Source organism: Xanthobacter sp. NM-25 (assembly GCF_022138605.1).
Taxonomy (GTDB): domain Bacteria; phylum Pseudomonadota; class Alphaproteobacteria; order Rhizobiales; family Xanthobacteraceae; genus Xanthobacter.
The window spans coordinates 170538-283068 of sequence record NZ_JACBFS010000002.1 but is presented as its reverse complement, the minus strand read 5'-3'; the positions used below and the strand labels follow the sequence as shown (position 1 = coordinate 283068).

Sequence of the window (112531 nt, the reverse complement as noted above, 5' to 3'; positions counted from 1 at the left end):
ATCTGGCGGCCGACCGCTTCACCGTGGCGGGGCTCGGCGATGCTTTCGCCACCAATCTGGGCCTCGACTACCGCAAGGTGGTGACCCTCGGGCTGGTGATCGTCTCGCTGGTCACGGCGGCCTGCGTGGTCACCGCCGGCACGGTGCCGTTCCTCGGGCTCATCGTCGCCAATGTGGTGGCGCTGGTGCTGGGGGATCATCTGCGCCGCACCCTGCCGTGGATCGCCGTTTCCGGCGCCGGCTTCCTGCTCGCCTGTGACATCATCGGCCGGCTGGTGCGTTTCCCCTATGAGATTCCGGTGGGCACTGTGGCCGGGGTGCTGGGCAGCGCGGTCTTCCTCTATCTGCTGCTCGGGCGGCGCCCCCAACATGGCTGAAGCCGTCCTCCTCCCGGTCCGCGCCCTGTCCCGTCCCGCACGCATGCTACTGCTGCTCGCGGCCCTCGCCATCCTTGCCATGGTCGCCTTCATGACCGTGGGGGTGAAGGGCAATTGGGGGTTCGTGCTGCCGTTCCGCGGCACCAAGCTGGCGGGCCTGGTGCTGGTGGGGCTGGCGGTTGCGGTCTCCACGGTGGTGTTTCAGACGCTCACGCAGAACCGTATCCTGACCCCGGCGGTGATGGGCTTCGACGCCCTTTACGTGACGCTGAAGACCGCCCTCGTCTTCGTGCTCGGCGCCCAGGGCGCGGTGATGCTCGATCCGCGCCTGATGTTCGCGCTGGTGGCGGGGCTCATGGTGGTGGCCGCCATGGCCCTGTTCCGCGTGCTGTTCTCCGCCGAGCGCAGCGACCTGCACCTGCTGCTGCTGGCGGGCATCGTGTTCGGCGTGCTGTGCCGCTCGCTGGCGGGGCTGCTCCAGCGCATCCTCGATCCCAATGCCTTCGCCGTGCTGCAGGGCATGCTGTTCGCCCAGTTCAATGCGGTGGACACCAGCCTGCTGCCGGTGGCCGGCGCGGTGATTCTGGCCGCCTGCGCGCTGGCGCTGCGGCTGGCCTCCACCCTCGACGTGCTGGCGCTGGGCCGTGAGGCGGCCATCAATCTCGGCGTCGACTACCGTCGCATGGTGGCGGTGCTGGTGGCGCTGGTGGCGGTGCTGGTGTCTGTGTCCACCGCCCTGGTGGGGCCGGTGCTGTTCTTTGGGCTGCTGGTTTCCAACCTCGCCTATCACGTGGTCGGCACCGATCGTCACCGCTACACCTTGCCCGCTGCCGGGCTGATCGCCGTCATCTGCCTCGCCGGCGGGCAGATGGTTCTCGAGCGGCTGCTCGGCCTCGCCGCCACCTTGAGCGTGGTCATCGAGTTCGTGGGCGGCCTTCTGTTCATCATCCTGCTCATGCGGAGGGAGCGCGCGTGATCGAGATCCGCAATCTCTCGAAATCCTATGGCGCGACCCGCGTGCTCGATTCTGTTTCGCTGCAGTTGCCGCCGGGCGGGCTCACCGCCCTCATCGGCCCCAACGGGGCGGGCAAGTCGACGCTGCTGTCCATCGCCGCGCGGCTGCTGCCGGCGAGCGGCGGCAGCGTGCGCCTCGACGGTGTGGATGTGACCCGCATCAAGGGGGATGTGCTGGCGCGCCGGCTGGCCATTCTGCGGCAGGCGAATGCCATCACGCCGCGCCTCTCGGTGGAGGAACTGGTGGGGTTCGGGCGCTTTCCCTATTCGCGGGGGCGGCTGACCCGGGAGGATGGGGAGAAGATCGCCGCCGCCATCGGCTATGTGGATCTTGGCGCGCTCAAGGCGCGCCCGCTGGATGCCCTGTCCGGCGGCCAGCGCCAGCGTGCCTTCATTGCCATGGTGCTCGCTCAGGATACGGACTACCTGCTGCTGGACGAGCCGCTCAACAATCTCGACATGAAGCATGCCGCCGCCACCATGCGCCTGCTGCGGCGCGCGGCGGACGAGCTGGGCAAGACCGTGGTGGTGGTGCTGCACGACATCAATTTCGCCTCATGCCATGCCGATCGCGTGGTGGCCATGAAGGCCGGGCGGCTGGCCTTCGAAGGCGCGCCGTCCGAGCTGATGCGGCCGGAGGTGCTCCATGCCATCTACGACATGGAGATCCAGGTGGTGGAGGCGGCCGGCGACAAGGTCGGCCTGTATTACCGCTGAGCGCGGTCGCAGGAGATCAGAAGACGATCCGCCCGTTGATGAAGTAGTTGCGGCCAGCCTGTGTATAGAGCCATTCGGTCTCATACTGGGTGTCGAAGATATTTTGGACGCCCGCCGAGATGGTGGTGTTGGCGTTGAAATTATATTCCAGGCTGAAATTGGCCAGGGTGAAGCCCGCCGTCTTCACGTAATTGAGCGCGCCGAAGGATGGGTTGGTCCAGCGGGAGGAGGACATCTGCAGGCTGGGAATGAGGGTGATGTTCTCCCAGGCCTTCCATTTGGCATAAAGGAAGGCGTACTGGCTCGGCGTGCCCAGCGGCTGGATGCCGACGACGGGCGAGCTGATGTCCACATTGATGAAGGTGTAATTGCCGCCGATCAGCAGGGTGTCGGAGGCCTTCCACTCGGCCTTCAGCTCGAAGCCGACATTGTCGCTGTCGCCCACGTTCTGGTTCTGGGTGATCCAGGTGTCGTTGTCGACGCTCCACTGGTCGGTATCCACGCTCTGGATGAGATCTTCCACCCGGCTGTAGAACACCGAGGCGCCGAGGGCGAGGGAGCCATAGAAGGTGTCGTGCCAGCCGATCTCGTAATTGGTGGCCCGTTCCGGCGCCAGATAGGGATTGGAGATGGCCGAGCCGAAGCGCGAGCTGAAGCGCTCGAACAGGGTGGGGAAGCGGGTGCGGCTGGAGACGCTGGCGTTCAGCTGCCCCTTGTCGCTGTAGCGGTAGATGAGGGCGAACTGCCAGTCGATGGCGTCGTCGCTGGTCAGGGGCTGATTGTAGAGCACATCCACGCCGCTGCCGTCGATGTCGCCATAGTCCTGGGCCAGCAGCAGGTCGCGGTAATTGTAGCTGACGCCGGCCACGAAATCGAAATTCTGGGTGATGTGATAGGTGTTTTCCGCGCCCACCGACATGACCGCTTCGGACTGCTTGTAGGTGGGGTCCCACTGTGCGGTGCCGATGCCCGGAGTGTTCACATTGCTCGCCGCATGGCTGTCTCGGCGATAGGTGAGAACGCCCTTGAGGGTGTCCTTCTCATTGATCTGATGCACCAGCTCCAGATCGGTGCCGAAGCTCTCGTCATTATAGATGCTGTCGAAGCCGCGCGCCGACTGGGTCAGGAAAGCGTTATCGTCATAGGCGGAGAGGGTGTTGTCGAACCAGGTGTAATAAAAGCGTGTGTTGAAATAGGTGTTGGTGCCGATGGCGGTCTTGGAGAGAAAATAGACCGTCTGATAATTCCACTCCGGCCAGGTCCAGTTGCGGCCCTGGCGGGCATCGGCATGCCCCTCCCAGCCATTGGGCGTGCGCACATTGTGGTAGATGTCGTAGGGGTTGCCCTTCTCGCCCTGCTGGACCGTATAGTTCAGGGTGTATTCGTCGGTATCGTTAGGGGTGAAGCCGGCCTTCAGATTCACCCGCCAGTCCCGGGAATCGGAAAAGTCGCGCCGGCCGCCGTCTTCCGCCGCAGGATTGAGCGGGGAAAAATCGAGCGGTAGGAAGAAGCCGTCGGAATCCGCGAAGGTGCCGGTGGCCTGGAGATAGTATTTCTCCTGCTTGGTGCCGAGCGACGCGGTGGTGTTGAAGTCCGTATACGCGCCCGTATTGCCCAGGCCCACGCCGGCCCGGAACTCACCTTCCAGCGCCTTGGTGGGCTTGCGGGTGACGAGGTTGATGGCGCCGCCCATGCCGCCCGGGCCATTGAGGACCGAGACATAGCCCTTCTCCACCTGCACTTCCGACAGGTCGGGGGTGAGGAACCGGCCGATGTCGAGGCGGTTGTCATAGGGCAGGTAGACGCGCACGCCGTCGATGGAGAGCGGCAGTTGCCACATGTTGAAGCCGCGCACGGAGACGCTGGGCTCATTGCGCGCACCGCCGCTGGAGACGGTGACGCCGGGCACCAGCGTCAAGGCATCGTCCAGTCGATTACGGTTGAAGGTGTACATTTCCTGGTTGGTGACCGTGGTCTCAGAGATGGCTGCGCCGGTACTCTGCCAATATTCGCTGCTGGTGGGGGAGACGACATTGATCTGGCCGAGCTCGAACACCATGGAGTTAGTGTCCGCCGCCTGCTGCGCATGCGCAGCGGTCCAGGAGGCGGACAAAGCAAGCGCCGACGCCGACGCGCAAAGAGCAATCCTTCGCATCCCAAATCCCATAGCTGAAAGACTGCGGTCGAGAGGGGCGAGCCGCATGTTCACGATGTGGCGGTGAGGACCGGTGCGCCAGTCGCGCGGTACGAACTTCCGGTCTACGCTATGTTTCGTGATATATAGCGAAGCGCTTGCATCGGGCAATAACCTTGGGGTAACAATTGTGTCTGAATTTTATATCTACATGTAAAACAATGATAAAATTTTGTCATTTTCGCGGTGGAGGGTCATTTGGCGATTTTCGCTCGGGTCCAGCGGGTGGGCGTGGCGGTGGCGGTCGTGGGTCTGCTGTGCTGTCTCGAGTCGGTCCGGACCGTCGCGGCGTTGGAGCTCATGGATGGCGCCGGTCGCCGGGTGGAGGTGCCTGCGCCGGTGATGCGGGTTTTCCCCGCCGGCCCGCCGGCCGGTCTGGTGCTCTATTCCCTCGTGCCCGAGCGGCTGCTCGGCTGGACCCGCACGCCCGCACCGGAGGCACTGGCCTATCTCGGGCCGCATGCGGATAAGCCGTCGCTGGGCTGGCTCGGGGGGCGCGGGAGCGATGCCAATCTGGAGACACTGCTGCGCCTCAGGCCCGATCTGGTCGTCGATGTCGGCATGACATCGGGCACCTATGTGTCCTTGGCCGAACGGGTGCAGGGCGCGACCGGCGTGCCGGTGCTGCTGCTCGACGGGCATCTGGCGGCTCTGCCCGCCTCCTATCGCACCCTGGGGCGGGCGCTGGACGTGCCGGCGCTGGCGGAGGCGCGGGCGGCGTGGATCGAGAACCGCCTGCGCGCGGTGACGGACGGGCTGGCGCGGGTGCCGGAGGCGGCGCGGCCGAAGGTCTATCTGGCGCGCGGCACCACCGGGCTCGAAAGCGCCCGGGCCGGGGCTATCAATGTGGAGGCGGTGGAGGCCGCCGGCGGCCGCAATGTGGTGGGGGAGGCGCTGGGCGGTGGCAGCCTCGTCACCGTTTCCATGGAGCAGCTGCTGCGCTTCGATCCCGATGTGATCGTGGTGCTCGACCCGGCTTTGTTCGCCCGCATGGGCGATGATCCCCTGTGGGGTGCGTTGCGCGCGGTACGGGAGGGCAAGGTGGTGCTGACCCCGCAGCTGCCATTCCCCTGGGTGGATTATCCCCCCTCGGTGAACCGGGTCATGGGCGTGATCTGGCTGGCGCAGCTGTTGTTCCCTGCGCAGATGCGGTTCGATATCCCTGCCGAGGCGCGCGATTTCTATCGCCTGTTCTACCACCACACGCTCAGCGGCGCCGAGCTGGATGCGCTTTTGGCGAAGGCCGCCTTTCGATGAGCCTGTCGACGCGCTCCGGGCGCTCGGTCTGGCTCTGGGTGGGCTGCGCGGCGGGGCTGGCGCTGCTGGCGGCGGGCGCGTTCGCGGTGGGGGCCTACCCCATCGGCGGCGCGGGGCTTTGGGCCTGGGCGTGCTGGCGGCTCGACCTCGGCCCCGCGCCGGCGCCGGTAGTGGTGGCGGTCATCGAGAACATCCGCGGGCCGCGCATTCTGGCCGCCACCGGCGTCGGCGCCGCCCTCGCCACCGCCGGGGCCGCCTACCAGAGCCTGTTCCGCAATCCGCTGGTGTCGCCGGACATTCTCGGCGTCTCCTCGGGCGCGGCGCTGGGGGCGGTGATCGGCATTTTCCTGGCGCTGCCCGTGGCCGGCGTGGAGGCGACCTCGTTCGCTGGCGGGCTCTTGGCGGTGGCCACCGTCTACGGCGTCGCCTATCTGGTGCGCGGGCACGAGCCGCTGCTGGTGCTGGTGCTGGCGGGCATTGTCATCGGCACGCTGTTTTCCGCCGGCATCTCCATTTTGAAGGTGCTGGCCGATCCCTATAACCAGTTGCCCGCCATCACCTTCTGGCTGCTGGGCTCGCTCGCCGGAGTGCAGGCGAAGGAGCTGGCGCTGCTGGCGCCGGCGCTCGTCATCGGCCTCTTGCCGCTGTTGCTGCTGCGCTGGCGCATCGACATCATGACCCTGGGCGAGGAGGAGGCGCGGGCGCTCGGCGTCGATGCCCGCCGGGTGCGGCTGATGGTGATCGGCGCCGCCACCCTGCTCACCGCCACCGCCGTTTCCATCGCCGGCATCATCGGCTGGGTGGGGCTGGTGGTGCCCCATCTGGCGCGTCTGGTGGTGGGCCCGGCGTTTGCCCGGGTGGCGCCGGCGGCGGCGCTCGGGGGCGGCGCCTTCCTGCTGCTGGTGGATACGGTGGCGCGCGGCGCCAGCGATGTGGAGATTCCCCTCGGCGTGCTCACCGCGCTGGTGGGCACACCGGTGTTCCTGTGGCTGCTGGCCACCTCGCGCCGGGGATGGGGGTGAGCATGGCTCTGCTCCGCGCACGCGATCTCGCCTACGGTTATGACGGCCGGTCGGTGGGGCATGGGGTGAACCTGGCACTCGATGCCGGTGAGGTGCTGTGCCTGCTCGGTCCCAATGGCGGGGGCAAGACCACGCTTTTGAAGACTCTGGTGGGGCTGCGCCGGCCGCTGGCGGGCGCCGTGTGGGTGGAGGACGCCCGGCTCGAGCAGTGGGATGCGGCGCGCCGCGCCCGCGTGCTCGGCTTCGTGCCGCAGAGCGCGCCGGCCGCCTTCGCCTTTCCGGTGCGCGACATGGTGCTCATGGGGCGGGTGGCCCGCCACGGCCTGTTCGCGCGGCCGGACGCGGCCGATCTGGCGGCGGCGGATGCGGCGCTCGCCCGCGTCGGCATCAGCGCACTGGCGGAACGACCCTTCACCGCCATCAGCGGCGGCGAGCGGCAGCTGGTGCTCATCGCCCGGGCGTTGGCCCAGGAGCCGCGCATCCTGGTGCTGGACGAGCCCACCGCCAGCCTCGATTTTGCCAATCAGGACCGGGTGTTGAGCCTCCTGGCCGAGCTCGCGGGGGAGGGGCTGGCGGTGCTGTTCTCCACCCATCATCCCGATCAGGTGTTCGCCATCGGCAGCCATGTGGCGATGCTGCGCGACGGCGTGCTCATGGCCGCCGGGCCGGTGGGCCGCGTGCTGGACGCGGCGACCCTTGGTCACCTCTACGACCGCTCCGTGGTGGTGGGCGAGGTGGAGGGCCGCACCGTCTGCTTCACCCGCGCCGATCGCCCTTGACCGCCGCGGCGCGGGTGGGCGACATCGGCCCCATGCCCGTTGTGCCGGGCCGGTGACACAGACGGATGGGGCGCATGGATCAGGTGGAGTGCATTGTCGTCGGCGCCGGCGTGGTGGGGCTGGCGGTGGCCCGGGCGCTGGCGCGCGCGGGGCGGGAGGTGATTGTGCTGGAGGCGGAGACCGCCATCGGCACCGGCACCAGCGCCCGCAATTCGGAAGTGATCCACGCCGGCATCTATTATGCCCCGGGCAGCCTCAAGGCGCAGCTGTGCGTGGCCGGGCGGGCCGCGCTCTATGATTTCTGCGCCAGCCATGGGGTGCCCCATGCGCGGCTCGGCAAGCTCATCGTCGCCAATGGGCCGGATGAGGTGGCCTATCTCGAAAAGCTGCAGGCCACCGGCCACGCCAACGGGGTGGACGACCTGCGCCTGCTCGACGCGGCCGAGGTCCACGCGCTGGAGCCGGCGTTGACGGCCCATGCGGCGCTGCTCTCCCCCTCCACCGGCATCGTCGATTCCCACGGCCTCATGCTGGCGCTGCAAGGCGATCTGGAAGCCCCCGGCGGCATGGTGGCGCTGGCCGCCCCGTTTGAGCGCGCGGAGGTGACGGGCACGGGCTTCGCGGTGCGCGCCGGCGGTGACAACCCGCTGACACTGGGCTGCCGCCTCCTGGTGAACAGCGCCGGCCTCGACGCCACGGCGGTGGCCGCGCGCATCTCGGGGCTTGATGCGCGCCATGTGCCGACGCCGAGGTTCGCCAAGGGCAATTACTTCACCTGCGCCCGCAAGGTGCCGTTCCGCCACCTCATCTATCCGGTGCCGGAGCCGGGCGGGCTCGGCACCCACCTCACGCTGGACCTCGGCGGCCAGGCTCGGTTCGGGCCCGATGTGGAATGGGTGGAGAGCCGCGATTACGAGGTGGACCCGGCCCGCAAGGGGCCGTTCCTCGCCTCCATCCAGCGCTATTGGCCGCAGCTGCGGGCCGAGGATCTGAGCCCGGGCTATTCCGGCATCCGCCCCAAGCTCGATTGGCCGGAGGGCGCGACGCCGGATTTCGTGCTGCAGGGCGCCGAGACGCACGGGGTTGCCGGTCTCATCAACCTGTTCGGCATCGAATCCCCTGGCCTCACCAGCTGCCTCGCCATTGGCGATCGGGTGGCGGAGCTGGCGAGCTGAAAGGCCCCGGTCGAAGGCCGGGGCCAATAGGCTCAGTCCGCGCTTTCCAGGGTCGACGCCGACATGGGGTTGGGGCGCGGCCGCAGGATCTTGCGCAGGGTGTTGGTGTCGGTGTGGTTGAACACCGGCTCCTGGCCGCGGACGGCGAGGTCGACGCGGGTCACATAGGTCCACGAACCATCGTCGTTGAAGGTGATGTCGATCCGATAGTAATCGGTGCGGAAGGCCTCTTCCAGGAAGGTGGTGGAGCTGATGCCGAAGCGGGTGTCGCCGCGCCGCGCTTCCACGGTGATCGTCTTGTCGCCGGGCTTGGCGGTGCCGCCCGCCAGCACCACCTGGCCGCGGGGGATGGCGATGGTCTGCATGATGAGGCCGGTGGCCGGCTCCCACAGCCAATAGCCCACCTGATCGTGGAACGTGCCACTCTCGCCCGGGGCGGTGATGTGGATGTGGTAGCGCAGGCCATAGAGCAGCTGCGGCCCGTTGGTCTGTGGGTCGATGGGCTCCATCTTCGCCACTTCGCTGAACGCGCGCCGCTCCGGCCCGTCGGCCTTCGGGTTCACGTCCATGCCGGTGTCGGACTGCCATACGCCGGCCAGGCGCTGCAGCGGGCCGAGGTTGGCCAGGGTGTCGGGCGAGAAATCCGGTTCGGTGAAAACGTCGTCAAGTATCTGCGACATCGAACAACATCCCAAAAGAGCTGAGGCATCCTCACCAGAGCCGGGGCACGCGCCTGTGGCTCTGCCGAGTGAAGGCGTGTGCGGATGGGCATCCGCTCAAGCCTCAGCTTGTTTAGGCTGTGCAGCCCCGCGCCGACAACCCGTCCGATGCCGGTGGGGCGGCCGCGGCCATCAGGAAAAAGTCGATACAAGCAAGAGTTGCCGAATGGCGGGCGGGCATGGTGCGCCGGCACCGGTCTGTCTTCTGGCGCTGCCCGTCCTGGGTGCGGGTCAGCGCAGGGCGGGCGGCCAGTCGAGGCCGGTGCGCTGGTCGGGGGCCTGCGGGACGATGGCCGCCTCCACCACGGCGGGGGCGAGGCCCAGGGCCGTCAGGACCTCCCGCGTCTGGTCGGTCTCATCCAACGGGTGGGCCACGGCCGGCGTGCGCGACAGCACCGGCACCGCCGGCACCGCATGGGGGCCGGAGGTGGGATGGCGGGCGGCGATATGCGGGTCGCGCCATACCTCGTGGGGCTCCAGCACCGGGGCGACACAGGCATCGGTGCCGGTGAACAGCGCCGACCAATGGTCGCGCGGCCGGGCGGCGAAGGTCTCGCCGAGCCGGCGTTCGATCTCCGGCCAGTTGGCGCGGGCCATGTGGTCGGGCACGGGGCCGAGATCGAGGGTGCGCCACAGGGTCTCGAAGAAGCCCCGTTCCAGGGCGCCGACGGCGATGAAGCGGCCATCGGCGCAGGGATAGGTGCGATAGAAGGGCTTGTCGCCAGCCAGTAGCCCGTCGCCGCGGGCGGGCCAGTGGGGCGTCTGCCACAGGGGCCAGTGCATGGCCATCAGGGAGAGGGCGCCATCCACCATGGCGGCATCAATCTTCTGGCCCTGGCCGGAGCGCTGCGCCTCGATGACGGCGGCGAGGATGCCCAGCGCCGCCATCAGGCTGCCGCCGGCGAAATCCGCCACCAGGTTCAGGGGTGGGGTGGGCGGCGCCGCCTTCGGGCCGAGCCCGCCCAGCACGCCGGACAGGGCGAGATAGGTGATGTCGTGCCCCGCCTCCAGCGCCCGCGGCCCCTCCTGGCCGAAGCCGGTGACCGAGCAATAGACCAGCTTCGGATTGAGGGCGGACAGTTCCTCATAACCGGCACCGATGCGCTCGGCGACGCCGGGGCGAAAGCCCTCCACCAGGATGTCAGCGCCCTTCACCAGGGCATGGAGCGCGGCGCGGCCGGCCGGGGCCTTGAGATCGAGGGCGATGAAGCGCTTGCCCCGCGACAATTCGGGGATCGCCACCCCGGCGCGCCCGCCGCCCACCACGATCACCTCGGCCCCGAGATCAGCCAGCAGCATGGTGCAATAGGGGCCCGGCGCCAGCCGCGAGAGATCCACCACGCGCAGCCCTTGAAGGGGACCGGAGCGGGGCACGACGGGCACGGTCGGAGTGGGCGTCGGAGTCTCGGTCATGGCGTGTCCTCGGAAAGACTTATGTTTATTGGGAGTTGAACGTGTCTTCCACCCGCCGCCGCTCTCCCTCTCCCGCGTGCGGGGGAGGGCCGGGGAGGGGGCAGCCGGCCGGTGCGGCGTGCTCCGGCGGTGATCGGGCGTCAGCGTCGCTTTCCCCCTCCCAACCCTCCCCCGCAGGCGGGAGAGGGCTTTGGGGTGGGGTGGCGACGGCAGCGCGCATGACGGGGCGGCGCCGTCGCCGGCCTTGGGTTGGATGTCAGCGCTGGCGTCGCGTGTCGGTCATGGCAGGCCCTCCGGGCGGTCCCTGTGGCTTTCGTTTTGAACGTGTCTTCCATCCGCCGCCGCTCTCCCTCTCCCGCGTGCGGGGGAGGGCTGCGGAGGGGGCAGGCGGCTGGGGCGGAGCGCTCCGGCGGTGGTACGGGCGTCAGCGTCGCTTCCCCCTCCCAACCCTCCCCCGCAAGCGGGAGAGGGCTTTGGGGCGCGGCTGCGAGGGGCGGGCGCATGACAGGCTGCGCCCTCGCTCCTCGCGATCAGAGGGCGCGTGCGATGACGATGCGCTGCACGTCGCTGGTGCCCTCGTAGATCTGGCAGACGCGCACGTCGCGATAGATCCGCTCCACAGGGAAATCGTTCAGATAGCCATAGCCGCCGTGGATCTGGATGGCGGCCGAGCACACCTGTTCCGCCGTTTCCGAGGCGAACAGCTTGGCCATGGAGGCTTCCGTGAGGCAGGGCCGGCCGGCCTCGCGCAGGGCGGCGGCGTGCAGCACCATCTGCCGCGCGGCCTCGATGCGGGTGGCCATGTCGGCGAGGCGGAAGCCGATGGCCTGGTGCTCGAAGATGGGCTTGCCGAAGGTGACCCGCTCCTTGGCATAGGCACAGGCGGCCTCGAACGCGGCGCGGGCCATGCCCACCGATTGGGAGGCGATGCCGATGCGCCCGCCTTCCAGATTGGCGAGGGCGATCTTCAGCCCCTCGCCCTCGGCGCCGAGCCGCAGCTCGGCGGGAATGCGCATGTCGTTGAAGGCGAGGGCGCAGGTGTCGGAGGCATGCTGGCCCAGCTTCTCCTCCACCCGCACCACCTCATAGCCAGGGGTGTCGGTGGGCACGATGAAGGCGGAAATGCCCTTCTTGCCGGCCTCGGGATCGGTCACCGCGAACACGATGATGACCTGGCCGTTCTTGCCGGAGGTGATGAACTGCTTGGCACCGTTCAGCACATAGGAATCGCCGTCGCGGCGGGCGCGGGTGCGGATGGCGGCGGCGTCCGAGCCGGTGTGCGGCTCGGTCAGGGCAAAGCCACCGATCCATTCGCCCGAGGCGAGCTTGGGCAGGAAGCGTTGCTTCTGCTCTTCGGTGCCGAACTTCACGATGGGCCCGCAGCCCACCGAGGAATGCACCGAGACGATGGTGGAGGTGGCGCCTTCCGCCGCCGCGATTTCCTCCAGCGCCAGCGCATAGGAGATCAGATCGGTGTCGGCGCCGCCATACGCCTCCGGCACCAGCATGCCGAGGAAGCCAAGCGCCCCCATCTCGGCGAGCTCCGCCGCGGGAAAGGCATGGGCGCGATCGCGGGCGGCGGCGCCGGGGGCCAGCCGCTCCTGGGCAAAGGCGCGGACCGCGTCGCGGATCTCGGTCTGGGTGTCGTGCAGCAGCATGGCGGTTTCCTCGAAGGGTCTTGTTGGTCTTGCACGCGTTCTGAAGGTGCCGGGATCGGCGTTGAATCGCCGCTCCCCCTCTCCCGCTTGCGGGGGAGGGCCGGGGAGGGGCGGCCGGCCGGAGCAAAGCGCTCCGGCGGAGGTGCGGGCGGCGCCGCTTTCCCCCTCCCACCCCCAAGTGGGAGAGGGCTTGGCGCCCGCTCAGCTCAGGCGTTCGATGGCGACCGCCGTGGCCTCGCCGCCGCCGATGCAGAGGGAGGCGATGCCGCGCTTCAGGCCATACTTCTGCAGCGCCGCCAACAGCGTCACCATCACCCGCGCGCCCGAGGCGCCGATGGGATGGCCGAGGGCGCAGGCGCCGCCGTGCACGTTCACCTTGTCCTCCGGCAGGCCGAGATCCTTGATGGCCACCATGGGCACCACCGCGAACGCCTCGTTCACCTCGAACAGGTCCACGTCCTTCAGGTCCCAGCCGGTCTTGCCGGCGAGCTTCTCGATGGCGCCCACCGGGGCGGTGGTGAACAGGTTCGGCGCCTGGGCGTGGGTGGCGTGGCCGACGATGGCGGCGAGCGGGGTGAGCCCGCGCTTCTCCGCCTCCGAGCGGCGCATCAGCACGAGCGCTGCCGCGCCATCGGAGATGGAGGAGGAATTGGCCGCCGTCACCGTGCCGCCCTCGCGGAACGCGGGCTTCAGGGTGGGGATCTTGTCCAGCTTCGCCTTGGGGGGCTGCTCGTCGCTGGCGATGACCTTCTCCACCTTGCCGGCCTTCACCGTCACCGGGGTGACCTCGGCGGCGAAGGAGCCGTCGGTGATCGCCTTCTGCGCCTTGGTGAGGGAGGCGATGGCGAAGGCGTCCTGGGCCTCGCGGGTGAACTGGTAGGCTTCCGCGCAATCCTCCGCGAAGGTGCCCATCAGCCGGCCCTTGTCATAGGCGTCTTCCAGGCCGTCGAGGAACATGTGGTCCATCACCCGGCCGTGGCCCATGCGATAGCCGGCGCGGGCGCGGTCGAGCAGATAGGGGGCGTTGGTCATGCTCTCCATGCCGCCGGCCACCGCCACGCTGGCCGAGCCGGCGGTGAGCAGGTCGTGGGCGAACATGGCCGCCTTCATGCCGGAGCCGCACATCTTGTTGACGGTGGTGGCCCCCGCCGAGAGGGGCAGCCCGGCGCCGAGGCCGGCCTGGCGCGCCGGGGCCTGGCCCTGGCCCGCCGGCAGCACGCAGCCGAACACCACCTCCTCCACCTGGTCGGGGGCGACGCCGGCGCGCGCCAGAGCGGCGGCGATGGCGGCGGCGCCGAGGGCGGAGGCGGTGACATCCTTGAAGTCGCCCTGGAAGCCGCCCATGGGGGTGCGGGCAGAGCCGACGATGACGATGGGATCAGAAGCCGTCATGGGGTGTTCCTCCCTGTTGCGGGTTCAGCGCGGCGGCATGCGCAGCGCGCCGTCGAGGCGGATGACCTCGCCGTTGAGCATGATGTTCTCGATGATGTGCTTCACCAGCGCCGCATATTCCGGCGGCCGGCCGAGCCGGGGCGGGAACGGCACGCCCTTGCCGAGGGCGTCCTGCACCTCCGGGGGCATGCCGGCCATCATGGGGGTCTCGAAAATGCCGGGGGCGATGGTCACCACCCGCACCCCGAACCGCGCCAGCTCCCGCGCCGCCGGCAGGGTGAGGGCGGCGACCCCGCCCTTGGAGGCGGCATAGGCGCACTGGCCGATCTGCCCGTCGAAGGCGGCGATGGAGGCGGTGTTGATGATCACGCCCCGCTCGCCATCCGGCCCCGGCTCGGCCTTGGTGATGGCATCAGCAGCCAGCCGCAGCATGTTGAAGGTGCCGATGAGGTTGATGGTGACGGCGCGGGCGAAGCTCTCCAGCCGGTGCGGACCCTCGCGGCCCACCACCTTCTCGCCCGGCGCCACGCCGGCGCAATTGACGAGGCCGTGCACGGCGCCGAACACCTCTTTCGCCAGCGTTACCGCGGCGAGGCCATCGGCCTCGCTGGTCACGTCCGCCTTCTGGAAGCGGAAGGCCTCCCCCAGCTCGGCGGCCACCGTGGCACCGGCCTCGGCATTGATGTCGAGCCCCACCACCTTGGCGCCTTCGCCCACCAGCATGCGGGAGACGGCGGCGCCGAGGCCGGAGCCGGCGCCGGTGACGAGAAAGACGCGATCTTGAATCTGCATGGGTCCCCCCGAAATGTCGCGTCGCTTCAGGCGGCGCTGTCCTTGAACTTGGCGGCTTCCTGGTTGCGCAGCATGAAGCGCTGCAGCTTGCCGCTCGGCGTTTTCGGCAATTCTTCCACGAAAGCGATCTCGCGCGGATAGGCATGGGCCGAGAGCCGCCGCTTCACATATTGCTGGAGTTCCTCCGCCAGCGCAGCGGTGGGCTCGGTGCCCGGCTTCAGGATGACGAAGGCCTTCACCAGCTCGGTGCGTTCGGGATCGGGCTTGCCGATCACCGCCGCCTCGATCACCGCCGGATGCTCGATGAGGGCGCTTTCCACATCGAACGGGCCGATGCGGTAGCCGGACGAGGTGATGACGTCATCGGCCCGGCCGACGAAGCTGATGCGGCCGTCTTCCTCCAGCTCCACCGTGTCGCCGGTGCGGTAGTAGCCGCCGGCGATGGCCGGGGTCTCCTGCTTGTAATAGCCGGTGAACCACAGCAGCGGCGAGTTGGCGATATCCACCGCCAGCACGCCGGGCACGTTGGGCGGCAGTTCTTGGCCGGCCTCGTTCAGCACCGCCACCCGGTAGCCCGGCATGGCATGGCCGGCAGAGCCGGGATGCACCGCATGCTTCAGGCGGTGGTGGTTGTTCACCACCATGCCCAGCTCGGTCTGGCCGTAATGGTCATGGATGGGCGCATCGAGATGCTCGGCGAACCAGCGGATGACTTCCGGGTTCAGCGGCTCGCCGGCGCTGGAGACCACGCGCAGCTGACCCTTCACCTTCGCCGCCATTTCCGGCCCGGCGGCGATCAGCAGCCGGTAGGCGGTGGGAGCGCCGGCAAGGTTGGTGATGCCATGTCGCTTGATGACGTCATAGGTGGTCGCGGCGGTGAAGGGGCCATCATAGAAGGTGGTGGCATGGCCCAGCAGCAGCGGCCCGGTGACCGCGTAATAGAGGCCATAGGCCCAGCCGGGATCGGCGATGTTCCAGAACTTGTCGTCAGGCCGCAGATCCACCGCGTCCCGCATGTAGATGGTGAAGGCGAGCAGCGCCTTGAGGGGCACCGGCACGCCCTTGGGCAGGCCGGTGGTGCCCGAGGTGGACATCATGAGGAACAGGTCCGAGCCCTTGCGCAGCACCGGCGCGAAATCCGCGCTCTGGCGGGCCATCTCGGCATGGAAGTCGATGTCGCCAAGGCGCGGGGCGGCATCGCCAGGTCGGGTGACGAGGGCGACCTTCGGAGCCTTCTCCAGATCGTCCAGCTTCGGGCGATTGTGGCTGTCGGTGACCACCAGCTTGGCCTCGGAGGTCTTCAGCCGGTGCTCGATGGCCTTGGGGCCGAAGGCGGTGAACAACGGCTGGTAGACCGCCCCCGCCCGCCAGGTGCCGAGAATGGTGATGAGCAGTTCCGGCGTGCGCGGCAACAGGCCCGCCACCACGTCGCCGGGCCCGATGCCCTGGGCGGTGAGAAGGTTCGCAAAGCGGGCCGAAAGCGCCTTCATCTGGGCGAAGGTGTAGCTCGCTCGCCGGCCATCGGCGCTTTCCCAGTCGAGAATGGTGCCGCCGGAGGCTGCATGGCGATCGCAGCACTCGATGCAGGCGTTGATGCCGGTGTCCAGATCCCCGTCGAGGAGGGCGGCGACATCTTCAAAGCGGAAGTCGCGGACGGCTTCGGCATGGCTGGGGGTGGCGTTGGGAGTGTCGGCCATCATGCTCCTCCGTTGGTCCCGGTTCTGCCCATGGGGCGGGGACCCTTGTGCGTTTCGGCGATCTAGCGACGAAGCCGGGTGGCATACGATGACCAAATTGGACTAAATCTGTGATCGTTTTTGCAATGTTTCGTGAGGCGTGCCGTGGAACGGCGCATGATCTCGCCGGGCTTCGTCGATGATGCGCTGCAATGCCTGCGCCGCCGCGGTATCGACGAAGCTCCGCTGCTGGCCCGCGCCGGCCTGCCCGCGGTGGTGCGCGAGCCGGTGTCGGCGGAGCGTTATGGGGCGCTGTGGCTCGCCATTGCCGCCACCATCGACGACGAATTCTTCGGCGAGGGGGCGCGGCCTATGCGCTCGGGCAGCTTCACCCTTCTGTGCCACGCCATCCTGTCGGCGGCGACGCTGGAACAGGCGCTGAAGCGGGCCCTGCGCTTCCTGCGCCTGGTCATGGACGATCCCTATGGGGAACTGGTGGTGGCTGATGGCCTCGCGCAGATCGTGCTGAAGGATGCGGGCGCGCCCCGCTCCGCCTTCGCTTACCGGACCTTCTGGATCATCGTGCACGGCATCACCTGCTGGCTGGTGGGCCGGCGCATCCCGTTGCGGCGGGTGGATTTCCGCTGCGGTCCGCCGGCCCATGGGGCGGATTACGGTCTGTTCTTCGGCGCGCCGGTGCGGTTCGGTCAGGCGGAGAGCGTGCTCGCCTTCGATGCGGATTTCCTGCGCCTGCCGGCGATCCGCAACGAGCGGGCGCTGCGCGATTTCCTGCGCCGGGCGCCGGCCAACATCCTGGTGCGCTACCGCCATGATGCCGGCCTGGTGGCCAAGGTGCGCGCCCGCCTGCGGGCGAGCCCGCCCGCCGCCTGGCCGAGCTTCGCCACCCTCGCCCGCCAGCTGCGCCTGCCGGAACCCACCCTGCGCCGCCGCCTGAGCGGCGAAGGACAGACCTATCGCGAGATCAAGGACGACCTGCGCCGGGCCATGGCGGTGGAGGAATTGCGGCACGGCGACCGCGACGTGGCGGAGCTGGCGGTGCATCTCGGCTTTTCCGAGCCGAGCGCCTTTCACCGCGCCTTCCGCAAATGGACCGGCAAAAGCCCCGGCGCCTACCGCCGCGATGCGCGGGCCGGGTGAGGCCGGTGGGTTTCGCGGTAGGGTGGGTTGCCGGCACAATCGTGGAACGCCGGCCTGGGACGGCCTCCGCCCCCGCGCCGCGCCGCACTCCCTCTCCCGCTTGCGGGGGAGGGCCGGGGAGGGGGCCGGAACGTCCGGTGTTGGCACGTAGCCGGGCCGGGCCGCGCCGGCGTCGGCCGGTTGGTGCGGATCGGGCCGTCGCGGACGAGGTGGCCGCTCTGGCGTGCTAACTCCGCCGGGCCGTTCCCCACCTGCGGCGTTGACAGATTTGACGCGGCGGCTCGCGCTCACTACCTCTGCCGTTCGTGCCGCACGCGGCGCGGCGTCCTTCGGAGGCCCCATTGTCCATCGTCGCCAGCATCCGCCAGTCCCTGGTGCCCATCCATCGCGAGGGGTACCCCTTCATCGCCATCGCGGTGGTGATCGCCCTCGGGCTGCTGTCGGTTTCGACCTTCTTCGGCATGATCGCCGTGGGGCTCGCCATCTGGACCGCGTTGTTCTTTCGCGATCCGCCGCGGGTGACGCCGGTGCGCGAGGGCCTCGTGATCGCCCCCGCCGATGGCCGCATCTCGCAGATCGGCCTCGCCCGCCCACCGCGGGAGCTGGACCTTTCCGACGAGCCGCTGCTGCGCGTCTCCATCTTCATGAACGTGTTCAACGTGCATGTGAACCGGGCGGCGGTGACTGGCCGCATTCTGCGCGTCGCCTACAAGCCCGGCATCTTCCTCAACGCCGATCTCGACAAGGCCAGCGAGGACAATGAGCGCAACGGCCTGGTGCTGGAAACCCGGGTGGGCACGCAGACCGTGCCGGTGGGCATCGTGCAGATTGCCGGGCTGATCGCCCGACGCATCGTGTGTTTCGTGCGCGAGGGCGAGGAGATCGGCGCCGGCGAGCGGTTCGGCCTCATCCGCTTCGGCTCGCGGGTGGATATCTATCTGCCGCCGGGCACCAAGGTTCAGGTGTCCGAGGGCCAGCTCACCACCGCCGGGGAAACCCTCATCTGCGATCTCGCCGCCCCCGCGCCGCGCGAGACCGCCTATCGGGTGAGCTGATGGCGCCGCTGTTTCCCCCGCTGGATCCCGAGGGGGGCCTGCGGCCCCGTTTCGTGCGCATCGGCAAGGTGCCGCTGCGGGTCATCCTGCCCAATCTCGTGACCCTGCTGGCTTTGTGCTCGGGCCTCACCGCCGTGCGCCTCGCCATTGAGGAGCGCATCGAGCTGGCGCTGGCCGCCATCGTGTTCGCGGCACTGCTGGACGGCATCGATGGCCGCCTCGCCCGGGCGCTGAAGGGCACCTCGCGCTTTGGGGCGGAGCTCGACAGCCTCGCCGATTTCGTGAATTTCGGCTGCGTGCCGGCGCTGATGCTCTATTTCTGGGGGCTGAACGAGGCCGGCTCATTCGGCTGGATTGCGGCGCTGGTCTATGCCATCTGCGCGGCCCTGCGCCTCGCCCGCTTCAACGTGATGCTGGATGACCCCGACAAGCCGGCCTTCGCCGCCGACTTCTTCACCGGCATCCCGGCGCCCGCCGGTGCCATCACCGTGCTGTTGCCGGTGTATCTGGAGCTGATCGGCGTGCCCCATGGCGGCATCAGCGCACCTCTGGCGCTCATCTACTGCCTCATCATCGGCTTTCTCATGATCTCCACGGTGCCGGCGTGGTCGGGCAAGACCATCGGCCGCCGCATCCGCCGCGACATGGTGCTGCCGCTGCTGGTGGTGGTGGCCATCTTCTTTGCCCTTCTGGCCAGCTATCCGTGGATCGTGCTGGCGGTGTGCTCCATCATCTATCTGGGCCTGCTGCCCATCTCCACCATCCGCTACCGTCGCCTGATGGCGGCCCACCGGGCGGAGCTGGCCGCTGCCGAGAGCGCGCCCCCCGCCGGCCAGGGCTGAGGGGTGGGCGGAGGCAGCCGGCGCTACGGACTATCCCGGATTCCGGCGGGTGCCGGACTCACGGTAGTTTGATCGCGTCATGTTGAACGCGACCGACATCCAGCCCGAAGGCGCCGTGGCACCCGCTCCTGTCCGCCGTCGCGCGCCCGCCGCCCGCGCCACCACGCGCACGGAGGAACTGCGGCTGCAGATCGCCGAGGACATCACCAGCGGTCGGTTGGTGCCTGGCACGGCGCTGGAAGAGGTGGAGATCGCCAAGCGCTACGGCGTTTCGCGCACTCCGGTCCGTGAGGCGCTGCGCAATCTGGCGGCCGCCGGGCTGGTGGAAGCGCGGCCCCATCGCAGCGCTTTGGTGGCGCACCCCACCATGGAACGGCTGCGTGGCATGTTCGACGTGATGGCCCAGCTGGAAGCCATGTGCGCCGGCTTGGCCGCCGTGCAGGCGACACCGGTGGAGCGGGCCGCCCTGGTACGGTTGCATGACGACCTTGCCAGCGCGATCCATGCCGGCGACGAGGAGCCGTGCAACGCCTTCGACGAGCGCTTTCACGCCACCGTCAATGCCGGCTGCCACAACGAGTATCTGGCCGAGCTCGCCACCGCGACCCGGGTGCGCCTGCGCCCCTTCCTGCGGGCGAAATACCGCTCCCTGGAGCGGCTCGCCGAATCCTATCGCGAGCACGACCGGGTGCTGACCGCCATCCTGCGCGGCGACCGGGCCGAGGCGGAAGCCGCCATGCGCGCCCATGTGCTGGCGACGCCGGCCATCGCTGCCACCCTCGTTTCGTAGCACGGTTATCCAAGGGGCCACACACCTAACGGGTCCGGTCCCCGTCCACTGCGGACGTCGGGACGCGGGTCGCGGCGGCTCGCCAGCGCCGCGATCTGAATGGTGATGTCCGATCACCGGCATCAAACCTCACTAGATCTAGTGGCATGGTGAGCGTGATGCGCTGCGGCCACAGTCGGCGGTGCGCTGTCTCATGCTGTGGATGACGGTGAAGATCGTCTGGCGCCGGCAAAGGACCGTTGAAGCCGCGAAAATCGCTCCAGGACTGGGGTTTTAAGGTTTTCTTAACGGGCTACAGGCACCATATGTTGTGGCGAAGGATGATTGCGCTACCAGATTAAGGCGAGAACATGTTTGACGTCTGGGGGGACTCGCACTAGCGTCCCTCCCCTGAGCGGCGAGCAATCCAGGCGATCGTGAGATCGGATGGACGGGTCGGCGTCATCCTCCATCGAGCAGTCCAAAGTCCGGGTCCGCGCCGCCGCGTCGGGCACGTCGTTGAGTCACGGCTGCTACATCTAGATGATATAATCTTCGGTCCGGGCTGGGACCGAGCGAAGGAGCACCGGTCATGCGCGTTGAACGTCGCTACACGCAGGAGGGCCGTTCCCCTTACGCGGATATTGAGTTCCGCGCGACCGTGAGCGAGATCAAGAATCCCGATGGTTCCGTGGTGTTCCGCCAGGACGGCATCGAGGTTCCCGCGCAGTTCTCGCAGGTGGCGAGCGACATCCTCGCGCAGAAGTATTTCCGCAAGGCCGGCGTGCCGGCGCGGCTGAAGAAGGTGGAAGAAAATACCGTTCCCGCCTTCCTGTGGCGCTCGGTGGCCGATGACGCCGCCCTCGCCGCTCTGCCGGAGAAGGAGCGCTATATCGGCGAGACCACGGCCCGCCAAGTGTTCGATCGTCTGGCCGGCACCTGGACCTATTGGGGCTGGAAGGGCGGCTATTTCGACACCGAGGCCGACGCCCAGGCGTTCTTCGACGAGCACCGCTACATGCTCGCCATGCAGATGGCCGCGCCCAATTCGCCCCAGTGGTTCAACACCGGCCTGTTCTGGGCTTACGGCATCGACGGGCCGGGTCAGGGCCACTTCTATGTGGATTTCGAGACCGGCGAGCTGAAGTCCTCCACCTCGGCCTATGAGCATCCCCAGCCCCACGCCTGCTTCATCCAGTCGGTGGGCGACGACCTTGTGAACGAGGGCGGCATCATGGACCTGTGGGTCCGCGAGGCGCGCCTGTTCAAGTATGGCTCCGGCACGGGCACCAATTTTTCGTCCCTGCGCGGCGAGGGCGAGCGCCTGTCCGGCGGTGGCCGCTCGTCCGGCCTCATGAGCTTCCTCAAGATCGGCGACCGCGCGGCGGGCGCCATCAAGTCCGGCGGCACCACCCGTCGCGCCGCCAAGATGGTGGTGGTGGACGCCGACCATCCGGATATCGAGAACTATGTGGAATGGAAGGTGCGCGAGGAGCAGAAAGTGTCTGCCCTTGTCACCGGCTCCAAGCTCAACGCCAAGCACCTCAAGGCCATTCTCAAGGCCTGCGTGAACTGCGAGGGCGTGGGCGACAGCTGCTATGATCCGGAGAAGAACCCGGCCCTCAAGCGCGAGATCAAGGCGGCCCGCAAATCGGCCATCGCCGATGCCGCCATCCGCCGGGTGATCCAGTTCGCCCGCCAGGGGTACAAGGACATCGACGTCGCCATCTACGATACCGATTGGGATGGCGAGGCCTATCTGACGGTGGCCGGCCAGAACTCCAACAATTCCGTGCGCGTCACCGACGGCTTCCTGCGCGCGGTGGAGGCCGACGGCGACTGGGATCTGATCCGCCGCACCGACGGCAAGGTGGCCAAGACCATCAAGGCCCGCGACCTGTGGGAGAAGATCGGCTCCGCCGCCTGGCATTGCGCCGATCCCGGCATCCAGTTCCACACCACCATCAACGACTGGCACACCTGCCCGGCGGGCGGCGACATCCGCGCTTCCAACCCGTGCTCGGAATACATGTTCCTGGACGACACGGCCTGCAATCTGGCTTCGCTCAACCTCCTGCAGTTCCGCGATGCGGCCAAGCAGTTCGATGTGGCGAGCTATGAGCATGCGGTGCGGCTGTGGACCATCGTGCTCGAAATCTCGGTGCTGATGGCGCAGTTCCCGTCTCGCCAGATCGCCGCGCTGTCCTATGAGTACCGCACCCTTGGCCTCGGCTACGCCAATATCGGCGGCCTTCTGATGTCGGGCGGCATTCCCTATGACTCGGCCGAGGGCCGGGCCATCTGCGGCGCGCTCACTGCGATCATGACGGGCGTGTGCTATGCGACCTCCGCCGAAATGGCCAAGCAGCTGGGCCCGTTCCCGGCCTATGGCGCCAATGCGGAGGCCATGCTGCGGGTGATCCGCAACCACCGCCGCGCCGCCTATGGCGAGGCGGAAGGCTATGAGGGCCTCGCCGTCAGCCCGGTGCCGCTCGATCGCGCCTCCTGCACGGACCAGCGCCTCGTCGCCCATGCGGCGGCGGCCTGGGATCGCGCCCTGGAGCTGGGCGAGCGCCACGGCTACCGCAATGCGCAGGTCTCGGTGATCGCCCCCACCGGCACCATCGGCCTGGTGATGGACTGCGACACCACCGGCATCGAGCCTGACTTCGCGCTGGTGAAGTTCAAGAAGCTGGCCGGCGGCGGCTACTTCAAGATCATCAACCGTGCGGTGCCGGAAGCGCTGCGGGCGCTCGGCTATGGCGAGGCGGAGATCGCCGAGATCGAGGCCTATGCGGTGGGTCACGGCTCGCTGGCCCAGGCCCCGGCCATCAACCATTCGACCCTGCGCGCCAAGGGCTTCGACGACGCGGCCATCACCAAGGTGGAAGCGGCGGTGAAGACCGCCTTCGACATCAAGTTCGCCTTCAACCGCTGGACCTTCGGCGAGGAGTTCCTGAAGGACGTGCTGAAGGTGCCGGCGGCGCAGCTGGCGGACCCCAAGTTCGACCTGTTGACCTTCCTCGGCTTCTCCAAGGCCGATATGGACGCCGCCAACATCCATGTGTGCGGCGCCATGACCCTGGAGGGTGCCCCGCACCTGAAGGTGGACCATCTGCCGGTGTTCGATTGCGCCTCTCCGTGCGGCCGCCTCGGCAAGCGCTATCTGTCGGTGGAAAGCCACATCCGCATGATGGCGGCGGCGCAGCCGTTCATTTCTGGCGCCATCTCCAAGACCATCAACATGCCCAACGAGGCGAGCGTGGAGGACTGCAAGGCGGCCTACCTGCTCTCCTGGCGCCTCGCGCTGAAGGCCAACGCGCTGTATCGCGACGGCTCCAAGCTCTCCCAGCCCCTCAACGCCCAGCTGGTGGCGGATGACGAGGACGAGGACGACGCGGTGGAGGCGGTGCTGGCGCAGCCGGCGGCGGCGCGCGCCACCGCGGTGGCGGAAAAGATCGTCGAGCGGGTGGTGGAGCGCATCGTCGAGCGCCCGGTCCATGCGCGCGACAAGATGCCTGACCGCCGCAAGGGCTACACCCAGAAGGCGCTGGTGGGCGGCCACAAGGTCTATCTGCGGACCGGCGAATATGACGACGGGCGGCTCGGCGAGATCTTCATCGACATGCACAAGGAGGGCGCTGCCCTCCGGTCGTTGCTGAACAATTTCGCCATCGCCATCTCGCTCGGCCTGCAGTATGGCGTGCCGCTTGACGAATATGTGGATGCCTTCACCTTCACCCGGTTCGAGCCGGCGGGGCCTGTGCAGGGCAACGACACCATCAAATATGCCACCTCGATCCTGGACTATGTGTTCCGCGAGCTGGCGGTGTCCTACCTCGGCCGCAACGACCTCGGCCATGTGGACCCCCACGACACCGGTTTCGACGCCCTGGGCAAGGGTGCGGACGAAGGCAAGGCACCGACCAACCCGGCGGCGCGTATCGTCTCCAAGGGGCTGGTGCGCGGCAAGACCGTGAACCTGCTGGCGGCGGCCCAGGCCATCATCGGCGAGCCGCGGGCGTCTACAGACAATGTCACCGTGCTGCGGGCCCGCAGCGAGGGCGCGACCGCGCTGAAGTCGGAGACCGCCGAGCTCAAGGCGCCGGAGGTTCAGGACGACGAGGACGATGCGCCGGTGGCCGAGATCGGCATCGAGACCACCCTGTCGTGGAGTCCGGCGGCCCGCAAGGCCGAGGCCCGCGCCGAAGCCCGAGCCAAGGGGTATGAAGGCGAGGCCTGCCCCGAGTGCATGAACTTCACCCTGGTGCGCAACGGCACCTGCCTGAAGTGCGACACCTGCGGCGCCACCACCGGCTGCAGCTGAGCGAGGGCGCTTCGAAGAGGACACTCAAGTTCGGAGCTAGGTATTAAATCAGCCCTCGGTCGTTGCACCGAGGGCTGTATGTCGGGGCCAAGCTCTTTTTTCGGGATGGTTGAGTCAGCGTTGTTTCGGCGTACTGAGGTCCGGGGTGAACAGGGCCAGGGTTCCACAGCGGGTCAGGCTGTTGGGGAGCCTGCCTCGAACGAGGAGGGATCGCCGTGTCGTTTTTGTCTGACGATGAGATTGAGAGGCGCGCTCTGGCTTTGCGGGAAGCGCTTCATATTAACCATCAGCTCAATCCCGACCTTATTACTTGTATTTTCAAGGCGAAGGCCGCAGGTTTCCTTAAGGGCTATCTGAAGAGCCCTGAGCTTGCTGAGGACGCTTCGTTCGACCCCGTTACGGGTATCCTCGCGATCCGTGACGACGTTTTTGAGGCTGCAAACCATGGTATGCCTCGGGCGCGCTTCACGGTTGCTCATGAACTTGGACACGTGACGCTTCGCCACGCACGCAAACGCTTTCGCGGGCCTCTCGCGCACCAGAAGCAAGAGATGGTTAGGACCATCCGTGGCGATGAGGTCCAAGCGGACAAATTCGCTGCAGCGTTTCTCACGCCATATCACCTCGCGAATATGTCTGCTGATATAACAAGTCAGGAATTGGCAGAGCGCTTCAATGTGAGTGTGGGGTGTGCTGAGGCTCGTCTTGATCCGCTTCATCGGCTACATCGCATCAAAAATGGAATTAAAAGGCCGTTGCCGGATGCTGTTGTTCAGTTCATGAACTCAACAGCGCCCAGGCGGTAACTACTCAGAGATGCGTTCTCGGAGCTCTCAAGTCGCTATAGATCTGTCTTGTTACTGAATATAAATTTAATGCGATAATTTCTTCGTGTTTCGCCGGATCAGCCGCGCAGGTGGGTGAGGATGTGGTGGGCCAGGGCCTCCGGCTGCTCCACGCAGGGGATGTGGGAGGCATCGGGGATGCGCGCGACGCGGGCGCCGGGAATGAGCGCGGCCAGGGCCTCGGCGGCGGCCGGTGGGGTGGAGGGGTCCTGTTCGCCCACCACCACCAGAGTGGGGGCGCGAATGTTGCGGTCGCCGGCGGCGAGGTCGGCGTCGCGCACGGCCATGGCGCAGCCGAGATAGCCCTCCAGGCTGGTGCGGGCCACCATGTTCACATAGCCGCGCACCACCTGCGGCACCCGCGCCCGGAAGCCATCGGTGAACCACCGGGCCATGACCCCGGGGGCGATGGCGGCCATGCCGTCCCGGCGGATGGCGACGATCCGCTCGTTCCACACCGAGGCCGGCCCGATCACCGCGGCGGTGTCGCACAGCACCAGGCGATCCACCCGCGGCGCGGCCGTCGCCGCCAGATGCTGGGCGATCATCCCGCCGATGGACAGGCCGCACACATGGGCCTTTTCGATGCCCAGGCCATCGAGCAGCGCCAGCGCATCACCGGCCAGTTCGGCGACGGTGTAGCCGGCGCTGTCGCCCGGCAGGGCGGTGGCATCGGAGAGGCCGTGTCCGCGTTTGTCATAGCGCAGCACGCGGAAGTGCCGGGTGAGGGCGGGCATCACCGGATCCCACACGGCAAGGCTGGTGCCCAGCGAGTTGGCGAGCAGCAGCGTCGGCGCGGTGGCGTCGCCGTCCAGGGCATAATGGGTGGTGAAGTCACCGGTGAGGAGAAAGGGCATCCCGAGGGCTCCGAGGGAAAGCAATCAGACGGTGGCGATGGGCGTCACAGGAGAACCCGCCGCCCCCGGCAGGCGCAAGGGGGGTGCCGTGAGCAGGAAGCGGCTGCGTCCGTTCTGGCGCAGGTGGGCGGCCAGATCCTGGAACCACCACAATTCGCCCAGCGGCAGGCCGAGCTTGAACAGGCAGTGGTGATGCAGCGGCATCACCGCGTGTTCCGCATCTACGGCGGGGCGCGCGGGCAGCGCCTCCACCGCGTAATTGTCGGCGGCAATGGCGGCGATGCCACTGTCGGTGATCCATTGGAGCAGCCCGGCATCCCGGCCGTCCAGCACGCAGCAGGCGCGGGCCAGCGCTTCCGGGTCTGGTGCGCCATCCATGCGCATCACCACCTCGGCGAAGCCGGTGCGCAGGCACAGGATGTCGCCGCGCTCCACCACCACGCCATCGGCCGCCAGCACCGCCTGGAGGTCGGCAAGACCCACCAGCCGCCGCGCCTCGCCGAAATGATGGGCGAGATCCACCAGCACCGCGCGGCCCTGAACGCCGTGCTCCGCGCTGGTCTCGATGCCGAGTCGGCCGGCGCCGAAGGTGAGGCCGCGGGCGGCCGCCTCGCGCGGGCTCAGAATGTCGGTGCCGGCGCGGAAGCCGTTGTAATAGACCGGCTCGGGCACGCCATCGCCGTCGGCGTCGAACATGGCGCCCACATGCACCAGCGCATCCCACTGGGTGGAATATTGCAGGGCGATCTCCACCTTGTCGTCGCACACCACGTCGAGCAGCCCGGCCTCGTCGTGGCACAGGCACTGGTTCCAGCGTGGCTTGTCGGCGGGGCCGGTGGGTGAGCGCACGGGCGGCCCCCGCCGCGGGTTGAGGGCCTTGCCGCCGGGCCGGTCGAGGGGCAGGCTGAGGCAGAAGGTGCGCCCTTCGCGTACCTCGGCGATGCCCTGCAGCACCTTTTCCGGGGTGAGGAGATTGAGCCGGCCGAGCTGGTCGTCGGGGCCGAAATCACCCCAGTTGGACCCTGCCGGCCGCTGAGCCCAGCGGGGATTGGACGCCATCATATTTCCACCCTTGCTCGACCCTTCGATGCCTTCACACGGTACCTTTGCCGACGGTGATGCCACCGCACACGGGCAGCGTCTGCCCGGTGATGAAGCCCGCCGTCGCGCCGAGGAAAAAGGAGACCGCTTCCGCCACATCCTCCGGCGTGCCCATGCGGCCCACCGGAACGGCGGCGATGATGGCGCGGGTGCGCGGCGCATCAGGTGGGTTGGCGGCGGTGAACAGGGGGGTAGCGATGGGCCCGGGGGCCACCGCGTTCACGGTGATGCCGTCCGCTCCCAGCTCCAGTGCCCAGGTGCGGGTGGCGCCCAGCAGCCCGGCCTTGCTGGCGGCATAGGCGGTGCGCAGTTCCTTGCCATAGGCGGCCCGGCTCGACACGTTGACGATGCGGCCGAAGCCCGACGCGCGCATGCCCGGCAGCAGCGCCTGCGTGCACTGGATGGCGGTGCCCAGATTGAGCCGCATGACGGCGGTGAAATCGGCGCTGGTGGTGTCGTCGAGGAGCGCCGGGCGCACCATGCCCACGTTGTTGACGAGGCGGGTGATGGGGCCATCCCCCAGCGCTTCCGCCAGGGCGCCGGCGGTGGCGGCCTCGTCCATCATGTCCACGGCGATGAAACGGGCGGCGAGGGCCGCCGGTGGCGGCGCCCGATCGAGCACGATCACCGTGCGCCCGGCGGCGATCTCCCGCGTGGCCACGGCGAGGCCGATGCCGCCGGCGCCGCCAGTAACAAGGGTGCGTTCGATTTGGGTGCGTTCGGCGCTCATGGCGTCACCTGCGGCGGGGCTTCGTTCAAGTGGCAGACGCCATCCACATAGGCCTTGCGCCAGCGGTGGATCACCACCCGCTCGAACAGGCCGGCCTGATGGAATGGGTCGGCGGCGATGAACGCTTCGGCCTCGGCGCGGCGCTCCAGCGCCACCACATAGAGCCCGCCGCCGGCGGCGTTGCCCGCCTCGTCCAGCTTGGCGCCGCAGGCGATCAGCAGATGCTTGTGGGCGTCGAGGAAGGCGAGGTGGGCGTCGCGGGTGGCGGCCCGCAGGTCCAGGGTGTCGGGGCGGTCGAAGGTCTCGATCATGTAGGGCATCAGGTGGTCCTCATGGCGCCTGGATAGCGATGCCGGCGCGCTGGCGTAGGGTGTCGAGATCGAGGCCCGGCGCCAGTTGGCGGAGGCTGAAGCCCGCCTCGGTCACGTCCAGCACCGCATGGTCGGTATAGACGCGGGAGACGCAGCCAAGGCCCGTCAGGGGATAGGAGCAGCGCTGCACCAGCTTGGACACGCCGGTCTTGGTGAGCATCTCCATCATCACGAACACCTGCCGCGCGCCCACCGCCAGATCCATGGCGCCGCCCACGGCGGGGATGGCGTTGGGGTCATTGGTGGCCCAATTGGCGAGGTCGCCGTTTTCCGCCACCTGGAAGGCGCCGAGAATGGCGATGTCGAGATGGCCGCCGCGCATCATGGTGAAGGAGGTGACGTGATCGAAAATGGCGCCGCCGGGCAGCAGCGTCACCGGCTGCTTGCCGGCGTTGATGAGGTCCCAGTCGATGGCGTTGGGCCCGGGCTTCGGCCCCATGCCGATGAGGCCGTTCTCGCTCTGCAGCAGGATTTCCTTGTCCTCGGGCAGGCAGTCGGCCACCAGCTCGGGCATGCCGATGCCGATGTTCACCACCGCTCCTTCTGGGATGTCGGCGGCGATGCGTTGGGCCATTTCGATGCGCGTCCAGGGCTTGAAGTCCGTTGCTGCGCTGCTCATTGGGCGGCTCCCGTGCCGATGGCGACCACGCGGTCCACGAAGGCGCCGGGGGTGACGATGGCTTCCGGATCCAGGCTGCCGAGGGGGACGATGTCTTCCACCTGGGCGATGGTGATCCGCGCGGCGGTGGCCATTACCGGGCCGAAATTGCGCGCGGTCTTGCGATACACGAGGTTGCCCCAGCGATCGCCCTGATGGGCCTTGATGAGGGCGTAGTCGGCGCGGATGGGATATTCGAGCACATACTGGCGCCCGTCGATCTCCCGCGTCTCCTTACCGGCGGCAATGGGGGTGCCGAAGCCGGTGGGGGTGAAGAAGGCGCCGATGCCGGCGCCGCCCGCCCGCAGCCGTTCCACCAGATTGCCCTGGGGCACCAGCTCCAGCTCCACCTTGCCCGAGCGGTAGAGCTCATCGAACACGAACGAGTCGGCCTGGCGGGGGAAGGAGCAGACCATCTTGCGCACCAGCCCGGCGGCGAGCAGAGCGGCGAGGCCCTTGGTGCCGTTGCCGGCGTTGTTGGACACGATGGTGAGGTCGCGCGGCGCCTTGGCGATCAGCGCGTCAATCAGCTCATGGGGCATGCCCGCCCCGCCGAACCCACCCACCAGGATGGTGGCGCCATCGGCAATGTCGGTCACGCAGCTCGCGGTATCGGCTCGGGTCTTGTCGATCATGGCGGCGCCGCTCCTCAAATGGCGGAGGGATGGCGCGCCAAAGCGGTCACGCGGATATCCATGAAGGGGAACAGGGGCAGTGACGAGAGGATCGTGTGCAGCTCGTCCACGCTCTCCACGTCGAAGACGGAGATGTTGGCGTAGCGGCCGGCGACCCGCCACAGATGCACCCACTTGCCCTGCCGCTGCAGGTCCTGCGCATAGGCCTTTTCGCGCGCCTTGATGGCGTCCGCCTCGGCCGCCGGGAGGTCGTGGGGAATGCGCACCTCCATTTCCACGTGGAACAGCATGCTCTGTGCCTCTTCGCTTTCTCAAAACGGGGCCGGCCACGTCCGCCGTGGCCGGCAATGTCGGCTTACTTCTTCACCAGCGCGCAGGTGCTTTCGCTGAGGGGCTGGAAGGCTTCATCGCCGGGGATGACGCGGACGATGTCATAGAAGTCCCAGGGGCCCTTGGAGGCGGCGGGGGTCTTCACCTTGGCCAGGAACATGTCATGGACCATGCGGCCGTCCTCGCGGATCTTGCCGTTCTTGGCGAACATGTCGTTGATGGGCAATTCGCGCATCTTGGCCACCACCTTGGCGCCCTCGTCGGTGCCGGCGGCCTCGGCGGCCCGGAGATAGTGCAGCACCGAGGAATAGACGCCGGCATGCACCATGGTGGGCATCTTGCCGCCCATGCGGGCTGCGAAGCGCTTGGAGAAGGCGCGGGTGTCGTCGTCGTGGTCCCAATAGAAGCCGGTGGTCAGCACCATGCCTTGCGCGGCATCGAGGCCCACCGAATTGATGTCGGTGAGGAACAGCAGCAGGGCGGCCAGGGTCTGCCCGCTCTGGGTGATGCCGAACTCGCGCGCCTGCTTGATGGTGTTGATGGTGTCGGCGCCGGCATTGGCCATGCCGATGATCTGCGCGCCGGACGCCTGCGCCTGCAGCAGGAAGGAGGAGATGTCGGTGGAGCCGAACGGATGGCTCACCGAGCCCTTCACGGTGCCGCCCTTCTCCTTCACGATCTTGGCCACCTGCTTTTCCAGGTCATGGCCGAAGGTATAGTCGGCGGTGATGAAGTACCAGGTCTTGTAGCCCTCGTTGGCCAAAGCATTGCCGGTGCCGGCGGCCAGCGAATAGACGTCGTAGGTCCAGTGCAGGCCGGTGGGGGAGCAGGCCTTGTTGGTGAGCGCCATGGAGGCGGCGCCGGAATTGATGTCGACCTTGCCCTTCTCTTTCGCCACCTCACGCACGGCGAGGGCGGCCACCGAGCCGTTGATATCGAAGATGGCGTCCACATTCTCCGTGTCGTACCAGCGCCGCGCGGTGGCGGAGGCGATATCCGCCTTGTTCTGGTGGTCGGCGGACACGAGCTCCACCGGCTTGCCATGGATGGGCTTGCCGAAATCCTCGATGGCCATCTTGGCGGCCTCGACCGAGCCCTGGCCAGCGAGGTCCGAATAGGCGCCGGACATGTCGGTCAACACGCCGATCTTGACGCCATCACCGGCATATTGCGCGGCGGCGGGGGCGATCAGGGCGGCGCTGGCGAGCAGCGCGGCAGCGAGGGTGGTGGCGAGTTTGGTCTTCACGTTTCCTCCTCCTTGGTCGTTATGTGGTGGGGTCACACCCGCTCGATGACGAGGGCGATGCCCTGGCCGACGCCGATGCACATGGTGGCGAGGCCATAGCGGCCGCCGGTGCGCTGCAGGTGATGCACGGCCGTGCCCACCAGCCGTGCCCCGGACATGCCGAGGGGATGGCCCAGGGCGATGGCGCCGCCGTTGGGATTGACGTGGGCCGCATCATCGGGAAGCCCCAGCTCCGCCAATACCGCGCAGGCCTGCGCCGCGAACGCCTCGTTGAGCTCGATCACATCCATGTCGGAGAGCTTCAGGCCCACCCGTTCCAACACCTTGCGGGTGGCGGGGGCGGGGCCCATGCCCATGATGCGCGGCGGCACGCCGGCGGTGGCCATGCCGAGCACCCGCGCCTTGGGGGTCAGCCCGTGGCGCTCCACTGCCGCTGCCGAGGCGATGAGCAGCGCGGCGGCCCCGTCATTGACGCCCGAGGCGTTGCCGGCGGTCACGGAGCCGTCGGGCCGCACCACGCCCTTGAGGCGGGTCAGGTCCGCCAGGGTGGTGTCGGGCCGGGGGTGTTCATCCTGGGCGAAGGGCTTCGGGTCGCCCTTGCGCTGGGGCACCAGCACCGGAACGATCTCGTCGGCGAAGCGGCCGGCGGCCTGGGCGGCGGCGGTGCGGCGCTGACTTTCCAAAGCGAACGCATCCTGCCGCTGCCGGGAGATCTGGAAGTCGTCGGCGACGTTCTCCGCCGTCTCCGGCATGGAATCCACGCCGTGCATCGCCTTCATGCGCGGGTTCACGAAACGCCAGCCGATGGTGGTGTCCTCCACCTTGGCCGCGCGCGAGAAGGCGCTCTCCGCCTTGCCCATCACGAACGGCGCGCGGGTCATGCTCTCGACCCCGCCGGCGATGAGCAGATCAGCATCGCCGGCGCGAATGGCGCGGGCGGCACTGCCCACCGCATCCATGCCGGATCCGCACAGGCGGTTGATGGTGGCGCCCGGCACCTCGATGGGCAGGCCCGACAGCAGCGCCCCCATGCGGGCGACGTTGCGATTGTCCTCACCCGCCTGGTTGGCGCAGCCGAAGATCACATCGTCGATTTGGCTGGCGAGGGCCGTGGGGTCACCGCTTTGGCGCGCGGTCAGCGCCCGGATCACCAGCCCCGCCAGATCATCCGGCCGCACGCTGGCCAGGGCGCCGCTATAGCGGCCGATGGGCGTGCGGACGGCATCGCAAATGAAAGCGTCACCCATGACGGCTCCAGATTTGTGCGTATAACGAACATTTTCGGCGTCATGGGTAGCGACGCATCCGGCGTCTCGTCAACAGGAATGCATGCTGCGTGTGCGATGCTGCAAAGCAAAAACTGCAGAATGCGTTGTTATTGAAGTTGATGTGCCATTGTGAATCTGGATAGTGCAGTCGACTTGACAAGCGCGTGGCGTTGGATTTTTGTGCGCATCTCGAACTTATGTTTCGTCAATCGCACAAGAGGGCGCCATGGATGACACGCTGCTGGGTCCGGTTGCGATGGTCGGTGCGGGCAGCATGGGGCAGGGATGGGCGATCGTGTTCGCCCGCGCCGGCGCCGAGGTGCGCCTGTTCGATGCGGCGCCGCAGGTGCTGGACGCGGCGCGGCCGGCCATCGCCGCGCGGCTGGACGCCTTGGCCGCCCACGGGCTGCTGAACGAGCCGCCGCAACAGGTGATGGCGCGCATCACCTCGACCTCCGATCTCGAGGCCGCTTTGGCGGGTGTGCAGCATGTGCAGGAGAATGTGCCGGAGCAGCTGGAGCTGAAGCTGGAGCTGTTCCGCCGGCTCGATGCGTTGGCCCCAGCCGATGCGGTGCTCGCGAGCTCCACCTCCTCGCTGCCGGCCTCGGCGTTCGCGGACACGCTCGCGGGGCGGGCGCGCTGCCTCGTCGCCCACCCGGCCAACCCGCCGTTCCTGCTGCCGGTGGTGGAACTGGTGCCGGCGCCGTTCACCGCGCCGGAGGTGGTGGTGCGCACGCGGGCACGCATGGCGCGGGCCGGTCAGGTGCCGGTGGTGCTGCGCAGGGAGGTGGATGGCTTCATCTACAATCGCCTGCAGGGGGCGGTGCTGCGCGAGGCCTATTGGCTGCTCAAGGAAGGCATCGCCGACGTGGCCGGCATCGATGCGGTGATGACCGCCGGGCTCGGCTTGCGTTGGTCGGTGGTGGGGCCGTTCGAGACCGCCGATCTCAATTATCGCGGTGGCATCGCGGAGCATGCCCGCCGCATGGGCGAGCGCTATCGCGAGATGGGGGCGGCGCGCGGCCAGCCGGATGTATGGGACGACGCGCTGGTGGCCCGCGCCACCGCCGAACGCCGGGCGCTCCTGCCCCTCGACCAGTGGGACGAGCGGGTGGCCTGGCGCGATGCGCGGCTGATGGCGGCGCGGGCGGCTGGGCAGGGGGTGCCGGACTCCTATAATGCCGCCGGGGATGATTCCGCGGAGGACGCATGAGGAGCGAGGAGGCCGGCGAGGACAAGGACTATGTCCAATCCCTCGTGCGGGGCCTGGAGGTCATCCGCACCTTCAGCCAGTACAAGCCGCGGATGACCCTGAGCGAGGTGGCCCAGCATGCCGGCCTCACCCGCGCCGCGGCCCGGCGCTTCCTGCTCACGCTGGTGCGGGAGGGCTATGCGGAGACCGACGGCAAGTATTTCTCCTTGCGGCCGAAAGTGCTGGATCTCGGCTTCTCTTATCTCTCCTCTTTGCCCATGTGGGAGGTGGCCCAGCCGATCATGCGCGATGTGGTGAATGCGCTGCATGAATCCTGCTCCCTCTCGGTGCTGGACGGGCAGGACATCGTCTATGTGGCGCGGGTGCCCACCGAACGGGTGATGACCATCGGCCTGTCCATCGGCAGCCGCCTGCCGGCCTTCTGCAGCTCTATGGGCCGGGTGCTGCTGGCGGGCCTGCCGCCGACGGAGCTGGCGGTGTTCTTCGATCGCGTCAAGCTGGAGCGGCGCACCGAGCGCACTGTCGCCACCATGGTCGCCCTCAAGGATGCCATCGACACCACGCGCCGGCAGGGCTGGGCGCTGGTGGACCAGGAATTGGAGATGGGGCTGCGGTCCATCGCCGTGCCGGTGCGCAACCGGCGCTCGGAGGTGCTGGCGGCGCTGAACGTCAGCACCCATGAGGGGCGCAGCTCCCTGGAGGTCATGAAGACGCGCTTCCTGCCGGAGCTGCTCGACGCTGCCCAGCGCATTTCCGCCTCGCTGCCCCAATAGGGGTCAGCCGCCTGCGCACAGGCCGGCGGCGATCTTCTCGGCCATCATGATCACCGGAATATTGGTGTTGGCGGTGGGCAGCCGCGGCATGGCGGAAGCGTCGGCCACATACAGGTTGTCCGTGCCGATCACCCGCCCCGTGGGATCGAGCACCGCATCGGGATCATCCGGCGCGCCCAGGCGGCAGGTGCCGCTGGCGTGCCACACGCCGAAGGCGGCGCCGCGCACGAAGGCGGCGAGCTGGTCATCGTCGGCCATCAGCGTCGCGAGGGTGCCGCCGGCGGACATGAAGCGGCGGATGGCGGCCTGCCGCAGCGCCGCAGGCGCATCCAGCAGGGCGCCGATGAGCTCGGTGGCGAGCGCATTGACCGGCGACACCCGGCTCAACCGTTTCACGAACGGGGAGAAGGCGGCGGGGAACAGATCGCCGGGATCGGGATTGAGCGCCGGCGACAGCAGCAGCGGCACCAGCCGGCGCACCCCCGCCATCATCCGCGCCAGATCATCGGGATGGCTCAACAGGTTGAGGTCGGCCTGCGGATAGTGCGCCGGATCGGGCGAGAGCAGCCGCACCGTGCCGCTGGATTTCGGCCGGTTGCACCACAGGAAATAGAGGCCGAGCCGGCGTCCGAGGCCGTGCCAGCCGGCCCGCGCCGAGGCGGTGGCATACATGTCGGACGCTTCGCCGCCGGTGAGGCCGGAGGAGAAGCGCAGGGCGGCGAAGGCGGCGCGGCGGTAGCTCATGGGCAGCCGCAGGCGGGGCGGCAGATATTGGCAGAAGGTCAGGGTGGGGTGATCACGCAGGTTCTGGCCCACCCCGCGCCGCTCCACCTGCACGGGAATGCCGAGCGCGCTCAGCGCCGGCCCCGGCCCGATGCCGGCGCGCATCAGGATGGCCGGCGTCTGCAGCGCGCCGGCGGTCACCACCACCCGCGCCGCCTCGACCGTCACTGCCGCGCCCTCGCGCACCAGTTCGAGGCACCGCGCCCGTGGGCCCTCCATCGCCATCGTCTGCAGGCGCGTGCGCGGCCAGATGGCGAGGTTGGGGCGGGCGCGGGTGGCGGCATCGAGATAGGCGACGGCGGCGGACACCCGCCGGTCGTTCTCATTGTTGAAGGCGGGCGGGAACACGCCGTCCTCGAACATGCCGTTTTGGTCCTCCCGCCAGGGCAGGCCGCTGCCGGCCAGCGCCTGCGTGGCGGCTTGCGCGAACGGGGGCCATTCGGGCGGCAGGATGCGGCGGATGGGTAGGGGACCGTCGCTTCCATGCAGCGGGCCGTCGCAATCCAGGTCCCGTTCGAGCTTGCGGAAGAAGGGCAGCACCTCGTCCCAGCCCCAGCCGGTGGCGCCCAGCGCGGCCCATTCGTCGTAATCCCGCGGCAGCCCCCGGTTGGCCGATTGCACATTGATGGACGAGCCGCCCCCCATCACCCGGCCCTGCTCATAGGCCCGGCTGGCGCGGCTGCCGTCCGGGCGGCGGGTGGTGAAGGCGGAGAGGCCCGGCCAGATAAAGCGATCCCCATGGAACAGACCCATGGGATAGCTGTCGGCGATGGGCGCCGGCACTGCATCGGGCGGGGTGTCCTCGCCAGCCTCCACCAGCAGCACCCGGTGGCGGATGTCGGCGGAGAGGCGGTGCGCCAGCACACAGCCGGCGGAACCGCCGCCGATGATGACCGTATCGAAACTGGGAAGATTGGAAGACGCCATGGCGCGCCGGCTCCTGCGGCCCCGTGCGGGGCGCTGCGGGTGAGGGAAGGGCAATCAGACGACGCCGGCGTCCTGGTAGATGTGCTTGATCTCCATGAAGTCGATCAGCGCGTCATAGCCGTGCAGGCGGCCGAGGCCGCTGCGGCGATAGCCGCCGGTCTCCGCCTCGGCGAACAGCTTGTTGTGGTCATTGATCCACACCGTGCCGTTGCGCAGCGCCCGCGCCACCCTGAGCGCCCGGGCGCCGTCACGGGTCCAGACGCTGGCGGACAGGCCATATTGGGTGTGGTTGGCCCGGCGCACCGCATCCTTTTCGTCGTGGAAGCGCTCGATCACCACCAGTGGCCCGAAAATCTCCTCCTGCACGAAGAAGGCGCCGGTGTCCGCATGGGCGATGAGGGTGGGGGTGAGGAAGGCGCCCGCATCGAGCCCACCGGCCGGGCGGCCGCCCGCCAGCACCACCTCGTCGGCGAGGTCCATGGCCTGCGCCGTGCGCTGTTCCACCGCCGTGCGGGCGGCATCGTCGATCAGAGGGCCGATCTCGGCGCCGGCGGCGTCTCCCGGCGCCACCTTCAGGGCCGCGAGGGCCGCCTTCAGCGCGGTTTTCATCTCCTCATAGCGGCTCTCGTGCACCAGCACGCGGCGGGCGGCAGTGCATTGCTGGCCGGAAATGATGGTGGCCGCCGCCGCCAGCTTGGGGGCCACGGAGGCAATGTCCGCATCCTCGAACACCAGGCAGCAGGATTTGCCGCCCAGCTCCAGGGAGAGCTTCTTCATGGTGGGGGCGGCATCGGCCATGATGCGGGCGCCAGTGGCGTTGGAGCCGGTGAAGGAGATCACGTCCACCTCCGGCGAGGTCACCAGCGCCTGCGCCACCTCGTGGCCGGTCTCCATCACCAGATTGACGACACCCGGCGGCAGGCCGTCCACCTCCACCAGGGTGCGCAGGATCTCGGCGGTGATGAGGGCGGTCTGCGGCGCCGGCTTCACCACGATGGTGCAGCCCGCCGCCAGTGCCGGTGTCACCGCGCGGATCAGCAGCACCGCGGGCGCGTTCCACGGAATGATGAGGCCGGCGACCCCGGCCGGCTCTTTGATGAGGGTGGAGAAGGCGCCGGGCTCCACCTCGAACACGTGGCCGGGGATGAAGCGGGTGAGGCCCGCATAATAGCGGATCTCCGAGATGGAGCCGGCGATCTCGCCCCGCGACTGGGCCAGGGGCTTGCCGTTCTCGGCGGTGAGAAGCCGGGCGAGGGCGTCGGCGCGGCGCTCCATGGCATCGGCCCAGCGCAGCATCACCAACTGCCGCAGGCGCGGCGCCTGCGCCCAGTTTGGACGCTCGAAGGCCTGCCGGGCGGCGGCGATGGCGGCGTCGGCATCGGCCCGCCCGCCGGCGGCGAAATGGCCCAGCACGGCGCCGGTGGCGGGATCAAGGCTTGGCGCGGTGGCGCCGGAGAGCGCCGCCTGCCAGGCGCCCCCCACGTGATTGAGGGACGTGATGGCGTTCATGATGATCCTCCCATGGTTCTGGGCGACGCCGCCTTGGGCGGCGCCAAATTCAGCCCTGTCCGTGGCCTGCCTTCAGCGCGGCCTCGCGCAGGCCCGTCAGCGTCGCCGACGGGGTGATGGCCTCCGGATCAATGACCAGCTCCAGCAGGGCCGGGCGCTTCTCGGCGGCGGCGAAGGCGCGGGCACGGGCGAAGGCGTCAGCGAAATCGGCCGTCGCCTCCACCCGCTCGCCGAAGCAGCCATAGGCCTCGGCCAGGGCGGGAAAGTCGGGATTGTCCAGGCTGGTGGCGTACACCCGGCCGGGATATTCCCGCTCCTGGTGCATGCGGATGGAGCCGTACATGCCGTTGTTCACCACGATCACCACTACCCCGGCGCCGTGCTGCCGCGCGGTGATCAGCTCCTGTCCGCTCATCAGGAAGCAGCCATCGCCGGCAAAGCAGATCACATCCCGTGCCGGGTTGTGGAGCTTGGCGGCGATGGCGGCGGGCAGGCCATAGCCCATGGCGCCCGATGTGGGCGCGAGCTGGGTGCGGAAGCCGCCATAGCGATGGAAGCGATGCACCCAGATGGCATAGTTGCCGGCGCCGTTGGTGATGATGGCGGAGAGCGGCAGCGTTTCCCGCAGATGCAGCATCACTGCGCCAAGGTCGAGGGGGCCGGGCATGGCGCCGGGCGTCTGGTCGGCGAGATATTCGGACCGCGCCGCCCGCACCGCACCGCTCCAGGGCATGGGCGAGCGCCAGCCGGCCGGCCCCTTGCCTTTCAAGGCAGCGGCCGCCGCCGCGAATTCGCCCATGCCGGCATTGATGAAGAGGTCGGCCTGATAGACACGGCCGAGCTCCTGCGGATCGGCATGGACATGGACGAAGCGCTGGGCCGGCCGGGGCAGATCGAGCAGTGTGTAGCCGGCCGTGGTGGTCTCGCCGAGGCGGGGCCCCACCGCCAGCAGCAGGTCCGCCGCGCGGATGCGGGCCACCAGCTTGGCGCTGGGGCCGAGGCCGGCGTGGCCGATGTAATTGGGGTGGTGGTTGTCGAGCAGGTCCTGCCGGCGGAAGGCCGCCGCCACGGGCAGGTCGAAGGCCTCGACGAAATGCTGGAAATCGCGGCTGGCCTGGGCGCTCCAGCCGCCGCCACCGACGATCACCAGCGGCTGGGTGCTGGCCTCGATCATGGCGCGCAGCCGGGCCATGTCGGCGGTGCCGGGATGGGCTGCGACGCGCCGATAGGCTTCCGCGTCGCGCACCGTGGCGGGCGTTGCCAGCACGTCCTCCGGCAGCGCCACCACCACCGGGCCGGGGCGGCCGGAAACGGCCACCTGGAAGGCCCGCGCCACCAGCTCGGGAATGCGCTCCGGCCGATCGATCTCCACCACCCATTTGGCCATGCCGCCGAACATGGCCGGGTAGTCCACCTCCTGCCACGCCTCGCGATGGCGCATGGTGGCGGCCACCTGGCCGACGAACAGCACCAGTGGGGTGGAATCCTGCGATGCGGTGTGGATGCCGATCGCGGCATGGCTGGCGCCAGGGCCGCGGGTGACGAAGCACACGCCGGGGCGGCCGGTGAGCTTGCCATAGGCCTCGGCCATGTTGGCCGCCGCTGCCTCGTGACGGGTCACGATGGTGCGGATGGCATCGGTGGCGCCGGCGAGGGCGTCGATGGCGGCCAGGAAGCTCTCGCCGGGCAGGCAATAGACCGTGTCGACGCCGTGGATCTTCAGCGCGTCCACGAGGATCTGGCCACCGGTGCGGGAGAACGCGGAATGCTGCATGGTGAGGCTCGTTCTTGGCTCTGCGGGGCCTGCGGCTCGGTTTCTGGCGGGGTCCCCTGTGCATGACCCCGCCGCGGTTGGACGGCCGGGTCCCGCGCCGACCGTGCGGCCGGCGCGGGCGCTGATGCTAGCGGAAGTTGCCCTTGGTTTCCGGCACGATGAGCGCGCCCACGAGGTACAATACGAACACCGCACCGGCGAAGATCGAGAGCGAGAGCGGCAGGTCCGCCGGAGTGGGGCTCGCCAGCGAGACGAAGGTGGGCATCATGCCGCCAATGGCGAAGCCGATGTTCCACGACAGGCCCGTTCCGGTGGCGCGCATGGCGGTGGGGAAGCGTTCGTTCAGGAAGATCAGCACCGGCGCATAACCCGCATTGCCGATGAAGGCGATGCCCAGGGCGTAGAGCACGATGGTCGTCATGCTGCTGGCGCCCGCAAGGCCCATGTAGAAGGTCGGCAGCAGGATGATGGCCGCGACACCCACCAGCAGGAAGGTCTTCTTGCGGCCGATCATGTCGCTGAGGGCACCCACCAGCACCGCCGCCACCAGCGCCGAGATGGAGCTCGCCATCAGGATGTAGGATGAGGTCTGGTTGGGTAGCTGGTTGATGAGCTTCAGGAAGGTCGGCATGTAGCCGGACGTAAGATAGTATCCCGCTCCGCCGCCGATGGTGATCAACAGGTTGATCAGCAGCACGTTGCGGTAGCCATCGGCAAACAGCGTCTTCAGCGGCGCATGGTTGGCCTCGCCGCGCGCGCTCTTCGCCGCCTTCTGCTGCTGCATTTCCTTCCAATAGGGAGATTCCTCCAGGTTCCGGAAGATGAACCAGCCGAGGAAGGACGACAGCAGGCCGGAGAAGAACATCACGCGCCAGCCCGTTTCCGCGAATGCATCGCCGGGGAACAGGGTGGAGGTGACGAGAAACACCACCGAGGCCAGAAGCGCGCCGATGCCGGCGCCGCCGCCGCCCACCAGCCCGGACATCAGGCCGCGCCAGTTGGCCGGCACGGATTCCGTGCCGATGGTGTGGGTGGAGGCCACCACACCGCCGACGAACACGCCCTGGACCAGCCGGAGCAGGATGAAGATGACCGGCGCGATGGCGCCCACCTGATGGATGGTGGGCAGAAGGCCGAACGCCGCCGTGGAAAGGCCGACGCCGATGATGGCCACCAGCATGGCCCCCTTGCGGCCGTAGGCATCGGCATAATGGCCGAAGATCGCCGAGCCGATGGGCCGCATCAGCAGCGTCACCGCGAACGAGGCGTAGACCGCCGCCAGCGACCAGGTGGGGTGGGTGGAGGGGAAGAACAATTGCCCCACCACCGGGGCCACATAGAGCAGGATGAACAGATCGAACAGATCGAGGGACCAGCCGAGCACCGAGGCGACGATGGCGCTGTTGCGCTGGCGGTTCCCCACCGCCATAGCGGTGGGGGAGAGGGACGTATCTGGCGCGGACATTGTTGTTTCCTCCCGTGGGTTCTCAGACCCGTCAGCAGCCCGTGAAGGCGGGCTTGCGCTTGGCGTGGAAGGCCTCGACGCCTTCCTTGAAATCGTGCGACTGGCGCAGCCGGCTGTAGCAGTGGCCTTCCAGCTCGATGGCGATGGTGAGCGGGCTGTCCTCGGTGTCGTTGAGCAGCTTCTTGGCGGTGCGCTGGGCGATGGGCGAGAAGGAGACAAGCTCGGCCACCAGCGCATCGGTGGCCTTTTCCAGGTCCGCGTCGGCCACCTTCTCGGTGGCGATGCCCCAGGCCAGGGCCTGATCGGCATTGATGCGCTTGGACCGCATCACGATGTCCTTGGTGCGGGTGATGCCCACCATCTTCTGCAGACGGGCCGAGCCGCCGGAGCCGGGGATCTGGCCGAGCTTCTGCTCGGGCAGGGCATATTGGGTGGTGTCGGTGATGATGCGGAAATCACAGGCCAAGGACAATTCGAAGCCGACGCCGAAGCAATAGCCCCGGTTGGCGGCGATCACCGGCTTGGCGGCGCGGGTCGGGGCGGCGATGTTCCAGGCAAGCTTGGAAACGTGCTCGGGCGAGGCTTCCATGAAGCCCTTGATGTTGCCGCCGGAGGAGAAATGCTCGCCGATGGCGCGCACGACGATGACGCGCACCCGGTCATCCTCGTCGAGCGTCTCGAACACCAGCCGCAGCTGGTCGCGCTCCGGCATGGAGACGATGTTGAAGGGCGGGCGATCCAGGATGATGTCGGCGCGCGCGCTGGCCTCGTCGATCTCGACGTGGAAGCCGTCGAGGGCCGCAAGGCGCGGATCGGCAAAGGTGTAGGCAGCCGGCATGGTCTTCTCCTTGGGAGTGAGCGTTGAACGGAAAAAGGGGATCAGGCGGCGCCGCGGCTGGAGCCGGTCTCGGCGGCGTACTCACCGGCCACCAACTGGCGGCGCAGCAGCTTGCCCACCGGTGACTTGGGAATGTCCTGAACGAACACGAAGCGGCGCGGGCGCTTGAAGTTGGACAGGCCGCTGTCGCGGCACCAGCGGTCCAGTTCCTCGGTGTCCACCGGCGCCTTGCGCTTCAGGAAGGCGACGACGATCTTGCCCCACTTCTCGTCGGGCAGGCCCACCACCGCCACTTCCGACACCGCCGGATGCAGCGACAGGCAGCTTTCGATCTCCACCGGCGAGACGTTTTCGCCACCAGTGATGATCATGTCGTCCACCCGGCCGGTGACGAACAGGTCGCCGTCGGCATCCAGGAAGCCGGTGTCACCGGTGAAATACCAACCGTCCCGCAGGGCCTTGGCGTCGGCCTCGGGGCGCCGCCAATAGCCCTCGAAGGCCTCGTCGCCGGCGAGCAGCGCGATGATCTCGCCTTCCTCTCCCACGGGGGCGAGGTCGTCCGGCGTCTGGGCGGCAAAGCGCACCACCCGCACCATCTGGTTGATGCCCGCCCGGCCGGCCGATCCCGGCTTCAGCGCCGCCTTCTGGTCGATGCTGAAGGTGTAGATTTCCGAAGAGCCGTAATGGTTCACGAACAGCTCGGGGGCGAACGCATCTTCCAGCTTCTTCAAGAGCCCGTCGGTCATGGAGGCGCCGGCGAAGCCGAGCTTGCGCACGCTTGAGACGTCGGTGCCGGCGAAGGCGGGATCGTGCACCAGATCGTGATAGAGGGTGGGCACCAGATAGAGATTGGTGATGCGCTCGCGGGCGATCAGCTCCAGCGCCACGCGGGTGTCGTAGCGCGGCAGGCAGACGAAGGTGCCGCCGATGAGCGACATGGCGATCAGCGAACGCACCCCCATGGTGTGGTAGAGCGGCATGACGCCGAGGGTCACCTCGCCCCGGCGATAGAGGTTTTGCGCCACGTGGGCGACGCCGGCGGCGCGCTCGGCGCGGTGGCGGCGGGGCACGCCCTTCGGCCGCGAGGTGGTGCCCGAGGTGTAGAGCATGATGGACCAGGCATCTGCGCCCACCCGCGCCACCGGGGTCGCGCCCGAGCCGGCCACCAGATCGGCGAACCGCAGGCCGTCGGTGTCGGTGTCGCCCACCGCGATCCGCACCAGGCCGGCGGCACGCTGCGCCGCGCCGGCGGCGGCCGCCGAGACCGGCTCGAACACCAGCGCCTTGGCCTCGGAATTCTCCAGGCAGAAATCGATCTCGTCGCCCTTCGCCCGCCAGTTGATGGGGGTGATGACGAGGCCGGCGAACTGGCAGGCCCAGTGCAGCGTCGCCGCCTCCCAGCGGTTTTGCAGGACGCTGACGATATGGTCACCCGGCCGCAGCCCCAGCTGATCGAAGGCGTCGACCAGCGCGGAGATCTTGGCCAGCCATTCGCGATAGGTGAGGCGCAGGTCTGCGTCGACGATGGCGAGCGCCTGCGGATCCCGCGCCACACTGGCGAGAAAGCTGGTGCCGAGGTCAAGCATGGGCGGTTTCCCCTTGGGTGAGTTCCCTTTGGCTGTTCTGGATCTCCGCGGCGGCCTCCAGGGCGGCGCGGACGATGGGCGTGTAGCCGGTGCAGCGGCACAGGTGGCCGGACAGCAGATCGCGGATCTCCGCCTCGTCCGGCTCCGGATGGGCCTTCAGGAAGGCGTCCAGCGACATGAGAATGCCGGCGGAACAGAAGCCGCATTGCAGGGCGTGGTTGCGGCGGAAGGCGGCCTGCAGCGCGCTGAGCCGGTCGGGCTCCGGCGCCAGCCCTTCCACCGTGCGCACGCTGGCGCCCTCCACCTGCACCGCCAAAGTGAGGCAGGCGCGGGTGAGCATGCCGTCCACCTGCACCGTGCAGGCGCCGCACACCCCATGCTCGCACCCCACATGGGTTCCGGTGGCGCCGATCTCATGTCGTAGGAAATCGGACAGCAGCAGGCGCGGGCCGGCGCGGCCGCAGACGGGGTGGCCGTTGAGCGTGAAGCGGACCTCGTGGCGCTGGTCGGCGCTCAGGCGCGGCATCGGCGGGCCTCCTCAATGGTGGCGCGGCCGATGCGACGCACCAGCTCGCGGCGATAGCGGGCGCTCGCATGCACGTCGTCACGGGCGTCGAGCTCGAAGGCGAGGGCGTTGAGCGCATCGTCCAGTGCCGTACCCTCCAGGGGCGGCAGGTCGCGGGCCACCGGCATGTCGGCGACGCCGCCCACGGTGAGTCGGATGCCCCTGGCGCTCACCCGCGCGCCGCAGGCGACGATGGCGAAATCCCCGTGGCGCCGCGCGATCTCGCGGAAGGCCGTGCCCTCGCCCTGGACCACGGGGAAGGACACCGCTTCGATCATCTCGTCATCGGCCTTGGCGGTGGCCATCATGCCGGTGATGAAGGCTTCGGCCGGCACCTTGCGGCGGCCGGCGGCGCTGGCCAGATGCACCTGGCCCCCAAGGGCCATCAGGCACAGGGGCAGCTCGGCGCTGGGGTCCGCATGGGCGATGGAGCCGCACACGGTGCCGCGGCTGCGGGTCTGGGCATGGCCGGTGAAGGGCAGGGCCTTGGCGATCAGCGGCAGGTGCCCGGTGAGCCCCTCCCACGCCAACAGCCGCGCCTGCCGCACGCCGGCGCCCACCACCACCTCGCCCTTGCGCAGCTCGATCGTGGCGAGGGCCTCGAGCCGCATGATGTCCACCAGCACCTTGGGCCGGGCGAGACGCATGTTGAGCATGGCCATGAAGGACATGCCGCCAGCGAGGATGCGGGCATCGCTGCCTTCCGCCTTCAGCACCGCCAGGGCTTCGGGCAGGCTGTCCGCGCGAACGTAATCGAAGGGAGCCGGCTTCATGGCGCGCGCCTGCGGAACAGGGAGGTGAGGGGGGCGAGAATGCGGGACAGCAGGCTTGGGGCGGGGGCGCTGCCGCCAGCCGCCTTGCGGGCCAGCGCGGCGAAGAACTGGCCGATGATGACCTTGGCCGCGCCATCCAGCAGGCGCCCGCCCACGCTCGCCACCTTGCCGCCCACGAACGCTTCGTAGCGGTAGGCCAGATGGGTGCCGCCGGTATCGTCGGGGGTCAGGGTGATGGCACCCGAGCCACCGCCGAAGCCGAGGTTGCCCTCCACCCGCCCGCGCAGGGTCACTGCGCGTGGCGGCTCCAGATCGGAGAGGGAGACCTCGGCCTTGTAGCGGCCCTTCACCGGGCCGATGCCGAGGGTGACGTCGGCGCGGAAGGCGGTGTCGGACACCCGGCTGACGCCATGGGCGCCGGGGATGATGGCGGCGAGGGTGTCCGGGTCCAGCAGCATGGCCCAGATGGCTTCCGGCGCGGCGCGCACATGGGCCTTGCCCTCGCCCCGCATGAGCCGCTCGCCCTTGCCCCCACTGGGCGCCGGCGTGGGCGCCGCAATGCCCGCCGGGGCCGCCGGCTCGGCGCCGTGGATCAGCGGCGCCAGGCTGGAGGGGGAGAGCGGCAGGCGCAGGTCCGCCACGCCCAGGGCGTCGGCCACTGCATTGGCGAGACAGGCCGGGGTGGACATGCAATTGCCCTCGCCCACACCCTTGGCCCCGAGCGGGGTGAAGGGCGATGGCGTCTCGGTGTGGAGGATGACCGGCTCCGGCACCTCCATGGCGGTCGGCACCAGATAATCGGCCAGCGTGCCGGTCAGGAAGCTGCCATCCGGCCCATAGGCGAACTCCTCCAGCAAAGCGGCGCCCAGAGCGTGGGCGAAGCCGCCGCGGATCTGGCCGTCCACCATGCCCGGGTGGAGGATGGTGCCGCAGTCATGGGCAGTCACGTAGCGGTCGATGCGGATCTCGGCGGTGTCGCGGTCAATCTCGATGCCGCAGTAGTCGAAGATGAAGCCGTGGCAGAGCGAGGAATTGATGTGGTCGGCTTCATCCGCCGCGGTGAGCTCCGGCGGGGTCCAGAACGCGGTTTCGCGGATGGTGGGGGCGGTGCCTTCCGGCAGTTGCGCCGGTGACCAGTGGGAGAGCGCGGCCACCCGCGAGAAGGCGAGGGCGTTGGCGGCATTGGAGCGGGCCCGGAGCTTGCCGCCCTCGAACACCACCTCCTCCACCGGAACGTTGAGCTGGGCCGCGGCGATGCGGGCGAGACGCTGGGCGATGCGATCGGCGGCGATCTTGGCGGCACCGGCGACGGCGGCGGCAAAGCGGCTCGAATAATTGCCGGAGGCGATGGACCAGGCATCCTTGGCCGTGTCCATTTCCGCATTCACCCGGATGTCGCGGGGGGTGAGACCGAGCACGTCCGCCACCACCTGCGCCAGCACCGTGCGATGGCCCTGGCCCTGCGGCACGGAGGCCACGTGCACGCTCACCGCCCCCACCGGGTCGATGGCCACCGTCGCGGTGGCCTGGGCGCCATTCTTCGGCCCGGCCTTGCGCCGCTCCGCCGGGGTGAGGACGGTGGCGATATAGCCCATGTTGGAGACCGACGGCTCCACCACGGCGGCAAAGCCGATGCCATAGAGCCGGCCCTCGGCGCGGGCCGCATCCCGGCGGGCCCGCAGCGCGGCAAGGCCGCCTTCCGCCACCCCCTTGGCGAGGGTCGCCTGGTAGTTGCCGGAATCGAGGAGCGCGCCGGGCGCGGTGCGATAGGGGAAGGCATCCGCCGGGATGAGGTTGCGGCGGATCACCTCCAGCGGATCGAGGCCGAGCTCGATCGCGATCCGCTGCATCAGCCGTTCCAGGGCAAAATAGACCTGGGGACCGCCGAAGCCCCGGTTGAGGCCGGTGGGGCATTTATTGGTCACCACCACGCGGTTGCGCACCGCCACGTTGGCAATGGCATAGGCCCCGGTGAGGTTGCCATGCATGCGATAGAGGGTGGCCGGTTCCGGCGCGCGCAGGTGGGCGCCGCAATCCTCCACCTGGTCATAATCGAGGGCGGTGACCCGGCCATCTGCGGTCACCGCCGCGCGCAGGGTGGTGGCGCGGTTGGTGGCGGAGACCGAGGCCATCAGGTGCTCAAGGCGATCCTCGATCCACTTGACCGGATGGCCGGTGGCGCGGGCGGCCACGGCCCCCAGCACGATGTAAGGGAAGATGCCCTGCTTGACGCCGAACGAGCCGCCGCTGTCGCGCGGGGTGCGCAGGCGCAGGCGATTGCCGGGTACCTTCAGCGCCCGCGAGATCACCGCATGGATGGAAAAGGGGCCCTGGAAATTGGCGAGAACGTCATAGGCGTCCTCATGCGGATCGTATTCGGCGACGAGCCCATAGGTTTCGATGGGCGTGCAGGAGTTGCGCGGATAGCTGACGGAAATGGAGACGGTGCGATCCGCCTGGGCGAACGCCTGCTCGGGGTCGCCATAGCGAAAGCGGCGGTCGGAGGCGAGATTGCGCGGAAAGCCGTCATGCAGCAGGGGCGCGCCCTCCGCCAATGCGTCGAGAGGATCGACGACGGCCGGGCGCGTCTCGTAGCTCACCTCGATGAGGTCGAGGGCGTCCTCGGCCAGGTAGCGGTCCTGCGCCACCACCAGGGCGACCGGCTCGCCCACATAGCGCACGCGGTCCACCGCCATGGGCCAGCATTCCACCGGCGCCTTCACCCCCACCACCAGCGGCGCGGTCAGACGGGCGACATCGGCGCCGGTGAGCACGGCGACGACGCCGGCGACGGCGCGCGCGGCCGCCGTATCGATGGCGCGGATATCCGCATGGGCGTGGGGCGCGCGCAGGATGGCCATGTGGAGCGTGCCCGGCCGGACCCCGAGGTCGTCCAGGTAGCGCCCGCCGCCGGAGAGGAGGGCGGCATCCTCCACGCGCTCAATGGCGCGGCCGACCCAGCCTGTCTCGCGGGTGACATCCAACATCCCCGGCATTCCTTCCCTCGGGTGGCGCGCGGCGCAGCGGGTGCGCCGTGCGGGGGAAGGTGGCGGCAGGGGGAGGCGCGGACCATGCCGAGCCGTCTCACGATTTACCGTGGGGTCTCATTTGCCGTTTTGCAGCGCGGCATCGGAAGGCGGTGCCGCATCTGGCGCGTGTGCCTGCAATGGCCTGATCCAAAATAAAAAACGCGCGGCCCCAGCAGAAGCCGGGGGCCGCGCGCAGTGGAGGGACCGGGACGCCGTGGCGGCGAAACGGGGGTCAGAGGGCCATGCGGGAGATGGTGCGGAAGGCGCTTGGCGTCACGCCCGTATGGTCGCGGAAAAAACGCGTGAAATGGGAGGGCGCGACAAAGCCCAGCCGCTCGGCAATGTCGGAGAGGTTGCCGTCTTCCGCGGTCACCGCCGACACGGCGGCTTCCACGCGCATGGCGTTGAGATAGATGCGCGGCGGGACGTTGGTGGACGCCTCGAACAGGCGGAAGAAATGGGCCCGTGACAGCCCCGCCTCCCGCGCCATGGCGGTGGTGTCCACGTCCTCTGCGAGGTTGGCGCGCAGGCCCTCCACCACGCGGCGGATGCGCCAGTCCATGCGGCGCTGGGTCTCCAGCGCGCGGATGGTGGAGAAGGAGCGCCACGGGGTGAAGCGCTCCACCACCGCGATCATGAGATCCGCCAGCAGCGCCTCGTGCACCGCTGCCGCATCCGGCCGCGCCATCATCTCTTCGGCCAGGTCGTGGGTGAGGCGGTGGATGCGCGGCGAGACCTCTCCACACGGCTGTTCGAAGAAGCCGGGCACGCCGGAAGCGCCCCAGCCGGGCCGGAAGGCCTTCAGCCAATCCGGCTCGATATAGAGCGCCAGGATCAGCGTCTGCGGCTGCTCCGGCTGGTGCACATAGGCATGGGGTTCCCAGCCGTTCACCAGAACGCACGTGCGGTCGGTGAGGGGGGCGAGCCCCTCACCGACCGTGAAGGCGGTGTCCGCGCCTTCCACCTTCAGCAGCACGTGACAGTGCGGATGGGCATGGCGGACCAGGGGGCGATCCATGTCGAGGAGCGCCACCCGACCGAACGCGCCGTGCGCGATCCTCAAGGCGTTGGACATTGCGGCCTCGCCATGCTCAGGCCCGCGCCTTCCAGGGGATCAGCAGCCGCTCGATTTCGTCCAGGATGGTCGAGAACATGAAGCCGAGCAGTGCGATCACCAGCAGGCCCACATACATGGTATCAACGGTGAGTACCTGCCATGCGTTCCAGATCATGTAGCCGATGCCGTCGGAGGCGGCGACCATCTCGGAGATGGCGATCAGGATGAGGCCCATGCCCATGGCCAGCTTCACCCCGGCCATGATGGAGGGCAGGGCGCCGGGCAAGGCGATGGTGCGGAACACCTGCCACCGGCTGGCGCGGAAGTTGTGGCCGACATCGAGATAGATCTTGTCGATATTGGCGACACCCATCACCGTATTGATGAGGATGGGGTAGAAGGCGCCCAGAGCCACCATCACCACCTTCGACATCTCGCCCAGGCCGAAAATGAGCAGCACCAGCGGCAGGATGGCGCTTTTCGGGATCGGGTAGGTGGCGGAGATCAAGGGGTCGATGGCCGCTCGCAGGGGCTTGGAAATACCCATGGCGAGGCCTAGGAACAGCGCCGGGACCCCGCCCACCAGCATGCCCAGCATCAGCCGGCGCAGGCTGGCCACCAGGTTGGTCCACAATTCGCCGGAGGCGATCAGCGCGCCGAACGTGTGTACGATGCTCGACGGGGGCGGAAAGAAGCGGGCGTCGATGAGGCCGAGCCGTGCCGCCGCTTCCCACAGGCCCAGCAGCACCAGGGGGGTGAGGAAGCCGATGAAGCGATCGCCGAAGCGGAAGACTTTCTTCTGAGCCATCACTTGCCCCCCTCGGCGTTCATGCGGGCGCGCTGAACCTCCTCGCGCAGCTGCTCCCAGATGTGGAACACCAGCTCGCCATAGGCGGCTTCGTGGCGCAGCTCGATGACGTTGCGGGGCCGCGCGAAGGGCACGTCGAGAATGGCCTTCTCCCGCCCCGGATTGGCGGTCATGATCATGATGCGATCGCCGAGGGTGACGGCTTCGTCCACGGAATGGGTGATGAACACCACGGTCTTCTTGGTGGCTTCCCAGATGCGCAGCAATTCTTCATGCAGCATCATCTTGTTCTGCTCGTCGAGGGCGGAGAACGGCTCGTCCATGAGCAGGATCTCGGGATCGTTGGCGAAGGCGCGCACGATGGAGACCCGCTGACGCATGCCGCCCGACAATTGGTTCGGGTAGCGGTCGCGGAAGCGATAAAGGCCGATGCGTTCCAGCCACAGCTTGACGCTCTCGGAAACGTCCTTCTCCGGTACGCCGCGCATGCGCAAGCCATAGGCGGCGTTGTCATAGACGGTCATCCAGGGAAACAGGCTGTCACCCTGGAACACCATGGAGTTTTCGGGCCGGCTGGGGTCGGTCCGGTTCACCTTCATGGTGCCTTCGCTGATGCTCTCCAGGCCGGCGAGCATGCGCAGCAGGGTGGTCTTGCCACAGCCGGAGGGGCCGACGATGACGAAGAACTGGCCCTGCGGGATGTCGAGATCGATCCCGTCCACCGCCACGAAGCCGGAGTTTCCAAAATACTTGCGCACACCGCGCATCGAGATCTGAACCGGCACCGTGTCGGCGGCCGTGCTCGGCTTCGGGCTCAACATGCTCACGACAGCCATCGTGTGGATCCTCCCGGTCCGTCATGGGGCCCCTGGACCTGTGCGTGGTGATGCGCTCGGCCGCGGCCTTCTCATTGAGGATGAGTTGTGAGGGGTGCCGGCGGGCCGGCACCCGGGGGGTGTCAGTTCTGGGCGGCCTTGTAGGGGCCCAGCGCCTGCACGGTCGCCTTGGCGAAGGAGGGGTCGAGCACGTCCTCGACCTTCGCCGGCTTTTCGAGATAGCCGTTGTCGGTGAAGAACTTGAGGTCCTGCGCCATGGAGGCGACATCCACCTGCCCATCGGGATTGATGCCGTTCGGAATCATCTTGGTGAACAGCTTGGGGTCCTTGAGGCCGGTGGTGTGCATGATGGTCTTGATGACCGCGTCCGCACCCTTGCCGGTGAACTTGCCGCCGGCGGTGGCATCGTTGAACAGCCGGGCCGATCGCACGTAGGCGTTCATGAAGCGCTGCGCCACGTCGCGGTGCTTGGCGATGAAGTCGCCGCCGTAGAGCAGCACCGCCACCTGCTGGTTGGGATAGCCATCCACCACGAAGCGGACCGCGACGTCGTTGTCCAGCGCCTGGGTCACCGAAGGCTCGGTGGTGATGGCCGCGTCGATGGCCCCGGTGGTGAACGCAGCGATCTGCTGCGGGTAGCCGATATAATTGTGCTGCACGTCCTTGTAGGTGAGGCCCGCGCTCCCCAGGATATGCGCCAGCTTGGCGTTGGTGGCGGCGCCGGGGCCCACCGCGCCCACCTTCATGCCCTTGAGGTCGGCGACGGTCTTCACCTTGCCGCTGGCCACCAGGTCCTTGCGCACCATCAGCGGCATGTAATCATAGCCGGGTGGGGTGGAACCTTTGTCGGCCACCACCTTGATGTCGATGCCGCGGGCCACCGCATTGTAGAGGCCGGCTGAGGAGGCCCCGGCGCCTACGTCGATCTGGCCGGCGCCCAGCGGGGCGATCATCTTCGGGCCGGAATCGAACACCACCAGCTCCACGTCGAGGCCTTCATCCTTGAAGAAGCCCCGCTCCTGCGCCAGGTGGAACACCACGTCGGAGACGACGTTGTTGATCCCCACGCGGACCTTGTCCGCCGCCTGGGCGGAAACGGTGGTGAAGAGGGCCGCGGCAAGGGCGCCGGCGGCAAGGAAGCGCCTTCTGGTGGTCATCAGCTCAATTCCTCCCGGTCTTATCTGTCCGGTGCGTCGGTGCGCCCGGCTTCTGTGATGTGATGATGGGACTTGGCGGTCCCCGTGTGCTCCCAAGGTGGTCAACAGGCCTGGATCACGCTTCTCGACTTAGGACAATTGCGCCACCAGGCGGGCGAAGGCGGCATTGGGGTCCTTCACCAAAGCGGTGGAAAGATCGACTTCTTCTTCGCCTTTCACGTGGATGCGGCGGAAGGCCAGAGGATCGTCGGTGAGGGGGGCGGTGGCGTCGAGGCCCAGCTTGGCGCCGATGCCGTCGTCGGTGGAGGGGTCCAATCGCGAGCCCTGTGCGCCGCCCACCACCACCATGTCGCGGTCCGCCTGGAAACGGGTGGCGATCGCCCATTCGATCTCGTCGGCGCTGGAAATGTCCACGTCCTTGTCGACCACCACCACCTGCTTGACGTCATAATGGCCGCCGAAGGCGCCCAGAATGATGTTCTTGGGCTCACCGTTGCTGGTCTTGTCGATCTTCACCACCAGGTGATAGCGGCAGGTGCCGCCCCGGGTCAGGCGCACATCGAGAACGTTCGGGAACGAGCGCTTGAGGTGCTGCAGCAGCGTTGCCTCCCGCGGCACGCCGCCCAGCACCAGATGCTCGAACGAGCCGCCGACGATGGTGTGGAAGATGGGATGGCGCCGATGGGTGACGGCATCCACCGCGATCACCTCGCGGGCAGCGCGCGGTCCATAATATTGTGGGAATTCGCCGAATGGGCCTTCCGGCTCGCGCACCTTCGGCAGGATGCGGCCTTCCACCACGATTTCCGCATGGGCCGGAACGCGCACGCCGTTGGTTTTGCACTTCACCATTTCGACCGGACGGCCGAGCAGCGCGCCGGCGATGCCCATCTCGTCCTCGTCCAGCGCGCAGATGGCCTGGGAGGCCAGCAGCAGAGCCGGATGCACGCCGATGGCGATGGCGATTTCGAGCGGCTCTCCGGCCTCTTCGGCCATGCGGTAATAGGCAAGGGTGTGGCGGGGCAGCAGCAGCACGCCGATGCGGTTCGGCCCCGAGATCTGGCAGCGGTGGATGGCGACGTTCTGGACGCCGGTGCGCGGATTGCGCGAAATGAGCAGGCCAGCGGTGATGTAGGGCCCGCTGTCCAGCTCATTGTGCTTGGGAATGGGCAGCTGCTTCAGCAGGTCCACCTCGGTGTGCACCACCTCCTGGGCGGCGCCGCTGGTGACCTCGACCCAGGGGAGCGGATCCTGCGCCGCCGCCAGCACGTGGGGCAGCAGAGCATCATCGCTCACGCCCAGCGCATCGGCTACCCATTCGCGCTGGGTGAACAGGTTCACCACCACGGGAATATCGTGGCCGCTGGGGCGGGGGAACAGCACCGCCTTGTCGCGTTCGGTGCGCTTGGCCACGGCGGCGAGCTCGTCGATAAGCGAGAGATTGTCCCGCGCCACGGCCAGCGCGCCGCGCGCAGCGAGCGCTGCGAGCCAGGCCCGAAGGTCGGCAGGGGCATCGGCGGGGCGGAGGCGGGGTTCGCTGGACATTTCGTGTCTCTCGATCGGCATGGGCAAGGAGGGGGGCTGGGGAGCGACAGCGCTCAGGCTTTGATCTGCCGCAGGGGCGGCGCGCGGCGCTTCAGGCGCGTGTCCTCTCCCCAGCGACGGACCACGCCGAGCTCGATGTCGAACAGGTCGAGCACGCGCCCCACCGTGTGGTCGATGAGGTCTTCGACGCTCTCGGGCTTGGCGTAGAAGGCCGGTACCGGAGGGGCGATGATGGCGCCCATCTCCGAGACCGCGGTCATGGTGCGCAGGTGGCCGGTGTGCAGGGGTGTCTCGCGCGCCATCAGCACCAGCCGGCGGCGCTCCTTCAGCACCACGTCGGCGGCGCGGGTGAGCAGGCCCGTGGTGACACCGGAGGCGATCTCGGACATGGAACGCATGGAGCAGGGCGCCACCACCATGCCCATGGTGCGGAACGAGCCGGAGGAGATGGCCGCCGCCATGTCGTCCTGGGCGTGGCAGACGCTGGCCAGGGCCTTCACGTCCGCTACTTTCATCTGGCTTTCGTAGGCGAGGGTGATCTCGGCGGTGCGCGACATGACAAGGTGGGTTTCCACCCCGGCGTTGCGCAGAAGCTGGAGCATGCGCACGCCGTACATGACGCCGGACGCACCGGAAATGCCAATGATGAGCCGCTTTTGATCCAGCATGGCGACGCCCTTTCTGCCCGCGGGCAGAGCCTGTTCGACATTTGGAGCGTGCAAAAAGGAGCGGAACGCAGCACGTTCCGTCACTCCTCACCGTCTCCTCCCGTGCCGTGGACAACTCTCTCCGCCCGGAGCTCGGGCGTGGGTTGCCTTGCGGCGAGCCGGCACCTGCATGATGCCGTTGATCGATTCATAGACAGCAAAGATAATCACTTCAAATAATGAATGTTTATCGTCATTATCAATTACAATGATTATGCGGCGCCGCCGGCTCCCTGCCGGGCGGCGGGAGGAAAAACGCTATGGATCTGAAACAGATGCAGTATTTCCTCTGCCTCGCGGAGGTGGGGAATGTCACCCGTGCCGCGCGCCAGCTCAATATTGTGCAACCCGCGCTCAGCATGCAGATCGCCAAGCTGGAGGCGGAATTCGGCCAGCGGCTGTTCGATCGCACCGCTCATGGGGTGGCCACCACGGTGGCGGGGGAGGCGCTGGCGCGGCTGCTGACACCCATTGTGCGCGATGTGGAACATGCCCGGCAGGAGATGGCGCGGTTCGATGGGCGCGTGTCGGGGCGGGTGGTGGCCGGGCTCATCACATCGGTGGCGCAGAGCACGCTGGCGAGCTCTTCCGCGCGCATCGCCGCAGAATATCCCGATGTCGCCTTGTCGGCCTGTGAGGGTTACACGCAGACGCTGATGGACTGGGTGACCACCGGCCAGCTCGATCTTGCTATCATCAACGCGCCGAAGCAGCGCCGCGGGCTCAACGCCCAGCATATCCTCGATGAGGAGATGGTGTTCGCCTGCCGGCAGGGCGCGCCGTATCCGGCGCCGGCCCGTCTCACTTTCGCCGATCTCGCGGGGTTCGATTTGGTGATGCCCTCCAAGCGGCATGGCCTGCGGATGATCCTCGAGGAACAGGCGGCGGAAGCGGGCATTGAGCTCAATCCGCGTCTCGAAATCGATACCCTGTCGGCCATCTGCGAGGTGGTGGCCACCACCGATCTTGTCACCGTGCTGCCCACCATCGCCTTGCACCAGGCGCTGGCGGCGGGGCGGGTGCGGGCCTATCACTTCGCGGTGCCGAGCCTCACCCGCTCCATCGCCGTGGTGCATCATCCGCGCCGGTCGGTGTCTGCCGCCGCCAATGCGGTGGTGGAGGTGATCCGGCAGGATCTGGTCGCCGCCGCCTCGTCCGCCGCCCGCTTCGTGCACCCCGCGGGAGAGGAGGCGCCCGCCGCGGGGACGGGCGGCCGGCGGCGGCGGGGAAAGACTGCGAAATCATAAAAGTTGATCGCGGCGATAAGGCCTAATTATTTGCGCTGATGAGCGCGAGGCCTGTACCAAGGGCAATAACGACAATACAAATGAGGAAACGCGCCATGTCGCGCATGCCATTGGATGCGGGCTCGCCCGCGCATCCGCAGGCCGCTGTCGGGTCTCCACCGGCGCAGGCCTGGGGGGCTGGTTCCGGCACCAGCGCCGCCGCCCGGCTCAAGCAGAAGATGCCGACCCTCGATTATCTGGAGCGTGCAGCGCGCCGGAGGATCCCCCGCTTTGCCTTCGATTTTCTGGAGGGGGGCACCGGCACGGATCTCGGCGTGCGGCGCAATCGGGTAGCGCTCGACGCGCTGGAACTTGTGCCGCGCTATGGCGCTCCGGCGCCCGCGCGCACCGAGGTGGAGCTGTTCGGCACCCGCTACGCCGCCCCCATCGGCATCTCGCCGGTGGGGGTGGATGGGCTGGTGTGGCCCGGCGCCACCCGGCTGTTCGCGAAAGCTGCCGCCCGCGCGCGCATTCCCTATATCGTGGGCACCCTCGCCGGCGCCTCCATCGAGGAGGTGGCGGCGCTGGCCGGTGACAGCACCTGGTTCCAGCTCTACGGCCTGCCGCACCAGGATCATCGCGTCACCTTCGATCTGGTGCGCCGGGCGGAGGCGGCCGGGGCCCGCGCACTGGTGGCGACGCTGGATGCGCCGGTGCGCTCGAAGCGCCCACGGGATCTTGCCAATGGCCTCGTGGTGCCGTTCCGCACCTCGCTCCGTACGGTCCGCGACGTGGCGCTCGCCTGGCCCTGGGCGCTCGCCCTGGCGCGGGCGGGAACCCCCGAATTCGCCAACATGACGCCCTATGTGGGGGCGCCGGCGACCCTCGCGAGCACCGCCGGCTTCGTGCAGAGCGAGATCAAGGGCACGTTCTCCTGGGAGGCGGTGAAGCGCCTGCGCGACGCCTGGCCGCGCGCGCTCGTGGTCAAGGGTGTGCTGCATCCCGCCGATGCCGAGCGCGCGATCTCCATCGGCGTCGACGGCATCCTCGTTTCGAACCATGGCGGCCGGCAGCTGGATGCGGCGCCGGCGGCCATCGATGTCCTGCCGGCCATCGTCGCCGCGGTGGCGGGCCGCGCCACCGTGCTGTTCGACAGCGGCATCCGCTCCGGGCTGGATGTGGCGCGGGCGGTGGCCCTGGGCGCTGCGGGCACCTTCTGCGGCCGGGCTTTCCTCATCGGCCTCGCCGGCATCGGCGATGGGGGCGCCGATTACGTGGCCGAGCTTCTGACCGAGGAATTGCAGGTGGCCATGGGACAGCTCGGCACCGCCGATCTCGGCGCCTTGGCGCAGGTGGTGCGCCGACATGCGGGGGCCGTTGTCTTCGCGGAAGGAGGGACGCTCCGATGACCGCCGCCAGCCTGATGACGCGCGCCGATGGCATTCTCGATCGCCTGAAGGCTGTGGTGGGCCCGGCCGGCTTCCTGGAGGCCGCCGATGACACCGCCCCCTTCCGCACCAGTTTCGGCGGCACTTTCCAGGGCGAGACCCCGCTGGTGCTGCGCCCCGCATCAACCGCCGAGGTGTCGGCCATCGCCGGCCTGTGCAGCGCGGCGCGGGTGCCCATGGTGCCCCAGGGTGGGAATACTGGCCTTGCCGGTGGTGCCCAGCCCGATGCATCGGGCACGGCAGTCATCGTCAGTCTCGACCGCATGCGGCAGGTGCGCGCGGTGGATGGCGCGAACGACACGCTCACCGTCGAGGCCGGGGTGACCCTGGCCGAGGTGCAGGCGGCGGCCGAGCGCATCGACCGGCTGTTCCCCCTCTCGCTGGCGTCGGAAGGCTCCTGCCGCATCGGCGGCAATCTCGCCACCAATGCCGGCGGCACCCAGGTTCTGCGCTACGGCAACATGCGGGCCCTGACCCTGGGGTTGGAGGTGGTGCTGCCCGGTGGCCGCATCTGGAACGGCCTGCGCGGGCTGCGCAAGGACAATGCGGGTTATGATCTCAAGCACGTCTTCATCGGCTCTGAAGGCACGCTGGGCTTCATCACCGCCGCTACCCTGCGCCTGTTTCCACGCCCCCGTGCCGTGGAGACCGCCATGCTGGCGCTCGCCGACGTGGCGGATGCGGTGCGGCTGCTGACCCTGGCGCGGGGGTTGATGGGCGACCAGCTGACGGCCTTCGAGCTGATGCGGGCGCCGAGCCTTGTCCATGCCGTCGCCGCCGTGCCGGGGCTCAGCTCGCCTTTCGCCGCGGCGCATGCCTGGTCCGTGCTGGTGGAGGCGAGCGGACAGGAGACCGGGGAAGGCCTGCGCGCCACGATGGAGGCGTTCCTGGAGCAGGCGTTCGGCGCGGGGCTGGTGGAAGATGGCGTGGTGGCGGCATCCGGCGCCCAGCGCCAACGCTTGTGGGCGCTGCGGGAGGCTCAGGCGGAGGCGCAGAAGCACGCGGGCCCGGGGGTGAAGCATGATATTTCCGTGCCGGTGCGGGCCATTCCCGATTTCCTCGCCGCCGCCGATGCAGCCTTGGCCGCCGCTTTCCCCGGTATCGTGCCCTTCACCTTCGGCCATGTGGGGGATGGCAACCTGCACTACAATCCGATCATGCCGGCCCATTGGTCGGTTGAGGAACGGGCCCGGAAGGCGCCGGATATCAACCGCATCGTCCATGATGTGGTGGCCCGGCTCGACGGCTCCATCAGCGCCGAGCACGGCCTCGGCCAGCTGCGGGTGCGCGAGGCGGAGCATTACAAGGCGCCGGTGGAGCTGGAGATGATGCGGGCGCTGAAGGCGGCGTTCGATCCTCTCGGGCTCATGAACCCGGGCAAGGTGCTGGCCTATTCTTCCGAAAGGTTGTCGTAGAGCTGGGCCAGGGTGGCGTTGAGGCGGGAGATCTGCACCGGGGTGAGCTGGCGGAAACTGCGGGCGAACAGGCGCTCGGTGGCCTCCTCGATGCGGCCGATCAGGGCCTGTCCGGCGGCGGTGACGCTGACTTCCGTCACCCGGCCATCCTCCGCATGGGTATTGGTTTCCACCAGCCCCTCGGCCTTCATGCGCTGGATGATGCGGGTGAGCGTCGGCAGCTTCAGCACCGCGTGGGTGGCCACTTCCGTCATAGTGCATTTACCGTGCACCTTGAGGATGAACAGCACACGCCAGGTGGGAATGTCCGTGCCCACCCGCTTCAGAGCCCGTTCCATCTGCTGCTGATAGAGGCCCTGGACCCGCGCCAGCCAGTAATAGGGGAAGTCCTGATAATAGAAGTCGCTGCTCGAGGGGATGTAGCGGCGCATCTGCTTGGCAATGACCATGGAAAGTGCCTGGGCCTCGAACAGGATGGTCGGACATCGGCCGGGGCGGGCCCGGCCGATCGCTCTTTCTGCCATACGGGCGTGGCCGGTCAAGCCTGCCCGTGGGCCGTGTGTCACCAGGAGGGGCCGCGCTCGGCGCGCATCTTGCGCACCATGGCGTCGAAGAATTTGTCGGCGAAGCCGTCTTCCCGGTTCAGCATGGCGGTGAGGTCGGCGCATTTCTGGCGGATGGGGTCGGGCAGCGCGGTGTCCTCGCCGCGCATGGAGTCCGCCAGGCACTGGATCTCCGCCGCCCGCTGCACGGTCCACAGAAGGAAGAAGGTGGCGGCGATGGAGTGCTCGCCGACCGCGATGCCGTGGTTGCGCAGCACCAGGATGTGCCGCTCGCCCAGGCTCTCCAGCATGCGCGCCTTCTCATCGGCGAATAGCGTGATGCCCTCGAACGCGTGGTAGCCGACGCGGCCGAACAGCTGCGCGCCATAGAAATCGTTGTGGGAGAAGCCGGCCTTCTTCTGGGCGATGGCCGAGACCTGCGTGGTGTGGGTGTGGATGACGCAATGGATGTCGCCCCGCGCCCCGTGGATGGCGCTGTGCAAAGCGAAGCCGGCCGGGTTGGCGTCGAAATTGGACGGCTCCAGCTTGTGGCCGTCGAGGTCCACCTTCAGGAGGTTGGCCGGCGTCACCTCCGTGTAGAGCAGGCCGAACGGGTTCACCAGATAATGGTGGGCCGGGCCCGGCAGGCGCGCGGAGATGTGGTTGAAGATGGTTTCGGTCCAGCCCATGTAGTCGATGAGGTGGTAGCAGGCGGCAAGGTCACAGCGCAGCGCCCATTCCGCTTCGCTGATATGGGCGGGGCGCACGAGGCTGCCGGCGGACGCCGGTTGCGGGCTCGAAACGGCGGGCATGGTCATGAGCGAAGCGCTCCTCTGATGGCGCGGGGCGGGGGCGACGGTCAGGCCGCCTGGATGCCGTTGCGGCCGGGAAATTCGGGGGCGAGGGCGCGGGCGTTGGGCATCTTCACCCACAGCCGCAGCAGCCGGCGGCGACGCTCCAGCTCCGGAAAATCCTCGAATTCCGTGCGTGAGTGCATCACCGCGTAATTGTTGGCGAACTGGATGTCGCCGGGCTCCAGCATCATGTCGAGCCGCAGCCGCGGGTCCTGGATGACGCTGTCGAAGATGTCGAGCGCCTCCTTCTCCACCTGCGACAGCGGCACGCCGCGCAGATCGTGGCCCAACTCCAGATATTGGCGCAGGTAGCGGCAGCTCAGCTTGTTGTTGAAGAAGCTGAAGATGGGGGTCATCCCCGGCACGTCTTCGCCCAGGTGCGAACAATGCATGGGCCGATAATAGAGCCCCATATATTGGGGGTAGGTGGCGAGGATCTCGTTGAACACGGTGGCGGCGCTGACCAGGCTGGAGAGGCCGCCCTGCTTTGCCCGCCGCACGGAGAGAAGGCCCACCATGTCCGACAGGTCGGTGTGGTAGGGCAGGTAGCGGCTGGTCTCGTAAACGCGGGTGTTCTTGTCGGAGAGGTCGCCGACATTCTGCACCACGCCCAGCATGTCGCCCTTGCGGTTCTGGCTCACCGGCAGGCCCATGTGCAGGCCGATGCCATAGAAGAGGATGCTCAGCTCCTCGTCGGTGTAGCGCGCCACCGGCAGGCCGCGCAGCAGGAAGAAGCCCTTGCCGTTCTCCAATTCGTCGGAAATGGCCGCCAGCCGGGTCTTGAAGTCGTCGGCCAGAGGAAAGTCCTCGGCGGTGAAGTTCGGGAAGGCGCGCCCGCGCGCCTTGACCTCGCGCAGGCCTCCTTCCAGCGCAGCGATGTCGGCGGCGCTCAGGTCGTAGCGCCAGGACATGTCGTCGATCAGTTCGGGGCCCTTCCAGGCGACGGCGCCTTCGATCGGACGATTCAGCAGCACGCTCATCCAAGGATACTCCTGTTCATGGTTGGCCAGCGGTGGTGCCGGAACCCCATCTCCGGGGGCCGCTGCACCACGTGGGAAGAGGGGTCGGCTTATTTCGGAGGGGGCGCCGCACGGGCCTTGCGCATCTTGAAACGGGCGAGGGCGAGGATGTCGCCGGTGCGCACCATGCAGAGCCCCTTGTGGCGGGCCAGCTCCAGCACCGCATCGCCGATGGCGGCCAGCTCCAGCGGCCGGCCGCTCTCATAATCCTGCAGCATGGAGGTGCGCACGTCGCCGAGCTTGACGATCTCGCCGGGATCGAGGGTCACTGTGGCGCCATAGGCGGCGGCCACCGCCCGCGCCTCATCCGCTGTCGCCTGGGCGACGCCAGCGAGCGTCGGATCGCCGAAGATTTCGCGCAGCGTCGCGCCGGTCACCACCGACAGGGGATTGGTGCACAAATTGTTGATGGCCTTGGCCCAGACCGCAGCGCGGATGTCGTCGGTTCGTTCGGTGGTGATGCCGGCAGCCTCCAGCACAGCGGCGATCCGCGCCGTGCCCGTGTGGGCGGCGGGGGTGACGGTGCCCACCACCATGCGCAGGGGATTATGGGTGCGCGCCGCATGGGGCGCGGTGCGCTCCGAGGTGATGTAGGTGACGGCGCCCACCAATTGCGCCGCCGGCAACAGGCGCTTGAGCGCGCCGCCGGGGTCCACCGCTTCCACCGCGCGGCCGTCATCGGGCCCGCCGTGCCCCTCGAAATACCACCAGGGAATGCCGTTCACCGTGGGCACGATCAGCGTGTCGCGGCCGATGGCGGGCTGCACGAGGGTGGCAAGAGGCGCGAGATCCTGCGCCTTGGAGGAGAGGAAGACCACATCCTGCGGGCCGACCTGCGGCCCGGTCAGATGGTCCACGGCCCGCACGGCCACCCGGTGGACGCCGGTGCGATCGGTCAGTTCCAGCCCGTGGGCGCGGATGGCCGCCAGCGTGCCGCCGCGGGCGAGCACGGTGACATCGTGACCGGCCAGCGCCAGCCGCGCGGCGATGACGATGCCGATGGCGCCCGCCCCGGCAACGCAGATCCGCGCGGGGGCTGCCTGCAGAGCGGCGGGCGTGCTCATTGGGCGAGCCGCTCCTGATGCTTGCTGTTCATGCCGAGATAGGCGGCGATCACGCGCGGATCGGTGGCGAGTTCCGCCGCCGGGCCTTCCGCGGCCACCCGCCCCAGCTCCAGCACATAGGCATAATCCGCCACCTTCAGGGCGGCGCGGGCGTTCTGCTCCACCAGCAGGATGGAGACGCCGCTGTCGCGCAGGGCGGAGATGATGCGGAACACCTCGCGCACGATCAGCGGGGCGAGGCCCAGGCTCGGCTCATCCAGCATGAGCAGGCGCGGCTTGCCCATCAGCGCCCGCGCCAGGGCCAGCATCTGCCGCTCGCCGCCGGAGAGGGTGCTGGCGCGCTGGGTGCGCCGCTCCTTCAGCCGCGGGAACAGGGTGTACATCTCCGCCATGGTGGCCTGGCGCTCCCGCGCCGGGCGGTGGTGGAAGCGGAAGGCGCCGAGTTCCAGGTTGTTCTCCACGCTCATGGAGGAGAACAGGGCGCGGGTTTCCGGCACCAGAGCGAGCCCCTGGCCGATGCGATCCTTGATCGGGGTGCCGTTGAGCGCGGCGCCGGCGAAGCCGATGGCGCCGGTGGCCGGCAAGAGGCCCATGATGGCGGAGAGCAGGGTGGTCTTGCCGGCGCCGTTCGGCCCGATGACGGTGACGATCTGCCCTTCGCCCACCTTGAGATTGACGCCGGTGACCGCCTCGATCTTGCCGTAGGCCACGTTGAGGGCATCCACCTGCAGCAGGGGTGCGCCGCTAGCGATCGTCGTCATTCGGCGCCTCCCAGATAGGCTTCCAGCACCACCGGATTGGCCTGGACCTCATCGGGCAGGCCCTCGGCGATCTTCTCGCCGAAATCCATCACCATCACCCGGTCTGCGAGGCCCATCACGAAGTCCATGTCGTGCTCCACCAGCACTACGGCGATGCCTTGGCCGCGCAGCTTCGACAGCAATTGGGAGAGGCCTTCCTTCTCCTTCAGCCGCAGCCCGGCGGCGGGCTCGTCCAGCAGCAGCAGGCAGGGGTCGGCGCACAGGGCGCGGGCAATCTCCAGGATCCGCTGCTGGCCGAGGGCGAGGCTGCCCGCCTCGGCATTGAGATGGGCGCCGAGGCCCACCCGGATCAACTGCTGCTCGGCCTCCTTGAGCAGTTGCGCCTCCTCGCTCCGGTCGAGCCGGAGGATGGAGGAGAACACGCCCTTGCGGCCGCGCAGATGGGCGCCGATGGCCACATTTTCCAGCACGCTCATGGTGGGCAGCAGCTTCACATGCTGGAAGGTGCGGGCAAGGCCTGCGCCGGCCATGTCGCGGGCGCTGCGACCGTTGATCTTGTGGCCGCGGAAGAAGATTTCGCCGGAGGTCGGCGTGTCGACGCAGGAGAGCTGGTTGAACAGCGTGCTCTTGCCGGCACCATTGGGGCCGATCACCGCCAGGATCTCCCCCGCCTTCACCGAGAAGGAGAGATCGTGGTTGGCCACCAGCCCGCCGAATCGCCGCGTCACGCCGCGGGCCTCCAGGATGGATTCGGCGGGGGCGGGCGCTGGGCGCCGGGCCAGCGGCGCGGCTTGTGCGATCTGCGTGGTCGCGGCGCCCCGGTGCGGGCGCAGGGCGGTGACGCGGCGGGCCAGGGCGCCGGCGATGCCCAGGGGCATCTTCTGCATCAGCACGATGACCAGCAGGCCGAACACCATGGCCTCGTAATTGCCGCCCTTGCCCAACAGGTGGGGCAGCACGTCCTGCAGTGCTTCCTTCAGATAGACCACGGCACCGGCGCCGATGATGGCGCCCCACACGAGGCTGGCGCCGCCGATGAGCGCCATGAACATGTATTCGATGCCCGCCTGCAGGCTGAACGGCGTCGGCGCCACGAACCGCTGGGTATAGGCATAGAGCCAGCCGGCGAGGGCCGCGAGGGTGGCGGCCACCAGGAAGGCCACCATCTTGGTGCGGAAGGTGTTCACGCCCATGGATTCGGCCATGAGCTGGCCGCCGTTGAGGGCGCGGATGGCCCGGCCCTGGCGGGAATCGAGCAGGTTCAAGGTGGCCACCACACCGAGCAGCACGATGCCCCAGATCAGCACGAACAGAGCAGGGCTGCTGTCGAAGGCGATGCCGAACAGATGCAGCGGGGGAATGCCGGTGATGCCGGTGAACCCGCCGAGGAGATCGAGAGTGCCGAACAGATAATAAAGGGAAATGCCCCAGGCGATGGTGCCGAGCGGCAGATAATGGCCGGACAGCTTCAAGGTGACACCACCCAGCACGGTGGCCACGATCAGTGTCAGCACCACGCCGGCGAGAAGACCGCCCCAGGGGTTGCCGCCGAGCCAGGCGAGCGCGGCGGGCAACTCCGCCGTGGTGGCGAGATAAGCCGTGGCATAGGCGCTGATGCCAACGAAGGCGGCCTGGCCGAAGCTGGTCATGCCGCCGACACCGGTGAGCAGCACGATGCCGAGGGTGACCAGCGCGAAGATGCCCACCGTGTTGAGCACCACCACCTGATAGGGTGGCAAGAGCTGCGGCGCTGCGGCAATGACCACGACGGCAGCGATGAGGACCCACAAAAGGCGGGAGCGGAAGAGCGGGCTCATTTCTCGTCCTCCACGCCCTTCTGGGCCAGCGAGCGCCACAGCAGCACGGGCAACAGCAGGGTGAAGACGATCACCTCCTTGTAGCTGCTGGCGTAGAAGGTGGAGAAGGCTTCCACCAGGCCGAGGGCGACCGCGCCCAGGGCCGCCACCGGATAGCTGGCGAGGCCGCCGATGATGGCGCCCACGAATCCCTTGAGGCTGATGACGAAGCCGGAGTCGAAATAGATGGTGGTGATGGGGGCGATGAGCACGCCGGACAGGCCGGAAATGAAGGCGGCGAGGCCGAAGCTCACCTTGCCCGCGAGTTCCGGCGAAATGCCCATGAGCTGGGCGCCGAGGCGGTCCACCGCGGTGGCCCGCAGCGCCTTGCCGTAGAGGTTCCGCTCGAAGAACAGATAGAGCAGAACGATGAGCAGGAGCGACAGGCCGATGACCCACAGGGTCTGGCTCTGGATGACCGCCTCGCCGAGCATGAAGACGCTGTCGGAGAACGGCTCGGTGCGGGCGCCTTCGGGACCGAAGATCAGCAGCCCGACGCTCACCAGCGCCACGTGGGCGGCGATGGCGACGATGAGCAGCACCAAAGCGCTCGCGCCGGCAATGGGCTGGAACAGCACGCGATAGAGGAGGGGGCCGAGGGGCAGCACCAAGGCGATGGTCATCAGCGCCTGAAGCGCCATGCCCAGGTCCTTCAGCGGCAGCGCGAGGCTGAGTGCCGTCACCACACCCACATAGGCCGGCATCGCCAGCATGCCGATGCGGAGTCGCCGTGCGCCGCCGCGGGTCGCGTCGATGAGGTCCATGACGAGGCCGGCAAGGCTCAGCGCCACCAGCAGAAAACCCAGCAGCGCCGGCTTGCCGGCCTGCATCGCCGCCATGGTAAGGGCGGCGAAGGACACGAACTCGCCGAGCGGGATCAGCAGCACCCGCGTCACCGAGAAGACGAGCAGGATGGACAAAGCCAGCAGCGCATAGATGGCGCCGTTGATGACGCCGTCCTGGCCCAGGAGAAGAGCTATCTGAGCGTTCATGCCGCGCGGGCCTCCCTGCATCCGGCCGCATCCGGGCATGGCACGCCCGTGGCGGGGCCGGCCCGCTCGAAATCCATCATGTCCCTGCTCCTGTGGCCGATCGGCCGGGGCTGCCGCGCCCATGACTTGATCCGGCCCTGCACCTTGCTGTGTCGGTCAGGAGGAGGCCGCCCACGGGCAGCCTCCCGCAAGTCGCGAGATCAATCGCGTCAGTTCAGCGGGGCCCACTGGCCGTTCTTGACGGTGAGCAGTTCGATGCCGCGCTCGTCAAAGCCGCTGTGGTCGGTGGGCGAGAGATTGTAGATGCCCTGGGCGCCCGGCAGGTTCTTCACCTGCTCCAGCGCGTCGCGCAAGGCGGCGCGGAAGGCCGGGGTGCCGGGGGCGCCGGCCTTCAGGGCCACCGGGATCACCTGCTCCAGCAACAGGCCTGCGTCATAGACGTTGGCCCCGAAGGTGGCGGGTTTGGAGCCGTACTTCTTCTCATAGGCGCCCATGTATTCGGCCGCCACTTTCTTGGACGGATTGGAGTCAGAGGCCTGATCCATCACCAACATGATCGAACCCGCGACCGTGGTGCCTTCCACCTTCTTGCCGCCGAGGCGCAGGTAATCGGCAAGGGCGGCGCCGTGGGTCTGGTAGTATTTCCCGCGATAGCCGAGATCATAGAGCGTGGTCTGCGGCATCACCGAAGACGAGCCGGGCGCGGCGATCAGAACCGCGTCCGGCCGGCTGGAGAGGATCTTCAGGCCCTGGGCGGTGAAGGACGTGTCCTGGCGCTGGAACCGTTCGGTGGCGACAATCTTGATGCCGGACTTCTGCGCGTCGGCGGAAGACACCTTCAGCCAGTTGTCGCCGAACGGATCGGTGGGGCCCACGAAGCCGACGGTCTTCACTCCGTCCTTCACCATCTGCCTGACGAGGGCTGCCGAGACGATCTCGTCGTTCTGGGTGGTCTTGAACACCCATTTCTTCTTGTCATCCATGGGCAGGATGACCGCGGTGCTCCCCACCGGAGCCAGCATGGGCACGCCGGCCTCGGCGGCAAAGCCGAGGGCCGCCACCGCCGAGGCGGTGCCGGAGGGGCCAATAATGGCGTCGACCTTGTCCTCGCTGATGAGCTTGCGGAAAGCTGACACGGCGGCGCTCGGGTCACTGCCGTCATCCAGGGAGATGTATTCGATGGTCTGGCCGCCGGCCGTAGTGGGCAGCAAGGCCACCGTATTCTTCTGGGGAATGCCCACCAGGGCCACCGGTCCGGTGGAAGACGTCACCACGCCCACCTTCACCTGAGCCTGCGCTGAGGTGAGGCAAGCCATGCCGAATACGACCGAAAGCATCAACCGCTTCGCAGACACCTTGATTCTCCTTGACCAAATACTGGGCCGGCGAGGGACGTCACGACAGGCGCGGTGGGGAGGGTGTCGGCGGCGGGTCCGTTGACGGGCCTACCTGCGACACGATCCACCGGTGTTCGCACCCCGCGACGCTTGAGCCGATACCCCTGGAAACGTTGAGAAAAGTCACTCTGCTCCCGGCCCGGGAGGCGGCGCTGCCGGACCCTGCCAGCGGGCCGGGAGGCCGATGGTCGGGTGTGGCGGAACGCTGCGAGGGACGCCGACCCGACATCCCTCTCCCGGAACCGTGTGGACTTTTATTAATGCCTATTCGACTGCGGGCGGCAACGGTTACGCCACAATGTGGGTGCGCATTTTATAGCTGTTCGACGCCGACAATTTCAGCGCTCTGCCTGCTTCCTGCCGCCGGCGGAGCCACGCCGGAGATCTGTCTGGGTAGAAGAGAGAATTCATAACAAATTGTATTGTAATAATTTTTCTGATATTTCGCGTGGCGCGCCCGGTCGCTGGTGGGGGTTGATGTGGATCAATTCCTGCCGAAAATTGGTGCAAATGCCGCCAGAAAGAACTTCCGTAATCATTTGACTATGGAAGTTTTTTCCGCATAGTTTTGAACCCGAGGCGGCCGGGTGGCGCGGGGCAACGCGCTTCCTCCCGGACGTCAGGACATCCCGAAGACGAACTGCCGAATGGCTCTCCACACGTGGTGCGCACGCCGTTGCGCTCGCGTGGCTGCGCCCTGCCGTCAGCTCACTTCACGAGGCCTGTCCGCCCGGCTGGCAAAGCCCATGCGCGTCATGGTCTTGCCGGGATCGGGCGAGAGGTGGGGTTTTCAGTAGAATGAGCAAGATCGTCCTTCCAGAGCAGAGGATGCAGGATGCCGGTGCGCCCGCGTGGCCGGAGTTCCTCGCGCAGATCCGCGGCCGGCGCAAAGAATTCGAGCGCCAGAAATTCATTTCGCAGGACGTTGTCGAAGGCTTTCGCCAGCGCGGCATCTATCGCGCCCTGGTGGCGCGCCGCTTCGGTGGTTCGGAGCTTTCGCCGGCGCAATTCTGCCAGCTCATCGAGAGCATCGCCCATGCGGATGGCTCCGCCGGTTGGGTGGCAAGCTTCGGCATCGGCGGCGTCTATCTTTCAGCCTTGCCGCTGGAGACCTTGAAGGCGCTCTACGCCCGCTCGGTGGATCTGGTGTTCGCCGGCGGCATCTTCCCGCCGCGTCCGGCGCAGCGGGTGCCGGGCGGGCTCAAGGTTTCGGGGCGCTGGAGCTTTGCCAGCGGCTGCATGGGAGCCGATGTGGTGGGGGTGGGCATCCTGCCCAGCTCCGGCGACACCCAGGAACTGCCGCGCATGGCGGTGATGGACCGGGCCAAAGCCCGCATCGAGCCCAATTGGGAGGTGGCGGGCCTCGCCGGCACAGGCAGCCACGATCTCATTGTCGAGGATGTGGTGGTGCCGGAGGAGTGGACTTTCGTGCGCGGCGGCAAGTCATCCCTCGACGAGAAGCTCTATCGCTACCCGGCGCTGGCATTTGCCGCGCAGGTGCTTTCCGTGGTGGGGCTCGGCGTGGCGCGGGCGGCGCTGGATGAGGTGGTGAACCTCGCCAGGGGGCGCGCCTCTGTGACCGGAGCGCCGACCCTGGGTGACCGGGTCTATGTGCAGTTGGAGATGGCCAAGGCGGAGGCTGAGCTGCGCGCCGCGCGTGCCTGGTTCTATGAGGCCATCGCCATCGCCTGGGAGGCGCTCGACCACGCCGAGAGCGCTTCCGACGACGCCATCAGCATGCTGCGCCTGTCCTCCACCCACGCTACCCGTGTGGCGGCGGAGGTGACGCGCCGGGCGCAGATGGTGGCGGGCATGACGGGCGTCTACGAGGCGAGCCCAATTGCCATGCAGGTGCGCGATGCGCAGATGGTCACCCAGCACGCCTTCATGGGCGAGATCACTTACCAGAACGCGGGCGCTATGCTGTTCGGCCACGCCCCGACCCCCGGCTACCTTTGAATTCAGCCCACGGAGACTGTGATGAGCGAGAAGAAGCCCCTGCGGACCCTGTTCTGCTTCGGGATTGGCCAGAATTTCTTCAATGCCGATACGGCTGAGGCCAAGGACGTATGGCGTGCCTTCAGCGAGATGTGGAACGGCATCGCCGGCATCCCCGGAGCGACCATCATCGGCAATCTGGACGATGATCAGACCATGGTCGGCCCCTCCGAATCCTGGCCATGGACCACTTATCTGATGGCCGACATGCCGGATTATGAGGCGGTGGTTGCGGCCTGCAATCTGGTGCGCACCACGCCGGTGGGCGATGGCACCTACAAGCTCTGGAAATACTGCCGGATTCAGGCCCGCATCGGGCGCGAACTGGTGGTTCCGGCCTGACGGCACAGTGGTCGCCAAGGGTGCAGTGCGCGCATGTGAATGCGTAGAATTCATAGTGATAATTACAAAAATAAATTGGACGAATTAAAAGCGGCTCTGCTTTGATCTCCATCAAAAGCAGAACGCCAAAGGGGGCGGCGCGGTGTCCGCGCGGCGTCAAAGCCCGGCCCGATCAAGCGGGGCCGGGCGGCCATGAGCAGTTCTCATCTTCCTCAGGGGTGCACGATGAAGCAGGTTGCGCTTGTGACCGGAGCGGCACAGGGGCTTGGTCGGGTGATCGCCGGCCGGCTGCATGCCGCCGGTTACGCGGTGGCGGTCACCGACCGCATGGCCGATGCGGTAGGCACGGTGGCGGCGGAGCTCGACCCCACGGGCGAAACCGCCGTGGCCCTTGCCCTGGACGTGACGCGCAAGGCCGATTTCGAGGCGGCGCTCGCAGCGGTGCGGGCCAAGTGGGGCGGGCTGCAGGTGGCGGTGAACAATGCCGCCATCACCCCCACGACACCGGTGATGCAAATCACGCCGGAAGAATTCGATCAGGTCATCACTGTCAATCTGCGCGGCGCGTTTCTGGGCTGCCAGGTGTTCGGGGCCTATTTCGCCAGCTGCGGCTATGGCCGCATCGTCAATCTCGCCTCCCTCGCCGGACAGAACGGCGGCACCGCTTCGGGCGCGCATTATGCTTCCTCGAAGTCCGGCATCCTGACCCTCACCAAGATCTTCGCCCGCGAGCTTGGGGCGTCCAACGTCACGGTGAATGCGGTGGCGCCGGGCCCCATGGATCTGCCCTCGGTGCACGCCGCGGTGCCGGCGGAGCGGCTCGCCAGGATCGTCGACACCATTCCCGTGAAGCGGCTCGGCGATCCCGTTTATGTGGCCGACATCGTGGTGAAGCTGGCGGCGCCGGAAGCCTCGTTTGTCACCGGCGCGGCCTGGGACATCAACGGCGGCATTTTCATGCGCTGAGTGGCGGAGGGCGATGATGATCGAAATTCAGCACTTTCGCGACGGCATGGCGCTTCTCGGCAGCGCCGTGAGCGTCATCACCACCGATGGCGCGGCGGGGCGGGCCGGCTTCACCGCCACCGCCGTGTCGAGCGTGACCGACCAGCCGCCCACCTTGCTCGTGTGCCAGAACCGGTCGTCGTTCTCGCATCGTTTCTTCCGTGAGAACAAGGTGTTGTGCGTCAACGTCCTGGGTGCGCAGCAGCAGGACCTGTCCGCCGCCTTTGCCGATCGCGCGCTGGATATGGAGGCGCGCTACGCCCGAGGGGCGTGGGAGACGCTGGCCACCGACAGCCCGGTGCTGGCCGGTGCCGTCGCGGCCTTCGATTGCGCCATCGCCGACATGCACGAGGTGGGCAGCCACACGGTGTTCTTCGCCGAGGTGAAGGCCGTGCGGCTCGGTGGCCCGAGTGGCGGGCTGATCTATTTCGACCGCCGCTATCACGCCCTTCCAACCGCCGTGCCGGCCTGAGCCCGCGCCCACCCGACCATGAGCGATCCGATGCGCATTTCTGTTTCCACGCCGCCGATCTCCCTTGCCGATGCGGTGGCCGATCACATCCTGGTCATGCCCCTCGATCTCGGCGGGGATGGCCTGCGGGTGGCGGTCAAGGACACTATCGACATCGCCGGCTGGCCCACCCGCGCCGGCAGCCCGGTGTTTGCGGATGCGCCAGCGGCGGCGGTGAACGCCGCGGTGGTGGAACGGGTGCTCGCGGCTGGCTGCCACATCATCGGCAAGGCCAATCTGCACGAGCTCGCCTTTGGCGTGACGGGGGTCAATCCCCACACCGGAACTGCGCTCAACCCGCTGTTCCCGGATCGGGTGCCGGGCGGTTCCTCCTCGGGATCGGCAGCATCGGTAGCGGCGGGGCTCGCCGACTTCGCTTTGGGTACCGACACCGGCGGTTCGGTGCGCATTCCGGCCTGCTGCTGCGGCGTGTTCGGCCTGAAGCCGACCTTCGGCCGGGTGAGCCGGGCGGGCGTGGCGCCGGAGCGCTCTTCTCTGGATTGCGTAGGCCCCTTCGCCGCCGATGCGCCGACGCTGACCCGCGCCATGGCGTTCATCGATCCGACCTTCACGCCCCTGACGCTCGATCACGCGCCCCGTTTCGGTGTGCTTGAGGTTGAAGCGTCGCCCTCCGTTGCGCGGGCGGTGGAGGCGGCGCTTGCCGATGCCGGGGTTGAACAGGTTTCCGCCGCCGTGGTGGGCCTCGATGCCGCCTATGACGCGGGGCTCACCATCATCAATGCCGAGAACTGGGCCGCCTTCGGGCCGTTGACCCAGTCCGAGGCCATGGGGCCGGACGTGCGCCAGCGCATCATCGCCGCGGGCGAGACCACGGCTGAAATGGTCGCGGCCGCCAATGTCGTGCGCGCACAGGTCTCCGATGCGGTGGATGCGGCGCTGGCGGGCGTGGATGCGCTGGTGTTGCCCACCATGCCCGACGTGCCCCCGCGCCTCGTGGATGCGGGGGATGCGCGGGGGGCCATCGCCATCACACGCTTTGTCCGCGCCTTCAATCTCACCGGCCATCCGGCGCTCACCGTGCCGGTGCTGACCGCCGAGGGCCTGCCCGCCGGCATCCAGCTGGTGGGGCGCAAGGGCGACGACGCGCGGCTGTGCGCCATCGCCGAATGGCTCGCCGCCCATCTGCCCTCAGACCGCATTCCGGGCCCCGGCCTGCGGACCCAGACATACCTGAAGGAGGATTGACCAATGACCGCGCCGAGGCTCGCCTCAGGCCGCCCCATGTCCGATCTCGTTCTGCCGGATCGGGTCGAAACGGCCATGTATACGGATCCCGCCATCTTCGCCGCCGAGATGGAGCAGATCTTCTCCCGCACCTGGGTCTGGGTGGCCCACACCAGCGAGGTGCCCAATCCCGGCGATTTCGTCACCTCCTATGTGGGGCTGCAGCCGGTGGTGGTCACCCGTGACCGCAAGGGCCAGCTTCATGTGCTGGTGAACCGCTGCCGCCATCGCGGTGCCACCGTGTGCGAGCATCGCAAGGGCAACGCCCCGAGCCTGGTCTGCCCCTATCACGGCTGGAGCTATGGCCAGGATGGCATGCTGCGCGGCGTGCCCTATCCGGAAGGCTACAACGCGGATTTCGACAAGAAGGGTCTGGGCCTCAAGTCGCTGCGGGTCGAAGAATACCAGGGCCTGGTGTTCGCGACCTTCAACGATGAGATGGAATCGCTCTCCGATTATCTCGGCCATGCCAAGCCCTGGATCGACCTGTTCATGAAGCAGGGCGCGGGCTATCCGGTGAAGACCAATGGCGAGCATCGCTTCCGCTTCCCCGGCAATTGGAAGATCCAGCTGGAGAACACCACCGACGCCTACCATTTCCCCATCGTCCATCGCCCCTTCATCGAGTCCCTCGACAAGCAGGCGGAAGAAACCTTCACCTTCCTCGGTGGTGCGGGTTTCGTGGAGGATCTGGGCAATGGCCATTCGGTGATGGTCATGATCCCCGAGCTGATCGACCTCGAGGCCAATCTCGATGCGCCGATCCCCGATCGCTTCGCGCCGCTCGCCACCGAGCTCGCCAAGACCCACACCCCGCAGGAGGTGCGACGCATCGTGCGTGCGGTGGGCGGCTCCGGCTTCAACGTGAACCTGTTCCCCAATGCCGCCTGCTCGATGGCCTTCTTCCGCATTCTGCGGCCCATCTCGGTGAATGAGACCGAGGTCCGGCACATCGCCATCGGCATGGATGGCGGGCCGGAGGCGGGCAACCGCGCGCGGCTGCGTCTGCACGAGCATTTTCAGGGCCCCATGGGCTTCGGCAGCCCCGACGATGCGGAAGCCTGGGAACGGGTGCAGCGGGGCGTGCAGGGCGGGCCGGACCTTCCGCTCATGGTCAACCGCGGCTTGGGCCAGGAGACCCCCGCCGAAAGCGGGCTGCCGAAGGGGGACGTGAGCGCCGAGACCGGTATGCGCGCCGCCTATCAGATGTGGAAGAGGATGATGTCGGCATGAGCGCGATGACCGCCCCCCTCACGAACAGCGTCATCGCCCTGGACGAGGCGATGGAGGCCATCTGGCTCGAGGCTGATCTCCTGGATTGCCGGGACTATGAGGCCTGGCTCGCCCTCTGGACCGCCGGTGGCCACTATGTGATCCCGGTGGATCGCGAGACGCCGGATTTCGAGGCGCAGCTCAACTACGCCTATGACGACGCCGCCATGCGTCGCATGCGGGTGGATCGTCTGGTGGGGGGGCACGCCATCTCCTCCACGCCGGCTGCGCGCTCCGTGCGCACGCTGAGCCGCTTCCGGGTGATGGAGAGCGGCGCCGACTTCTGCGTCGTGCGCTGCGCCCAGCACCTGGTGGAATACAAGTTCGAGCGCCAGCGCCTCTATGCCGCCGACGTCAGCTATCGGCTGGTGCGCGAGAACGGCGTGCTCAAGCTCGATGAAAAGGTGGTGCGGCTGATCAATGCCGGAGATGCCCTCGGCAGCCTCAGCTACCTGCTGTGACGCCGCGGCCTCGGCGCGCGCCGCCGGGGCCTTCATTCCCACCATGCAGAATGCCCCGATGACCGATCAGCCCCTGGCCTCCACCGCCGCGCCGCCGGCGGATCTCATGACCCTCGTGGTGGACCGCCGCGTGGACGACCGCGGCGACATCATGCGCCTCGACCTCGTGGCCCCCGATGGCGCCGATCTGCCGCCGTTCGAGGCGGGCGCCCATGTGGATGTGCACGTGGATGTCCATGTGGATGATGGGGAGGTGCACCTGGTGCGCCAGTATTCCCTGTGTGGCGATCCTGCGGACCGCAGCCGCTACCGGCTGGGCATCCTCGATGATCCCCAATCGCGCGGCGGCTCCCGCGCCCTGCACCGGCTGGCGCAGGTGGGCACGCGGCTGACGGTCGGCACGCCGCGCAACCTGTTCGGCCTCGATGCGCAGGCGCCCGAGACGGTGCTGGTGGGGGGCGGCATCGGCGTGACGCCGCTGCTGGCCATGGCCCATGCGCTACATGGGCAGGGCCGCCACTTCACCCTGCATTACTGCACCCGCACGCGGGCGCGCACCGCCTTTCTCGACGAGATCGAGGGCCTGGCGTTCCGTGACAAGATTGTGCTGCACTTCGACGATGAAGGGCCCCTGGTGCCCGAGCGGGATCTGCCGTCGGCCTCGGACGGAGCGCACCTCTACACCTGTGGTCCGTCCGGCTTCATGGACTTCGTGATCTCCTCCGCTTTGAGCCTGGGCTATGGGGCGGAGCGGATCCACCGCGAATATTTCAACGCCGAGGTGGATGAGAGTGGCGCCGGCTTCGAGGTGGAGGCGGCGCGGTCGGGCGTGCGCGTCCATGTGGCCGAGGGCGTCTCCATCGCCGCCGCCCTCAAGGCCGCTGGCGTCGCCGTCAATCTGTCCTGTGAATCCGGGGTGTGTGGCACCTGTCTTGTGGATGTGCTGGAGGGTGTTCCGGACCATCGCGACAAGTTCCTCACCGACGAGGAGCGCGAGGCGGGCGACCAGATGCTGATCTGCTGCTCGCGCGCGCGCGGCGCCAAGCTGGTGCTGGACATCTGATCGGCGTCGCGGTGCGTGCGACAGCAAAATAGGCACCTTCCGCCGCCGGAAGCCTCGGATGGCGGATGGTGCATTTTATTTGAGCCTATTCTGCTCTTTAATTATGCGTATGCGCGAAATTTATAGTTATAATTAGAACAATACATTGGACGAATTGATGTCGCGTCTGCTTTGATCCTGATCAAAAGCGGAGTGAAGTTCGGATGACTCAATTGGCTCTGAAGTCGGCCGGCCCACAGGGAAGCGTGCCTGTTCCCCCCCTCGATGCGGCGCGGCTTACCCAGACGCCGGACTTCCTGCGGCTGCTGGATGCGGTCCGCGCCCGCCGCGAGGAGTTCCAGCGGCTGCGGCATGTGCCCCGCGACGTCATCGCGCTGATGAAGGCGGCGCGCATCTTCCGCTCTTCCACTCCGGCCAAGTTCGGCGGCGACGACCTCGCCCCCCACCATTTCCTGCCCATGGTGGAAGCCATCGGCGCGGTGGATGGTTCTGCCGCCTGGGTGGCGGCTTTCGGTTCGGCCAACACCTATGTCGCGGCATTGCCCGAAGAGGCGCAGGCGGAGATCTATGCCTCGGGTCCGGACCAGGTCTATGCCGGCGGCCTCTATCCGGCGCAGCGCGCCACCCGCGCGCCCGGTGGGTGGCGGGTCAGCGGGCAGTGGAAGTTCGCGTCCGGCTGCATGGGCGCCGACTGGATCGGCGTCGGCCTGCTCGCCGATGACGGTGCGGGCGGGTCGGTGGTCAAGATGGCGGTGAGCCCCGCCACTGAGGTCGAGATCATCGAGACCTGGGACGTCATGGGCATGCAGGGCACCGGCAGCCACGACACGCGGGTGGAGAACAAATTCTACGCCGATATCTGGACCTGCGATCGCGGCGCGCCAGGCATCTATGACGACACCATCTTCCGCTACCCGCCGTTGGCCTTTCAGGCCGAGGTCCATGCGGCGGTCAATCTCGGGCTCGCCCGGGGGGCGCTTGATCTCGCGGTGGAGATGTCCGGCGCCGCAAAGTTGATGCCCGGGGCGCCGGTGCTGGCCAACCGGGCCTATTTCCGCACCGGTCTTGCCGAAGCGGAGGCGCGGCTGCGGGCGGCGCGGGCCTTCTATTACGAAACCGCCGAAGAGGCGTGGGACGTGCTCCAGCGCGGCGATGAGATTTCCTTGGAGCTGAATAATCTGCTCCGCCTCAGCGCCAGCCACGCCTCGCGCGCCGCCGCCGATAGCATTCTGCAATGCTTCCGCATCGTCGGCATGGCCGGCATCGGCAGCACGCATCGCATGCAGCGCATCCTGCGCGACTGCCTGGTGGTGACCCAGCATGCCGCGCTGAACGACGCCACGCTGGAGAGCGCCGGCACCGTGCTGGCCGGTCTGCCGGCCCCGGCCGGCTATCCGTGAGGCCGCCCCATGGATCTCGCACAGACCTTTCACGGCAGGCTGACTCATGATGTCGCCCACGGCGCCCTCCGGGATGGGACGATCCGCTACCTGATGATGCGGCCGGATGTTCTGATGGGCCTGTTCGCGCGCCTCGGTCCGGCCCTGCGCCCGGTGGCGCTTGAGGCGCTCGGTGCCTCGGTGACCGCGTTCGGCGGTCGCTCCGTGGCCGCCTATTGGGCCGCCGGAGCGGATGATCCCGAGGTGATGATGGACACCATCGTCACGACCTCGGCGGCGCTCGGCTGGGGCCGCTGGCGCTTCACGCCGCAGCCCGGCGGTGCGGTCGAGGTGCAGGTGGAAAATTCCCCCTTCGCCGAAGGGCTTGCCGCATCCGGGCCGGTGGACGCGCCGTGCTGCGCGCCCATCGCCGGCATGCTCACCGCCATCGCCCCGCTGGTCGTTGGCGAGGGCGCCGTGGCACACGAGATCCGGTGTGCCGCCGTCCATGGCGGCGGCGCCTGCCGCTTTGTCATCACGCGTTAGTTGTTCCGGGTTCGGCGCCAGCTTCGCCACGCCCCAATGTCAATAAATTCAACAACCTTCCAGCGGGACAAGACACATGAAGACCTTTCATCTTTCTCGTCGCGGGCTTCTTCTGGCCTCCGCCGGGGTCGCCGCCGCCGGGCTGATGGGCACGGCGGCGCGGGCGGCAGGGCCGATCCGCATCGGCGTCGGCTCCGATCCGGTGTTCGTCGCCTTCTATCTCGCCGCCCATGAGAAGCTGTTCGCCGCCGAGGGCGTGGATGCGGTGCTGCAGCTCTATGCCGATGGCGGCGAGGCCATGAACGCGCTGGTCGCCCAGCAGGTGGATGTGGCGGCGGCCGCCGAACCCACCAATATGGTCCGCCTTGGCCGGGCTGAACTGCGCCCGCTGGCGGTGGTCTACCAGTCCGGCCGTTATGTGAAGCTGGTGCTCGGGCCCAAGGTGGCAAGCCCCAAGGATATCAAGCGCTTCGGCATCGTGCCCGGCTCCATCTCCGAATATTGCGCCGGCTTGACGCTGGCCGCCGAGGGGCTCGATCCGGCATCCGTGAAGATGGTGCCCTCGGGCCCGCCTGAGCTGCCGGCGCTGCTCGCCCGTGGCGACATCGACGCTTTTTTCGCCTGGGAGCCCTGGCCGGCGAACGCTGTCGCCAATGGCGGCAAGGTCGCGCTCACCAGCAAGGACGTGGGCTATGTGGACACCATCTGGCTCACCGCCAGCGCGGCGATCCTGAAGAGCGATCCGGAGAGCTTGCAGAAGGTGCTCAAGGCGCTCGCCAAGGCCTCCGACATCGCCCGGGCCGATCCCGAGCGGGCGGCGGCCGCGGTGAAGGCGGTCACGCGCATTCCCGTCGCCACCAGCCTGAAGGCCTTCAAGGACATGACGCCCATCGTGCGCGATTTCACCGAGGCGGATTTCAAGAGCTATGACGGCATCGCCAAATTCCTGGCCGACCACAATGTGACCAAGGGGCTGGTGCCGTATCGTGAGGCGCTCCAGGCCGGCTTCTACAAGGGCTGAGCCATGACGCGCGGCGCCTCCATCACCTTGGATCATGTGGGGATCTCGTTCGGCGATGCGCACATCGTCTCGAACGTCACTCTCGAGATCCGCCCGGGCGAGTTCGTCTGCCTGCTCGGGCCCAGCGGCTGTGGCAAGTCCACGCTGCTCAACGCCATCGCCGGCTTTCTGCCGGTGAATGGCCGCATCGCCGTCAACGGGCGCCCGGTGGCGGGGCCGGGGCTCGATCGCGGCGTGGTGTTCCAGTCCTCGGAGGTGCTGTTCCCCTGGCTCACCATCCGGGAGAATGTGGAATACGGGCTGCGCCTCAAGGGTGTACCCACGGCGGTGCGGCGGGAGAAGGCCGACCATTTTCTGGGGCTGGTCGGTCTCGTCCACGCCGCCGACAAGTTCCCGGCCCAGCTTTCGGGCGGCATGCGCCAGCGCGCGCAGATCGCCCGGGTGCTCATCAATGAGCCCCATGTGGTGCTCATGGACGAGCCGTTCGGCGCGCTCGACGCGCAGACCCGCGAGGTGCTGCAGGTGGAGCTCGACCGCATCTGGCGCGACACCGGCTGCACCATCGTGTTCGTCACCCACGACATCTGGGAGGCCCTGCTGCTGGCGGACCGGGTGGTGGTGATGACCGCCGGGCCGCGCGCCTCCATCAAGACCGTGGAGCGCATCGATCTGCCCCACCCGCGGGACCAGGGCAGCGCCGAATGCCTCGCCCTGTTCCGCAAGCTCAGGGACGACATCGGTGCGGAAGTGAAGCAAGCCCTGCGTCAGCAGGGGCTGAACCGGGAGCAGGTCGAAGCATGACCGATACCACCCAGAGCCCGGGCCTGCGCCTGCCGTGGGGCAAGTTGCGCCTCAGCGGCATGGCCACCAAGGTGTGCGTGGGGCCGCTGTCGGTTCTCGGCGGCCTCGTCCTTTGGCATGTGGCCTCGCTTTACACCTCGCCTTTGTTCCTGCCCTCGCCGCTGACGGTGTGGCACACGGCGCTGGAGATGCTGGCCGATGGCTCGCTGTTGGAATCCGTCGGCGCGTCCGCCTGGCGGATCGCTGCCGGCTGGGCGGTGGGCGTGGCGGTGGGGGTGCCGCTCGGCGTCTTCATGGGGCGCTTTCCGGTGATCCGCCTGATGGTGGATCCCTATATCGAGTTCTTCCGCTTCATCCCGCCCATCGCCTTCGTCACCCTGGCGGTGATCTGGCTGGGGCCGGGCGAGGTCACGAAGATCGCCCTCATTTTCTACACCACTGTGTTCATCGTCACCTTGAACACCATAGCCGGGGTGAAGGCGGTCAATCCGTTGCGGCTGCAGGCGGCGCGCAGTCTCGGCGCCAATGCGTTCAGCGAGCTGACCACGGTGATCCTGCCGTCCACGGTGCCGTTCATGGTCACCGGCGCGCGCATCGCCATGGGCAATTCGTTCCTGACCGTGGTGTCGGCGGAGATCGTCTCGGCCCAGACCGGGCTCGGGGCGATGATCTGGACCGCCCGCAATTTCGCCCGCACCGATTGGGTGTTCGTGGGCATCATCGCCCTCGGCATCCTCGGCTACATCTTCGATCGGGTGCTGCGGGTGGCCAGCAACAGCCTGTTGCGCCGCTATCTGTGAGCGGCGCGCACCGCGTCTTTCCGCACAGCAGGGTTCACGACATGGATGATCTTGAGAAGAAGGTGGAGCATCTCGCCAACCGCATCGCGGTGCTGGAGGCCGAGGCGGAGATCCGCCGGCTGCAGGCGCGCTACATGTTCCTGTGCGACACGCCCCTTCCCGAATATGGGGCGACCAGCGACGCCGCGCGCATCGACCTCATTATGGCGCTCTACACCGAGGACGCGGTGTGGGAAGGGGTCGGTGAATACTACAATGGGCAGTTCGGCCGGGCTGAGGGCGCGGCGGCCATCCGCCGGCATTTCGAGGGCTTCTGGGGCCAGAAAAAGGACCCGGCGCTGCTGCTGAACTGCCACTATCTCACCTCCGAGCAGATCCATGTGACCGGGGAGACGGCCACCGGGCAGTGGGTGCACATGCAGCCCTGGATCTTCTCGGACGGCAAAGCGCTGCTGCGCTCCTCGCGGCTCAACAACGCCTTCCGCAAGGAGCCCGATGGCGCCTGGAAGGTGACCCGCACCCGCACGGAGAACGTGTTCGTGGCGCCGCTGCCGGCCGGCTGGGCGTCCGATTTCCCCTCGGCTTCGGTGCTGATGAAGCCTTGAGGTTCGCCGCGCTTCGCGCTTGCAATGCAGCCCATGGATTGGCTTATCTTCCTCCATGAGCCAGATGAATGCGAACACCTTCGACCTGAACCTCGTGCGGGTGTTCCTGGCCATCTGGGACCTGCGCAGCGTCACGGCGGCGGCCGATCGGCTGGGGCTCACCCAGCCGGCCGTCAGCCACTCGCTCAAACGGCTGCGTGAGCAGTTTTCCGATCCGCTGTTCGTGCGGGTGGGCCCACGCATGGAGCCCACCGAGGCGGCGTTTCGGCTTCATGAACCGTTCAATCGGGCGCTGCGGGTGATCCAGCAGACCATCCTCAGCCATGATGCGTTCGTGCCGGAATTGTCCGAACGCACCTTCACCATCGCCATGTCGGACATTTCGGAATTCTATCTGCTGCCGCAGCTTCTGGCCGCGCTGGAGACCGCTGCGCCTTCGGTGCGGGTGCGCTCGGCGCAGTTGGATGCGGGCACCGTGGCGGCCGCCCTGCGCACCGGGCAGGTGGACCTCGCCCTGGGCTATCTGCCGACCTTGCGGGATGCCGACATCGCATCGAGCTTTCTGCTGGAAGACAACTTCCTCTGCCTGGTGAGCCGTTCCCATCCCCTGGCCGGCCAGCCGCTTGATCTCGATGCTTTCGCGCGGCTGAATTTCGTGGATGTGTCAGTGCATGCCACCGGTTACAAGCGGGTGCGCGATCTCATCAGCGAGATCGGCGTGCGTTGGACCGCGACCACCCGGATCGAGCATTTCATGGTGGTGCCGGAGCTGGTGCGCCAGACCCATCTGGCGGCGATCTTCCCCTTTTCGGCGTCGTCCCGCGTCGCCCGGTGCGGCGAATTCAGCCTGCTGGAACTGCCCTTCGAGGTGCCCAGTATCGAGGTGCAAGTTCACCTGCACCTGAATTTTCAGAACGACCCCGGGCTGATCTGGATGCGGGATCTGATGACCCGCATCTTCGGCATTTCCGCCGATCGCATGCGGCAGGAGCTGCAGATCATCCCCGCCCGTGGTGCCCGCTGAACCCTCCGGCGCGGCGGGTCAGGCGGCGCGCGTGGGCGGGTCGAAGCGCCTCAGGATCCTGCGCTGTACGGAGCGGAGCCCCGTGGCCTGTGTTCCACCGCATCGGGGTCATGGACGGTAGAGGGCGCCATGGCGCCGCTGGGCAGGACGGGCCCCAACACCGAAGGCGCCGTGGCGAGCCATCTCGACGCGGGGCCGCGCGATCGCAAGGATGTGGTGGCCGGCGGGTGCTGGCTGCGGTGCGAGGCTGGGATGCGCTAGCGCTTGAAGCGGGCCGCCAGCTGGGTGGTTTCGCGGGCCAGAATGCCCATGTCGACACCGACCGCGACGAAGGTGGCGCCGCATTCCAGATAGTGGTCCACGAGCGCCGGGTCGGTGGCCAGCACACCGGCGGCGCGGCCGGTGGCGCGGATGCGCCGGAGGGCATCGCCCACCACTTTCACCACCTCCGGATGGCTGGCATTGCCGCCGAAACCCAGGCTTGCGGACAGATCGGCCGGGCCGATGAAGATGCCGTCCACCCCTTCCACGCCGGCGATGGACTCCAACTGGTCCAGCGCCGTCTTGGTCTCCACCTGCAGCAGCAGGCAGAGCTCGCTCTCGCAGCGGGCGGCATAGTCTTTCACGCGCCCGAAACGGGTGGCCCGGGTGGTTCCGCCCACGCCACGGAAGCCATGCGGCGGATAGCGCATGGAGGCCACCGCACGCTCGGCTTCGCTGACGCTCTGGATATAGGGCAGCAGCAGCGTCTGCGCCCCGATGTCCAGGAACCGTTTGATGAGCACCGGGTCGTTCCAGGCCGGCCGCACGATGGGCGTGGTGGGGTAGGCGCCCACCGCCTGCAATTGCCCGAGCACCGTGTCGATCTCGTTGGGGGAATGCTCGGTATCCAGCAGCAGCCAGTCGAAGCCGGAACCGGCGACGATCTCGGCCGCATAGGCGTTGGAGAGGGTGCACCACAGACCGATCTGGGGTCGCCCGGCGGCGATCGCGTGCTTGAAGCTGTTGACCGGCAGATCCATGGTTCTCTCCCTCCTGACGCTTTTGCTGGCGGTATCGGCGTTCGGCCCCTTGCGGACAAGGGCGGATCACGGCAACTTCCATATCATGGAAGAACGCAGCGCCCACAGGGCGGTCGCCCACACGCCCGGCGGGGTGGAGCGCGAGCCGCGCAACGCCGGCCGTGCCCCCAACAATACGGTGACCGGCGCGCGCAGCATCCATCGCGCTTTCGCGGTGCTGCGGCTGCTCGCGAACAATGGCTCCGGTGGCCTGCGGCTCACAGAGATCGCCGAGGATATCGGCCTGCCGCCCCCCACCGTCTATCGCATGCTGCAGGTGCTGATGGAGGAGGGCGCGGTGGAGCGCCTGCCCTCGGGCCGGCGCTATGTGATCGGCGCGGAAGTGGCGCTGCTGGGCCTCTCCACCCGCGCCCGTCCGGGCCTCACCGAGGTGGCCGAGCCCATTCTCACGCGCCTGTCGCAGGAGGTGGGCGACGCCATCTTCCTCACCGTGCGCAGTGGCTACGATTCCGTCTGCGCCGATCGGCGGATCGGGGCCTATCCGGTGCAGGTGCTGTCCATCGGCGTGGGCTCGCGGCGCCCGCTCGGGGTGAGCGTGGGCGGCATGGCCATCCTGTCGGCGCTGCCACCAGCCAAGGCGAGCGCCATTCTCAAAGCCAACGCCCCCCGTTTCGCGCCCTATCAGGTGACGCTGGAGGCGCTGACGGCGCGGCTCGTGAAGTCGCGGGAGGCCGGCTATGTCTATGCCGATCCCGCCATCGTCCGCTCGACCCGTGCGCTCGCCTTTCCGGTCTTTGATCTCGCAGGCAATCCGGTGGCGGCGGTGAGCACCATCACCATCCGCCAGCGGCTTCCGGTGAGCCGTATCGCGGGGCTCGTCAGCTCGTTCCAGCGGGCGGCGGCGGAGCTCTCCAGCGCCCTGCAGGACAGCGCCAAGGCCGATCGGCCAAGGCCCCGCGGCTGACGCGGGAGGCGCCCCGCCGCGGGGAATGTCAGGATGCCTCTTCCTCGAACGCCTCGCCGCGCACCTTGGCGGCCCGGGGCACCGCCATCACCACCAGCAAGGCGGCCGCCACCAGCAGCAGGATGAGGGACACCGGCTGGGTGAAGAACACCGCCGCATTGCCCTGCGACATGGTGAGCGCCCGCCGCAGGTTCTCCTCCATCATGGGGCCGAGCACGAAGCCGAGCAGCAATGGCGCGGGCTCGCACTGCAGCTTCATCAGCACATAGCCGGCGATGCCGAAGATGGTCATCACATAGATGAGCGCGGTGGAGTTGCTGACCGAATAGACGCCGATGGCGCACAGCACCAGGATGGCCGGATAGAGCATGCGATAAGGGATCTTCAGCATGCTCACCCAGACCCCGATCAGCGGCAGGTTCAAGATCACCAGCAACGCATTGCCGATCCACATGGAGGCGATGAGGCCCCAGAACAGCGTCGGATTGGAGGTCATGACCTGCGGTCCGGGCTGGATGTTGTGGATGATCAGCGCGCCGATCATCATGGCCATCACCGCATTGGAGGGCAGGCCCAGGGTGAGCATGGGAATGAAGGAGGTCTGGGCCCCCGCGTTGTTGGCGGATTCCGGGCCGGCGACACCCTCGATGGCGCCCTTACCGAAGCGGCTTGGATCCCGGGCGATGCGCTTTTCCAGCATGTAGCTGGCGAACGAGCCGAGGATGGCGCCGCCGCCGGGCAGGATGCCGAGAATGGCGCCGATGCCGGTGCCGCGCACCGCTGCCGGCCAGGCCGCTCGGAAATCGGCGCGGGAGAGGAAGAAGCCCCCGGTCTTGCCGAGGCTGACGGTGCCGCGAGCAGCATCAGCGCGCTCCAGGTTGGAGATCACCTCGGCAATGCCGAACAGGCCCATGGCCACCGCCACGAAATCGATGCCGTCGAACAGGTCCGGCAGCCCGAAGGTGAAGCGCAGGGCGCCGCTGTTCACGTCGGTACCCACAAGGCCCAGCACCAACCCCAGCACCACCATGGCGATGGCCTTCAGCAGCGAGCCGTGGGCCAGCACCACCGCGGCGATGAGGCCGAGCACCATCAACGAGAAGTATTCCGGCGCGCCGAAGCCCAGAGCAAGCTCTGACAGGCCCGGGGCAAAAGCGGCGATCAGCAATGTGCCCACGGTGCCGGCGAAGAACGAGCCCAGCGCTGCCACCATCAGCGCCTCGCGGGCGCGGCCCTGGCGGGCCATCTGGTACCCGTCGATGGCGGTGACCACCGAGGAGGTCTCGCCCGGCAGGTTGACCAGGATGGCGGTGGTGGAGCCACCGTACTGCGCGCCGTAATAGATGCCCGCCAGCAGGATCAGCGCCGTCGTGGGGTCGAGCCCGAAAGTGATGGGCAGCAGCATGGAGATGGTGGCGACCGGACCAAGCCCCGGCAGCACGCCGATGGCGGTACCGAGCAGCGTGCCCAGGAAGCAGTAGGCGAGATTGTGGAGGCTGAGCGCGACGGAGAAGCCCAGCGAAAGATTGTCGAGGAAGCTCATGGGCGCGGGTCCTCAGAAGGTGGGCCACAGGGGGACCGGCAGGCCCAGGGCGACGACGAAGACGAGGCTCGCGACGGCAGCCACCACCAGCGCCAGGATGACGCTCTCGATGATGTTCTCGCCTGCCCGGGCAAAGCGGCTGATGACCACCAGAAGCGCCACCACCATGAACAGGCCGAGGCTGTCGAGGCCGAAGCCGAACAGCAGCAGCGCCGCCGAGATGACGAGCAGCGGCCGCCAGGACAGGGTGACGTGGGTCCGGGTGTGGTCGCGCAGGGCGACGACGGTGATGGCGAGGCCGAGCAGGGTCAGCAGGGCGGACAGCAGCATGGGGAAAACGCCCGGCCCGAGATGGGCGGCGGTGCCGATGCCGTAGTCCTGCGCGAAGATGAAGACAAAGACGCCGATGCCGACGAACATCAGGCCGGCGAGGACATCCCTCTTGTTCGCGATCATTGTGTGCGTCCTCCATCGTCGCGAAGGCGGGGGCGCGGTGCCGCCGCAGGGGTGCCGCGTCCGTCGGTGTCAGGAAAAGGCGCCCGGCCAGACAGGTGCCGGCCGGGCGGATTTCGGTCTTGCGGGAAGAGCCGCCTCAGTTGGCGGTGATGTTGGCCTGCTTGATGACCGGCGTCCAACGGGCATCCACCTTGGCCACATAGGCGGCGAAGGCGTCGGGGGCCATGCCGCGGGCCTCGGCCCCCATGGCCGCGAAGCGCTCCTTCACCTCCGGCTCGGCGAGGACCTTCTGCAGCGCGGCGCTCAAGGTGTCCACCACGGGCTTCGGGGTCTTGGCGGGGGCGAACAGGCCGGTGAAGGTGGAGGCCTCGAAATCGGCAAAGCCGACTTCCTGAAGGGTCGGCACGTCCGGCAGCTGGGGCAGGCGCTGCGCCGAAGTGACGGCGAGGGCGCGGGTCTTGCCCTCCTTCACATAGGGCAGGGCCACCGAGATCTGATCGAAGTTGAACTGGGCGCGGCCGGCCAGAACGTCCGTGGTGGCGGGGGCGTTGCCCTTGTAGTGTACGGTGGTCCACTTGGCGCCGCTCAGCTGCTGCAGCAGCTCGCTGGTAAGGTGGTTGGTGGTGCCGGCGCCGGGCGAGGCCATGATGAGCGGCGGATTGGCGGTCTTGGCGAGGGCAAGGAAGTCCTGCGCCGTCTTCGCCGCCACCGCCGGGTTCACCTGCAGCACCAGCGGCGTGAAGGAGATGGAGCTGATGGGCTCGAAGTCCTTCTGCCACTGGTAGGGGGTGCGGCCGAAGATGATGGGGCTGAAGATCAGCGGGCCGTTGGCGGCGACGAACAGGGTGTAGCCATCGGGCGCCGCGCGGGCCACCGTCTCGCCGGCGATCATGCCGCCGGCACCGGGCTTGTTTTCCACCACGAACGGCTTGCCGAACTGCTCCTGCAGCTTGGCGGCGACGATGCGCGCGGCGCTGTCCACATTGCCGCCGGGCGGATAGGGCACCACCAGGCGCACGGTCTTGTCGGGCCAGGCCTGGGCGGCGGCGGGGCTGATCAACGCGGCGGCAAGGCCCAGCACGGCGCCGGCGCGCAACAGATGTTGGAACATGGTCTTCCTCCCTTGGGTCGCGGAGGGGTCGCCGTGGCGCCCCGCGTCGCGATGCGAGTTTGCTCGTTTTGGCTTCGAGATACGGGCTCGTCTCGAGGGCGACAACGGTCCCTCGGTTGAATTTCCACATCGTGGAAATCCGCGCGGAGATTTTCGCGGGGACCGGTGGAATGACGGGGTGCGTGACGCTGGGGAGCTTATCGCTTTTTCATATGATGGAAATTCCGGCGGGGCGGGCTTGCCGCGCGGCGGGTGCGCGCCTTAAGCGAAAGGGCATAATGAACCTGCCTACGGGTCTTACCATGCAAATCCGGCCAGAAGAGCTCGGAGCGGAGGAAGCGTACAAGCTGTTGACCGGAATGGTGGTGCCGCGGCCCATCGCCTGGATCACCACCTTGTCGGCCACCGGCTCTGTCAATGTCGCGCCGTTCAGCGCGTTCACCTTCGTGTCCCCCAAGCCGCCCATGGTGGCGGTCAGCATCGGCCACAAGGCCGGTGTGTATAAGGACACCGCGCAGAATATCCTGCGTTCCGAAGAATATGTGGTCCATATCGCCGACCAGCCCCTCATCGAGGCGGTCCATGGCAGCGCCGTGGAATATCCGCCGGACGTGAGCGAGGCGGAGGTTCTGGGGCTTGAGACCATCGCCAGCGAGAAGGTGGCGCCGCCGCGCCTCGCCGCGCCTCCGGTGGCGATGGAATGCCGCTTCCGCAGCTGCATCGAGTTCGGCGAGACCCGCTCGCGGCTGATCGTCGGCGAGGTGCTGATGTTCCACGTGCGCGACGGCCTCGCCCGCAACGGCAAGATCGATACGCTGGAGCTCAACCCCATCTGCCGCCTGGGCGGTCCGAACTACGCGACCCTGGGCGAGGTGGTGACCCTGACGGCCATTGCCCAGACCCCGAAATCCTGACGCGCGCCGCGCCAGTTGCCGCCCGCTGCCTCCGGCGCAGCCCCTTGGCAAAAGGATCCGACATGAAACTCGCAAGCTATCTGAAGGCCGGCGTGCCCGGCTATGGCGCCGTCGTGGATGATCGGGTGATCGATCTGTCCTCCCGGCTCCCGTCCTTCCCCACGCTGCTCGCCTTCATCGCCGGTGATGGGCTCGCCGCCGCGCCGGCCGTGGTGGCCGATGCGGCCCCGGACTTCGCCCTGGCCGATGTGGATCTGCTGCCGCCGGTGATCGCGCCGCAGAAAATCTGGTGCATCGGCGTGAATTACGCCGATCGCAATGCCGAATACAGGGACGGGTCGGATGCGCCCAAGTATCCGAGCCTGTTCTGCCGTTGCGCCACCTCTTTCGTCGGCCACGATCAGCCTGTGGAGCGGCCCTTCGTTTCCACCCAGCTCGATTACGAGGGCGAGATCGCCTTCGTTGTCGGCAAGGCGGGGCGCCACATCGCGCGGGAGGATGCGGCAAAACACATCTTCGGCCTCACTTTGGCCAATGAAGGCACGGTGCGCGACTGGCTGCGCCACGGCAAGTTCAACGTGACCCAGGGCAAGAATTTCGATCGCTCCGGCGCGATCGGCCCCTGGATCGTCACCGCCGATGCGCTCGATCCCTTCTCCGAATTGGAGCTGACCACGCGGGTCAATGGCGAGGTGCGCCAGCACGACACCACGGCGCGGCTGATGTTCCCCTTCGACGCCATCATCGCCTATCTGTCCACCTTCGCCACCCTCATGCCCGGCGACATCGTGCTGACCGGCACGCCCACCGGCGCCGGTGTGCGCTTTGATCCGCCGCGCTGGCTCGTGCCGGGGGACGTGGTGGAAGTCGAGGTGCCGGGCATCGGTGTGTTGCGCAATGGCGTGGTGGATGAGGTGCGGCCATGAGCATCGCCAAGTTCGGCATCGCAAAGTTCGGCATCGCCAAGCCCGCTCTGACCCTGCCCGCCGCGGCCCTGGCCGATGCCGCCCAGCGCCTGAACACGGCGGAAAAGACCCGGGTGCAGATCCGCCAGCTGAGCCTTGACTGGCCGCAGATGACCCTCGCCGATTCCTACGCCATCCAGCATGCCTGGATGGCGCTGAAGGCGGCCGAAGGCCGGGTGGTAAAGGGCCATAAGATCGGCCTCACCTCCAAGGCCATGCAGATGGCGGTAAAGATCAACGAGCCCGATTATGGCGTCCTGCTGGACGACATGTTCGTGCCCGAGGGTGGAACCGTCGCGTTCGACCAGCTGATCCAGCCTCGGGTGGAGATGGAGCTCGCCTTCGTGCTGAAGCGCGCGTTGCCGGGCGTCGGTTGCACCATTTATGACGTGCTCAACGCCACCGATTTCGTGGTGCCGGCCATCGAGATCCTCGATGCCCGCATCGAGCGGGTGGACCCTCAGACCGGTGCCACCCGTACCGTGCGTGACACCATCGCCGACAACGCTGCCAATTGCGGCATCGTCACCGGCGGGCGCCCGGTGCGGCCGCTCGACGTGGACCTGCGCTGGGTGGCGGGCCTGCTCTATCGCAACGGCGAGATCGAGGAGACTGGCGTCTCCGCCGGTGTGCTCAACCATCCGGCCCAAGGCATCGCCTGGCTCGCCAACCGTCTCGCGCCCCATGGCGTCACCCTGGAGGCCGGGCACGTGGTGCTGGCGGGCTCCTTCATCCGCCCCGTGGATATCCGCAAGGGCGACACCATCCATGCCGATCTCGGGCCGCTCGGCTCGGTGACCTGCCATTTCGCGTGAGGCTGCCATGGCAAAACGCACATCCATCTATCTGGACGCCTTCGGCCACGCCAATCCCATTCCGGTGGCTTGCCGGGTGGGCAACATCCTCACCTCCGGCATTGTCTATGGGCTCGATCCCGCCACCGGCAAGGTGGCGCCGACCCTGGAAGAGCAATGCGCCTTCATGTTCAAGCACATGCGGGCCATCGTCGAGGCCGGCGGCGGTACCGTGGATGACATTGTGAAGGTCACTGTTTGGATGGTGGATCGCAGCCAGCGCGCGCCGCTCAATGCGGAATGGCTCGCCATGTTCCCCCATGCGGAAGATCGCCCGGCGCGCCAGGCCATCCAGGCCGAGGCGCTCGGCGCCGGCATGCTCATCCAGCTCGATTTTCTCGCGGTGATCGGCGCCTGAGGCGCGGTACTTTCTTCAGGGAGGCCCCAGGTGCCCCAGTATTTCCCCTTCGACCCCAATCCCCGCACGCCGGCACTGCTACCGCCGGCCAACGCCTGCGACAGCCAGTTCCACGTGTTCGGCGACCCCGCGATTTACCCGGTGCGGGAAGGGGCGGTTTATGAGATGCCGAGCGCGACCATCGAGGCGGGGCTGCGCATGCACAAGGCTCTGGGCTTCACCCGGGGCGTGATCGTGCAGGCCACCACCTATGGCGCCGACCACCGGGTGGTGGTGGATGCGCTGAAGGTCGCCGGCCCCAATTATCGCGGCTGTGCCAATGCGGCGGTGTTCGCCTCGGCGAGCGATGAAGACCTGGCGGATCTCCACGCCGCCGGTATTCGCGGAGCCCGCTTTTCCCGTCAGGGGCTGGGCGTGAGCCTGTCGGATGCGGAGTTCAAGCGCGCCCTGGAGCAGGTGAAGGCGCTGGGCTGGTATGTGAAGATCCAGCCGGAGGCGGCGGGCGTCGCGGCCCAGGTCACCCCGTTCGAGGCGCTGGAGGTGCCGGTGGTGATCGACCACATGGGCCGCCCCGACCTCACCAAGGGGCGGGAGGATCCCTCCTGTCAGAAGGTGTTGGACCTGCTCACCCGCGGCAATTTCTATGTGATGCTGTCGCTGGGGGAGAAGACCTCGAAGGCGGGGCCGCCGTGGGCCGACATGATCCCGCTGGCCCGCACCTATATCGAGGCCGCGCCCGACCGGGTGATCTGGGGCAGCGACTGGCCCCATCCCGTGTCGGTGAAGCAGCCCCCCAATGACGCGGACCTGCTGGAACTGCTCTACAGCTACACCCTGAGCGAGGCGGAGCGGGTCAAGATCCTGGTGGAGAATCCGGCGCGCCTGTTCGGCTTTCCGGCCTGACGCGGGCCCTTCGTCCAAATAGAACGGGCCGCCCGGCATGACCGGGCGGCCCGTTGTCGTCAGGGGAGGGGGTCAGCCGCCGGCCGCCTGCGCATCCAGATCCTTGAACACCTCCTGGGCGATGCGGGAGGTTTCCAGCGCCACCGGCACGCCGCAATAGATGCCGATCTGCAGCACCGCCTCCTGGATCTCCTCGCGCGTCACCCCGTTGGTGAGGGCGCCGCGCACGTGCAGCTTCAGCTCGTGCGGGCGGTTGAGGGCGGAGAGCATGGCGATGTTGAGCAGGCTGCGCACCTTGCGTTCCAGGCCCGGCCGGCCCCAGATGGCGCCCCAGCAATATTCGGTCACCAGTTCCTGCAGCGGGCGGGAGAACCCGTCCACATTGGCCATGGAGCGCTCCACATGGGCGGCGCCCAGCACCTCGCGGCGGATGCCCATGCCCTTTTCCAGCAGCGGGCGCGGATCGTTCTGTTCCGTCATCGTCGTGTCCTTGAAATAATGGGTGCGATGAAGTTCTGAAGAGGCTCTACTTGGGCTTGCCGACGATGAGGCGCTTCTCGATCACCGTGACCGCGAAGTCGAGCACCAGCGCGAAGGCGGTCAAGACGATGATGCCGGCGAACACGGCGTTGACGTCGAAGGTGGCTTCCGCCTGCAGGATCAGGTAGCCGACGCCCCGCGCCGAGCCGAGATATTCGCCCACCACGGCACCCACGAATGCCATGCCCACCGACATGTGCAGGCTGGAGAACACCCAGCTGAGCGCCGAGGGAATGTAGACGGTGCTGAGCAGCTGCCGGCGATTGGCGCCGAGCATGCGGGCATTGGCGAGGATGACCGGGTTTACTTCCCGCACCCCCTGGAAGACGTTGAAGAACACCACGAAGAAGACCAGCGTGACGCCCAGCGCGACCTTGGAGCCGATGCCGAGCCCGAACCAAACGATGAAGATGGGGCCGAGGATGACCCGCGGCATGGCGTTGAGCGCCTTGATATACGGATCGAACAGGGCCGCCGTCAGCGGTGACAGGCCCAGCCACAGGCCGGCTCCAATGCCGCTCAGCACGCCGATGACGAAGGCCAGCAGGGTCTCGATGAGGGTGGTGGCGAGGTGGACGAAAATCTCGCCGGTGGCGAACCAGGTGAAGATCTGCTCGAACACCTGAACCGGATTTCCGAAGAAGAAGACCGGGAAGATCTTGGCGCTGACGAGCACATACCAGGCGGCCAGCAGCACCAGCAGCAGGCCCGCCTGCAGGGTGGTCATCACCAGCGGGCCGGGCATGCCCTTGCGCCGGGGGCGGCGCGCCGGGCGGGAGGGAGCGGATTTGGCGAGGGCGGAATTGGCGATCATGGCGTCAGTCCGCAAGTTTGCGCTGATTTCGCTCATAGGCTTTCAGGACCTCTTCTTTCATGGCGTCCCAGATGAGGTGATAAAGCTCCACGAACCGCGGGGTCATGCGGATCTCGGCCACGTCACGCGGGCGTTCCAGGTCGATCTTGAACTCGGCGATGGGATGGGTGGATGGGCCGGCGGAAAGGATGATCACCCGGTCGGAGAGGGAGATGGCCTCTTCGAGATCGTGGGTGATGAACAGCACCGACTTGCGATAGGTGGTCCACAGCTGCAGCAGCTCGTTTTCCATCAGTACGCGGGTCTGCACGTCGAGGGCGCTGAAGGGTTCGTCCATCAGCACGATCCTGGGATCGCGGATGAGGGTCTGGGCCAGCGCGACGCGCTTGCGCATGCCGCCGGACATCTCATGGGGAAAGCGCTCCCCATGGCCGGAGAGGCCCACCCGGGCGAGCCATTCATTGCCCAGCCGCTCCGCTTCGGCGCGGGCGGTGCCGGCATATTCAAGGCCGGTGATGACGTTGCGCAAAGCGGTGCGCCAGGGCATCAGCGCATCCGCCTGGAACAGGTAGCCGGCGGCGCGGTTGAGGCCGGCCAGCGACCGGCCATAGACGCAGATGTCACCTTCCGTGGGCTCCAGCAGGCCCGCCGCCACATTGAGCAAGGTGGACTTGCCGCAGCCGGTGGGGCCGACGATGGAGACGAACTCGCCATCGGCCACCTGCAGGTGCGCATCACTCACCGCGGTGTAGGCGCCGAAGCGCACGGTGACATGATCGAACAGCAACGCCGGCGGCGGGGCTGCGGCGCTGCCGGCGCCGTGGTCGGTGGCGGGCATGGCGGGTCGCAAGGCGCCCGGGTGGGCGCCCGGATGGGTCGCGAGGGTCATGATGTCAGGCTCCGCTGGGGTCAGGCTCCGGTGGGGCCCGGCGCGGGAGCATCCGCGCCGGCCATTCCGGTCAGGCGTTGCTTCAAGCGTCGCGCGCTTTACTTCTTCGGCCCGTATTTTTTCAGGGCGTTTTCGACCAGGGTGTTGTTGTAGGTGCGCGGAATGTCGAGGTTGGCGGACTTCAGGCCGGGGTCCATCACCGAGATGGTGTTCAGCACGTTCTGCGCCGCCTCGGGGGTGACGATGCCGTCCCAGGTGAAGGCCGAGATGTTCTGCTCCAGCGACTTGCGATAGAGTTCCTCGTCGCCCTTGTAGTAATCGGCCGGAATGGCGGCGATGATGTCGTCGACGCTGGCGGTCTTCAGCCATTGCATGGCCCGCACCAGCGCGTTGGACACCGCCTGTGCGGTCTTGGGATTGTCCTTGACGAAGTCGGTCTTGGCGTAAAGGCAATCGGCGAGGTAGGGGCCGCCGAAGGCGATCTGGGAACCTTCCGCATTGCGGCTGTCCACCAGAACCACCACTTCCTTGGCGTCGGTGAGCGAAGTGATGGCGGGGTCGAGATTGACGATGGCGTCGAGCTCGGTGCCGGTGCGGATGGCCGCCACCGCGCTCGCCCCGGTGCCGATGGAAATGTAGCTGGCATCCTTCCAGCTCACGCCGGCCCGCTGCAGCAATTGGGCGACGAAATTCTGGGTGGAGGCGCCGGGTGCCGAGATGCCGATCTTCTTACCCTTGAGATCGGCCACGCTCTTGATGCTGTCCGCCTTGGAACTGCGCACGGCCAGCACATTGCCGGGATAGCGGCCGAACACCGTGATGCAGGTGAGGTCCACGCCCTTGGACTGCAGGCGCAGCATGTGCTCGAAGGCGCCTTCACCCACATCCGCCCCGCCGGCCACCACTGCCTGCAGCGCCGCGGTGCCGGAGTTGAAGGCGGTGGAATTCACCTTCAGGCCTTCATCCTCGAAGAACTTCTTATTGAGCGCGACGAAATAGGCGATCTTGTTCATCTGGCTGATGGAGCCGCCGACGGCGATGGAGATGCTCGGCTTTTCCAGCTCGGCGGCCCGGGCCGTGGTCGGCAAGGCCGCAAGGCCCAGCAGGCCAGCAACCAGGATTCGCGAAAAACGCGCCATCTTTTCCTCCCGTGTGGTGATGCTTGTTCTGGCTTGGCTGCCACAGGACCATTTGGCGGTCCGCGCATCTCATATGATTGTACGACAATAATCTGATATGTTTGGATGTCAACCGCCGGAAGAGATTCCAGGTCGATCTTCGCGCTGAGAGAAAAACCCTTTATTTATCGTTCTCTAGGATCCGCGCGAGGGTCTCGCGCGGCACCTGGATGTCGACGCCGGCGCGCTCTTCCTGCACCCGCATGGCGACGCGGGAGTCCTTCTGTCCCCAGCCCCGGTTGCGGGCCTCGGTCATGTCGGCGAGGGTCATCTGCGCCATACGGGCCGGCACGCCGGCTTCGCGGGCGAGGTCGGCGGCGAGCGACACGTCCTTGAAGGCGAGGTCGAGGGCGAACGCCACCTGGTCGAAATCCCCCGGCAGGAACTGATCGGCCAGCCGATCGACGATGTTCTGCCGCCCCAGCGAGCCCTGGCGCAGGGCGGCGAACAGGGTCTCCGGCGGCAGGCCGGCCTTCACGCCAATGGTGAACACCTCCGCCAGCACCATCTGGATGCCGTAGTTCGCGCAATTGTGGGCGAGCTTGGCGGTGGTGGCGGCGCCGAGCGCGCCGAGATACATCACCCGGTCGCCCAGGCGCGCGAATAGGGGAGCGTGGGCGGTGAAGGCAGCTTCGTCTCCGCTCACCCACACGGCGAGCTTGCCGCTCGCCGCGCCCTTCGGGCCGCCGCTGACGGGGGCATCGAGCAGTGTCACGCCACGCTCGGCAAGGCGGGCGCCGAGGGCCCGTGTGGCCGATGGCGCGCCGGTGGTCATGTCGATGAGCGTGGCGCCGGCGGTGAAGCCCTCCGCCAGGCCGGAGGGACCGAACACCACCGCTTCCACCTCCCGGGGACTCGGCAGCACGGTGAGCGCGGTGCGGGCGCGGCTGGCGACGGCCGACGGGCTCTCGACCCATTGGGCGCCCAGCGCTTCGAACGGCGCCGCCGCCGCCGGCTGCCGCGTGTGGATCACCAGCGGCTGCCCGGCCGCCAGCAGGCGCCGCGCGAGCGGGCCGCCCATGGCGCCGAGGCCGATGAGGCCGAGGGGCTGCGTGGGGTCGAACGTCGCGTGGTCCATGCCGGGTCCTCCCGAGGGCGAGAAGTGGCCTCAGACGGTTTCGAGGAAGGTGATGAGGTGCCGGTTCACCAGCGCCGGGGCTTCCACCGTGGAAATGTGCGAGACCTCGGGCAGGATCTCGAGCCGGGCGCCGGGAATGCCCGCGGCGATGGCCTCGGCCGCCGCCACCGGCGTGGTGGGATCGAGCGCCCCCACCATCACCAGGGTGGGCATGGCGAAGGCGGGCAGATGCGGCGCCACGTCGAGGGTGGATATCATCTGCCACATGGCGGCGTGCACCTGCGGGTCGGCGGCGCGTAGGGTCTTGGCAACGCGGTCGAGCACATCCGGTCGGCGGGCGGCGAAGGCGGGGGTGAACCAGCGCTCCAGCGTGGGAGCGAGGATGGCGTCCATGCCCTCCGCGCGCACCATGTCGCCCCGGCCGCGCACCGCGGCGCGTCCGGCATCGGAAAAGGTGCTCACGGTGTCGATGAGGACGAGGGCGCGCACCAGCTCAGGGCGGGTGGCGGCGAGGCTCTGGGCGATCATGCCGCCCACCGAAAGCCCCACCACGCAGGCAGGGCCCGCCTCGGCCCCGGTAATGACCGCCGCGAGATCGGCGGCCGCCGCCGCGAACGACAGGGGCAGCTCCGACCGCGCCGAGGCGCCATGGCCGGCAAGGTCGTAGGCGATGACGTCGAAGCGCTCCGCCAGCGCCTCGATCTGGCGATCCCAATAGGTGAGATCGAGACCCACCGCATGGACCAGCACCACCAGCGGCGCGCCGCGCACACCGGTGCGGATCTGGTTGAGGGCGGGAATGGACGGGGCGGACATGGCTTCCTCCAGTTGTTCTTGTTGCGGCCGGCACTTCGGCGTGCAGGCATGCGCGCGCGATCCGGGATCGGGATGATCCAGGCGGTGCGGTGAAATGCGGCGCGGGATGCCGCGCGGGCCGGCGACGGGGGCTCGGACCTCCGCCGCCGATGCGGGATTGCGGGCGGCCTAGACCCGGGCGAGCCGTGCGCCGCCTCGGGCCTTGGCGGCGGTGGTCGATGTCGTTTTGGCGGCGCCCTTCACGGCAGCCTTTTCTTCCGCCTTTTCTTCCGCTTGGGCGGTGAGGATGGCGGTGGCGATGGCGGCGGCGTTGGTCACATGGCGGCGGCAGGCGAGGCCCGCCGCTTCGGCATCGCGCCGGCTCAGGGCGTCCATCACCGCGCCGATCTCCTCCATGCTCTTGGAGAGGCGGCCGGGCTGGGAGAGGGTGTGGGCGCGCAGCATGGTGACCCGCCAGTGGATCATGCGCAGCATGTCCTCCAACACGGGATTGTGCGCGCCGGCGGTGAGGGCGGTGTAGAAGCTCGCCTTCATGGCGAGGAAGTCCTTGTCCGGCTTGCCCCGGCAGGCGCGCTTGAGGGCGGCGAAGGCGTTTTCAAGGGCCTTCAGCTCGGCGGCGCTGGCCCGCTCGGCGAAGCAGCGGCCGGCCATCTCCTCCAGGGTGGCGCGCAACTCATAGATGGCGCGGGCATCCTCCACCGAATAAACCGCCACGATGGGCCCGCGATGGGGGATGATCTGCACCACCCCTTCGGCCGCGAGCTGGCTCAGGGCCTCGCGCAGAAGCGTGCGGCTGACCTGGAACATCTCGCAGATCTCTCGCTCGATCAGCCGGTCGCCCGATTGGAAGCGGCCGTCGAGAATGGCGGTCCGCAGCGCGTCGATGACCTGCTTCTTGAGCGATGCCGCCTGGTGCATGGCCGTAAGGCTGGCTGGCGTGGTCATGGGTCCTGTCCTCAAGCTGTCCTGAACCGGCCGGGGCCGGCGCCTCTATCTGCGGGGCGGCACGTCGAGCTGCGCGACGATGCCGGCGAGCTCCGGCCGCGGTGCCGGATAAAGCTGCATCACCAGCGGGTCGTGCCCGGGAATGATGTGGTCGGGCGAGGGGGCGGCGGCGCGGAGCAGATCGAACCCCTCCAGCATGCCCCCCACGTGGAAGGCGGTGACGTAAGGCTTCTCCCGCTCCATGTTCTCATAAAAATGGGAGACATCGGAGGCGAGCACCACGGTGCCGCGCCGGGTGGCGACGCGCACGAACTGAAGGCCGGCCGAATGGCCCGGCGCCGGCTGGATGTCGACGCCCGGGGCAAGCTCCGCCGGGCCGTTGTAGAAGCGCACCCGGCCGGCGTAATTGGCCCGCACCATGCCCACCACGTCCTCCACCTCATAGGAATGCCGCAACTTTTGGTAGCGCATATAGCGGCCCACCGCATAGTGCATCTCGGCTTCCTGCAGGTGAAAAGTGGCCTTCGGGAACCGGTCGAAATTGCCCACGTGGTCATAATGCAGGTGGGTGAGGATGACGTCGGTGACCTCTTCCGGGGCGATGCCGACAAGGCGCAGGGCCTCCACCGGGCAGCGCAGGAAGTCGCGTTGGCGCCGTGCCGCCACCTCGGCGGTGAAGCCGGTATCCACCACGAAGGTGCGCTCGGGGCCCATCACCGCCCAGACATAATACGCGAGCGGCATGGGCCCGTCGTGCGGGTCGCCGCCGATGAAATTGTCGGCCCGCCGGCCGGCGCGGCTCGCATATTGGAGGGCGTAGACGGTATAGGGCGAGGCGCTCATGAAACGACCTCCGGCGCGGCGATGCTGGCACGGAAACGGGCGGCATAATCGGCGATGCCCTGCTCAAGGCTGAAGGCCGGACGCCAGTTCAGCGCCGTGGCAGCGGCGGAAATGTCGAGGCTCGCCCGCATGCGGGCGTTCACCGCCTCGAGGGGGGTGAGTGTGTCGCCGATTTCGATGTCGGCGCCGGGCACCAAGTGGCGCACGATCTGCGCCACTTCCGACGCCGCGCGGGCGGCACCGGCGGAGACGTTGAACACCCGCTGCGCACCTTCGGCCAGGGGCGCGATGGCGAGGGCGTTGACGATGGCCGCCGCGCAATCGGGCACATAGGTGTAATCGCGCTTCATGGGCCCGCCGGTGGCGAAGCGCACGGGCCGGCCGAGAACCGACTGCTCCACCATGGGCTTGATGAACATGGGGGTGCGCATGCCGAAGCCGTAGACGGCGGTGATGCGCAGCACCAGGAGATCAAGGCCGTGGAAATCCGCATAGGCGAGGGCGATGGCCTCCCCCGCCATTTTCGAGGTGCCGTAATGGGCCGCCGGATTGGCCTGGGCCACCGAAAAGACGGGATCGCTTTCGCGCAGCGGCCGCCCATCGCCACCGTGATAGGCGGCGTTGCTGGAGAGGTGCACGAGGCGCTTCAGATCCAGCTGGCGGGCCACTTCACACACATTCACCAGACCCATGACATTGGTGGCATAGGTAGCGGCCGGCTGCGCGAGGGAGGTGTCCAGTCCCACCATGCCGGCACTGTGGACGATGGCCTCGATGGCCTCGGCGCGACACACATCCATCAGCCGGGCGAGATCGGTGATCTGGCCGGCCGCGTGGGGCACGATGGCGTCGCCGAGGATGGCTTTCGCCTCCGGGCCGGGCGGCGCCATGTCGAAGCTCAGGGGCGCGTGCCCGGTGGCGGCGAGCGCCGCCGCCACATGGCTGCCGAGGAAGCCGGAGCCGCCGGTCACCAGCACCCGCATGGGCAAGGCTCCTGCGCCGGAGGGGGGATGAGGCGGAGCGCCATGGCCGGCTGCCTAGTGCTGCGTCGCGTTGGGGTTCTGCTGGGCCGCCAGGGCCCGCTCGGCCAGCAGCACGCTCATGAGCGAGACCGCATATTCGCTGCGCGTGGGATCGGCGAGCTGGGCCGCCTCGCGGCCGAACTTGCGCAGCAGGGAGATGGACTTGGCATCCTGGGCGGCGATGAAATCGGCCACCTTCATGGCCGCGGCGAGGGTCGCGCCCTTAGGCACCACCTCGGTAATAATACCGTACCGCTCGGCATCGGCGGCGGAGATCTCGCGGCTGGTGAGGGAGAGCTCGAAGCCGCGCTTGTAGGAGACGAAGCGGAACAGATAGGAGAGCACGATCAGCGGCGGCATGCCGTGGGACATTTCCGGCAGGGCGAACACCGCGTCCGCCGCCGCCACCACGTAGTCCGCCTGGGCCGACATGCCGAAGCCCCAGCCGAAGGCCGCGCCTTCCACCGCCAGCACGGTGGGTACCGGCAGGGCGGCGAACGCGCTGTTGACCTTGAGGATGGCGTTGAGATCGTCCGCCACGTCCGAGGCCTGGGTGAGGCCGGTCTTGCCCTTGCGCCCGCCGCAGAAGGTGTCGCCGGCGCCGGTGACCACCAGAACCCGCAGGCCGGGGCGGGTGGCGAGGGCGCCGGCGGTGTCGGCCAGCTCCAGCAGCGCGTCGGTGTCGAGATAGTTCCTGTCGCTTTGACCCACCAGGGTCAGCAGGGTCACGCCATTGCCCTTGTCCTCGACGCGCACGGCCATCCTTGAACTCCCTGTCGCGGCAGCTTCAGCGTGCCGCCATCCCTTTGATTTGGACCCGCAGTGTGGCACCGCGGGCCTCTCTTGTAAACTGATTGTACGACAATAATGCGCGGTGACCTCAGCAGGCGCTCCAGCCGGCATCCACCGGCAGTGCCGCGCCGTTGATGTCGCGCGCTTCCGGCGTCAGCAGGAACAGGATGAGGCCGCTCACCGCCGCCGGATCGATGAAGCGCCCGCCCGGCTGCTTGGTGGCGAGGAAGCGGCGGGTGGCCTCGGCGAGGGTGATGCTCTCTTGGGCGGCCAGGGTCTCGATGCGCGCCGACATGGTGGGTGTGGGCAGAGCGCCGGGGCAGACGAGATTGCACGAAATGTCGGTGCCGGCCACTTCCAGCGCCACCACCCGCGTGAGGCCGAGCAGGCCGGTCTTGGTGGTCACGTAGTCGATGCGGCTGGCGCTGGCGAACAGGCTGTAGACCGAGCCGAGATTGATGATGCGGCCATAGCCCCGCTCGCGCATGGCCGGCAGCACCGCGCGGATGGCATGGAAGGGGGCGGAGAGATTGACCGCCAGCGCCTCTTCCCAGCGCGCCGGGTCATAGTCCTCCACCGTCGCGAAGTGGCGCACCACGGCATTGTTCACCAGAACATCGATGGCGCCGAAGCGGGCGGTGGTGGCGGCGATGAGGTCGGCGACGCCGGCGGCATCGGCGATGTCGCCGGCGTGATAGGCGGCCGTGCCGGGGCCTGCGGCGTTGAGGCGGGCCAAGGGTTCGGCCATGGCGGCGGCCGGCTCCAGCCCATGCAGCATCACCCGGCAGCCGGCTTCCACCAGCCGCGTGCCAATGGCGAGCCCCAGCCCGCCGGTGGAGCCTGTCACCAGTGCCGTCTTATCCCGCATCTGTTTTCTCCCGAGTTTTAATCTTATTGCCAGACAATCCTATTAAATGGCAATGGCGATCTCGCTCGGACGGCGCCCCTGCGCTCCGCAAAGCAAACGGCCGCCCGCGCGATGTGCGGGCGGCCGGCGAGACGCGGGCGCTGGGAGGTGCGGTCGTGCGCCCCTGGAGGTTCGCCTATTGGGCGGCCGCCGGCGGCACGATGGTGGCGACGATGGAGGCATCGAGGGCCTCGAAATCCTTCAGGCCGATGGTGTCGTAGAGTTCCGCCCGGGTCTGCATCTCGCCCACCATGGCCTTGGCGGAACCGTCGCGGGCCAGCGTCGCATAGAGCTTCTCCTGCGCCTTGTTGGCAACGCGCAGGGAGGAGACGGGCCAGATCACCATGCGATAGCCCATGGCCTCGAACTCATCAGCGGTGAAGAAGGGGGTGCGGCCGAATTCGGTCATGTTGGCGAGCAATGGCACGCCGGGCAGGCGCGCGGCGAAGGCCCGGAACATCTCGGGCGTGGTGAGCGCCTCGGGGAAGATGGCGTCGGCGCCGGCCTCCACATAGAGCTTGGCGCGGGCCACTGCCCCGTCGATGCCTTCGCTCGCCGCGGCGTCCGTACGGGCGATGAGGTAGAGGTGGCGCCGGGCTTTGGCGGCGGCGGCGACCTTTGCTGCCATGTCGTGGGCGTCAGCCAGCTTCTTGTCGTTGAGGTGGCCGCATTTTTTCGGCAGGAGCTGGTCCTCGATGTGCACCGCGCCGGCGCCGGCTTCCTCGAAGGTGCGCACCATGTGCATCACATTGAGCGCCTCGCCATAGCCGGTGTCGCCATCCACCAGCAGCGGCAGGCCGCTGGCACGGGCGATCTGGCGGATGAAGAAGGCCACTTCGTCCACGGTGATGATGCCGAGATCCGGCAGCCCCATGGAAGCGGTCATGGCCGCCCCCGAGAGGTAGAGGCCGGAGAAGCCGGCGGCGCGCGCCTGGAGCGCGGCCATGCCGTTGTGGGCGCCGGGCAGGCGCGCGATGCCCCCCTGTTCCACCAACGCCCGGAAACGGGCGCCGGCGGCTTCGTTGGGCAGGTCGGAAGCGACGAGATACGGCATCTTCAACTCCTCACGCGGCGCGCACGTTCGCGCGGCCCCGCGCTTCCAGCGGCACGAACGTCTGCTTCTCCGGCCCCACATAATTGGCCGAGGGGCGGATGATCTTGTTATCGAGCCGCTGCTCGATGATGTGCGCGCTCCAGCCGGAGGTGCGGGCGATGACGAACAGCGGGGTGAACAGAGCCGTCGGCACCCCCATCATGTGGTAGGAGACGGCGCTGAACCAGTCGAGATTGGGGAACATCTTCTTGGCCTCGCCCATGACCGCCTCGATGCGGCTGGCGATGTCGAACATCTTCGTCGATCCCGCCTCCAGGGAGAGGCGCCGGGCCACCTCCTTGATCACCACATTGCGCGGGTCCGCAACCGTGTAGACCGGATGGCCGAAGCCGATCACCACCTCTTTGGCGGCCACGCGGCGGCGGATGTCGTCTTCCGCCTCGTCGGGCGTGGCGTAGCGCTTCTGGATCTCGAAGGCCACCTCATTGGCGCCGCCGTGCTTGGGGCCGCGCAGGGCGCCGATAGCGCCGGTGATGGCCGAATAGACATCGGCTCCGGTGCCGGCGATGGAGCGGGCGGTGAAGGTGGAGGCGTTGAACTCGTGCTCCGCATAAAGGATCAGCGAGGTGTGCATGGCCCGCACTTGGCTCGCGCTCGGCGCCCGCCCGTGCAGAAGATGGAGGAAGTGGCCGCCGATACTGTCGTCGTCGGTCTCCACCTCAATGCGTCGGCCGTTCTGCGAGAATTGATACCAGTAAAGCAGCATGGAGCCGAGTGACGCCATCAACCGGTCGGCGATATCGCGGGCGCCGGGGGTGTTGTGGTCGGCCGCCTCCGGCAGCACGCAGCCGAGCGCGGAGACGCCGGAGCGCATCACATCCATGGGGTGAGCGGCCGCGGGCAGTTGCTCCAGGCTGCGGCGCACCGCCTCCGGCAGGCCGCGCAGCCCCTTCAGCTTGGCCTGATAGGCGGCGAGTTCGGCGCTGGTGGGCAGGGTGCCGTGCACCAGAAGGTGGGCGATCTCCTCGAAGGTGCAGGTCTCGGCCACGTCGAGAATGTCATAGCCACGGTAGTGCAGGTCGTTGCCGGAGCGGCCGACGGTGCACAGGGCGGTGTTGCCGGCCACCACGCCGGACAGCGCCACCGACTTCTTGGGCGCGGGCTTGGCCGCGCTCGCCTGATCCTCGGACATGGTTTCGGGCATGGGCTCCTCCTGGATGACCGAATGGGCATGGCGCCGTGGCCATGGGACATAAGGACTTGAGTTTCCCCCGCCGCTTTGGCGGATGGCGAGGGACCCTCTCCCGCGAGGGGAGAGGGGGATGGCCGCTTCAGGCCGAGACGACGGCGAGTTCGGGGGCGGGACGGGCGCGCCAGTCGAAGATGCCAGTGGGGCGCACAGCGCCCAGCAGGGCGGGGTCCACCTGGAAGGTGAGGCCGCCGAGATCATCGGCCGTGAGCTTCGCCAGGCGCTCCACCGTGCCGAGGAAGCGCTCCTGCTCGGCGGGGGCGATGACGCCCTCGGCGAGGCTGCGGAACTTGGCGATATATTCGGCGCGGCCGAAGGGATGGGCGCCGAGGGGATGGGCATCGGCCACGGCCAGCTCGTCCTCGATCACCCGGCCGCCCTTCAGCGTCACCACCACGCGGCCGCCGAACGCCTTCTCCGCCGGATCGGGGCTGTGGTAGCGGCGGGTCCAGACCGGGTCCTCCACCGTGGAGATCTTGTGCCACAGCGCCACCGTGGAAGGCCGGCCGGCCCGCTCCGGCGCATAGGAGCGCGCGTGGTGCCAGGCGCCGTCCTCCAGGGCCACGGCGAAAATGTACATGATGGAATGGTCGAGGGTTTCCCGGCTCGCCTTGGGGTCCATCTTCTGCGGATCGTTGGCGCCGGTGCCGATCACATAATGGGTGTGGTGGGAGGTGTGGATGACGATGTGTTCCACCTGCGACAGATCGCTGATCTTGTCGCGCAGCCGCCGGGCGAGGTCGATCAGCGCCTGGCTCTGGTATTCGGCCGAATGCGCCTTGGTGTAGGTGTCCATGATGGCGCGCTTGGCTTCGCCTTTCTCCGGCAGCGGCACGATGTATTCCGCCTTCGGACCGCCCAGCATCCAGGCGATGAAGCCATCCTCGCCTTCCCAGGCGGGGGAGGGGGCGCCTTCGCCGCGCATCACCCGGTCCACCGCTTCCACCGCCATCTTGCCGGCGAAGGCGGGGGCATAGGCCTTCCAGGAGGAAATCTCGCCCTTGCGCGACTGGCGGGTGGTGGTGGTCACATGCAGCGCCTGCTGCACCGCCTGGTAGACGGTCTCGGTGGAAAGGCCCAGGGCGGCGCCGATGCCCGCGGCGGCGGACGGGCCGAGATGGGCGATATGGTCGATCTTGTGGGCGTGCAGGCACATGCCCTTCACGAGGTCCACCTGGATCTCGTAGCCGGTCGCAATGCCGCGCACCAATGCGGCGCCATCGAGCCCGCAATGCTGGGCCACGGCCAGCACCGGCGGGATGTTGTCGCCGGGGTGGGAATATTCGGCGGCGAGGAAGGTGTCGTGGAAATCGAGCTCCCGCACCGCCACCCCATTGGCCCAGGCTGCCCATTCGGGCGAGACGCGCCGGTGGGCAGAGAGGCCGAACACGGTGGCGCCGGGCTGGTAGGGATGGGCCAGCGCCTGTGCCCGGGCGCTTGCCACCGGGCGGCGGGTGAGGGAGGCGGCGGCCACCGCCGCATTGTCGATGATGCGGTTGCCGATCATCTCCACCACATCGCCATCCACCGGCACGGGATCGGTGGCGACTTCGGCGATCTGCCAGGCGATCTGCTCGGCGCGGGGCAGGTTTTCGGCAGACGTGTGGGTGCGAACGTGATGCTGCTTCACGGGGTTGGATCCTCGGTGTTGGGGCAAAGGGCGGGGGCGCCGGGGTGCGGCACCGGCACGGGGCGTCCGGTGGCGTCCACCGCCACCATCTCGAAGGCGCCGCGCACGGCGAGCCGGCGGGCGCCGGAGAGCAGGGCCTCGGCGGTCATCTCCACCAGCACGGTCATGGAGGTGCGGCCGATGCGGGTGACGCGGGCATTGAGCTCGACGATCTCCCCCACCTGAACGGGCACGTGGAATTCAGTCTTTTCCGCGCTCGCCATGACCACCGGCGCACGGGCCCGGCGGCTGGCGGCGACGAACGCCGCCTTGCCCATGAGCGAGAGCGCGTTGCCGCCGAACAGGGTGCCGTAATGGTTGGCCTGGTCGGGAAACACCATCTCCACGAACGCCGTCTCGGCGGGGCCGCCGGTGGCCGGCGCGGGGCTGGCGCGGCTCGGTGCGGGCGCGGGCATCTCAGGCCGCCCCGGAGGTTGCCGGTGCGCGCACCAGCGGGATCATCTGGTCGCCCCAGGCGCCGGCGCCGTCGTGGTGGCGCGACACTCGCACCAGCTCCACCGAGACCCCCGCCGCCACCGCGCGCTGGATCGCCTCATTCACGCGGTGCACCGCGTCGGCCACGCGATTGATGGCCCGATCCTGCTCGGGCAGCTCCTGCGCGGCCACGGCCTTGAACTCGACGCTCATGGGAACCCTCCTCGGGGTGTGTGCGGGCGGATGTCTGAAAGGGGCCCCACCGCCCGGGGTCGCGCGCCCGGACGGTGGGGGTCGAAGCCGGAGGTCGCGGCTTCGGGGCGTCGGGCCGCTATTCGGCCGCGAACTGGTTCATGGTGTTGGCGGCGCCGCCGGCCTTCAGGGCCCGCGCGCCGCCCACCATTTCCTTGAAGGCATCGCCGAGATCGGAGCCCACCTCGTGCTGGTGCTTGACCGCCGAGACGCCGCGCCGGATCTCCTCGCGCTGCACGGTGTTCACATAGGCCTTCATGCGGTCCGGGCCGAAATAGCCATGGCTCAGCTCGTCCATGCTCTTGGCGGTGAGGTGGAAGGTAGGCAGGGTGATGAGGTTGTGGAACACGCCGGCCTCCCGGGCGATGTCCTCCTGGAAGCGGGCAAGGCGCGCATCCGCTTCCCGGCCCAGCTCGTCGTCGTCCAGCTTGGCGGACATGAGCAGCGCGCCATCGGGATAGCTCTCCGCACCGGCCCGGCCGGAGGCGATCCACTCGGCCCGCACCTGCCTGCGAATGTTCAAGGTCCAGTTGAACGACGGGGAATTGTTGTAGGCGAGCTTGGCGTTGGGCGCGGCGGCGCGGATCTCCTTCACCATGCTCGCGATGTCCGCCACGTTGGGGGTGTCGGTTTCGATCCACAAGAGGTCGGCCCCGCCGAGGGTGAGGGCGGCGATGCAGTCCTCGATCACCCGCGCCCGGCCGGATCCGTCCTTGAAGGCGAACAGACCGTTGGCGAGGCGCGCGGGGCGCACCAGCGTGCCATCCTGCATGAGGCCCAGTTCGCCCTCGCGCAGCGGATGGGTGGGGGTGACGGGCTCGGTCTTCAGCCACTTGGTGTACTGGCTGGCGAGGTCGCCGGGTTGCTGGCTCACCGGGATCTTCTGGGTGAGGCCGGCGCCGAGGCTGTCGGTGCGGGCGACGATGACCCCATCGGGCACGCCCAGTTCCTCGAAGGCGAGACGGCAGGCGCGGAGCTTCTCGATGAAGTCCTCGCGCGGCACCGTCACCTTGCCGTCCTGGTGCCCGCACTGCTTGGCATCGGACACCTGGTTCTCGATCTGCAGGCAGCAGGCGCCCGCCTTGATCATCTCCTTGGCGAGCAGGTAGGTGGCGTGCTCATTGCCGAAGCCGGCGTCGATGTCGGCGATGATCGGCACCACATGGGTTTCGAAGCCGTCGATGGCGGCGATGGCTTCGCGCTCGGCGGCGGCATCGCCCTTGGCGCGGGCAGCCTTGAGGACCTTGAACAGGTCGTTGAGCGCCACTTCGTCGGCCTGGCGCAGGGAAATGTAGATTTCCTCGATCAGGTCCACCACGGCGGTCTTCTCGTGCATGGACTGGTCGGGCAGGTGGCCGAAGCGGTTGCGCAGGCCCGCCACCATCCAGCCGGAAAGATAGACATAGGCGCCCTTGGCGCTGCCGCGCAGGCGCTTCACCGACTTGATCATCTGCTGCGCGTGGAAGCCAGACCAGCAGCCCAGCGACTGGGTGAAGCGGGAGGGATCGGCATCATAGGCCGCCATGTCCGCCCGCATCACCTTGGCCATGGCCCGGGCGATGTCGAGATGGGTGTCGAAGGTGTTCTGCGCCCGCAGCTGAATGATGTCGTCCACGCTCACGCCCCCCGGCGCGATGCCTCCGGGAAAGCGGGTGTGAAGTTCGGTGCTGAGTTCACCATAGCTCTTGCGCGCCCCCATGGGTGGTCCTTCCTGTTTCGCATCTGTTGGCGTGGGGTCCGGGGCGCGGGAAAAAGCGCTTGCGGCCGGACTGTTTCCTCACAATATTCGCGGATGAAAAATCGCGAAATGACTGAAAATGTGTGGTTTTGCGAGGCGTTTGGCGCGGATTTGCGAATGTTGCAAATTCAGGTGCGGAGGGGGCGGGCGGTGAAGAAGAGCTTCGTTGGGGTGCGGCTGAAGCGGCTCCGGGAAGAGCGCGGGCTGACCCAGCTGGCCCTCGCCCAGGCGCTGGGCCTGTCGGCCAGCTACCTCAACCAGTTGGAGAAGAACCAGCGGCCGCTCACCGTGCCGGTGCTGCTGAAGCTGAACGAGGTCTTCGGCGTCGATGTGCAGCTGTTCTCGGAGGGCGAGGAAGGCCGGCTGGTGGCGGACCTGCGGGAGGTGTTCGCCGATCCCATGAACGACCCGGCCGGCGGCGAGCAGGTGAGCCTCGCCGAGCTGAAGGAAGTGGCCACCGCCATGCCGGCTCTCGGTCGCGCCGTGGTGGCGCTGCACCGGCGCTGGCGCCACGCTTTGGAGCGGGCCGATGCCATGGCCGGGGAACTGGGCCTCGGTTCCGGCGGTCGCACCACCCTGGCCACGCCCATGCCCTATGAGCAGGTGCGTGATTTCTTCTATGCCCACCACAATTACTTTACCGATCTCGATGTCGCTGCGGAGCAACTGGCAGATGCTGCCCATCTTGCGCCCGGAGACCTGGCGGAGGGGCTCGCCCGCCACTTGGAGGCGCGCCACGGCGTGCGGGTGGTGCGCGCGGCGGCGGAAGGGGACGGGGAAAGCGCCGGCGAGGGGCTGCGCCGGTTTCTGCCCGCCGAGCGGGTGCTGCGGCTGGCGGCGCGGCTGGATGATGGCCAGCGGGCCTTCCAGATCGCCACCCAGCTCGCCTTCCTGGAGCAAGGCGGCCTGATCGAAACATTGGCCACCGCCGCGGCTCAGGGGGCGCGGGAGACCCATGCCTTGGCGCGGATCGGCCTTGCCAATTATTTCGCCGGCTCCGTGCTGATGCCATATGGCGCCTTCCTCGCCGCGGCGGAGGCGGAGCGCTACGATATCGAGCGCCTTGGCGCCCGCTTTGGCGTGGGCTTCGAGACCATCTGCCACCGCCTCAGTTCCCTGCAGCGGCCGGGGGCGGTGGGAGTGCCGTTCTTCTTCATCCGGGTGGATCGTGCCGGCAACATCTCCAAGCGCCAGTCGGCCACTGATTTCCACTTCTCCCGGGTGGGCGGCACCTGCCCGCTGTGGAATGTCTACGAGGCTTTTGCCCAGCCCGGCCGCATCCTGACCCAGGTGGCGCAGATGCCCGATGGGCGCACCTATCTGTGGATCGCCCGCACCGTGCATCATGGCGCGGGGGGCTATGGGGAGCCGGGCAAGACCTTCGCCATCGGCCTGGGCTGCGACATCCGCCACTCCGGGCGGCTGGTGTATTCCAAGGGCCTCGCCGTAGACGACCCCACCGCCGCGATTCCGATCGGCGCCGGCTGCAAGGTGTGTGAGCGGCCGGCTTGCCCGCAGCGGGCCTTCCCGATGATCGGCCGAACCCTGGCGGTGGATGAGAACCGCAGCGTCTTCACGCCCTATGCCGCGGGCTGAGGGACGGCTGTGCAGAAATCACGACATAAAGATGTCCTTATATCCTTCTTGACAGGGGCGGGCGGCTCGGCTCAGATCGCGTTTGTCGTGGTTCTCCGGGGTCCTTGGGCACCGGAGCTAAGAGGGAAGCCGGTGCAAGGCCGGCGCTGCCCCCGCAACTGTGAGCGGTGAGCCAGGGTCCATTCATGTCACTGGGCGCAAGCCCGGGAAGGCGGACCTGAAGCGATGATCCGTGAGCCAGGAGACCTGCCGTGACACAACACGTCCTCGGGCGGGGTGTCCCGGTGGTGCGCTTTGGCTCCGCCGGCTGCGCCGTGCCGGGTCCTTGTCGCTTGCCGCCACGGCCTTGCCCCCAATCATAGGGCCTCAACGCCGTGACCACGTTTTCTCAATCCTCCATCGCGGTAGCCACCCTCGGTACCCCGCGCATCGGCCCCCGTCGCGAACTGAAGCATGCGCTGGAGAGTTTCTGGGCCGGCAGGACCACGCAGGCGGAGCTCCTGGCCACCGCCGCCAGCCTGCGCGCCGCCAATTGGGTCCGGCAGCGGGCGCGTGGGGTCACCATCATCCCCTCCAGCGATTTCTCCCTTTACGACCACGTGCTCGACACCTCGGTGATGGTGGGGGCGATTCCGCAGATCTACGGCTGGAGCGGCGGCAAGGTGCCGCTGCCGATCTATTTCGCCATGGCGCGCGGTAGTATCGGTGCGCAAGAGGCGGCCTGTGGGCATGCTCATGGGGCATCGGGCGTACCGGCGCAGGAAATGACCAAGTGGTTTGACAGCAATTACCACTATATGGTGCCTGAATTCGCGCCGGAACAACGCTTCGCGGTGGCCAGCCTCAAAGTCGTCGATGAGTATCGCGAGGCGAAGGCCCTCGGTTTTGACACGCGCCCCGTGCTGCTGGGGCCGGTGACCTTCCTCAAGCTCGGCAAGTCCAAGGTCGAGGGGTTCGATCCGCTGTCGCTGCTGAGCAATTTGCTGCCGGTCTATACGGATATCCTGCGCCGGCTGGCGGCCAATGGGGCGCAATGGGTGCAGATGGACGAGCCGGCCCTGGTGCTCGATCTGACCGACGCGGAGCGCGCCGCCTTCCGCCGTGCCTATGGCACCTTTGCCCGTGCATTGCCCGACCTCAAGATCATGCTCACCCCCTATTTCGGCGCCCTCGGCGACAATCTCGACACGGCCCTGGCCTTGCCGGTGGCGGGGCTCCACCTCGATCTTTGTCGCGCGCCGCAGCAGCTTGAACAGGTGGCCGGGCGCACACCCCGGGGGCTGGTGCTGTCGCTCGGGATCATCGACGGGCGCAACATCTGGCGCGCCGATCTGCCGGCCCTGGTTGAGCGCCTGAAGCCCGTGGTGGCAAAGCGGGGCACCGACCATGTCGAGCTCGCGCCCTCCTGCTCGCTGCTGCATGTCCCCATCGATCTGGAGCAGGAGACCGATCTCGATCCGGACCTGACGTCCTGGCTCGCCTTCTCCGTGCAGAAGATGGACGAGCTGGCGGTGCTGGCGGCGGCCCTGGCCGGACGGGCGGAGGAGGTTCAGCCGGCGCTCGCGTCCTCTGCGTCGGCCGCTGCCGCCCGTCGCGCCTCGCCCAAGGTGCACAATGCGGCGGTGGCGGCGCGGGCCGCCGCTGTCACCCCCGCCATGGGCCGCCGCGCCCATCCGTTCGCGGTGCGGGCGGAGGTGCAGCGCCGGCGGTTCGCTCTGCCGGCTTTTCCCACCACCACCATCGGCTCGTTCCCGCAGACCGCTGAGGTGCGGCAGGCGCGAGCGGCCCATGCCAAGGGGGCGCTGGACGATGAGGCCTACGCGGCCTTCCTGAAGGCGGAGACGGCCCGCACCATCCGCTGGCAGGAAGAGATCGGCCTTGACGTGCTGGTGCATGGCGAGTTCGAGCGCAACGACATGGTGCAGTATTTCGGCGAGCAGCTCTCCGGCTTCGCTTTCACCAGGCATGGCTGGGTGCAGAGCTATGGCTCGCGCTATGTGCGCCCGCCCATCCTGTTCGGCGATGTGGCGCGCCCGGCGCCCATGACGGTGGCGTGGTGGCGCCATGCCCAGTCCCTCACCGACAAGCCGGTGAAGGGCATGCTCACGGGGCCGGTGACCATCCTCAACTGGTCGTTCGTGCGTGACGACATCCCGCGCAGCGCCGCCTGCCGCCAGATCGCCCTCGCCATCCGCGACGAGGTGCACGATCTGGAGCAGGCCGGCGCCGCCATGATCCAGATCGACGAGGCGGCGTTGCGTGAGGGCCTGCCCCTGCGCCATGGCGAATGGGGCGCCTATCTCGACTGGGCGGTGGCGTGCTTCCGCCTGTGCGCATCGGGCGTCGCGGACGAAACCCAGATCCACACCCACATGTGCTATTCGGAGTTCAACGACATCATTGCCGCCATCGCCGCCATGGATGCGGACGTGATCTCCATCGAGACCTCGCGCTCGAAGATGGAGTTGCTGGATGCCTTCAAGACCTACAAATATCCCAACGAGATCGGCCCGGGCATCTATGACATCCATTCCCCCCGGGTGCCGGGCACTGAGGAGATGGCGGCTCTGATCGGCCTTGCCCGTCAGCGGCTGGATGACGCCCAGATCTGGATCAACCCCGATTGCGGCCTGAAGACCCGCAAATGGGATGAGGTGAAGCCGGCGCTCATCAACATGGTGGCCGCCGCCCGCGCACTGCGCGCGCCATCGGCCTGAGTCCCGACCCGGCGCGGCGTGGCCCGCACCGGGTGCTTTTCCGTTCGTCTAAATATTGACATGCGTCGGGATTGTCGGCCTACATGTAGTGGTCACGGTCCCCTGAGTCGAAAGGCCAGGGGCGAAGAGGGAAACCGGTGTGAAGCCGGTGCTGCCCCCGCAACTGTCAGCGGCAAGCCAAGGTCCAATCCTGTCACTGGGCGCAAGCCTGGGAAGACGGACCCGACGCGACGACCCGCGAGCCAGGAGACCTGCCGTGACACCGCAATCGTCCTCGGGCGGGGTGTCCCGGTGGATCGCAGGTCCGGCTCGGGGCGCGTGCGCCTGGCCGCTTTGCGTCCGCTCGGCCTTTGCCCCCAGAGCATGGGGTTTGAGCCGAATGTCCCTCGAAATTCTCTCCGCGCGCCCGCAGTCCGCGCCCCTCGCGCCGCCGCCCGCCCTCCGCGGGGCGGACCCTGCCTATCAGGTGATCCGGCGCAACGGGGCGGTGACGCCGTTCGATCCGGCCAAGATCGCGGTGGCGCTCACCAAGGCGTTCCTGGCGGTGGAAGGCGGCTCGGCCGCGGCCTCGCGCCGGGTGCATGACATCGTTGTCGATCTCACCGCCCAGGTGGTCGCCAACCTGACCCGCCGGGTGGAGGCGGGGCGCACCTTCCATATCGAGGATGTGCAGGACCAGGTGGAACTGGCGCTGATGCGCGGCGAGTACCACAAGGTGGCCCGCGCCTATGTGCTCTATCGCGAGGAGCGGGCGCGGGAGCGGGCCGCGGCGCGCACGCCTGTCGCGCAGACGCAGGCCCCGCGCCTTCACATGCGCGCCGCCGATGGAGCCCTCGTGCCGCTCGACGACGCGCGGCTGGATGCGCTGGTGCGCGAAGCCTGCGCCGGCCTCGATGGCACGACGGCAGAACCCATCCTCGCCGAGACGCGGCGCAATCTCTATGACGGCATTTCGCAGGAGGAGCTGGCGCTGGCACCCATTCTCGCCGCCCGCACTCTGATTGAGACTGAGCCCAATTATTCCAAGGTTTCCGCCCGCCTGCTCACCGACACCCTGCGGCGCGAGGCGCTGAGCTTCGTGTTCCACCAGCCGGAGGCGGCGACGCAGACAGAGATGGCGGCGCGCTATGGCGATTATTTCCCCGCCTTCATCGCCGCCGGTGTCGCAGCCGAGCTCCTGGACCCCGAGCTTGCCCGCTTCGACCTGCCGCGCCTTGCCGCCGCGCTGAAGCCGGAGCGGGACCTGCAGTTCGATTATCTCGGGCTCCAGACCCTTTACGATCGCTATTTCCTGCACGTCTCCGGCACCCGCTTCGAGCTGCCGCAGGCCTTCTTCATGCGGGTGGCCATGGGCCTGGCGCTGCGCGAGATCGATCGGGAGGCGCGGGCGATCGAATTCTATGACCTGCTCTCGTCTTTCGATTTCATGGCCTCGACCCCCACTTTGTTCAATGCCGGCACCCTGCGCCCGCAATTGTCCTCCTGCTTCCTCACCACCGTGCCCGATGATCTCGACGGCATCTTCAAGGCCATCCGCGACAATGCGCTGCTCGCCAAATATTCCGGCGGCCTCGGCAATGACTGGACGCCGGTGCGGGGCCTTGGCGCCCACATCAAGGGCACCAATGGCGAAAGCCAGGGGGTGGTGCCGTTCCTGAAGGTGGCCAACGACACGGCCATCGCCGTCAACCAGGGCGGCAAGCGCAAGGGTGCCGTGTGCGCCTATCTCGAAACCTGGCATGTGGACATCGAGGAATTCCTCGACCTGCGCAAGAATACCGGCGACGACCGCCGCCGCACCCACGACATGAACACCGCCAATTGGATCCCGGACCTGTTCATGGAGCGGGTGGAGGCCGGCGCCGATTGGACCCTGTTTTCACCCGATGAAGTGAGCGACCTGCACGACCTTTATGGCGCGCCCTTCAAGGCCGCTTACGAAGCCTATGAGGCGCAGGCGGCGCGGGGCGAGATCAAGGTGTTCCGCACCGTGAAGGCGGTGGAGCTGTGGCGGCGCATGCTCACTCTCCTGTTCGAGACCGGCCATCCCTGGATCACCTTCAAGGATCCCTGCAACCTGCGCTCGCCGCAGCGCCATGTGGGGGTGGTGCATTCCTCGAACCTGTGCACCGAGATCACCCTCAACACCAGCACCGACGAAGTGGCGGTGTGCAATCTCGGCTCGGTCAATCTCACCGCGCACGTGGCGGCCGAGGGACTCGATCTCGAGCGGCTGCGCCGCACCGTCTCCACCGCCATGCGCATGCTGGATAATGTGGTGGACATCAATTTCTACACCATCCCGCAGGCGCGCCGCTCGAACCTGCGCCACCGTCCGGTGGGCTTGGGGCTGATGGGCTATCAGGATGCGCTGGAGAAACTCGGCCTGCCCACCGCCTCGGAGGGGGCGGTGGCGTTCGCCGACACCTCCATGGAGGCGCTGAGCTATTTCGCCATTTCCGCGTCGGTGGACCTTGCCGCCGAGCGCGGGCGCTATGCCTCGTTCGAGGGCTCGTTATGGTCCAAGGGCATCTTGCC

102 protein-coding genes and 2 riboswitches (2 of these 104 only partly in view) are annotated in these 112531 nt (G+C 67.9%); of the genes, 42 read left to right on the top strand and 60 right to left on the bottom strand.

The annotated features are described in order from the left end of the window. The 3 genes in view from MEU52_RS07085 to MEU52_RS07075 are tightly spaced (each overlapping or abutting the next) and all read left to right on the top strand, a layout consistent with a single transcriptional unit that may run on beyond the window. A protein-coding gene (locus MEU52_RS07085) for an ABC transporter permease (RefSeq protein ID WP_238120654.1) crosses the window boundary here: on the top strand, positions 1–377 show its 3' portion. The gene continues 640 nt to the left of window position 1, outside the view; the window shows 377 of its 1017 coding nt (coding positions 641–1017); its start codon lies off the left edge, out of view; its stop codon occupies positions 375–377. Next, entirely contained in the window at positions 370–1353 is a 984-nt protein-coding gene (locus tag MEU52_RS07080; protein ID WP_238120655.1) for an iron chelate uptake ABC transporter family permease subunit, read from the top strand. Before MEU52_RS07085 ends, MEU52_RS07080 begins: the two co-directional genes overlap by 8 nt. Continuing rightward, positions 1350–2108: an iron ABC transporter ATP-binding protein gene (locus tag MEU52_RS07075; protein WP_238120656.1), complete on the top strand. Its 759-nt coding sequence runs from the start codon at positions 1350–1352 to the stop codon at positions 2106–2108. The genes MEU52_RS07080 and MEU52_RS07075 overlap by 4 nt, the downstream gene beginning before the upstream one ends. Positions 2109–2124: 16 nt before the next feature. Here the strand turns inward: MEU52_RS07075 and MEU52_RS07070 are convergent, their stop codons facing one another. Next, on the bottom strand, positions 2125–4221 hold the full coding sequence (locus MEU52_RS07070; protein WP_238120657.1) for a TonB-dependent receptor plug domain-containing protein: 2097 nt from the start codon (positions 4219–4221) through the stop codon (positions 2125–2127). A 279-nt stretch (positions 4222–4500) separates the two neighbouring features. Here MEU52_RS07070 and MEU52_RS07065 point away from each other — a divergent pair, with 279 nt between their 5' ends. The 4 genes from MEU52_RS07065 to MEU52_RS07050 all read left to right on the top strand — a co-directional run bounded on the left by MEU52_RS07065 (position 4501) and on the right by MEU52_RS07050 (position 8535). Continuing rightward, positions 4501–5559 carry an ABC transporter substrate-binding protein gene (locus tag MEU52_RS07065; RefSeq protein ID WP_238120658.1) on the top strand — a complete coding sequence of 353 codons (1059 nt, stop codon included), beginning with the start codon at positions 4501–4503 and terminating at the stop codon, positions 5557–5559. Next, positions 5556–6581: a FecCD family ABC transporter permease gene (locus tag MEU52_RS07060; RefSeq protein ID WP_238120659.1), complete on the top strand. Its 1026-nt coding sequence runs from the start codon at positions 5556–5558 to the stop codon at positions 6579–6581. The genes MEU52_RS07065 and MEU52_RS07060 overlap by 4 nt, the downstream gene beginning before the upstream one ends. A gap of 2 nt (positions 6582–6583) precedes the next feature. Further along, positions 6584–7360 (top strand): ABC transporter ATP-binding protein, encoded by a 777-nt coding sequence (locus tag MEU52_RS07055; RefSeq protein WP_238120660.1) that lies wholly within the window; start codon positions 6584–6586, stop codon positions 7358–7360. Between the two features lie 74 nt (positions 7361–7434). After that, positions 7435–8535, top strand: a complete 1101-nt coding sequence (locus MEU52_RS07050) for an NAD(P)/FAD-dependent oxidoreductase (protein ID WP_238120661.1) — start codon at positions 7435–7437, stop codon at positions 8533–8535. Between the two features lie 32 nt (positions 8536–8567). On the opposite strand, the gene MEU52_RS07045 is transcribed toward MEU52_RS07050, so the two are convergent. The 6 genes from MEU52_RS07045 to MEU52_RS07020 form a co-directional block, all read right to left on the bottom strand. After that, entirely contained in the window at positions 8568–9215 is a 648-nt protein-coding gene (locus MEU52_RS07045) for an FABP family protein (RefSeq protein WP_238120662.1), read from the bottom strand. Between the two features lie 270 nt (positions 9216–9485). Then, positions 9486–10667 carry a CaiB/BaiF CoA transferase family protein gene (locus tag MEU52_RS07040; protein WP_238120663.1) on the bottom strand — a complete coding sequence of 394 codons (1182 nt, stop codon included), beginning with the start codon at positions 10665–10667 and terminating at the stop codon, positions 9486–9488. Between the two features lie 530 nt (positions 10668–11197). Next, entirely contained in the window at positions 11198–12325 is a 1128-nt protein-coding gene (locus MEU52_RS07035) for an acyl-CoA dehydrogenase family protein (RefSeq protein WP_238120664.1), read from the bottom strand. A 201-nt stretch (positions 12326–12526) separates the two neighbouring features. Beyond that, positions 12527–13717 carry an acetyl-CoA C-acyltransferase gene (locus MEU52_RS07030; RefSeq protein WP_238120665.1) on the bottom strand — a complete coding sequence of 397 codons (1191 nt, stop codon included), beginning with the start codon at positions 13715–13717 and terminating at the stop codon, positions 12527–12529. 24 nt (positions 13718–13741) lie between these two features. After that, entirely contained in the window at positions 13742–14509 is a 768-nt protein-coding gene (locus tag MEU52_RS07025) for a 3-hydroxyacyl-CoA dehydrogenase (protein WP_238120666.1), read from the bottom strand. A gap of 26 nt (positions 14510–14535) precedes the next feature. Next, positions 14536–16209, bottom strand: a complete 1674-nt coding sequence (locus MEU52_RS07020; RefSeq protein ID WP_443266158.1) for an acyl-CoA synthetase — start codon at positions 16207–16209, stop codon at positions 14536–14538. A gap of 141 nt (positions 16210–16350) precedes the next feature. Between MEU52_RS07020 and MEU52_RS07015 the strand changes: the two genes are divergently transcribed. From MEU52_RS07015 to MEU52_RS06990, 6 genes are all read left to right on the top strand, one after another. Then, positions 16351–17343, top strand: coding sequence for an AraC family transcriptional regulator (locus tag MEU52_RS07015; RefSeq protein WP_238120667.1), 993 nt, complete (start codon positions 16351–16353; stop codon positions 17341–17343). A 341-nt stretch (positions 17344–17684) separates the two neighbouring features. Further along, on the top strand, positions 17685–18398 hold the full coding sequence (locus tag MEU52_RS07010; RefSeq protein WP_238120668.1) for a phosphatidylserine decarboxylase: 714 nt from the start codon (positions 17685–17687) through the stop codon (positions 18396–18398). After that, positions 18398–19240 carry a CDP-diacylglycerol--serine O-phosphatidyltransferase gene (pssA, locus tag MEU52_RS07005; protein WP_238120669.1) on the top strand — a complete coding sequence of 281 codons (843 nt, stop codon included), beginning with the start codon at positions 18398–18400 and terminating at the stop codon, positions 19238–19240. Before MEU52_RS07010 ends, pssA begins: the two co-directional genes overlap by 1 nt. Positions 19241–19319: 79 nt before the next feature. After that, positions 19320–20030, top strand: coding sequence for a GntR family transcriptional regulator (locus tag MEU52_RS07000; RefSeq protein WP_238120670.1), 711 nt, complete (start codon positions 19320–19322; stop codon positions 20028–20030). Positions 20031–20601: 571 nt separating this feature from the next. Next, positions 20602–24336 (top strand): vitamin B12-dependent ribonucleotide reductase, encoded by a 3735-nt coding sequence (locus tag MEU52_RS06995; RefSeq protein ID WP_238120671.1) that lies wholly within the window; start codon positions 20602–20604, stop codon positions 24334–24336. A gap of 215 nt (positions 24337–24551) precedes the next feature. Beyond that, complete coding sequence (locus MEU52_RS06990) at positions 24552–25142, top strand: ImmA/IrrE family metallo-endopeptidase (RefSeq protein ID WP_238120672.1); 591 nt, start codon at positions 24552–24554, stop codon at positions 25140–25142. A 98-nt stretch (positions 25143–25240) separates the two neighbouring features. Here MEU52_RS06990 and pcaD read toward each other — a convergent pair whose 3' ends face one another. From pcaD to pcaF, 9 genes are all read right to left on the bottom strand, one after another. Continuing rightward, a complete protein-coding gene (pcaD, locus tag MEU52_RS06985; protein WP_238120673.1) occupies positions 25241–26038 on the bottom strand; it encodes a 3-oxoadipate enol-lactonase in 798 nt (265 codons plus the stop codon). Positions 26039–26062: 24 nt separating this feature from the next. Further along, a complete protein-coding gene (locus MEU52_RS06980) occupies positions 26063–27097 on the bottom strand; it encodes a cyclase family protein (protein ID WP_238125009.1) in 1035 nt (344 codons plus the stop codon). Positions 27098–27131: 34 nt separating this feature from the next. Then, positions 27132–27869, bottom strand: a complete 738-nt coding sequence (locus MEU52_RS06975; protein WP_238120675.1) for an SDR family NAD(P)-dependent oxidoreductase — start codon at positions 27867–27869, stop codon at positions 27132–27134. Beyond that, positions 27866–28189, bottom strand: coding sequence for a YciI family protein (locus tag MEU52_RS06970; RefSeq protein ID WP_238120676.1), 324 nt, complete (start codon positions 28187–28189; stop codon positions 27866–27868). Before MEU52_RS06970 ends, MEU52_RS06975 begins: the two co-directional genes overlap by 4 nt. 10 nt (positions 28190–28199) lie before the next feature. Then, positions 28200–28859, bottom strand: coding sequence for a 3-oxoacid CoA-transferase subunit B (locus MEU52_RS06965; RefSeq protein WP_238120677.1), 660 nt, complete (start codon positions 28857–28859; stop codon positions 28200–28202). Then, on the bottom strand, positions 28856–29530 hold the full coding sequence (locus MEU52_RS06960) for a 3-oxoacid CoA-transferase subunit A (RefSeq protein WP_443266378.1): 675 nt from the start codon (positions 29528–29530) through the stop codon (positions 28856–28858). Before MEU52_RS06960 ends, MEU52_RS06965 begins: the two co-directional genes overlap by 4 nt. Positions 29531–29547: 17 nt before the next feature. After that, complete coding sequence (gene catC, locus MEU52_RS06955; RefSeq protein ID WP_238120679.1) at positions 29548–29823, bottom strand: muconolactone Delta-isomerase; 276 nt, start codon at positions 29821–29823, stop codon at positions 29548–29550. Positions 29824–29888: 65 nt separating this feature from the next. Beyond that, positions 29889–31109 (bottom strand): ABC transporter substrate-binding protein, encoded by a 1221-nt coding sequence (locus tag MEU52_RS06950; RefSeq protein ID WP_238120680.1) that lies wholly within the window; start codon positions 31107–31109, stop codon positions 29889–29891. A gap of 32 nt (positions 31110–31141) precedes the next feature. After that, entirely contained in the window at positions 31142–32356 is a 1215-nt protein-coding gene (gene pcaF, locus MEU52_RS06945) for a 3-oxoadipyl-CoA thiolase (protein WP_238120681.1), read from the bottom strand. A 247-nt stretch (positions 32357–32603) separates the two neighbouring features. Here pcaF and MEU52_RS06940 point away from each other — a divergent pair, with 247 nt between their 5' ends. Both MEU52_RS06940 and MEU52_RS06935 read left to right on the top strand, forming a co-directional pair. Further along, a complete protein-coding gene (locus MEU52_RS06940; RefSeq protein WP_238120682.1) occupies positions 32604–33590 on the top strand; it encodes a 3-hydroxyacyl-CoA dehydrogenase in 987 nt (328 codons plus the stop codon). Continuing rightward, on the top strand, positions 33587–34363 hold the full coding sequence (locus tag MEU52_RS06935) for an IclR family transcriptional regulator (protein WP_238120683.1): 777 nt from the start codon (positions 33587–33589) through the stop codon (positions 34361–34363). Before MEU52_RS06940 ends, MEU52_RS06935 begins: the two co-directional genes overlap by 4 nt. A gap of 3 nt (positions 34364–34366) precedes the next feature. On the opposite strand, the gene MEU52_RS06930 is transcribed toward MEU52_RS06935, so the two are convergent. The 15 genes from MEU52_RS06930 to MEU52_RS06860 form a co-directional block, all read right to left on the bottom strand. Further along, on the bottom strand, positions 34367–36073 hold the full coding sequence (locus MEU52_RS06930) for a GMC family oxidoreductase (RefSeq protein ID WP_238120684.1): 1707 nt from the start codon (positions 36071–36073) through the stop codon (positions 34367–34369). Between the two features lie 54 nt (positions 36074–36127). Beyond that, on the bottom strand, positions 36128–37582 hold the full coding sequence (locus MEU52_RS06925) for an aldehyde dehydrogenase family protein (RefSeq protein WP_238120685.1): 1455 nt from the start codon (positions 37580–37582) through the stop codon (positions 36128–36130). 49 nt (positions 37583–37631) lie between these two features. Then, positions 37632–39356: a thiamine pyrophosphate-binding protein gene (locus tag MEU52_RS06920; protein WP_238120686.1), complete on the bottom strand. Its 1725-nt coding sequence runs from the start codon at positions 39354–39356 to the stop codon at positions 37632–37634. Positions 39357–39483: 127 nt separating this feature from the next. Then, positions 39484–40821 carry an MFS transporter gene (locus MEU52_RS06915; protein WP_238120687.1) on the bottom strand — a complete coding sequence of 446 codons (1338 nt, stop codon included), beginning with the start codon at positions 40819–40821 and terminating at the stop codon, positions 39484–39486. Positions 40822–40852: 31 nt separating this feature from the next. After that, entirely contained in the window at positions 40853–41659 is an 807-nt protein-coding gene (locus MEU52_RS06910) for an enoyl-CoA hydratase/isomerase family protein (protein WP_238120688.1), read from the bottom strand. 41 nt (positions 41660–41700) lie between these two features. Further along, a complete protein-coding gene (locus MEU52_RS06905; RefSeq protein WP_238120689.1) occupies positions 41701–43245 on the bottom strand; it encodes an AMP-binding protein in 1545 nt (514 codons plus the stop codon). Continuing rightward, positions 43238–43771, bottom strand: a complete 534-nt coding sequence (locus tag MEU52_RS06900; RefSeq protein ID WP_238120690.1) for a (2Fe-2S)-binding protein — start codon at positions 43769–43771, stop codon at positions 43238–43240. The genes MEU52_RS06905 and MEU52_RS06900 overlap by 8 nt, the downstream gene beginning before the upstream one ends. Further along, entirely contained in the window at positions 43759–44583 is an 825-nt protein-coding gene (locus tag MEU52_RS06895) for an FAD binding domain-containing protein (RefSeq protein ID WP_238120691.1), read from the bottom strand. The genes MEU52_RS06900 and MEU52_RS06895 overlap by 13 nt, the downstream gene beginning before the upstream one ends. Beyond that, a complete protein-coding gene (locus tag MEU52_RS06890; RefSeq protein WP_238120692.1) occupies positions 44580–47570 on the bottom strand; it encodes a xanthine dehydrogenase family protein molybdopterin-binding subunit in 2991 nt (996 codons plus the stop codon). The genes MEU52_RS06895 and MEU52_RS06890 overlap by 4 nt, the downstream gene beginning before the upstream one ends. A gap of 274 nt (positions 47571–47844) precedes the next feature. Next, positions 47845–48687: a helix-turn-helix domain-containing protein gene (locus MEU52_RS06885; protein WP_238120693.1), complete on the bottom strand. Its 843-nt coding sequence runs from the start codon at positions 48685–48687 to the stop codon at positions 47845–47847. 16 nt (positions 48688–48703) lie between these two features. Then, positions 48704–49477, bottom strand: a complete 774-nt coding sequence (locus tag MEU52_RS06880; protein WP_238120694.1) for an ABC transporter permease — start codon at positions 49475–49477, stop codon at positions 48704–48706. Then, a complete protein-coding gene (locus tag MEU52_RS06875) occupies positions 49477–50313 on the bottom strand; it encodes an ABC transporter ATP-binding protein (protein WP_238120695.1) in 837 nt (278 codons plus the stop codon). The genes MEU52_RS06880 and MEU52_RS06875 overlap by 1 nt, the downstream gene beginning before the upstream one ends. 122 nt (positions 50314–50435) lie before the next feature. Next, a complete protein-coding gene (locus tag MEU52_RS06870) occupies positions 50436–51470 on the bottom strand; it encodes an ABC transporter substrate-binding protein (RefSeq protein ID WP_238120696.1) in 1035 nt (344 codons plus the stop codon). A 129-nt stretch (positions 51471–51599) separates the two neighbouring features. After that, entirely contained in the window at positions 51600–53015 is a 1416-nt protein-coding gene (locus tag MEU52_RS06865) for a UbiD family decarboxylase (protein ID WP_238120697.1), read from the bottom strand. 53 nt (positions 53016–53068) lie between these two features. Next, on the bottom strand, positions 53069–53632 hold the full coding sequence (locus MEU52_RS06860) for a UbiX family flavin prenyltransferase (RefSeq protein ID WP_443266135.1): 564 nt from the start codon (positions 53630–53632) through the stop codon (positions 53069–53071). A 350-nt stretch (positions 53633–53982) separates the two neighbouring features. On the opposite strand from MEU52_RS06860, the gene MEU52_RS06855 reads away from it, so the two are divergent. The 3 genes from MEU52_RS06855 (at position 53983) to MEU52_RS06845 (ending at position 57811) form a co-directional block, all read left to right on the top strand. Next, positions 53983–54969 carry a LysR family transcriptional regulator gene (locus MEU52_RS06855; protein WP_238120699.1) on the top strand — a complete coding sequence of 329 codons (987 nt, stop codon included), beginning with the start codon at positions 53983–53985 and terminating at the stop codon, positions 54967–54969. Positions 54970–55064: 95 nt separating this feature from the next. After that, entirely contained in the window at positions 55065–56357 is a 1293-nt protein-coding gene (locus tag MEU52_RS06850; RefSeq protein ID WP_238120700.1) for an alpha-hydroxy acid oxidase, read from the top strand. Beyond that, positions 56354–57811, top strand: a complete 1458-nt coding sequence (locus MEU52_RS06845; RefSeq protein ID WP_238120701.1) for an FAD-binding oxidoreductase — start codon at positions 56354–56356, stop codon at positions 57809–57811. The genes MEU52_RS06850 and MEU52_RS06845 overlap by 4 nt, the downstream gene beginning before the upstream one ends. Here the strand turns inward: MEU52_RS06845 and MEU52_RS06840 are convergent. The 8 genes from MEU52_RS06840 to MEU52_RS06805 form a co-directional block, all read right to left on the bottom strand. Then, on the bottom strand, positions 57787–58260 hold the full coding sequence (locus tag MEU52_RS06840) for a MarR family winged helix-turn-helix transcriptional regulator (protein WP_238120702.1): 474 nt from the start codon (positions 58258–58260) through the stop codon (positions 57787–57789). The genes MEU52_RS06845 and MEU52_RS06840 overlap by 25 nt on opposite strands. A 113-nt stretch (positions 58261–58373) precedes the next feature. Continuing rightward, positions 58374–59171 (bottom strand): class II aldolase/adducin family protein, encoded by a 798-nt coding sequence (locus MEU52_RS06835; RefSeq protein WP_238120703.1) that lies wholly within the window; start codon positions 59169–59171, stop codon positions 58374–58376. A gap of 41 nt (positions 59172–59212) precedes the next feature. Continuing rightward, positions 59213–60187 carry a TauD/TfdA family dioxygenase gene (locus MEU52_RS06830; RefSeq protein ID WP_238120704.1) on the bottom strand — a complete coding sequence of 325 codons (975 nt, stop codon included), beginning with the start codon at positions 60185–60187 and terminating at the stop codon, positions 59213–59215. A gap of 89 nt (positions 60188–60276) precedes the next feature. Further along, entirely contained in the window at positions 60277–61290 is a 1014-nt protein-coding gene (locus MEU52_RS06825) for a ketopantoate reductase family protein (RefSeq protein ID WP_238120705.1), read from the bottom strand. Then, on the bottom strand, positions 61287–62051 hold the full coding sequence (locus MEU52_RS06820) for an ABC transporter ATP-binding protein (protein ID WP_238120706.1): 765 nt from the start codon (positions 62049–62051) through the stop codon (positions 61287–61289). The genes MEU52_RS06825 and MEU52_RS06820 overlap by 4 nt, the downstream gene beginning before the upstream one ends. Then, positions 62048–63868, bottom strand: coding sequence for a branched-chain amino acid ABC transporter ATP-binding protein/permease (locus MEU52_RS06815; protein WP_238120707.1), 1821 nt, complete (start codon positions 63866–63868; stop codon positions 62048–62050). Before MEU52_RS06815 ends, MEU52_RS06820 begins: the two co-directional genes overlap by 4 nt. Further along, complete coding sequence (locus tag MEU52_RS06810) at positions 63865–64899, bottom strand: branched-chain amino acid ABC transporter permease (protein ID WP_238120708.1); 1035 nt, start codon at positions 64897–64899, stop codon at positions 63865–63867. Before MEU52_RS06810 ends, MEU52_RS06815 begins: the two co-directional genes overlap by 4 nt. Before the next feature lie 209 nt (positions 64900–65108). Then, positions 65109–66236, bottom strand: a complete 1128-nt coding sequence (locus tag MEU52_RS06805) for an ABC transporter substrate-binding protein (RefSeq protein ID WP_238120709.1) — start codon at positions 66234–66236, stop codon at positions 65109–65111. An 858-nt stretch (positions 66237–67094) separates the two neighbouring features. Here MEU52_RS06805 and MEU52_RS06800 point away from each other — a divergent pair. The 15 genes from MEU52_RS06800 (at position 67095) to MEU52_RS06730 (ending at position 80369) form a co-directional block, all read left to right on the top strand. Further along, positions 67095–68255, top strand: coding sequence for an acyl-CoA dehydrogenase family protein (locus MEU52_RS06800; protein WP_238120710.1), 1161 nt, complete (start codon positions 67095–67097; stop codon positions 68253–68255). A 21-nt stretch (positions 68256–68276) separates the two neighbouring features. Next, complete coding sequence (locus tag MEU52_RS06795; RefSeq protein WP_238120711.1) at positions 68277–68636, top strand: hypothetical protein; 360 nt, start codon at positions 68277–68279, stop codon at positions 68634–68636. Between the two features lie 225 nt (positions 68637–68861). After that, a complete protein-coding gene (locus MEU52_RS06790) occupies positions 68862–69602 on the top strand; it encodes an SDR family NAD(P)-dependent oxidoreductase (RefSeq protein WP_238120712.1) in 741 nt (246 codons plus the stop codon). A 13-nt stretch (positions 69603–69615) separates the two neighbouring features. Continuing rightward, positions 69616–70113, top strand: coding sequence for a flavin reductase (locus tag MEU52_RS06785; protein ID WP_337927099.1), 498 nt, complete (start codon positions 69616–69618; stop codon positions 70111–70113). A 30-nt stretch (positions 70114–70143) separates the two neighbouring features. After that, on the top strand, positions 70144–71358 hold the full coding sequence (locus MEU52_RS06780) for an amidase (protein WP_238120713.1): 1215 nt from the start codon (positions 70144–70146) through the stop codon (positions 71356–71358). 36 nt (positions 71359–71394) lie between these two features. After that, positions 71395–72630: an aromatic ring-hydroxylating oxygenase subunit alpha gene (locus MEU52_RS06775; protein WP_238120714.1), complete on the top strand. Its 1236-nt coding sequence runs from the start codon at positions 71395–71397 to the stop codon at positions 72628–72630. Further along, complete coding sequence (locus MEU52_RS06770; RefSeq protein ID WP_238120715.1) at positions 72627–73130, top strand: aromatic-ring-hydroxylating dioxygenase subunit beta; 504 nt, start codon at positions 72627–72629, stop codon at positions 73128–73130. Before MEU52_RS06775 ends, MEU52_RS06770 begins: the two co-directional genes overlap by 4 nt. Positions 73131–73188: 58 nt before the next feature. Then, positions 73189–74193: a PDR/VanB family oxidoreductase gene (locus tag MEU52_RS06765; RefSeq protein ID WP_238120716.1), complete on the top strand. Its 1005-nt coding sequence runs from the start codon at positions 73189–73191 to the stop codon at positions 74191–74193. A gap of 245 nt (positions 74194–74438) precedes the next feature. After that, the gene (locus MEU52_RS06760; RefSeq protein ID WP_238120717.1) at positions 74439–75593 is read left to right on the top strand and encodes an acyl-CoA dehydrogenase family protein; all 1155 of its coding nucleotides are present in this window, start codon (positions 74439–74441) and stop codon (positions 75591–75593) included. A 9-nt stretch (positions 75594–75602) separates the two neighbouring features. Further along, positions 75603–76118 (top strand): V4R domain-containing protein, encoded by a 516-nt coding sequence (locus MEU52_RS06755; RefSeq protein ID WP_238120718.1) that lies wholly within the window; start codon positions 75603–75605, stop codon positions 76116–76118. Positions 76119–76194: 76 nt separating this feature from the next. After that, a complete protein-coding gene (locus tag MEU52_RS06750) occupies positions 76195–77139 on the top strand; it encodes an ABC transporter substrate-binding protein (RefSeq protein WP_238120719.1) in 945 nt (314 codons plus the stop codon). Between the two features lie 3 nt (positions 77140–77142). After that, positions 77143–77940 (top strand): ABC transporter ATP-binding protein, encoded by a 798-nt coding sequence (locus tag MEU52_RS06745; RefSeq protein WP_238120720.1) that lies wholly within the window; start codon positions 77143–77145, stop codon positions 77938–77940. Next, positions 77937–78740 (top strand): ABC transporter permease, encoded by an 804-nt coding sequence (locus MEU52_RS06740; protein WP_238120721.1) that lies wholly within the window; start codon positions 77937–77939, stop codon positions 78738–78740. Before MEU52_RS06745 ends, MEU52_RS06740 begins: the two co-directional genes overlap by 4 nt. Before the next feature lie 41 nt (positions 78741–78781). Further along, entirely contained in the window at positions 78782–79345 is a 564-nt protein-coding gene (locus MEU52_RS06735) for a nuclear transport factor 2 family protein (RefSeq protein ID WP_238120722.1), read from the top strand. Positions 79346–79409: 64 nt separating this feature from the next. Further along, the gene (locus MEU52_RS06730) at positions 79410–80369 is read left to right on the top strand and encodes a LysR family transcriptional regulator (protein ID WP_238120723.1); all 960 of its coding nucleotides are present in this window, start codon (positions 79410–79412) and stop codon (positions 80367–80369) included. Between the two features lie 257 nt (positions 80370–80626). Here MEU52_RS06730 and MEU52_RS06725 read toward each other — a convergent pair whose 3' ends face one another. Further along, on the bottom strand, positions 80627–81391 hold the full coding sequence (locus MEU52_RS06725) for an aldolase/citrate lyase family protein (protein WP_238120724.1): 765 nt from the start codon (positions 81389–81391) through the stop codon (positions 80627–80629). Between MEU52_RS06725 and MEU52_RS06720 the strand changes: the two genes are divergently transcribed. Next, positions 81390–82355, top strand: a complete 966-nt coding sequence (locus tag MEU52_RS06720; RefSeq protein ID WP_238120725.1) for an IclR family transcriptional regulator — start codon at positions 81390–81392, stop codon at positions 82353–82355. The genes MEU52_RS06725 and MEU52_RS06720 overlap by 2 nt on opposite strands. Positions 82356–82383: 28 nt before the next feature. Here MEU52_RS06720 and MEU52_RS06715 read toward each other — a convergent pair whose 3' ends face one another. From MEU52_RS06715 to MEU52_RS06705, 3 genes are all read right to left on the bottom strand, one after another. After that, a complete protein-coding gene (locus tag MEU52_RS06715; protein ID WP_238120726.1) occupies positions 82384–83898 on the bottom strand; it encodes a tripartite tricarboxylate transporter permease in 1515 nt (504 codons plus the stop codon). 12 nt (positions 83899–83910) lie between these two features. Then, a complete protein-coding gene (locus MEU52_RS06710; RefSeq protein ID WP_238120727.1) occupies positions 83911–84354 on the bottom strand; it encodes a tripartite tricarboxylate transporter TctB family protein in 444 nt (147 codons plus the stop codon). Between the two features lie 136 nt (positions 84355–84490). Then, on the bottom strand, positions 84491–85465 hold the full coding sequence (locus MEU52_RS06705; RefSeq protein WP_238120728.1) for a Bug family tripartite tricarboxylate transporter substrate binding protein: 975 nt from the start codon (positions 85463–85465) through the stop codon (positions 84491–84493). A 302-nt stretch (positions 85466–85767) separates the two neighbouring features. Between MEU52_RS06705 and MEU52_RS06700 the strand changes: the two genes are divergently transcribed. The 5 genes from MEU52_RS06700 to MEU52_RS06680 all read left to right on the top strand — a co-directional run bounded on the left by MEU52_RS06700 (position 85768) and on the right by MEU52_RS06680 (position 89459). After that, a complete protein-coding gene (locus MEU52_RS06700) occupies positions 85768–86379 on the top strand; it encodes a flavin reductase family protein (protein ID WP_238120729.1) in 612 nt (203 codons plus the stop codon). Positions 86380–86441: 62 nt separating this feature from the next. After that, positions 86442–87305, top strand: coding sequence for a fumarylacetoacetate hydrolase family protein (locus MEU52_RS06695; protein WP_238120730.1), 864 nt, complete (start codon positions 86442–86444; stop codon positions 87303–87305). Beyond that, the gene (gene hpaH / locus MEU52_RS06690; RefSeq protein ID WP_443266119.1) at positions 87302–88159 is read left to right on the top strand and encodes a 2-oxo-hept-4-ene-1,7-dioate hydratase; all 858 of its coding nucleotides are present in this window, start codon (positions 87302–87304) and stop codon (positions 88157–88159) included. Before MEU52_RS06695 ends, hpaH begins: the two co-directional genes overlap by 4 nt. Before the next feature lie 7 nt (positions 88160–88166). Further along, positions 88167–88556: a RidA family protein gene (locus MEU52_RS06685; protein ID WP_238120731.1), complete on the top strand. Its 390-nt coding sequence runs from the start codon at positions 88167–88169 to the stop codon at positions 88554–88556. Positions 88557–88586: 30 nt separating this feature from the next. Continuing rightward, positions 88587–89459 carry an amidohydrolase family protein gene (locus MEU52_RS06680; protein ID WP_238120732.1) on the top strand — a complete coding sequence of 291 codons (873 nt, stop codon included), beginning with the start codon at positions 88587–88589 and terminating at the stop codon, positions 89457–89459. Positions 89460–89531: 72 nt separating this feature from the next. On the opposite strand, the gene MEU52_RS06675 is transcribed toward MEU52_RS06680, so the two are convergent. The 17 genes from MEU52_RS06675 to MEU52_RS06595 form a co-directional block, all read right to left on the bottom strand. Continuing rightward, positions 89532–89939, bottom strand: coding sequence for a carboxymuconolactone decarboxylase family protein (locus MEU52_RS06675; RefSeq protein ID WP_238120733.1), 408 nt, complete (start codon positions 89937–89939; stop codon positions 89532–89534). A gap of 46 nt (positions 89940–89985) precedes the next feature. After that, a complete protein-coding gene (locus MEU52_RS06670; RefSeq protein WP_443266375.1) occupies positions 89986–90744 on the bottom strand; it encodes an ABC transporter permease in 759 nt (252 codons plus the stop codon). 73 nt (positions 90745–90817) lie between these two features. Further along, positions 90818–91651, bottom strand: coding sequence for an ABC transporter ATP-binding protein (locus MEU52_RS06665; RefSeq protein WP_443266372.1), 834 nt, complete (start codon positions 91649–91651; stop codon positions 90818–90820). A gap of 149 nt (positions 91652–91800) precedes the next feature. After that, entirely contained in the window at positions 91801–92841 is a 1041-nt protein-coding gene (locus MEU52_RS06660; RefSeq protein ID WP_238120735.1) for an ABC transporter substrate-binding protein, read from the bottom strand. 160 nt (positions 92842–93001) lie between these two features. Continuing rightward, a complete protein-coding gene (locus MEU52_RS06655) occupies positions 93002–93958 on the bottom strand; it encodes an NAD(P)-dependent oxidoreductase (protein ID WP_238120736.1) in 957 nt (318 codons plus the stop codon). 30 nt (positions 93959–93988) lie between these two features. Further along, positions 93989–94774 carry an alpha/beta fold hydrolase gene (locus tag MEU52_RS06650; protein ID WP_238120737.1) on the bottom strand — a complete coding sequence of 262 codons (786 nt, stop codon included), beginning with the start codon at positions 94772–94774 and terminating at the stop codon, positions 93989–93991. A gap of 168 nt (positions 94775–94942) precedes the next feature. Then, positions 94943–95719, bottom strand: coding sequence for a GntR family transcriptional regulator (locus MEU52_RS06645; RefSeq protein ID WP_238120738.1), 777 nt, complete (start codon positions 95717–95719; stop codon positions 94943–94945). Between the two features lie 45 nt (positions 95720–95764). Continuing rightward, positions 95765–96562 (bottom strand): N-acyl homoserine lactonase family protein, encoded by a 798-nt coding sequence (locus MEU52_RS06640; RefSeq protein ID WP_238120739.1) that lies wholly within the window; start codon positions 96560–96562, stop codon positions 95765–95767. Then, positions 96559–97545: an NAD-dependent epimerase/dehydratase family protein gene (locus MEU52_RS06635; protein ID WP_238120740.1), complete on the bottom strand. Its 987-nt coding sequence runs from the start codon at positions 97543–97545 to the stop codon at positions 96559–96561. The genes MEU52_RS06640 and MEU52_RS06635 overlap by 4 nt, the downstream gene beginning before the upstream one ends. A gap of 54 nt (positions 97546–97599) precedes the next feature. Next, positions 97600–98346 carry an enoyl-CoA hydratase/isomerase family protein gene (locus MEU52_RS06630; protein ID WP_238120741.1) on the bottom strand — a complete coding sequence of 249 codons (747 nt, stop codon included), beginning with the start codon at positions 98344–98346 and terminating at the stop codon, positions 97600–97602. A 118-nt stretch (positions 98347–98464) separates the two neighbouring features. Further along, positions 98465–99244, bottom strand: coding sequence for an SDR family NAD(P)-dependent oxidoreductase (locus MEU52_RS06625; RefSeq protein WP_238120742.1), 780 nt, complete (start codon positions 99242–99244; stop codon positions 98465–98467). Positions 99245–99419: 175 nt separating this feature from the next. Beyond that, on the bottom strand, positions 99420–100337 hold the full coding sequence (gene prpB / locus MEU52_RS06620) for a methylisocitrate lyase (RefSeq protein WP_238120743.1): 918 nt from the start codon (positions 100335–100337) through the stop codon (positions 99420–99422). Between the two features lie 10 nt (positions 100338–100347). Then, positions 100348–101541, bottom strand: coding sequence for a bifunctional 2-methylcitrate synthase/citrate synthase (gene prpC / locus MEU52_RS06615; RefSeq protein WP_337927100.1), 1194 nt, complete (start codon positions 101539–101541; stop codon positions 100348–100350). Positions 101542–101668: 127 nt separating this feature from the next. After that, positions 101669–103216, bottom strand: coding sequence for an MmgE/PrpD family protein (locus MEU52_RS06610; RefSeq protein ID WP_238120744.1), 1548 nt, complete (start codon positions 103214–103216; stop codon positions 101669–101671). Next, positions 103213–103671: an acyl-CoA thioesterase gene (locus MEU52_RS06605; protein ID WP_238120745.1), complete on the bottom strand. Its 459-nt coding sequence runs from the start codon at positions 103669–103671 to the stop codon at positions 103213–103215. Before MEU52_RS06605 ends, MEU52_RS06610 begins: the two co-directional genes overlap by 4 nt. A 1-nt stretch (position 103672) precedes the next feature. Next, complete coding sequence (locus MEU52_RS06600) at positions 103673–103903, bottom strand: hypothetical protein (RefSeq protein WP_238120746.1); 231 nt, start codon at positions 103901–103903, stop codon at positions 103673–103675. Positions 103904–104021: 118 nt separating this feature from the next. Beyond that, positions 104022–105641 (bottom strand): isocitrate lyase, encoded by a 1620-nt coding sequence (locus tag MEU52_RS06595; RefSeq protein WP_273546102.1) that lies wholly within the window; start codon positions 105639–105641, stop codon positions 104022–104024. Positions 105642–105830: 189 nt separating this feature from the next. Here MEU52_RS06595 and MEU52_RS06590 point away from each other — a divergent pair, with 189 nt between their 5' ends. The 3 genes from MEU52_RS06590 to MEU52_RS06580 all read left to right on the top strand — a co-directional run. Beyond that, positions 105831–107276, top strand: coding sequence for a short-chain fatty acyl-CoA regulator family protein (locus MEU52_RS06590; RefSeq protein ID WP_238120907.1), 1446 nt, complete (start codon positions 105831–105833; stop codon positions 107274–107276). A gap of 71 nt (positions 107277–107347) precedes the next feature. Next, positions 107348–107544: riboswitch (cobalamin riboswitch) on the top strand. Between the two features lie 106 nt (positions 107545–107650). Continuing rightward, positions 107651–109993 (top strand): 5-methyltetrahydropteroyltriglutamate--homocysteine S-methyltransferase, encoded by a 2343-nt coding sequence (gene metE / locus MEU52_RS06585; RefSeq protein WP_238120747.1) that lies wholly within the window; start codon positions 107651–107653, stop codon positions 109991–109993. 78 nt (positions 109994–110071) lie between these two features. Then, positions 110072–110266: riboswitch (cobalamin riboswitch) on the top strand. Positions 110267–110372: 106 nt separating this feature from the next. Then, positions 110373–112531 carry the 5' portion of a ribonucleoside-diphosphate reductase subunit alpha gene (locus tag MEU52_RS06580; protein ID WP_238120748.1) on the top strand. It continues 691 nt past the right edge of the window, so the window shows 2159 of its 2850 coding nt (coding positions 1–2159); it begins with the start codon at positions 110373–110375; the stop codon falls past the right edge of the window.

What these genes read in the sequence shown, in the direction of transcription:
- MEU52_RS07080 (WP_238120655.1), top strand. Translation starts at nt 370, where the DNA reads ATGGCTGAAGCCGTCCTCCTCCCGGTCCGCGCCCTGTCCCGTCCCGCA.
- MEU52_RS07060 (WP_238120659.1), top strand. Translation starts at nt 5,556, where the DNA reads ATGAGCCTGTCGACGCGCTCCGGGCGCTCGGTCTGGCTCTGGGTGGGC.
- MEU52_RS07055 (WP_238120660.1), top strand. Translation starts at nt 6,584, where the DNA reads ATGGCTCTGCTCCGCGCACGCGATCTCGCCTACGGTTATGACGGCCGG.
- MEU52_RS07050 (WP_238120661.1), top strand. Translation starts at nt 7,435, where the DNA reads ATGGATCAGGTGGAGTGCATTGTCGTCGGCGCCGGCGTGGTGGGGCTG.
- MEU52_RS07045 (WP_238120662.1), bottom strand. Translation starts at nt 9,215, where the DNA reads ATGTCGCAGATACTTGACGACGTTTTCACCGAACCGGATTTCTCGCCC.
- MEU52_RS07040 (WP_238120663.1), bottom strand. Translation starts at nt 10,667, where the DNA reads ATGACCGAGACTCCGACGCCCACTCCGACCGTGCCCGTCGTGCCCCGC.
- MEU52_RS07035 (WP_238120664.1), bottom strand. Translation starts at nt 12,325, where the DNA reads ATGCTGCTGCACGACACCCAGACCGAGATCCGCGACGCGGTCCGCGCC.
- MEU52_RS07030 (WP_238120665.1), bottom strand. Translation starts at nt 13,717, where the DNA reads ATGACGGCTTCTGATCCCATCGTCATCGTCGGCTCTGCCCGCACCCCC.
- MEU52_RS07025 (WP_238120666.1), bottom strand. Translation starts at nt 14,509, where the DNA reads ATGCAGATTCAAGATCGCGTCTTTCTCGTCACCGGCGCCGGCTCCGGC.
- MEU52_RS07020 (WP_443266158.1), bottom strand. Translation starts at nt 16,209, where the DNA reads ATGATGGCCGACACTCCCAACGCCACCCCCAGCCATGCCGAAGCCGTC.
- pssA (WP_238120669.1), top strand. Translation starts at nt 18,398, where the DNA reads ATGGCGCCGCTGTTTCCCCCGCTGGATCCCGAGGGGGGCCTGCGGCCC.
- MEU52_RS07000 (WP_238120670.1), top strand. Translation starts at nt 19,320, where the DNA reads ATGTTGAACGCGACCGACATCCAGCCCGAAGGCGCCGTGGCACCCGCT.
- MEU52_RS06995 (WP_238120671.1), top strand. Translation starts at nt 20,602, where the DNA reads ATGCGCGTTGAACGTCGCTACACGCAGGAGGGCCGTTCCCCTTACGCG.
- pcaD (WP_238120673.1), bottom strand. Translation starts at nt 26,038, where the DNA reads ATGCCCTTTCTCCTCACCGGTGACTTCACCACCCATTATGCCCTGGAC.
- MEU52_RS06980 (WP_238125009.1), bottom strand. Translation starts at nt 27,097, where the DNA reads ATGGCGTCCAATCCCCGCTGGGCTCAGCGGCCGGCAGGGTCCAACTGG.
- MEU52_RS06975 (WP_238120675.1), bottom strand. Translation starts at nt 27,869, where the DNA reads ATGAGCGCCGAACGCACCCAAATCGAACGCACCCTTGTTACTGGCGGC.
- MEU52_RS06970 (WP_238120676.1), bottom strand. Translation starts at nt 28,189, where the DNA reads ATGCCCTACATGATCGAGACCTTCGACCGCCCCGACACCCTGGACCTG.
- MEU52_RS06965 (WP_238120677.1), bottom strand. Translation starts at nt 28,859, where the DNA reads ATGAGCAGCGCAGCAACGGACTTCAAGCCCTGGACGCGCATCGAAATG.
- catC (WP_238120679.1), bottom strand. Translation starts at nt 29,823, where the DNA reads ATGCTGTTCCACGTGGAAATGGAGGTGCGCATTCCCCACGACCTCCCG.
- pcaF (WP_238120681.1), bottom strand. Translation starts at nt 32,356, where the DNA reads ATGGGTGACGCTTTCATTTGCGATGCCGTCCGCACGCCCATCGGCCGC.
- MEU52_RS06940 (WP_238120682.1), top strand. Translation starts at nt 32,604, where the DNA reads ATGGATGACACGCTGCTGGGTCCGGTTGCGATGGTCGGTGCGGGCAGC.
- MEU52_RS06935 (WP_238120683.1), top strand. Translation starts at nt 33,587, where the DNA reads ATGAGGAGCGAGGAGGCCGGCGAGGACAAGGACTATGTCCAATCCCTC.
- MEU52_RS06930 (WP_238120684.1), bottom strand. Translation starts at nt 36,073, where the DNA reads ATGGCGTCTTCCAATCTTCCCAGTTTCGATACGGTCATCATCGGCGGC.
- MEU52_RS06925 (WP_238120685.1), bottom strand. Translation starts at nt 37,582, where the DNA reads ATGAACGCCATCACGTCCCTCAATCACGTGGGGGGCGCCTGGCAGGCG.
- MEU52_RS06920 (WP_238120686.1), bottom strand. Translation starts at nt 39,356, where the DNA reads ATGCAGCATTCCGCGTTCTCCCGCACCGGTGGCCAGATCCTCGTGGAC.
- MEU52_RS06915 (WP_238120687.1), bottom strand. Translation starts at nt 40,821, where the DNA reads ATGTCCGCGCCAGATACGTCCCTCTCCCCCACCGCTATGGCGGTGGGG.
- MEU52_RS06910 (WP_238120688.1), bottom strand. Translation starts at nt 41,659, where the DNA reads ATGCCGGCTGCCTACACCTTTGCCGATCCGCGCCTTGCGGCCCTCGAC.
- MEU52_RS06905 (WP_238120689.1), bottom strand. Translation starts at nt 43,245, where the DNA reads ATGCTTGACCTCGGCACCAGCTTTCTCGCCAGTGTGGCGCGGGATCCG.
- MEU52_RS06900 (WP_238120690.1), bottom strand. Translation starts at nt 43,771, where the DNA reads ATGCCGCGCCTGAGCGCCGACCAGCGCCACGAGGTCCGCTTCACGCTC.
- MEU52_RS06895 (WP_238120691.1), bottom strand. Translation starts at nt 44,583, where the DNA reads ATGAAGCCGGCTCCCTTCGATTACGTTCGCGCGGACAGCCTGCCCGAA.
- MEU52_RS06890 (WP_238120692.1), bottom strand. Translation starts at nt 47,570, where the DNA reads ATGTTGGATGTCACCCGCGAGACAGGCTGGGTCGGCCGCGCCATTGAG.
- MEU52_RS06885 (WP_238120693.1), bottom strand. Translation starts at nt 48,687, where the DNA reads ATGTCCAACGCCTTGAGGATCGCGCACGGCGCGTTCGGTCGGGTGGCG.
- MEU52_RS06880 (WP_238120694.1), bottom strand. Translation starts at nt 49,477, where the DNA reads ATGGCTCAGAAGAAAGTCTTCCGCTTCGGCGATCGCTTCATCGGCTTC.
- MEU52_RS06875 (WP_238120695.1), bottom strand. Translation starts at nt 50,313, where the DNA reads ATGGCTGTCGTGAGCATGTTGAGCCCGAAGCCGAGCACGGCCGCCGAC.
- MEU52_RS06870 (WP_238120696.1), bottom strand. Translation starts at nt 51,470, where the DNA reads ATGACCACCAGAAGGCGCTTCCTTGCCGCCGGCGCCCTTGCCGCGGCC.
- MEU52_RS06865 (WP_238120697.1), bottom strand. Translation starts at nt 53,015, where the DNA reads ATGTCCAGCGAACCCCGCCTCCGCCCCGCCGATGCCCCTGCCGACCTT.
- MEU52_RS06860 (WP_443266135.1), bottom strand. Translation starts at nt 53,632, where the DNA reads ATGTACGGCGTGCGCATGCTCCAGCTTCTGCGCAACGCCGGGGTGGAA.
- MEU52_RS06855 (WP_238120699.1), top strand. Translation starts at nt 53,983, where the DNA reads ATGGATCTGAAACAGATGCAGTATTTCCTCTGCCTCGCGGAGGTGGGG.
- MEU52_RS06850 (WP_238120700.1), top strand. Translation starts at nt 55,065, where the DNA reads ATGTCGCGCATGCCATTGGATGCGGGCTCGCCCGCGCATCCGCAGGCC.
- MEU52_RS06845 (WP_238120701.1), top strand. Translation starts at nt 56,354, where the DNA reads ATGACCGCCGCCAGCCTGATGACGCGCGCCGATGGCATTCTCGATCGC.
- MEU52_RS06840 (WP_238120702.1), bottom strand. Translation starts at nt 58,260, where the DNA reads ATGGTCATTGCCAAGCAGATGCGCCGCTACATCCCCTCGAGCAGCGAC.
- MEU52_RS06835 (WP_238120703.1), bottom strand. Translation starts at nt 59,171, where the DNA reads ATGACCATGCCCGCCGTTTCGAGCCCGCAACCGGCGTCCGCCGGCAGC.
- MEU52_RS06830 (WP_238120704.1), bottom strand. Translation starts at nt 60,187, where the DNA reads ATGAGCGTGCTGCTGAATCGTCCGATCGAAGGCGCCGTCGCCTGGAAG.
- MEU52_RS06825 (WP_238120705.1), bottom strand. Translation starts at nt 61,290, where the DNA reads ATGAGCACGCCCGCCGCTCTGCAGGCAGCCCCCGCGCGGATCTGCGTT.
- MEU52_RS06820 (WP_238120706.1), bottom strand. Translation starts at nt 62,051, where the DNA reads ATGACGACGATCGCTAGCGGCGCACCCCTGCTGCAGGTGGATGCCCTC.
- MEU52_RS06815 (WP_238120707.1), bottom strand. Translation starts at nt 63,868, where the DNA reads ATGAGCCCGCTCTTCCGCTCCCGCCTTTTGTGGGTCCTCATCGCTGCC.
- MEU52_RS06810 (WP_238120708.1), bottom strand. Translation starts at nt 64,899, where the DNA reads ATGAACGCTCAGATAGCTCTTCTCCTGGGCCAGGACGGCGTCATCAAC.
- MEU52_RS06805 (WP_238120709.1), bottom strand. Translation starts at nt 66,236, where the DNA reads ATGCTTTCGGTCGTATTCGGCATGGCTTGCCTCACCTCAGCGCAGGCT.
- MEU52_RS06800 (WP_238120710.1), top strand. Translation starts at nt 67,095, where the DNA reads ATGAGCAAGATCGTCCTTCCAGAGCAGAGGATGCAGGATGCCGGTGCG.
- MEU52_RS06795 (WP_238120711.1), top strand. Translation starts at nt 68,277, where the DNA reads ATGAGCGAGAAGAAGCCCCTGCGGACCCTGTTCTGCTTCGGGATTGGC.
- MEU52_RS06790 (WP_238120712.1), top strand. Translation starts at nt 68,862, where the DNA reads ATGAAGCAGGTTGCGCTTGTGACCGGAGCGGCACAGGGGCTTGGTCGG.
- MEU52_RS06785 (WP_337927099.1), top strand. Translation starts at nt 69,616, where the DNA reads ATGATGATCGAAATTCAGCACTTTCGCGACGGCATGGCGCTTCTCGGC.
- MEU52_RS06780 (WP_238120713.1), top strand. Translation starts at nt 70,144, where the DNA reads ATGCGCATTTCTGTTTCCACGCCGCCGATCTCCCTTGCCGATGCGGTG.
- MEU52_RS06775 (WP_238120714.1), top strand. Translation starts at nt 71,395, where the DNA reads ATGTCCGATCTCGTTCTGCCGGATCGGGTCGAAACGGCCATGTATACG.
- MEU52_RS06770 (WP_238120715.1), top strand. Translation starts at nt 72,627, where the DNA reads ATGAGCGCGATGACCGCCCCCCTCACGAACAGCGTCATCGCCCTGGAC.
- MEU52_RS06765 (WP_238120716.1), top strand. Translation starts at nt 73,189, where the DNA reads ATGACCGATCAGCCCCTGGCCTCCACCGCCGCGCCGCCGGCGGATCTC.
- MEU52_RS06755 (WP_238120718.1), top strand. Translation starts at nt 75,603, where the DNA reads ATGGATCTCGCACAGACCTTTCACGGCAGGCTGACTCATGATGTCGCC.
- MEU52_RS06750 (WP_238120719.1), top strand. Translation starts at nt 76,195, where the DNA reads ATGAAGACCTTTCATCTTTCTCGTCGCGGGCTTCTTCTGGCCTCCGCC.
- MEU52_RS06745 (WP_238120720.1), top strand. Translation starts at nt 77,143, where the DNA reads ATGACGCGCGGCGCCTCCATCACCTTGGATCATGTGGGGATCTCGTTC.
- MEU52_RS06740 (WP_238120721.1), top strand. Translation starts at nt 77,937, where the DNA reads ATGACCGATACCACCCAGAGCCCGGGCCTGCGCCTGCCGTGGGGCAAG.
- MEU52_RS06735 (WP_238120722.1), top strand. Translation starts at nt 78,782, where the DNA reads ATGGATGATCTTGAGAAGAAGGTGGAGCATCTCGCCAACCGCATCGCG.
- MEU52_RS06730 (WP_238120723.1), top strand. Translation starts at nt 79,410, where the DNA reads ATGAATGCGAACACCTTCGACCTGAACCTCGTGCGGGTGTTCCTGGCC.
- MEU52_RS06720 (WP_238120725.1), top strand. Translation starts at nt 81,390, where the DNA reads ATGGTTCTCTCCCTCCTGACGCTTTTGCTGGCGGTATCGGCGTTCGGC.
- MEU52_RS06725 (WP_238120724.1), bottom strand. Translation starts at nt 81,391, where the DNA reads ATGGATCTGCCGGTCAACAGCTTCAAGCACGCGATCGCCGCCGGGCGA.
- MEU52_RS06715 (WP_238120726.1), bottom strand. Translation starts at nt 83,898, where the DNA reads ATGAGCTTCCTCGACAATCTTTCGCTGGGCTTCTCCGTCGCGCTCAGC.
- MEU52_RS06710 (WP_238120727.1), bottom strand. Translation starts at nt 84,354, where the DNA reads ATGATCGCGAACAAGAGGGATGTCCTCGCCGGCCTGATGTTCGTCGGC.
- MEU52_RS06705 (WP_238120728.1), bottom strand. Translation starts at nt 85,465, where the DNA reads ATGTTCCAACATCTGTTGCGCGCCGGCGCCGTGCTGGGCCTTGCCGCC.
- MEU52_RS06700 (WP_238120729.1), top strand. Translation starts at nt 85,768, where the DNA reads ATGCAAATCCGGCCAGAAGAGCTCGGAGCGGAGGAAGCGTACAAGCTG.
- MEU52_RS06695 (WP_238120730.1), top strand. Translation starts at nt 86,442, where the DNA reads ATGAAACTCGCAAGCTATCTGAAGGCCGGCGTGCCCGGCTATGGCGCC.
- hpaH (WP_443266119.1), top strand. Translation starts at nt 87,302, where the DNA reads ATGAGCATCGCCAAGTTCGGCATCGCAAAGTTCGGCATCGCCAAGCCC.
- MEU52_RS06685 (WP_238120731.1), top strand. Translation starts at nt 88,167, where the DNA reads ATGGCAAAACGCACATCCATCTATCTGGACGCCTTCGGCCACGCCAAT.
- MEU52_RS06675 (WP_238120733.1), bottom strand. Translation starts at nt 89,939, where the DNA reads ATGACGGAACAGAACGATCCGCGCCCGCTGCTGGAAAAGGGCATGGGC.
- MEU52_RS06670 (WP_443266375.1), bottom strand. Translation starts at nt 90,744, where the DNA reads ATGCCCGGCCCGCTGGTGATGACCACCCTGCAGGCGGGCCTGCTGCTG.
- MEU52_RS06665 (WP_443266372.1), bottom strand. Translation starts at nt 91,651, where the DNA reads ATGCCCGCCACCGACCACGGCGCCGGCAGCGCCGCAGCCCCGCCGCCG.
- MEU52_RS06660 (WP_238120735.1), bottom strand. Translation starts at nt 92,841, where the DNA reads ATGGCGCGTTTTTCGCGAATCCTGGTTGCTGGCCTGCTGGGCCTTGCG.
- MEU52_RS06655 (WP_238120736.1), bottom strand. Translation starts at nt 93,958, where the DNA reads ATGGACCACGCGACGTTCGACCCCACGCAGCCCCTCGGCCTCATCGGC.
- MEU52_RS06650 (WP_238120737.1), bottom strand. Translation starts at nt 94,774, where the DNA reads ATGTCCGCCCCGTCCATTCCCGCCCTCAACCAGATCCGCACCGGTGTG.
- MEU52_RS06645 (WP_238120738.1), bottom strand. Translation starts at nt 95,719, where the DNA reads ATGACCACGCCAGCCAGCCTTACGGCCATGCACCAGGCGGCATCGCTC.
- MEU52_RS06640 (WP_238120739.1), bottom strand. Translation starts at nt 96,562, where the DNA reads ATGAGCGCCTCGCCCTATACCGTCTACGCCCTCCAATATGCGAGCCGC.
- MEU52_RS06635 (WP_238120740.1), bottom strand. Translation starts at nt 97,545, where the DNA reads ATGCGGGTGCTGGTGACCGGCGGCTCCGGCTTCCTCGGCAGCCATGTG.
- MEU52_RS06630 (WP_238120741.1), bottom strand. Translation starts at nt 98,346, where the DNA reads ATGGCCGTGCGCGTCGAGGACAAGGGCAATGGCGTGACCCTGCTGACC.
- MEU52_RS06625 (WP_238120742.1), bottom strand. Translation starts at nt 99,244, where the DNA reads ATGCGGGATAAGACGGCACTGGTGACAGGCTCCACCGGCGGGCTGGGG.
- prpB (WP_238120743.1), bottom strand. Translation starts at nt 100,337, where the DNA reads ATGCCGTATCTCGTCGCTTCCGACCTGCCCAACGAAGCCGCCGGCGCC.
- prpC (WP_337927100.1), bottom strand. Translation starts at nt 101,541, where the DNA reads ATGCCCGAAACCATGTCCGAGGATCAGGCGAGCGCGGCCAAGCCCGCG.
- MEU52_RS06605 (WP_238120745.1), bottom strand. Translation starts at nt 103,671, where the DNA reads ATGCCCGCGCCCGCACCGAGCCGCGCCAGCCCCGCGCCGGCCACCGGC.
- MEU52_RS06600 (WP_238120746.1), bottom strand. Translation starts at nt 103,903, where the DNA reads ATGAGCGTCGAGTTCAAGGCCGTGGCCGCGCAGGAGCTGCCCGAGCAG.
- MEU52_RS06595 (WP_273546102.1), bottom strand. Translation starts at nt 105,641, where the DNA reads ATGGGGGCGCGCAAGAGCTATGGTGAACTCAGCACCGAACTTCACACC.